Source organism: Nostoc favosum CHAB5714 (assembly GCF_020829495.1).
GTDB lineage: Bacteria > Cyanobacteriota > Cyanobacteriia > Cyanobacteriales > Nostocaceae > Nostoc > Nostoc favosum.
This window is the reverse complement of sequence record NZ_JAIVFQ010000022.1, coordinates 1-93,448: the sequence shown is the minus strand read 5'-3', so window position 1 is coordinate 93,448 and position 93,448 is coordinate 1. Positions and strand designations below refer to the sequence as shown.

General features: G+C 42.0%; 85 protein-coding genes and 6 pseudogenes. 54 read left to right on the top strand and 37 right to left on the bottom strand.

The window, feature by feature from the left end:
* Positions 1 to 379 precede the first annotated feature (379 nt).
* The 5 genes from LC586_RS16795 to LC586_RS16785 all read left to right on the top strand — a co-directional run bounded on the left by LC586_RS16795 (position 380) and on the right by LC586_RS16785 (position 2,772).
* Positions 380 to 1,861, top strand: coding sequence for a site-2 protease family protein (locus LC586_RS16795; protein WP_229485899.1), 1,482 nt, complete (start codon positions 380 to 382; stop codon positions 1,859 to 1,861).
* A 5-nt stretch (positions 1,862 to 1,866) separates the two neighbouring features.
* Entirely contained in the window at positions 1,867 to 1,995 is a 129-nt protein-coding gene (locus tag LC586_RS40675) for a hypothetical protein (RefSeq protein ID WP_267921689.1), read from the top strand.
* Complete coding sequence (locus tag LC586_RS42665) at positions 1,964 to 2,092, top strand: DUF6888 family protein (RefSeq protein WP_372478318.1); 129 nt, start codon at positions 1,964 to 1,966, stop codon at positions 2,090 to 2,092. The genes LC586_RS40675 and LC586_RS42665 overlap by 32 nt, the downstream gene beginning before the upstream one ends.
* Positions 2,073 to 2,255, top strand: coding sequence for a DUF6887 family protein (locus LC586_RS16790; protein ID WP_229455114.1), 183 nt, complete (start codon positions 2,073 to 2,075; stop codon positions 2,253 to 2,255). Before LC586_RS42665 ends, LC586_RS16790 begins: the two co-directional genes overlap by 20 nt.
* Before the next feature lie 328 nt (positions 2,256 to 2,583).
* Positions 2,584 to 2,772 (top strand): hypothetical protein, encoded by a 189-nt coding sequence (locus LC586_RS16785; RefSeq protein WP_229485898.1) that lies wholly within the window; start codon positions 2,584 to 2,586, stop codon positions 2,770 to 2,772.
* Between the two features lie 59 nt (positions 2,773 to 2,831).
* Here LC586_RS16785 and LC586_RS16780 read toward each other — a convergent pair whose 3' ends face one another.
* Both LC586_RS16780 and LC586_RS16775 read right to left on the bottom strand, forming a co-directional pair.
* Positions 2,832 to 4,091 carry a glycoside hydrolase family 10-like protein gene (locus LC586_RS16780; RefSeq protein ID WP_229485904.1) on the bottom strand — a complete coding sequence of 420 codons (1,260 nt, stop codon included), beginning with the start codon at positions 4,089 to 4,091 and terminating at the stop codon, positions 2,832 to 2,834.
* A 185-nt stretch (positions 4,092 to 4,276) separates the two neighbouring features.
* On the bottom strand, positions 4,277 to 5,158 hold the full coding sequence (locus LC586_RS16775; protein WP_229485903.1) for a DUF8738 domain-containing protein: 882 nt from the start codon (positions 5,156 to 5,158) through the stop codon (positions 4,277 to 4,279).
* A gap of 659 nt (positions 5,159 to 5,817) precedes the next feature.
* Here LC586_RS16775 and LC586_RS16770 point away from each other — a divergent pair.
* Positions 5,818 to 5,973: a hypothetical protein gene (locus tag LC586_RS16770; protein ID WP_229485897.1), complete on the top strand. Its 156-nt coding sequence runs from the start codon at positions 5,818 to 5,820 to the stop codon at positions 5,971 to 5,973.
* A 175-nt stretch (positions 5,974 to 6,148) separates the two neighbouring features.
* Here LC586_RS16770 and LC586_RS16765 read toward each other — a convergent pair whose 3' ends face one another.
* Entirely contained in the window at positions 6,149 to 6,652 is a 504-nt protein-coding gene (locus LC586_RS16765; RefSeq protein ID WP_229485896.1) for a hypothetical protein, read from the bottom strand.
* 808 nt (positions 6,653 to 7,460) lie between these two features.
* On the opposite strand from LC586_RS16765, the gene LC586_RS16760 reads away from it, so the two are divergent.
* Complete coding sequence (locus LC586_RS16760) at positions 7,461 to 8,126, top strand: phosphoribosyltransferase (RefSeq protein ID WP_229485895.1); 666 nt, start codon at positions 7,461 to 7,463, stop codon at positions 8,124 to 8,126.
* Positions 8,127 to 8,395: 269 nt separating this feature from the next.
* Here LC586_RS16760 and LC586_RS42660 read toward each other — a convergent pair.
* Positions 8,396 to 8,509: pseudogene (locus tag LC586_RS42660) on the bottom strand (IS630 family transposase); the annotation flags it as partial.
* 23 nt (positions 8,510 to 8,532) lie between these two features.
* Entirely contained in the window at positions 8,533 to 8,742 is a 210-nt protein-coding gene (locus tag LC586_RS16755; RefSeq protein ID WP_229485894.1) for a hypothetical protein, read from the bottom strand.
* A 706-nt stretch (positions 8,743 to 9,448) separates the two neighbouring features.
* Between LC586_RS16755 and LC586_RS16750 the strand changes: the two genes are divergently transcribed.
* The 3 genes from LC586_RS16750 (at position 9,449) to gatA (ending at position 14,243) form a co-directional block, all read left to right on the top strand.
* Positions 9,449 to 11,083, top strand: coding sequence for a mechanosensitive ion channel family protein (locus LC586_RS16750; protein WP_229485893.1), 1,635 nt, complete (start codon positions 9,449 to 9,451; stop codon positions 11,081 to 11,083).
* Between the two features lie 261 nt (positions 11,084 to 11,344).
* The gene (locus LC586_RS16745; protein WP_229485892.1) at positions 11,345 to 12,547 is read left to right on the top strand and encodes an acyl-CoA dehydrogenase family protein; all 1,203 of its coding nucleotides are present in this window, start codon (positions 11,345 to 11,347) and stop codon (positions 12,545 to 12,547) included.
* A gap of 235 nt (positions 12,548 to 12,782) precedes the next feature.
* Positions 12,783 to 14,243, top strand: a complete 1,461-nt coding sequence (gatA, locus tag LC586_RS16740) for an Asp-tRNA(Asn)/Glu-tRNA(Gln) amidotransferase subunit GatA (RefSeq protein ID WP_229485891.1) — start codon at positions 12,783 to 12,785, stop codon at positions 14,241 to 14,243.
* A gap of 171 nt (positions 14,244 to 14,414) precedes the next feature.
* On the opposite strand, the gene LC586_RS16735 is transcribed toward gatA, so the two are convergent.
* The gene (locus LC586_RS16735; RefSeq protein ID WP_229485890.1) at positions 14,415 to 14,873 is read right to left on the bottom strand and encodes a helix-turn-helix domain-containing protein; all 459 of its coding nucleotides are present in this window, start codon (positions 14,871 to 14,873) and stop codon (positions 14,415 to 14,417) included.
* A gap of 144 nt (positions 14,874 to 15,017) precedes the next feature.
* Between LC586_RS16735 and LC586_RS41905 the strand changes: the two genes are divergently transcribed.
* The 3 genes and pseudogenes from LC586_RS41905 to LC586_RS16725 all read left to right on the top strand — a co-directional run bounded on the left by LC586_RS41905 (position 15,018) and on the right by LC586_RS16725 (position 16,768).
* On the top strand, positions 15,018 to 15,179 hold the full coding sequence (locus tag LC586_RS41905; protein ID WP_369010526.1) for a transposase family protein: 162 nt from the start codon (positions 15,018 to 15,020) through the stop codon (positions 15,177 to 15,179).
* A 553-nt stretch (positions 15,180 to 15,732) separates the two neighbouring features.
* Positions 15,733 to 15,846 (top strand): annotated as a pseudogene (locus tag LC586_RS16730) (AraC family transcriptional regulator CmrA); the annotation flags it as partial.
* A gap of 295 nt (positions 15,847 to 16,141) precedes the next feature.
* On the top strand, positions 16,142 to 16,768 hold the full coding sequence (locus LC586_RS16725) for a PadR family transcriptional regulator (RefSeq protein ID WP_229485889.1): 627 nt from the start codon (positions 16,142 to 16,144) through the stop codon (positions 16,766 to 16,768).
* Between the two features lie 56 nt (positions 16,769 to 16,824).
* Here LC586_RS16725 and LC586_RS16720 read toward each other — a convergent pair whose 3' ends face one another.
* Positions 16,825 to 17,511 (bottom strand): HAD family hydrolase, encoded by a 687-nt coding sequence (locus LC586_RS16720; protein ID WP_229485888.1) that lies wholly within the window; start codon positions 17,509 to 17,511, stop codon positions 16,825 to 16,827.
* Between the two features lie 514 nt (positions 17,512 to 18,025).
* Here LC586_RS16720 and LC586_RS16715 point away from each other — a divergent pair.
* Both LC586_RS16715 and LC586_RS16710 read left to right on the top strand, forming a co-directional pair.
* Complete coding sequence (locus LC586_RS16715; RefSeq protein WP_229485887.1) at positions 18,026 to 18,799, top strand: glucosamine-6-phosphate deaminase; 774 nt, start codon at positions 18,026 to 18,028, stop codon at positions 18,797 to 18,799.
* Positions 18,800 to 18,895: 96 nt separating this feature from the next.
* On the top strand, positions 18,896 to 19,171 hold the full coding sequence (locus LC586_RS16710; protein WP_229485886.1) for a hypothetical protein: 276 nt from the start codon (positions 18,896 to 18,898) through the stop codon (positions 19,169 to 19,171).
* Positions 19,172 to 19,313: 142 nt separating this feature from the next.
* Here the strand turns inward: LC586_RS16710 and LC586_RS42655 are convergent, their stop codons facing one another.
* Positions 19,314 to 20,138: a WGxxGxxG-CTERM domain-containing protein gene (locus tag LC586_RS42655; RefSeq protein ID WP_438822909.1), complete on the bottom strand. Its 825-nt coding sequence runs from the start codon at positions 20,136 to 20,138 to the stop codon at positions 19,314 to 19,316.
* A 1,907-nt stretch (positions 20,139 to 22,045) separates the two neighbouring features.
* Between LC586_RS42655 and LC586_RS42650 the strand changes: the two genes are divergently transcribed.
* Together LC586_RS42650 and LC586_RS16690 are read left to right on the top strand one after the other, a co-directional pair.
* Positions 22,046 to 24,022, top strand: a complete 1,977-nt coding sequence (locus LC586_RS42650) for a PAS domain S-box protein (protein WP_229485884.1) — start codon at positions 22,046 to 22,048, stop codon at positions 24,020 to 24,022.
* A gap of 12 nt (positions 24,023 to 24,034) precedes the next feature.
* Positions 24,035 to 25,549: a hybrid sensor histidine kinase/response regulator gene (locus LC586_RS16690; RefSeq protein ID WP_229485883.1), complete on the top strand. Its 1,515-nt coding sequence runs from the start codon at positions 24,035 to 24,037 to the stop codon at positions 25,547 to 25,549.
* A 265-nt stretch (positions 25,550 to 25,814) separates the two neighbouring features.
* Here the strand turns inward: LC586_RS16690 and LC586_RS16685 are convergent, their stop codons facing one another.
* From LC586_RS16685 to LC586_RS16675, 3 genes are read right to left on the bottom strand one after another with little or no spacing between them, the layout of a single operon-like run.
* Entirely contained in the window at positions 25,815 to 26,915 is a 1,101-nt protein-coding gene (locus tag LC586_RS16685) for an ABC transporter ATP-binding protein (protein ID WP_229485882.1), read from the bottom strand.
* 8 nt (positions 26,916 to 26,923) lie between these two features.
* On the bottom strand, positions 26,924 to 27,808 hold the full coding sequence (locus LC586_RS16680) for a carbohydrate ABC transporter permease (protein ID WP_229485881.1): 885 nt from the start codon (positions 27,806 to 27,808) through the stop codon (positions 26,924 to 26,926).
* A gap of 3 nt (positions 27,809 to 27,811) precedes the next feature.
* Entirely contained in the window at positions 27,812 to 28,723 is a 912-nt protein-coding gene (locus tag LC586_RS16675) for a carbohydrate ABC transporter permease (protein ID WP_229485880.1), read from the bottom strand.
* A gap of 69 nt (positions 28,724 to 28,792) precedes the next feature.
* On the opposite strand from LC586_RS16675, the gene LC586_RS16670 reads away from it, so the two are divergent.
* Positions 28,793 to 29,077 carry a hypothetical protein gene (locus LC586_RS16670; RefSeq protein WP_229485879.1) on the top strand — a complete coding sequence of 95 codons (285 nt, stop codon included), beginning with the start codon at positions 28,793 to 28,795 and terminating at the stop codon, positions 29,075 to 29,077.
* Here LC586_RS16670 and LC586_RS16665 read toward each other — a convergent pair.
* Positions 29,067 to 30,434, bottom strand: a complete 1,368-nt coding sequence (locus LC586_RS16665; RefSeq protein WP_229485878.1) for an ABC transporter substrate-binding protein — start codon at positions 30,432 to 30,434, stop codon at positions 29,067 to 29,069. The two genes, LC586_RS16670 and LC586_RS16665, sit on opposite strands and share 11 nt — an antisense overlap.
* A 393-nt stretch (positions 30,435 to 30,827) precedes the next feature.
* Between LC586_RS16665 and LC586_RS16660 the strand changes: the two are divergent.
* Positions 30,828 to 31,014 (top strand): annotated as a pseudogene (locus tag LC586_RS16660) (ISAs1 family transposase); the annotation flags it as partial.
* A gap of 353 nt (positions 31,015 to 31,367) precedes the next feature.
* The gene (locus tag LC586_RS16655; protein WP_229485877.1) at positions 31,368 to 32,570 is read left to right on the top strand and encodes an AAA family ATPase; all 1,203 of its coding nucleotides are present in this window, start codon (positions 31,368 to 31,370) and stop codon (positions 32,568 to 32,570) included.
* Here LC586_RS16655 and LC586_RS16650 read toward each other — a convergent pair.
* From LC586_RS16650 to LC586_RS16640, 3 genes are all read right to left on the bottom strand, one after another.
* The gene (locus tag LC586_RS16650; protein WP_229485876.1) at positions 32,551 to 32,688 is read right to left on the bottom strand and encodes a hypothetical protein; all 138 of its coding nucleotides are present in this window, start codon (positions 32,686 to 32,688) and stop codon (positions 32,551 to 32,553) included. The two genes, LC586_RS16655 and LC586_RS16650, sit on opposite strands and share 20 nt — an antisense overlap.
* Before the next feature lie 35 nt (positions 32,689 to 32,723).
* Positions 32,724 to 33,665: a response regulator transcription factor gene (locus tag LC586_RS16645; RefSeq protein WP_438822910.1), complete on the bottom strand. Its 942-nt coding sequence runs from the start codon at positions 33,663 to 33,665 to the stop codon at positions 32,724 to 32,726.
* Positions 33,666 to 33,805: 140 nt separating this feature from the next.
* A complete protein-coding gene (locus LC586_RS16640; RefSeq protein ID WP_229485874.1) occupies positions 33,806 to 35,785 on the bottom strand; it encodes a scytonemin biosynthesis sensor histidine kinase in 1,980 nt (659 codons plus the stop codon).
* 1,732 nt (positions 35,786 to 37,517) lie between these two features.
* On the opposite strand from LC586_RS16640, the gene scyA reads away from it, so the two are divergent.
* The 6 genes from scyA (at position 37,518) to scyF (ending at position 46,163) form a co-directional block, all read left to right on the top strand.
* On the top strand, positions 37,518 to 39,404 hold the full coding sequence (gene scyA, locus LC586_RS16635; protein ID WP_229485873.1) for a scytonemin biosynthesis protein ScyA: 1,887 nt from the start codon (positions 37,518 to 37,520) through the stop codon (positions 39,402 to 39,404).
* A 271-nt stretch (positions 39,405 to 39,675) separates the two neighbouring features.
* A complete protein-coding gene (gene scyB / locus LC586_RS16630) occupies positions 39,676 to 40,737 on the top strand; it encodes a tryptophan dehydrogenase ScyB (protein WP_229485872.1) in 1,062 nt (353 codons plus the stop codon).
* 25 nt (positions 40,738 to 40,762) lie between these two features.
* Positions 40,763 to 41,734 carry a scytonemin biosynthesis cyclase/decarboxylase ScyC gene (gene scyC, locus LC586_RS16625; protein WP_229485871.1) on the top strand — a complete coding sequence of 324 codons (972 nt, stop codon included), beginning with the start codon at positions 40,763 to 40,765 and terminating at the stop codon, positions 41,732 to 41,734.
* Positions 41,735 to 41,797: 63 nt separating this feature from the next.
* A complete protein-coding gene (locus LC586_RS16620) occupies positions 41,798 to 43,078 on the top strand; it encodes a ScyD/ScyE family protein (protein ID WP_229485902.1) in 1,281 nt (426 codons plus the stop codon).
* Between the two features lie 339 nt (positions 43,079 to 43,417).
* A complete protein-coding gene (locus LC586_RS16615; protein WP_229485870.1) occupies positions 43,418 to 44,803 on the top strand; it encodes a ScyD/ScyE family protein in 1,386 nt (461 codons plus the stop codon).
* A 172-nt stretch (positions 44,804 to 44,975) separates the two neighbouring features.
* Complete coding sequence (scyF, locus tag LC586_RS16610) at positions 44,976 to 46,163, top strand: scytonemin biosynthesis PEP-CTERM protein ScyF (RefSeq protein WP_229485869.1); 1,188 nt, start codon at positions 44,976 to 44,978, stop codon at positions 46,161 to 46,163.
* A gap of 204 nt (positions 46,164 to 46,367) precedes the next feature.
* Here the strand turns inward: scyF and LC586_RS16605 are convergent, their stop codons facing one another.
* On the bottom strand, positions 46,368 to 46,721 hold the full coding sequence (locus LC586_RS16605; protein WP_229485868.1) for a hypothetical protein: 354 nt from the start codon (positions 46,719 to 46,721) through the stop codon (positions 46,368 to 46,370).
* A 208-nt stretch (positions 46,722 to 46,929) separates the two neighbouring features.
* On the opposite strand from LC586_RS16605, the gene LC586_RS16600 reads away from it, so the two are divergent.
* The 6 genes from LC586_RS16600 (at position 46,930) to trpC (ending at position 54,408) form a co-directional block, all read left to right on the top strand.
* Positions 46,930 to 48,282: a glycosyltransferase family 4 protein gene (locus LC586_RS16600; RefSeq protein WP_229485867.1), complete on the top strand. Its 1,353-nt coding sequence runs from the start codon at positions 46,930 to 46,932 to the stop codon at positions 48,280 to 48,282.
* Positions 48,283 to 48,295: 13 nt separating this feature from the next.
* Complete coding sequence (gene tyrA / locus LC586_RS16595) at positions 48,296 to 49,375, top strand: bifunctional chorismate mutase/prephenate dehydrogenase (RefSeq protein ID WP_229485866.1); 1,080 nt, start codon at positions 48,296 to 48,298, stop codon at positions 49,373 to 49,375.
* A 12-nt stretch (positions 49,376 to 49,387) separates the two neighbouring features.
* Positions 49,388 to 49,567, top strand: a complete 180-nt coding sequence (locus LC586_RS16590; RefSeq protein WP_229485865.1) for a DsbA family protein — start codon at positions 49,388 to 49,390, stop codon at positions 49,565 to 49,567.
* Between the two features lie 84 nt (positions 49,568 to 49,651).
* On the top strand, positions 49,652 to 50,848 hold the full coding sequence (locus LC586_RS16585; RefSeq protein ID WP_229485864.1) for a 3-dehydroquinate synthase: 1,197 nt from the start codon (positions 49,652 to 49,654) through the stop codon (positions 50,846 to 50,848).
* Positions 50,849 to 51,219: 371 nt separating this feature from the next.
* Complete coding sequence (locus LC586_RS16580; protein ID WP_229485863.1) at positions 51,220 to 53,421, top strand: anthranilate synthase; 2,202 nt, start codon at positions 51,220 to 51,222, stop codon at positions 53,419 to 53,421.
* A 153-nt stretch (positions 53,422 to 53,574) separates the two neighbouring features.
* Complete coding sequence (gene trpC / locus LC586_RS16575; protein WP_229485862.1) at positions 53,575 to 54,408, top strand: indole-3-glycerol phosphate synthase TrpC; 834 nt, start codon at positions 53,575 to 53,577, stop codon at positions 54,406 to 54,408.
* A 144-nt stretch (positions 54,409 to 54,552) separates the two neighbouring features.
* On the opposite strand, the gene LC586_RS16570 is transcribed toward trpC, so the two are convergent.
* Positions 54,553 to 54,753, bottom strand: coding sequence for a hypothetical protein (locus LC586_RS16570; RefSeq protein ID WP_229485861.1), 201 nt, complete (start codon positions 54,751 to 54,753; stop codon positions 54,553 to 54,555).
* A gap of 102 nt (positions 54,754 to 54,855) precedes the next feature.
* Here LC586_RS16570 and trpA point away from each other — a divergent pair, with 102 nt between their 5' ends.
* The 5 genes from trpA to aroF all read left to right on the top strand — a co-directional run bounded on the left by trpA (position 54,856) and on the right by aroF (position 60,802).
* Complete coding sequence (trpA, locus tag LC586_RS16565) at positions 54,856 to 55,698, top strand: tryptophan synthase subunit alpha (RefSeq protein ID WP_229485860.1); 843 nt, start codon at positions 54,856 to 54,858, stop codon at positions 55,696 to 55,698.
* A gap of 195 nt (positions 55,699 to 55,893) precedes the next feature.
* Positions 55,894 to 57,138 carry a tyrosinase family protein gene (locus LC586_RS16560; protein WP_229485859.1) on the top strand — a complete coding sequence of 415 codons (1,245 nt, stop codon included), beginning with the start codon at positions 55,894 to 55,896 and terminating at the stop codon, positions 57,136 to 57,138.
* A gap of 58 nt (positions 57,139 to 57,196) precedes the next feature.
* Entirely contained in the window at positions 57,197 to 58,429 is a 1,233-nt protein-coding gene (gene trpB / locus LC586_RS16555) for a tryptophan synthase subunit beta (RefSeq protein WP_229485901.1), read from the top strand.
* 71 nt (positions 58,430 to 58,500) lie between these two features.
* Complete coding sequence (gene trpD, locus LC586_RS16550) at positions 58,501 to 59,619, top strand: anthranilate phosphoribosyltransferase (protein ID WP_229485900.1); 1,119 nt, start codon at positions 58,501 to 58,503, stop codon at positions 59,617 to 59,619.
* A gap of 82 nt (positions 59,620 to 59,701) precedes the next feature.
* Entirely contained in the window at positions 59,702 to 60,802 is a 1,101-nt protein-coding gene (gene aroF / locus LC586_RS16545) for a 3-deoxy-7-phosphoheptulonate synthase (RefSeq protein WP_229485858.1), read from the top strand.
* A gap of 299 nt (positions 60,803 to 61,101) precedes the next feature.
* On the opposite strand, the gene LC586_RS16540 is transcribed toward aroF, so the two are convergent.
* Together LC586_RS16540 and LC586_RS16535 are read right to left on the bottom strand one after the other, a co-directional pair.
* Positions 61,102 to 61,302 carry a heavy-metal-associated domain-containing protein gene (locus LC586_RS16540; RefSeq protein ID WP_229485857.1) on the bottom strand — a complete coding sequence of 67 codons (201 nt, stop codon included), beginning with the start codon at positions 61,300 to 61,302 and terminating at the stop codon, positions 61,102 to 61,104.
* A 928-nt stretch (positions 61,303 to 62,230) separates the two neighbouring features.
* Complete coding sequence (locus LC586_RS16535) at positions 62,231 to 63,043, bottom strand: SDR family NAD(P)-dependent oxidoreductase (protein WP_229485856.1); 813 nt, start codon at positions 63,041 to 63,043, stop codon at positions 62,231 to 62,233.
* Between the two features lie 208 nt (positions 63,044 to 63,251).
* Between LC586_RS16535 and LC586_RS16530 the strand changes: the two genes are divergently transcribed.
* From LC586_RS16530 to LC586_RS16520, 3 genes are all read left to right on the top strand, one after another.
* Positions 63,252 to 64,229, top strand: coding sequence for a threo-3-hydroxy-L-aspartate ammonia-lyase (locus tag LC586_RS16530; protein ID WP_229485855.1), 978 nt, complete (start codon positions 63,252 to 63,254; stop codon positions 64,227 to 64,229).
* Between the two features lie 149 nt (positions 64,230 to 64,378).
* Positions 64,379 to 64,603 carry a hypothetical protein gene (locus LC586_RS16525; protein WP_094348959.1) on the top strand — a complete coding sequence of 75 codons (225 nt, stop codon included), beginning with the start codon at positions 64,379 to 64,381 and terminating at the stop codon, positions 64,601 to 64,603.
* Positions 64,590 to 64,856 (top strand): type II toxin-antitoxin system RelE family toxin, encoded by a 267-nt coding sequence (locus LC586_RS16520; RefSeq protein ID WP_229485854.1) that lies wholly within the window; start codon positions 64,590 to 64,592, stop codon positions 64,854 to 64,856. Before LC586_RS16525 ends, LC586_RS16520 begins: the two co-directional genes overlap by 14 nt.
* Before the next feature lie 121 nt (positions 64,857 to 64,977).
* Here the strand turns inward: LC586_RS16520 and LC586_RS16515 are convergent, their stop codons facing one another.
* The 3 genes and pseudogenes from LC586_RS16515 to LC586_RS16510 all read right to left on the bottom strand — a co-directional run bounded on the left by LC586_RS16515 (position 64,978) and on the right by LC586_RS16510 (position 66,055).
* Positions 64,978 to 65,196, bottom strand: coding sequence for a toxin-antitoxin system HicB family antitoxin (locus LC586_RS16515; protein ID WP_229485853.1), 219 nt, complete (start codon positions 65,194 to 65,196; stop codon positions 64,978 to 64,980).
* 6 nt (positions 65,197 to 65,202) lie between these two features.
* Positions 65,203 to 65,364: pseudogene (locus LC586_RS41900) on the bottom strand (PIN domain-containing protein); the annotation flags it as partial.
* A gap of 277 nt (positions 65,365 to 65,641) precedes the next feature.
* Positions 65,642 to 66,055, bottom strand: a complete 414-nt coding sequence (locus LC586_RS16510) for a hypothetical protein (RefSeq protein WP_229485852.1) — start codon at positions 66,053 to 66,055, stop codon at positions 65,642 to 65,644.
* Between the two features lie 440 nt (positions 66,056 to 66,495).
* On the opposite strand from LC586_RS16510, the gene LC586_RS16505 reads away from it, so the two are divergent.
* Positions 66,496 to 66,636 carry a hypothetical protein gene (locus LC586_RS16505; protein WP_229485851.1) on the top strand — a complete coding sequence of 47 codons (141 nt, stop codon included), beginning with the start codon at positions 66,496 to 66,498 and terminating at the stop codon, positions 66,634 to 66,636.
* On the opposite strand, the gene LC586_RS16500 is transcribed toward LC586_RS16505, so the two are convergent.
* Together LC586_RS16500 and LC586_RS16495 are read right to left on the bottom strand one after the other, a co-directional pair.
* Entirely contained in the window at positions 66,624 to 66,929 is a 306-nt protein-coding gene (locus LC586_RS16500) for a helix-turn-helix domain-containing protein (RefSeq protein ID WP_229485850.1), read from the bottom strand. The genes LC586_RS16505 and LC586_RS16500 overlap by 13 nt on opposite strands.
* Positions 66,926 to 67,225 (bottom strand): annotated as a pseudogene (locus tag LC586_RS16495) (type II toxin-antitoxin system RelE/ParE family toxin); the annotation flags it as partial. The pseudogene LC586_RS16495 and the gene LC586_RS16500, both read right to left, overlap by 4 nt.
* Before the next feature lie 281 nt (positions 67,226 to 67,506).
* Here LC586_RS16495 and LC586_RS16490 point away from each other — a divergent pair.
* Together LC586_RS16490 and LC586_RS16485 are read left to right on the top strand one after the other, a co-directional pair.
* Positions 67,507 to 67,740 (top strand): type II toxin-antitoxin system HicB family antitoxin, encoded by a 234-nt coding sequence (locus LC586_RS16490; protein ID WP_229485849.1) that lies wholly within the window; start codon positions 67,507 to 67,509, stop codon positions 67,738 to 67,740.
* Entirely contained in the window at positions 67,733 to 67,972 is a 240-nt protein-coding gene (locus LC586_RS16485; protein ID WP_229485848.1) for a type II toxin-antitoxin system HicA family toxin, read from the top strand. Before LC586_RS16490 ends, LC586_RS16485 begins: the two co-directional genes overlap by 8 nt.
* A 291-nt stretch (positions 67,973 to 68,263) precedes the next feature.
* Here LC586_RS16485 and LC586_RS16480 read toward each other — a convergent pair whose 3' ends face one another.
* Together LC586_RS16480 and LC586_RS16475 are read right to left on the bottom strand one after the other, a co-directional pair.
* Positions 68,264 to 68,671 (bottom strand): HNH endonuclease, encoded by a 408-nt coding sequence (locus tag LC586_RS16480; RefSeq protein WP_229485847.1) that lies wholly within the window; start codon positions 68,669 to 68,671, stop codon positions 68,264 to 68,266.
* Positions 68,668 to 69,027, bottom strand: coding sequence for a hypothetical protein (locus tag LC586_RS16475; protein WP_229465696.1), 360 nt, complete (start codon positions 69,025 to 69,027; stop codon positions 68,668 to 68,670). Before LC586_RS16475 ends, LC586_RS16480 begins: the two co-directional genes overlap by 4 nt.
* Before the next feature lie 440 nt (positions 69,028 to 69,467).
* Here LC586_RS16475 and LC586_RS16470 point away from each other — a divergent pair, with 440 nt between their 5' ends.
* The 4 genes from LC586_RS16470 to LC586_RS16455 all read left to right on the top strand — a co-directional run bounded on the left by LC586_RS16470 (position 69,468) and on the right by LC586_RS16455 (position 72,804).
* Positions 69,468 to 69,698: a DUF433 domain-containing protein gene (locus LC586_RS16470; protein ID WP_229485846.1), complete on the top strand. Its 231-nt coding sequence runs from the start codon at positions 69,468 to 69,470 to the stop codon at positions 69,696 to 69,698.
* 2 nt (positions 69,699 to 69,700) lie between these two features.
* Positions 69,701 to 70,051 carry a DUF5615 family PIN-like protein gene (locus tag LC586_RS16465; RefSeq protein WP_229485845.1) on the top strand — a complete coding sequence of 117 codons (351 nt, stop codon included), beginning with the start codon at positions 69,701 to 69,703 and terminating at the stop codon, positions 70,049 to 70,051.
* Positions 70,052 to 70,224: 173 nt separating this feature from the next.
* Positions 70,225 to 70,404, top strand: a complete 180-nt coding sequence (locus tag LC586_RS16460) for a hypothetical protein (protein WP_229485844.1) — start codon at positions 70,225 to 70,227, stop codon at positions 70,402 to 70,404.
* A gap of 213 nt (positions 70,405 to 70,617) precedes the next feature.
* Positions 70,618 to 72,804 carry an NACHT domain-containing protein gene (locus LC586_RS16455; protein ID WP_229485843.1) on the top strand — a complete coding sequence of 729 codons (2,187 nt, stop codon included), beginning with the start codon at positions 70,618 to 70,620 and terminating at the stop codon, positions 72,802 to 72,804.
* A 133-nt stretch (positions 72,805 to 72,937) separates the two neighbouring features.
* Here the strand turns inward: LC586_RS16455 and LC586_RS16450 are convergent, their stop codons facing one another.
* Positions 72,938 to 74,365: an NB-ARC domain-containing protein gene (locus LC586_RS16450; protein ID WP_229485842.1), complete on the bottom strand. Its 1,428-nt coding sequence runs from the start codon at positions 74,363 to 74,365 to the stop codon at positions 72,938 to 72,940.
* Positions 74,366 to 75,160: 795 nt separating this feature from the next.
* Here LC586_RS16450 and LC586_RS16445 point away from each other — a divergent pair.
* The 4 genes from LC586_RS16445 (at position 75,161) to LC586_RS16430 (ending at position 80,328) form a co-directional block, all read left to right on the top strand.
* Positions 75,161 to 76,477, top strand: coding sequence for an amino acid permease (locus tag LC586_RS16445; RefSeq protein WP_229485841.1), 1,317 nt, complete (start codon positions 75,161 to 75,163; stop codon positions 76,475 to 76,477).
* Positions 76,478 to 76,550: 73 nt separating this feature from the next.
* Positions 76,551 to 77,096, top strand: a complete 546-nt coding sequence (locus LC586_RS16440; protein ID WP_229485840.1) for an RNA 2'-phosphotransferase — start codon at positions 76,551 to 76,553, stop codon at positions 77,094 to 77,096.
* A gap of 415 nt (positions 77,097 to 77,511) precedes the next feature.
* A complete protein-coding gene (locus tag LC586_RS16435; protein ID WP_229485839.1) occupies positions 77,512 to 77,664 on the top strand; it encodes a hypothetical protein in 153 nt (50 codons plus the stop codon).
* 186 nt (positions 77,665 to 77,850) lie between these two features.
* A complete protein-coding gene (locus LC586_RS16430; protein ID WP_229485838.1) occupies positions 77,851 to 80,328 on the top strand; it encodes an ExeM/NucH family extracellular endonuclease in 2,478 nt (825 codons plus the stop codon).
* Here LC586_RS16430 and LC586_RS16425 read toward each other — a convergent pair.
* The 7 genes and pseudogenes from LC586_RS16425 to LC586_RS16395 all read right to left on the bottom strand — a co-directional run.
* A complete protein-coding gene (locus LC586_RS16425; RefSeq protein WP_229485837.1) occupies positions 80,294 to 81,124 on the bottom strand; it encodes an IS630 family transposase in 831 nt (276 codons plus the stop codon). The two genes, LC586_RS16430 and LC586_RS16425, sit on opposite strands and share 35 nt — an antisense overlap.
* A 10-nt stretch (positions 81,125 to 81,134) precedes the next feature.
* Positions 81,135 to 81,446, bottom strand: coding sequence for a helix-turn-helix domain-containing protein (locus LC586_RS16420; protein ID WP_229485836.1), 312 nt, complete (start codon positions 81,444 to 81,446; stop codon positions 81,135 to 81,137).
* 122 nt (positions 81,447 to 81,568) lie between these two features.
* Positions 81,569 to 82,390, bottom strand: a complete 822-nt coding sequence (locus LC586_RS16415) for an NADPH-dependent oxidoreductase (protein ID WP_229485835.1) — start codon at positions 82,388 to 82,390, stop codon at positions 81,569 to 81,571.
* 609 nt (positions 82,391 to 82,999) lie between these two features.
* Positions 83,000 to 83,758 (bottom strand): class II aldolase/adducin family protein, encoded by a 759-nt coding sequence (locus LC586_RS16410; RefSeq protein ID WP_229485834.1) that lies wholly within the window; start codon positions 83,756 to 83,758, stop codon positions 83,000 to 83,002.
* Positions 83,745 to 84,416: a cysteine dioxygenase family protein gene (locus LC586_RS16405; protein WP_229485833.1), complete on the bottom strand. Its 672-nt coding sequence runs from the start codon at positions 84,414 to 84,416 to the stop codon at positions 83,745 to 83,747. Before LC586_RS16405 ends, LC586_RS16410 begins: the two co-directional genes overlap by 14 nt.
* Positions 84,417 to 84,479: 63 nt before the next feature.
* A complete protein-coding gene (locus LC586_RS16400; protein WP_229485832.1) occupies positions 84,480 to 84,839 on the bottom strand; it encodes an RRXRR domain-containing protein in 360 nt (119 codons plus the stop codon).
* Positions 84,840 to 85,318: 479 nt separating this feature from the next.
* Positions 85,319 to 85,673: pseudogene (locus LC586_RS16395) on the bottom strand (pseudouridine synthase); the annotation flags it as partial.
* Between the two features lie 629 nt (positions 85,674 to 86,302).
* On the opposite strand from LC586_RS16395, the gene LC586_RS16390 reads away from it, so the two are divergent.
* Positions 86,303 to 87,802 carry a multicopper oxidase family protein gene (locus LC586_RS16390; protein ID WP_229485831.1) on the top strand — a complete coding sequence of 500 codons (1,500 nt, stop codon included), beginning with the start codon at positions 86,303 to 86,305 and terminating at the stop codon, positions 87,800 to 87,802.
* A 185-nt stretch (positions 87,803 to 87,987) separates the two neighbouring features.
* Here LC586_RS16390 and LC586_RS16385 read toward each other — a convergent pair whose 3' ends face one another.
* Both LC586_RS16385 and LC586_RS16380 read right to left on the bottom strand, forming a co-directional pair.
* Entirely contained in the window at positions 87,988 to 89,751 is a 1,764-nt protein-coding gene (locus LC586_RS16385) for an RluA family pseudouridine synthase (RefSeq protein ID WP_229485830.1), read from the bottom strand.
* A gap of 491 nt (positions 89,752 to 90,242) precedes the next feature.
* Positions 90,243 to 91,574, bottom strand: a complete 1,332-nt coding sequence (locus LC586_RS16380; protein ID WP_229485829.1) for a hypothetical protein — start codon at positions 91,572 to 91,574, stop codon at positions 90,243 to 90,245.
* Positions 91,575 to 91,647: 73 nt separating this feature from the next.
* Here LC586_RS16380 and LC586_RS16375 point away from each other — a divergent pair, with 73 nt between their 5' ends.
* Both LC586_RS16375 and LC586_RS41375 read left to right on the top strand, forming a co-directional pair.
* Complete coding sequence (locus LC586_RS16375) at positions 91,648 to 91,998, top strand: hypothetical protein (protein ID WP_229485828.1); 351 nt, start codon at positions 91,648 to 91,650, stop codon at positions 91,996 to 91,998.
* A 170-nt stretch (positions 91,999 to 92,168) separates the two neighbouring features.
* Positions 92,169 to 92,309, top strand: coding sequence for an ATP/GTP-binding protein (locus tag LC586_RS41375; protein ID WP_229485827.1), 141 nt, complete (start codon positions 92,169 to 92,171; stop codon positions 92,307 to 92,309).
* A 142-nt stretch (positions 92,310 to 92,451) separates the two neighbouring features.
* Here LC586_RS41375 and fdhD read toward each other — a convergent pair whose 3' ends face one another.
* Complete coding sequence (gene fdhD / locus LC586_RS16365; RefSeq protein ID WP_229485826.1) at positions 92,452 to 93,291, bottom strand: formate dehydrogenase accessory sulfurtransferase FdhD; 840 nt, start codon at positions 93,289 to 93,291, stop codon at positions 92,452 to 92,454.
* Between the last annotated feature and the right edge of the window lie 157 nt (positions 93,292 to 93,448).

Below are 93,448 nucleotides of genomic sequence, written 5' to 3'. Positions count from 1 at the left end.
CAAATCCAATTTCGACATACTGATATTATCTCATGGCTTACTATTTTTTTGGCAGCGAATAAATTCGCCTGCGCCTTGCCCCCATAAATAGAATTTAGGGGCTTCCACGGCGCGAGGAATTTGGTGAGGTTCTTTTATTATTACCACTACTCAAAGCCGGTTAACAATTCAAAATTCACGCATTCAAAATTCAAACATTTTAGACATTTCAGACGGGGATTTAAACCCCGACTGAAATAGATGCTACATGTAATGGTTGGGGTCTTAAACCCTTTAATTTATGATAATTTGGGCAGATTACAGGCGGCGTTATACATTAATAAGTGTATCTGCAATACCGGACTTGTTCTGGCTTAGTCTCAATAGCAAAGGTTTGGAGATGTTTACTTTATCAGAAACTTCTATCCTGGGGACAATCCTACTGGTAGCTTTAAGCATTTTGGGCTGGGGCTTTTATCGCGCCAGACCTTTTGGTAAACTGGGAATCTTAGCCTGGTTACAGTCGGTGGTGTTGATGACTCCCTGGCTCCTGTTTTTTGGATTGTTTGCCGCAGGGATTTACATCAATATAGCGGGTATATTGTTCTTAGTGGTAACTTCCGCCGGATTGTACGTCTACTTGGGCAGACAGTTACGCGCAGCTGGGCAAGATGCCATCCTCAAGCAACGCGCCACAGAAAGACTCGCTGCTGCTTCCTCACTTGAAGCAAATTCCCCACAACCAAAAGTAGCAGAACTGAAACCGGAGATCCCACCGATACCAGAAGAAGACTTGAATGCAGTTAAAGGTATTTTCGGTATCGATACGTTTTTTGCTACAGAAACCATCGCTTACCAAGATGGAGCCATTTTCAAAGGCAATTTGCGGGGAGAACCAGAAGAGACTCACAACCGTCTAACTGCAAGTTTACGGCAACGCCTTGGCGATCAATATCGCCTGTTTTTAGTGGAAAATACAGACGGCAAACCAGTGGTAATCGTTTTACCCAGCCGCAATGATCCCCGGCCGATGTTGTTATCGCAAAAAGCTTTTGCAGGTATTCTGTTGATAGCGACCATTGCCACAAGTTTAGAAGCTGCGGGTTTACTGCTGAATTTTGATTTCTTTGGCAATCCAGAGCGGTTTCAAGAAGCTTTGCCCATAGGCGCTGGGATATTTACAATTTTAGTAGCTCACGAAATCGGTCATTGGTTACTTGCTCGCCGTCACCAAATCCGCCTCAGCTGGCCTTTCTTTCTGCCGGCTGTGCAAATTGGTTCCTTTGGTGCAATTACCCGCTTTGAATCTCTATTGCCCAACCGCAAGGTATTATTTGATATCGCCTTGGCAGGGCCAGCCGCAGGTGGTATTGTTTCTTTGTTAATGCTGGTGATGGGCTTGGTGCTTTCCCGCCCAGGTAGTTTATTTCAATTACCAAATCAGTTTTTCCAAGGGTCGATTTTGGTGGGAAGTTTGGCGCGAGTTGTCCTTGGTTCGGCTTTGCAGTCATCCCTGGTAAGTGTTCATCCCTTAGTGATAATTGGTTGGTTGGGGTTAGTTATCACCGCTTTGAACTTAATGCCAGCCGGACAACTCGATGGTGGGCGCATTGTTCAGGCGATTTATGGACGCAAAACCGCAGGACGGGCAACAGTAGCAACTTTAATTTTACTGGCGTTAGTGTCTCTCGGTAATACTCTTGCCATGTACTGGGCGATCGTGATTTTCTTTTTGCAACGGGATCAAGAACGCCCCAGTTTGAATGAAGTCACTGAACCTGATGATGCTAGAGCCGCTTTGGGGCTTTTGGCTCTATTCTTGATGATTACTACGCTTCTACCCCTAACTCCGGGCTTGGCTGGGCGTTTGGGAATAGGATAGTGCCTATGGAGCCAACACCCGAACAAGCACATAAAGGAGGATATGGAACCAACACCACAGCAGCTAAGAACGGTGTATATAGCCTGCTACTGGCTAACAAAAATGTATTTACCCGTCTATCTTGTAACGCTTGATTCTAGAAACGCGAGAATAGTAATCATTGCGGGTGAAGAGTCAGTAATTGTCATTAATAAGCAAGGAGAATTGAGCTATGACCAGCCCGAATTATGAAGCAATGACCACAAAGGAGTTGCGGACTTATGTTTTAGCGCACCGAGATGACCAAAACGCCATCAACGCTCTAGCAAACCGAGTTGAAACAAATGGAGTAAAGTTAGATTCTCCAGAACAACTGCCAGATGTAATACGTAGACAGCAAGAACAGCAAGAGTAAAACTAAATTCAAATCTTTGATAAAGTGTTGTGCTGCAAACACAACGCTTTTATTTTGCCCTAACATCGGTATCTACTGAGACTTCACACAATTCTTATATCATGTCCGCATAAATAGTTATGCTAACCACGATCATTACACCCCACCCCCAACCCCTAAGAGCCTGCGGGGAGGGGAGACAAAGCACAGCTTTGGCGGGGTGGGGTTCTTCGGGTTAATAAGTAATCAAGCGGACATGATATTACTCAGTAATAAATACTTGAACAATGTAGTTATTTAAACTTCGGGGGTGTGAATAATGAGCTAGATAACAAAGCAAGATTTATTTATGTTTAAAACTATCTCTGTGGCTTTGACATTGTTGGTGACTCAAGTCTCAGTATTAGCTGCTACGCCGTATCCTATTTACCCAACGGAAGCTCAATATATTAAGTACGAAATTGAGCTAGAGCAATTTTTCTCACTGCGGGCTATTGCTCCTGATGCTGGCAAATATTTCAGAACTATTTTTAAGTGATTGTCGGTGAAGGTTCACTTAAATTAAGCGATGTGTTCACCGACAGTTTATGAGGAAAATTAACTGAACGGTTTCCAGCCTGCTAGCAGATTAGGGTAAGCCGTTGGTGTGGGGAAAATTTTCTGGAAGGCAGTTTGACGCTCTTGAGGCTTTTCTTTGCTCATGTTCCAGAGGGTTTCATAGAAAAAGAAAGAGACTCCGGCAAAGTTGCGATCGCGTACTTTTTGCACTTGTGTCTGAATCTGCTGCATTGGCACAGAGCGGTTTTTCAACCCAGCCAAAATGCCCACACTCACTGGAATATGCCTCTTTGCCGCTTTCACTTCTGGATACTCTAATTCGCTGATAAAAACATTCAAGTCATCACGATATATCTGCAAAACTAAGTCTTCAATAATTCCCATCCTTTCCCATTTCTGCCAGTCTGCTAAAAAGAAATCGTAGGAAAAACGTTGAGGATTAGGAGCAACAGAAACCAGGCAATTTTTTTTAGTAGCTTTAATGGCTGTAAATACCCGTTTCATAAACTCGGTGATTTTGTTAGCTCTCCAGCGTACCCATTCTGGATCTTTGAAGTTTTTGGAGGGAGCTTTACCACGGTGTTCTTTCTTGTAAAGTGCCACTGTATAAGCATCGTATCCTAATTCTGATGGTAAGCCAAAATGGTCATCAAATTGAATACCATCAATATTGTAGTTTCTAACAATTTCAACGATTAAATCTTGGATAAACTGTTGTACTTCTGGGCGAAAGGGATTTAGCCAAACGCGATTATGTTTCCCTTCTTTGACAATCCGAGTTCCATCACTGCGACTGGTGAGCCATTGGGGACGATTTTTAGCTAATAGAGAATCTGCTGGTGCCATGAAGCCAAATTCAAACCAGGGAATCACTGTTAAGCCTTTTTGATGTCCCACATCCACAATTTCTTTGAGGATATCTCGTCCTTTGAGTCCGGGTGTGGGATCGAGCGATCGCCCGATAACTTTTTGGGCAACTTTGCTAGGATACAATGTATATCCCCAATTCCAAACCGCCGGATATATGGTGTTAAAATTGAGTTCGTCAAGGCGTTGCAAAGATCCTTTGAGGCGATCGCGCTCAAATAACACATCACTGTCAATATTTGTTAACCACACTCCCCTTAACTCAGATGCTGGCGTTGGCGGCAGATTGATTTGAGCATTTAAGGGGAACGATAGCATCACCGTAGCAACTAGACTCAAGCTAGCTATAACGGCAAAAAAAAGAGACTTTCTGCTTTGGCGAATATTCAACCAAGAAGGAAACTCAACACACCACTTTACAAACCTTTTCATCATTTGGTTACAGACATGATCAAATTAAGTAGGTCGGCGTAAATAATTATCGTTAGGCATTGGGCATTGGGCATTGGGCATTGGGCATTGGGCATTGGGCATTGGGCATTCGCCTTGTCTTCCTCATCTCCCTCATCCTCCTGCCCTAAAAGCGATGGGATATTTTTTGATTTAAAAGTCCCTTATTACTGGGCGCTGGCTATGAGATCATTCCAGGCTTTGACTGCTGCTTGTAAATTCTTTGGCAGGTTATTTCGAGAAATATCGTTGTACTGAACCGTACCTTCTTGACTGGTAAGAGTGTAGGTGATAAAATCAGCAGCACCACTGGGGGCTGGGTAACTCAGATTTTTGAATTTACTAAATTTAGAACGTTCTAGCGATCGCACAAATTGTTGTACCTGTTGCACAGAAACGCGGCGAACACTACGCTCAGAATCATTCGCATCACCAATCCGCACCCGAATCAATTGTCCATCTTTGAGTAAAACAGTCTCGTAAGTTATGCCAGCAAAACCCCCACTGGAAATTTGCCGAAATACTACATATCCAGCTAATGGTGGTGGTAACTCGCTGACTGGAATTTGCACAGGGGCCAGTGGAGTTGAGCTAGCTTTTTCATTCAGCCTGAGTGCGGAACCTGTTTGATTGGTATGATAAACCAAGGTTTGTTCACCAATGCCTACAACCACCCGCCAACCTGGTACTAAAGCTTGGGTACAGAATTCATCAGCATTAGCTAATTCTAAACAGCCATCTCTCCAAGTTTGCTGTTGAAACTCAATGATTCTTAGCTGAGAAATTGGCTGTTGCAAACGTTTGGAGGCGGCTTGCAAAACAGCGTTTTTTACAGATGCGGGTAATTTATTTTGCAGATTCTTTGAGGGAGTGTTTGCCGAAGCTTTGAGAACTTCATTGCTTGTTTCTAGCGATAACTTTGCAGTAGCGCTCGTAGCACCTTTGATAAATGTTAAACCGCTAGCAACAGACAAAATTCCAGTCAAAATCAAAACAGTGAAAATTCGCCCTTGATTCGGGTTCAAGTAGTCTTTCAACATGATTTTCATCATAATATAGGGATGTTAGTCAAGAGTTATAAAACTCATAAATAGTATCCAGCCAATAATAATAAAGTATATAATTCCAGAACTTCACTGCTTTAAATTAATTTAGGATCTCTGTTCTGAAACAGATATAAAGACAGACGCTGATGTACTGATTGTTTGTTCCTTATAGCAATTCTCATTTGAATGGGTAGCGGCTAGGGACACGCCATTGCTCATTGGTGTCAACTTAAGGTGAAAGCCGTTTATTGGATAAGAGAATCCACATCGCTGTCTGGGGAAATAGCTTGCGAGAAAAGCTTGCAATACTTTTAGGAGTTACGCACTGTACAAATGCATCGTGATGTGCATTACCTATCTTGAGGAAGTTTTCAGGCTTTTCTTAATTATTCTGCGATCGGAAATAGACCATGCTGTAGGGGCACAGCAATGCTTAGCCCTTACGAAAGATATAGTTTTTAACGTTGATCCATATTTAATATTTCTTGTCAATGCGTAAGTCCTAACTTTTTGCCTCACCTTCGTAAGCGAGAGTTCAATAAAAGTAATTTTAGAAAAGAATCCTACAGAACCGTAGCAGAGGTTTTGCTCGGCTTAACCTAGTAGAGTACGGCGGTAAATAAACCACCCATAGGACTTACGCACTGTACAAATGTATCGTGATGTCCATTACCTATCTTGAGGAAGTTTTCAGGCTTTTCTTAATTATTCTGCGATCGGAAATAGACCATGCTGTAGGGGCACAGCGTTGCTTAGCCCTTACAAAAGATATGGTTTTTAACCTTAATCCATATTTGGTATTCATTGTCAATGCGTAAGTCCTACACCCATTCCAAATCGCCAAAAAGTCTGCCTTATAAGCTTTTTGACTTTTGACTTTTGACACTTCGACTCCTTTCGACTGCGCTCAAGGCAAGTCGCTCAGTGTTAACTTTTGACTTCCGCCATGTGGTACTAGCGTATACAAGATTTTGCAAGTAATTTCAGCCAAGATTAAGCGCTGATGGCTTGTTGTTCAGCTTCAACGAACTGATTCTGAGGTACATCAAATCTAATAGTACTGGCTGCCCAGTCTTTGAAATCGGGTGCTAACCAGACTAGCTTGCACAGAATTTCATCATTAACCCATAATACCAACGGGAACCGGAACTTTTTCCGAAACTCATTTCGCATGATGTTGGTACTAATTATTAATTGGTTAATTTCCACTACAGATTCTAAACCCCGTACCATCAAAGCTTCGGGTTGAGTAGTACCAATCGCACTTGTAATAGCTGTATACAATGTGTCTGTTGCAGGTGAGAGCAGGATTTCGTCGATGTCTGCTGATGAAAATTCTGTTAACACATTCAGTACTTGCTGCTGCCTTTCAACAGAGTTACAACAAGCTAATATCAGTGAGAATTCCCCACCAGAAACCATCATCGCCCTTGCCAGCCTCTTAGTGGCTGCTGTGCTGTTAGCTGTGCCGTTTTCCGAATTACTTAAGCTGATCATTAAAAAATCCTGCTTTGAATTTTAAAAATATCTGAGCAATATTCAGTTATTCTACCCTATGAATTTTTATTCAAAAGTGTTATGCGGGTAATTTGGATGAGGTTTTTTCTCTAATACCAAGCATAATACTACCCATTGTCTAACGAAAGAGGATACTGTGTATTATTCCACACTTACAATTAAAGGATAATGTAAAGATTGTATCAAAATCATGTAAGTAAAAGATAATGCAAGCATAAGGTAGCAGTTGACGAATTAGCAATTGAATTATTACTGTATTTTCATAGATTTTGGCATTTACCAATCGTTAAGTAATTGTTTTACAGTATTATGTAAAAAAAATACTCAGTGCAATTTTAACAATAAACATTGGGAATTGGGAGAAAAGTTAACTGGCAATTGGTTTACTGTCGCTTACCCTAAGCTTTTTCCCTTGTCAAAACATTTTGGGGCGAGTGTAGAGTGTGGAGTGGTGAAATGGGATCAGCCCAAGATGCGAAAATCTCCCTCCATAAAAATTAACTCATCCGTTTGATAGAACTGTAGATCGGAGATGTCGCCTCATTAGTCAGAGGACACGGAATTTTTAGCTTTCTAAGATCAGTTCAGAATATCTAAAAATATAACAAGTCACGCATTAAGACAAATCTGGAGGGAAAATGCAACACGATGAGTTTATTGGACAGGTGCAAAATCGCGCCCTTGCCAATACCGTTCGGTTAAGGAATTTCTTGGTTGAGGCAGGCAGCCAAGGGCGAATGCGTGTAAATACTTAATTTTTTTGTAAACTAATCAGGAGTGTCACACCATGCGATTCAAAGACCGGAGGTTTGCGGGTCAAGTTTTGGCTAAAGAGTTAGCTGCTTATACTAACCGCCCAGATGTTCTGGTATTAGGGCTACCAAGGGGTGGCGTACCCGTTGCCTTTGAGGTTGCCAAAGCATTAAATGCTCCCTTAGATATTTTGGTGGTACGTAAATTGGGTGTGCCTGATCAAGAAGAACTAGCTATGGGAGCGATCGCTTCTGGTGGTGTGCGGATAGTTAATGAATATATTATCAGTCTGGTGAAGATATCCGATGAAGTAATTGCTAAAGTGGCCGTGCAAGAAGAACGGGAGTTAGAGCGACGAGAACGGCTTTATCGCCCAAATAGCGCTTTTCCAGATTTACAAGGACGCACGGTCATCTTGGTAGATGATGGTTTAGCTACGGGTGCAACTATGTGGGCTGCTGTTGTGGCTGTGCGAAAACACCAACCCGCTCAAATTGTGATTGCTGTGCCTGTCGCCGCACCTGAAACTTGTCATGAGTTGGAAGCTGAGGTAGACAAAATTGTTTGTGTCTCGACACCTAGCCCTTTCCAAAGTGTTGGTCTTTGGTACGAAAACTTTCCCCAAACTACGGATGAAGAAGTCTGCGACTTACTCGCAAAAACGGCAAAGAACGGTGAAGCAATATCTCTCGGCATGTAGATAAGCTTTGATGTTTAGGAATGGGGAATGAAGAGTAGGGCGCTCTTTTAAGTTCACAGTTTGTGTTAAATGAAGGCTTTGAGGTAGAGCGTAGACGCGCAATAACTTGTCATTAGCAACATCTTTATAAATCTTCCGCTTCGTTGCCATCCCGCCTGGGAATAAATTCCCAGGCTAATAGCTAAAGTCCTCTTCAGAGGACTAAATAGAAGATTTTTTGAAGCGATGTAGATAGCTATACTCTTAGGACTATAGCAATCCTAAATCATTTATGAGAAAACACCATACTCATTGAGCTTAGGAAAGTCAAAAATTTGACAATGAATTGATAGCTCAAATAACGCCTTGACTACAGTAAAAGAATGACAGAAAAAATAAAACTCTTCTTACAAATCCTTATTCACTTCTATAAATGAGAATTGAGTCGCTCTAGACGTTGACGCTGTTTCGACCACTGCTGACAAACTTCTGTAGCCAAATGTTTTTCCTCTGGTGTTAGGAGTTCATCAGGTTTGCCAGAAGCCAATATTTTAGCTGCTTTTGCAGCCAAGTTATAGTTCACACCGTGTTTGACTAATTGTGTGTGAAAAAATTCTTCCAATTCTTGGACTGACATAAAAAATTCTCCTTTAATCAAGTTGTTATATTCAGCTATTACAGCGCCACGTAAATCAAGCTACCATTTTAAAACTTGCAAAAACCTTGATATACATAACTTTTGAATGCGTGAATGCGTAATTTTTGACTTCCGCCTTGCAGTACTAGGGCATTAAAATTTCATGAATAAAATTATGTAACCGCAATTACTGGGAATTATTACAAATATTTCAACTGACTGGCTTCCCTCGGAAGATGCATGAGTAATTATACCTTTTATATTTTCTCTCAAATCCCAGGAGAGGGAAAGTCACAAATCCTGCTGCCGGGGAAGGGCGTAGGCACAGACATCGCCAAGGAACCGGAATCTGGATGACTTGCCTCTGGAGCGTATCGCAACAATTACAAATGCATCAAGAGCGATGCCTGCGGCGGGCTATGCCTACGCTTGTCTGTGGCACTGCAACAATGCATAAATTTACTTGGCTTGTTGCTACTTAACAGTTCCGTAACTCTAAATTAAATTCTTTTTATTGGTTTTATTTTATGGTAAAAAATTGGTTGTGACAAAATCTAGTTAATATTAATTAGTTTGACTATAGCGGTTCTCATTCAGATGCAGTACAACATTATATCGCAAGGTGTAAGGGCACGGCGCTGCCGTGCCCCTTCGGATGTTCACGTAAATGATATAACGGCTATAAAATTATCTTGTTAGAATCCTAATGCATTATTCTCACCGTTTGCGACTGCCATCAAAATATTTCAATATTCTCATTGCAGTACTAACTTTTGTTGTGTGTCTTTGGTTAACTCCTGTCGTTGCTCAAGCATTAACTAAAGCTCCGGTTATTTTGGATGGGCAAGAGCTTTTTAAGATCAGCGATTCTGGTCAGTATAGCGCTCAAGAACGGACAAATTTAATCAACTCACAACTAAAAAATGCGATTCAAACTTCTGAATCTATTCAAGTTAAAATTGAAAAACGCAATCAACTACCTACTATTTTGCTAAATGATGGCTATCTGTTAACAGTTACAGAACAAGATACTGTTCCAGGTAGCACAGTTGATGAGCAGGCAAAGATTTGGGGGCAGCAAATTGAAGAAGCGTTACAGCAAGCTCGCTTAGAGCGAACTAGAACCTATCTGCAACAAACAACTTTTGTAGCAGTAGCAATTTTACTCATAACTGCTGGATTGACTTGGCTATTAGGATGGATTAAGCATCACTTTTTCCGAATAGCTTCACAACGCTTAACTACTACTAACAATGAGATACCTAATTCGGAATTACTAAAAGTATTGGAATTATTTTTCAAATTAGTGTTGGCGAGTATGCGTATTGCACTTTGGATAAGTGCGATTCTGTATATCACTAATCTCTTTCCTTTCACTCGTCAATGGAGCTACCAAATTTCAAATATCCTGATTACCAGTTTCACCTCACCTATTCTGACATTAGGCAAGAATCCTTACTCTCTTACTGAATTAATAATTTTGATTGGTTTGTTGTTCGGCTTAGTTATCTTTGCTGGAACTTTAACCAATTTTTTACGTTCTCGCATTCTATCTTTTACTGGAATCAATCGTGGCGCTCAAGAAGCGATTGTAATACTTTTCAAATATGGTCTGATTTTTATTGGCACACTGGTACTGCTACAAATCTGGGGGCTTGACATTAGCTCTTTGACAATCTTAGCAAGTGCTTTAAGCGTTGGAATTGGCTTTGGCTTACAGGATATTGCTAAGAATTTTGGCAGTGGTTTAGTACTAGTATTTGAGCGCCCGATTCAGATTGGAGATTTTGTAGAAGTTGGGGAATATACAGGTACTGTCGAGCGAATAGGTGCCAGAAGTACCGAGATTCGTACTCTTGACCACATTTCAATCATTGTACCAAACTCTCGCTTCTTGGAAAAAGAAGTAATCAACTGGAGCCACCGCAACCCGATTTCTCGCCTTCATCTCCCCCTTGGCGTTGCTTATAGTTCAGATCCCAAAGTTGTCCAAGCTGCTCTGTTAGAGGCAGCCTCTAAGCATCCCAATGTATTACAGGCTCCTTCTCCTCTAGTATTATTTAAAGAGTTTGGCGACAACAGCTTAAATTTTGAGTTATTAGTATGGACTGCGGAACCTAATAAACAATTCTTGCTCAAAAGTGATTTATACTACAATATCTACGAATCACTACAGCAAAGACAAATTGAGATCCCCTTCCCTCAGTTAGATTTACATCTGCGTTCTGGCACGTTGGAATTTACGCCAGAAATGCAGTTAGCCTTAATACAAATGTTTGAACGATTGTCAAACAATCAACAACGCATAGATCCAATCAAGCCAAGTCAAAATCAAACGTAAATTCGGATGGTTGGCTTGCTCTAAGAAAGTTGTTTGTGTCATAATTACTAATTACTTAAATTCGAGCGAGTTTAAGTAGTATTTCAAAAAACACCAAAAGACCTGAGTTTGAGGTCAGATGCTGAGGAAGAAAAGAAAGTAGGATTTAGGCTACAAGTAGTTGCGATCGCTTAACTCCGATGGAAGCATCTCAAGTTTGCAGGAACATCAATTTTTCGCAGGATGGGATTCAGTAGTAAAGTGAGTTTTAAAGAAGTATTTATGTCACAGTTGGAGCAAGCAGTGCCAGACACCTTTGTAGCCAAAGGCTTAGAAACTCTCCCCAATAATATATTCGACCAGGTTGAGGCTCTGGCCAAGGACTTTGCCACCCGTGCAGGGGCACATGACAAAGACGGTTCCTTTCCCTTCGAGAATTTTACAGCTTTGCATGAGGCAGGATTACTCAGCCTCACCATTCCACGAGAATTAGGTGGACAGGGTTTGGGGCTAGCAACTATCTGCCGAGTGATTGAAGGGATAGCGCGTGGCGATGCTTCGACGGCGCTAGTACTGACAATGCACTATCTCCAACATGCCCATGCAGCCCGTAGCCGTCGCTGGCATCCAGAAGTATATAAACGGCTGTGTCGTGAATCGATTGAAGGTATTGCCCTGCTCAATGCTGCCCGTGTCGAACCTGAGTTAGGAACGCCAGCTAGAGGCGGATTACCTGCCACAATTGCCGAACGGACAACAGAGGGTTGGCGTTTAACAGGCCATAAGCAATATACCACGGGTAGTCCCATCCTCAGTTACTTTATTGTTTGGGCACGGACAACTGAGGATGAACCACAAGTTGGGAGTTTTCTGGTTCCGCGCGATCTGCCCGGTTTGCAAATTGTCGAAACCTGGGATCACTTGGGGATGAGAGCTACAGGCAGCCACGATCTCATTTTGGAGAATGTATTAATCCCAAAAGAGTATGCTTTGAATATTAGCCCCATATCTGCTGCGCCATCCTTTGATCCTCTGATTTCCACTTGGGGCAGTTTGACAGTGAGTGCTTTATATCTAGGTGTTGCTACTAGTGCGCGAGACTGGCTTGTAAAATATCTTTGGGAGCGATCGCCTTCTAATCTCAAAGAGCCACTGGCAACTTTGCCACGCTTCCAAACTGCTGTGGGTGAGATAGAAGCACTGCTGTTTGCTAACAATAGATTGATTTATAGCTTGGCTCAAGATATTGATCGGGGCGAGTATGAGCCTAACGTAGGATTACAGGCACAAGCTGTTAAATATCTCACCACAACTAACTCGATTCGTGCTGTAGAGATTGCCTTGGAACTGACTGGTAATCCTGGTCTGTTAAAAAGGAATCCTTTAGAGCGACACTACCGGGACGTTCTGTGCAGCCGTATCCATACACCGCAAAATGATGTTATTTGCCAGTCTTTAGGGAAGTCTGTATTGAAAGTAAAGTGAGTGGGGAGTGGGGAGTGGGGATGAGGGAGCAGGGGGAGCAGGGGGAGCAGGGGAGGCAGGGGGAGAAGAACTATTTATTGATTATTGACTAATGACTAATGACTAATGACTAATGACTAATGACTAATGACTAATGACTAATGACTAATGACTAATGACTAATACCCAATACCCAATACCCAATATCGGCCAATATGTACTAAAATCAATGACTTGAGTCACAAAGAGAGCAATCATGGCATCCATCCGCGAGTTGCACCAACAGCTGGTTAAGAAAGAACGTTCTGCCGTTGAAATTACCCAAGAAGCTTTAGAGCGCATTCAAGCGTTAGAGCCGAAATTGCACAGCTTTTTATGTATTACCGCAGAACGGGCATTAGAGCAGGCAGGTGCTGTGGATGCGAAAATTGCTGCGGGAGAAGAAATTGGGCTGCTAGCAGGCATTCCTGTTGGGATCAAGGACAATTTATGTACTAAGGGAATTCCTACCACCTGCGCCTCCCGAATTTTGGAAAATTTCGTGCCGCCTTATGAATCAACAGCTACGCAAAAACTGGCAGATGCCGGGGCGGTAATGGTAGGCAAAACCAACTTGGATGAGTTTGCGATGGGTAGTTCCACAGAAAACTCTGCCTACCAAGTCACGGCTAATCCTTGGGATTTGTCACGAGTTCCTGGTGGTTCTTCGGGGGGTTCTGCTGCGGCGGTGGCGGCTCAAGAATGTGTGGTTGCTCTCGGTTCTGATACTGGCGGTTCGATTCGGCAACCTGCATCTTTTTGCGGTGTGGTAGGAATGAAACCCACTTATGGTTTGGTTTCCCGTTATGGTCTGGTGGCTTACGCTTCCTCTTTGGATCAAATTGGGCCATTTGGAAACACAGTGGAAGATGCGGCAATATTATTAAGTGCGATCGCAGGTCATGATCCCAAAGACTCTACCAGCCTCAAAGTTGCCATTCCCAACTACGGCGACAGCTTAAAACCAGACTTCAAACCCAGAGGTCAGCTAAGAATTGGGATCATCAAAGAAACTTTTGGTGAAGGTTTAGACTCTGTAGTGGAAGAAGCTGTTACCAAAGCAGTAGATCAACTACAAAGTTTGGGAGCGGAAATTCATATAATTTCCTGTCCCACCTTTCGCTATGGCTTACCCACCTACTACATCATCGCCCCATCAGAAGCGTCAGCAAACCTAGCTCGTTACGATGGCGTTAAATATGGTTACCGCGCCCCTGATGCGGATAATCTGCTATCAATGTACACTCGTACCCGTGCCACTGGTTTTGGTACAGAAGTCAAACGCCGGATTATGATCGGCACTTACGCACTTTCGGCTGGCTATTACGATGCTTACTACCTGAAAGCGCAAAAAGTCCGCACCCTGATTAAGCAAGACTTTGAAAAGGCTTTTGGCTTAGTTGATGTGTTAGTTTGTCCTACATCTCCCACTACAGCATTCAAAGCAGGGGAAAAAACTACTGACCCCTTGAGCATGTATTTAACTGACTTGATGACTATTCCTGTGAATCTTGCTGGTTTACCTAGTTTAAGTTTGCCATGTGGTTTTGATGATCAGGGGCTACCGATAGGATTACAGCTAATTGGCAATGTCCTGCGAGAAGACCTACTGTTTCAAGTCGCTTATGCTTATGAGCAATCTACTAGTTGGCATCTGCGTAAACCGCAAATATCTTGAAAATGGGAATTGGGAATTGGGCATTGGGCATTGGGCATTGGGCATTGGGCATTGGGCATTGGGCATTGGGCATTGGGCATTGGGCATGGTTCAGTAATCAGTACTTCTTATTCTGCCTCCCCTGCTCCCCCTGCTCCCTCATCCCCCCACTCCCCACTCCCCACTCCCTACTCACTGATTACTAACCATTGACTGTTGACTATTGACTTCTGGAGTCGGGGATTCAGATGTAATTTGTGGTGGATTAAGTGTATATAAAAGACCAGCAGATGCAACGACTAATAAGAGAATGTAGGTAACAACAAGAGGTATATACGTATTTGATTTGTTGTCTGAATTCTTATGATCATTCTTGGAGTCTTGGCAGACTACATTACTTATAAGAGTATGTGATAAAGCATTTCCATCCAGTCCTAAAGCATCTCCATAGCGACGGATGAATCCTTGAACAAAAATAGGTTCAGGCAATTGTTCAAATCGTTCTTCTTCTAAAGCTTGCAAAACACCTGCTCTAATGAGTGTTCTTGCAGCTATTTCTTCTATGCATATAGATTTTTGTTGTCTTACTTGTCGCAAGTGTGTAGTTATTTCCTTTAGCTGCTCTACTTGAGCTTGGTTTAAGAGTGTCACTGTCTTCTCCTGTATGGGCTAATTCTACTATTCATATAGTTAGAAGAGTTAAATACGCATACGTATTTTTACTGGATAATTGATTTTTAGGAGAAATTTTTTAAGAATGTTACAGAAAGTCCGATTTAACGCCCTAAAAAAAACATTCATCTGTTCTACAGTGGTAAAAAGAAACAGCATACGCTGAAGTCACAAGTAGTGGTAGACCAAGCGAATGGTCAAATCATCTGCACCGCTCATGGGAAAGGTAGAGAGCATGATTTTCGTATATTGAAAAATAGTAAAGTTAGTTTAAAAAAGATATAAAGTGCTTAGGAGATAAAGGTTATCAAGGTATTCAAAAACTGCATAGCAATAGTCAGATTCCTAAAAAGAAACCCTCATAGTGGTAAGTTGAGTGATGAGGATAAAAAAATGAATCAAGAGTTAGCCAAAGTTCGAGTTATAGGTAAACTCAAGGTATTTAAAATACTGTCACTTACTTATATAAATCGTCGAAAAAGATTTAGTTTGAGGTTTAATCTGATCGCCGCTCTGTACAATTACGAGCTTCGCCTCCCTCAAACGGAATCTTCCTAAACGACTTTTGCAAGAGGTCTAATAAACTACAATTAATAATATAAGTATTTTTTTATGGCTACTCTGGGGCGGGATAATTGCAGCGATCGCTGTTACCAAAAGAGAGAGTGGGGAAGAAGCAGGGAGCAGAGGGAACAGGGGGAGATGAGGGGGATAAGGAAGACAAGGGGACAAAAAGAATAACCATGCCCAATGCCCACTTCCTATTCAATGTGCCATCTGTCTATTTATTATGGATATTCTCTAGCGTTAGAATGGGCTTGCCGAAAACTCCGATGCGGCCACTGCTGCCTATCAGGTGGGTTATGAGAGCCAATCACAGTTCAGCCGCGAATATTCCCGCATGTTTGGTGCGCCGCCGATCAGGGATATTGAACGTTTACGCACAGCCTAAGGGACTTCCAACTAAAAAAATATCCTATCGCGGTGTAGGCAGGGGGCAGGGAGTAGGGGGCAGGGGGAGAAAGAAAAATATTATCTGAGTAAATTGGATGATTTCTTTTCTGGAAGTCCCTAAGCGTAGACTATCTGAGCCTTGATCGTTTGCTTTGGCGCAGCCCGCCGCAGGCATCGCTTGTAATGTTAGCAAAATTGCTTACTTCAAAAATCTTCATCAAAATTCTATTCCGATATATCGTGATATATTCCGATATATCGTATAGTAGAGAAAGTTGATTTGAGATTCATTTATGTTTAGACACTTTCGGTCACGTTTTGGCGCACCTGCATGGGCAGGAGTTAACGAAGATGATTCATTGCTTGTCAGGTCTTGGTTTGGGCATGGCAAGCATCATGGTAGAGATCATGACAAACACTTTGGCAATGAAATGTTTGGTCGTGGTTGGGGAGATGAATATCGGACTCGTCGGGGTGACATCAAGTTCATCCTGCTGGAATTGTTATCCGAGCATCCTAGTCATGGTTACGACCTAATTAAAGATGCGGAAACTCGCTATGGTGGTTTCCGTCGCCTCAGTCCTGGCTCAGTATATCCAACACTCCAATTGCTGGAGGAAGGTGGTTATCTCAAGAGCGCACAGGAAGGTGGCAAGCGGATTTACACGATCACCGATGAAGGTAGACAATTATTGGCAGAGCGTGCCCAACAAGAAACTTTAGACTCTCCTTGGGATACCTTCAAAAGTTTCGTGAAAGGTAAGCCTCAAGAGTTTATTGAGTTGCGGAATGCTGCAACAGAATTAGCTGCTGTTGTGGTGCAGGTTGCTCGTAGTGGCAATATGGAGCGTATAAATCGGGTGCGTGAGCTTCTAGAGCAAGTTAAACGGGAAATTTACGCGATTCTTGCGGAAAAATAAGTAGAGACGAGTTAGCAAATTCGCGTCTCTACTCTTGATGTTCTAAGATTTTGCGCTTATAAGTTAGAAGCGATCGCACTTAAATCTGGCTCGATGAGTGAGTTGAGCAATGTCCACAACTGTAAATCAGTAAAATCTGGAATTGCTATAAATGCGCCGACTTCCTGTAATACTTGCGGATCATGGGTGGAGGCGATGCCAATAGTGCGGATATCTGCGCTCACCGCCGAATGAATACCAGAGGGAGAGTCTTCTAAAGCGATCGCTTCCTCTGCTGTAATCCCCAACTTATTCAGGGCGACTTGGTAGGGTGCAGGGTCAGGTTTACCTGCAATACAATCATCCGCTAAAACAACTGTATGGAAAGCTTCTTTTATTCCTAAAACCTCTAGCATAAATTCTGCATTTAATCTAGGGGCATTAGTTACTAATGCCCGCTTTAACTGATGTGTCTCTGTCCATGCAAGTAGTTCAGAAAATCCACTCAACGGTTTTAGATGCGGGGCGAGTTTGCGGAAAAGCGCCTCTTTTTCATCTGCAAATTTTAGCCCTTCTGCTGTTGATAATTGTGGCAGAATATCCTTAACGATTTCTGGATTTAGCCGCCCACTAATTCGGGATTTATAAAATGTTTCGTCAATTTCTATGCTGTAATTTAACAGCATTTCCCGCCAAGCTCGGTAGTGTATAGGGTCAGTGTTGACAATAGTGCCGTCTAGGTCAAAGAGAATTGCAGCCAGCATGATTTTTGGGTAAAATGTAAATAATTGTTAACTTAATTTAAATAGTTTACATCGTTTTTTTGCCCTTATAGGAATTACGCGGTGAAAACTTGAAACCTTGATCCCCCCTAACCCACGCCAGTCGCTCCACTTGGGGAGACCCCAAGACCGTGCTGGCTCCCCTTAAAAAGGGGGAAACTAAAAGCCCCTTTTTAAGCTGACTTTTCACGGTATCTGAAAAACCTCACTTCTATTTCTCTCTTCCTTTAAGGAGAGAGACTTTGAATTTTCCCCCTTCCCGTTTCGGGAAGGGGGTTAGGGGGTTAGGTTTTCGTGGACTTTTTCACATAACGTGAAAAATCAGCTTTTTAAGGGGGTTGGGGGATCTCTTGTCCTTAGTGATTGTTCCTTCGTCAATACAGGGCAAAAAGTCGCGCTAAATTCTAAAATCTATACTAGATAGGACATATAAGGGCAGACAGGTAGAGCTTCTTAAGAAACTACCGTATAATTGATAACCTTCTGTGTAAGCAAAATGCTAGCCGCTACAAACTTTTTTCGCGTTGATGATTTACTAGTGCAGATTTACAACTCTGAAGTCGAAATGGCCCAGGATGTTGCCGAAATCGCGCAAAAGCATTTACAGTCAGTTCTCAAGCAACAGGAGACAGTATCTGTATTGTTAGCAACAGGTAACTCCCAACTCAAATTTCTCGATGCTTTGATTGCATTGGGTGGTGTAGATTGGTCAAGAATTATTCTGTTCCATCTAGATGAATATTTGGGAATTACTGCTGACCATTCTGCGAGTTTCCGGCGCTATATGCGAGAACGTGTAGAGAAGCGGGTTGTTCCTAAAGTATTTCACTATATAGAAGGTGATACATTGCAACCAGTGGCAGAGTGCGATCGCTACACTAAACTACTCCTTGCACAACCAATTGACTTATGCTGTCTTGGTGTTGGCGAAAATGGACATTTGGCTTTTAACGATCCAGCAGTAGCAAATTTTCAAGATCCTTACAGTGTGAAACTTGCGAAACTGGATACAGTGAACCGTCAGCAACAAGTAAGCACAGGTCACTTTCCAAATCTAGAAACTGTCCCACAATATGCTTTTACTGTCACCATCCCAACGATTTGTTCAGCTAAAAAAATTCTTTGTCTGGCTCCAGAAACACGTAAAGCGAATGTGGTAAAAGAGATGTTGGAAGTAGCTATAAGTACAGACTGTCCTGCTTCTATTCTCCGTCAACAATCCCAAGCGACATTATTTTTAGACGTAAATTCTGCTAGTTTACTGTCGTGAAGAAGGACTGGGATTGGGGACTCTAATTCAAGGAATTACGCAAATGATGAGTTACAGGAGCTTGTAAGCTTAATTGTTTTAGCCACAAGCAGTAGTTTGCAGCGAATTGAATGGGGTGAAATGCTGCCTCGCCTTTGGCAGGTGCGGATTGAAAAAGCTCTAACTACAAATGCTATTATATATGGCGCCCAAGAAATAGTCTTGATTACGGGATGTAGTTCCGCTACTGCTAGGCAATGGATCAATAGTTTGCCTAGAGTGTTGCCGATACCACTTTATAAACATCAAGCTCAACGCCTTGTGCGTGAGTTAACAAAAATACAAGTTTTAGCAAATGTAATCTTCATTGGGCAAGGCAGTAGCTCGACTTGAGCGAACTGGTGTGCGATTGCAAGGGCGCAATATCAATATTCAATATATTGTGCCCCTACACATGTCCTCAAACCACTGTAATAGCCAATAGCCTGAAGTTGAAACAAATAACAGTTGTACGGCTCTTACAGTGTGGTGAATACTATCTAGAACGAGTACCTGTTACTTCATTAGGATCGCTATAAGCCCGGACTTTTTCCCGATTACGAGCCAGACCTGCTAAACCAGCTAGACCAAGTAAACCTAGCCAACCCCAATCGAAACCGCGATCGCTAGTTCTTTCGGAAGCTGCGACGCCTATATTCCTATTAGTACCTGTAGTGTCAGTACCTGTAGTGTCAGTACCTGTAGTTCCAGTGCCTGTAGTGCCACTACCTGTTGTATCACTACCTGTAGTGCCAGTGCCTGTAGTGCCAGTACCTGTAGTTCCAGTACCTGTAGTTCCAGTGCCTATACCACCACCTGTTGTATCACTACCTGTAGTGCCAGTGCCTGTAGTTCCAGTGCCTGTAGTGCCACTACCTATACCACCGCCTGTTGTATCACTACCTGTAGTGCCAGTACCTGTAGTGCCAGTACCTGTAGTTCCAGTGCCTGTAGTTCCAGTACCTGTAGTGCCACTACCTATACCACCGCCTGTTGTATCACTACCTGTAGTGCCAGTACCTGTAGTTCCAGTGCCTGTTGTACCACTACCTGTAGTTCCAGTGCCTGTAGTGCCAGTACCTGTAGTTCCAGTGCCTGTTGTACCACTGCCTGTAGTTCCAGTGCCTGTTGTACCACTGCCTGTTGTACCACCGCTGCCTGTAGTGCCAGTACCTGTACCACTTGAGCTACTACCAGCACTGGAGCCTCCACTGCCGGAGCTTCCGCTTTGGGCAGAAACAGAAGGAGATAAGGATAAAGAAGCGAAACTGATGGCAAAGACAGTAGCCAAAACAGTTTTAGATAAATCAAAAGGCTTCATAGTTATGGTTCCTATTATGTTCTAGATTTCTGTCGTTGATTTTCAAAACCGATATTGTCTACTCAATCCACTGCTAAATTAGGGAAATTTTCACAAGACAGATTGAGGAGTCTTTAACCTAATTTATTTTGGAAATTTGAAAGCATTTTAAGCTCTCACATACAACAACTTAACTATTCGTCAGATTCAAACTAATTCATAATCAGTAATTACTAATTCCTGATATAGTTGTGAACCCAGCAACAAAGTCGTTTGTTCACAACGACAAGGAATAACAATATTTTTTTTTAATAAAATTACATTCACTTGCATCATAATTTTTAATTACTTATTGTGAGTTATTTTGTTATTCTTATTCAGGATAGCTGCTAGTTTTTTGCCTGACTTCTACCATAAGAGTAAAATCAATTCTATCGCAGGAATTAATTTGGCATTAAAGTTAGTTTATGAATGTGAAGATAATGAAACTTTTTGGAGCTTGCAATCAGACAAGCAGGCTTCAAGATAAGCACAATCCTCACACTGGGAATTTTGCCCAGGATTGGCACATCCGCAGGGAGGGTTCACAAAGCATTCAGAAGGATCTTTATGTGGCCCGTATTTTTTGGATATAAAGTATAAAGCTGCTTCTTGTAGACAAAAAACAAAATCTTTAACCATAAAATTTCGTACCAATCATAATGAATTCAATGATTTGTTAGCTACTTTACAATCCTATTTCACCTGAGAATTTATAAGTTCATACTTCAGGTGTGTCTTACATTAGACTTAAGGAATATTTTTATTGTCAGTTAGTTTGTTATCTCATCTCACTTAATGACTGATACAAATTCTTTCCCTTCTGCTTCTCTACTGGCTGTACGAACATTAAACTAAAATGGTATTCCCAAAGATATATTCAGAATATACTAGCGTTTAGTTCTCATACATTTGGTATATCACGAAACTTCTTTGACCAGAGAAGCATCTAGCATCTTCCAAATGGCTCAGGCGAACTGCAATATCTAAAATTTTGTTGTCGTGAGCGATCGTTATTGGACTTTGGACAAATAAAAAGTGTTAGCGTAAATTTATGCTAACACTAGAAATACTCTTAGACGAGCGCCCATATCTTCAGTAACCTGGTGTATTTATTTATGTTTAGATAGTTAGTTTTCCGCGCCGATTTACTTAGATTAATATTTGAACACAATACGCTTGGGTTAAGGCTAAAAAATAAAACTAGTGTAAGTTGGGTTGAGGAACGAAACCCAATATGATCAAGCCTTTGTTGGGTAACACGAATGTTCAACCCAACGTAGCATTCTTCTTAACCCAAGCGTATTGTATTTGAACATCCTTGGCAAAATTCCTGAGTTCATTTGGTCATTGTCTGTAGTGACCCCCAAGAGAAGGAGATTCGTCAGCGTGCCACTAAGTCAAAAGTAGCTATCACCGTATGGTGTGAATCATGGGGAACCGAACTTTTATAATTTTTACGTAGTATACAGAAATTTGAAAGCTATTAAACCGAAAATATACTTAAAAATTCAGTACTAGTTATTTTATATGAGCGAAATATTACTGTGTTTTTTTAAAGGCATTTATATATATAAAGAATTCATTTCAGAGAATCTACGGTAACAAAAATCAAAGCGATCGCGGTACTTTTATTTCAATAAACCTTACATTATCAGCTTAAAAAGCTCAGAAAGGATGACAGATAAAGGATGTAGAAGCCGCAACTGCTATTCTGTACTAGCCTAATGCCAGTACGGGAAAGCTCTGACAAACGCCGAACGTGTTTTTTTTTAGAGTATCAGAAGCCACTCTCTAGGCATCTGCACGTCTACAGAGGTCTTAGGCTCAAAACCTCTTCCTTCAGACTTCGGGCTTTGGTGAAGACTTGTGCTGTGTATTAAGTTTTTATGATGGAATTTTTAAATAATTTTTTCTCTACTAGCCAGTTTATTCCTCACGGACATTGCTACCTCTGGAAGCCAGGATTGGTATGGTTGCATCTGGTTTCAGATGTGTTAACTGGACTTGCTTATTATTCAATTCCAGTAATGTTGATTTATTTTGTCCGTAAACGGCGAGATGTGCCTTTCGGCTGGATGTTCCTGATGTTTGGCATATTTATCGTTGCTTGTGGCACAACCCATTTAATGGATGTGTGGACGCTTTGGTACCCTACCTATTGGCTATCAGGATTAATTAAAGCTATCACCGCTTTTATCTCAGTATTGACAGCCATAGAACTTGTGCCATTAATACCCCAGGCACTGGGTCTACTGAGTCATACCCAACTAGAGGCTGCAAACTCCCAACTAGCAAAGGAGATTGCTGAACGCATACGGACTGAGGAGGTGTTGAGGGAAAGTGAACAACGTTGGCAATTAGCTTTGCGCGGCAATAATGATGGAATTTGGGACTGGAATGTTAAAACCAATGAAGTGTTCTTCTCGGTTCGCTGGAAGGAAATGCTCGGTTACGAAGAGCAGGAAATTTCTAACTATTTAGATGAATGCCTGACACGAGTGCATCCTGATGATCTTGACTGGGTGACACAAGCAGTTCAAGAGCATTTTGCTCAGAAAACACCGTTTTACACTATCGAGTATCGATTTTTATGTAAAGATGGCACTTACAAATGGATTTTGGATCGAGGTCAAGCACTGTGGGATGAAGATGGTAACGTAGTGCGGATGGTAGGCTCACATACTGACATCACTGAGCGCAAGCAAGCAGAGGAGGTACTAAATAGCCTACTTAACCAACTAGAAAGCAAGGTTGAGCTACGCACAGCAGAGCTAACAAGAATTAATCAATCACTACAGGCAGAAATTACTGAGCGCCAGCGAATAGAAGAAGCATTGCGAGAAAGCGAACAGCGATTCCGTGCTGCATTCCATCAAGCTGCTGTTGGCATCGCCCATGTAGCTATAGATGGAAGGTGGTTGTTAGTTAACCAGAGGCTTTGCGATATTGTCGGTTATACACCCGAAGAACTACAGTTGCTAACTTTCCAAGATATTACTCACCCAGATGATCTTAACGCCGACCTGAAATATGTTGAGCAGATTTTAGCAAATAATATTCAAACTTATTCGATAGAAAAGCGCTATTTCTGCAAAGATAGCTCCATAGTTTGGGTTAATCTCACCGTATCTTTAATGCGCGAATCTACTGGGGAGCCAAAGTATTTTATTTCTGTGGTCGAAGACATTAGCGAACGAATTGCCGCGCAGCGCGATCGCAAGCAGTGGGAGGAGCAAATCCAAGCATCACTTTTAGAAAAAGAGGTGTTATTAAAAGAAATTTATCATCGGGTCAAAAATAATTTACAGGTTATTTCTAGTCTGTTAAGCTTGCAATCTGCTTATATCAAAGATAAGGACGATTTGGTAATATTCAAACAAAGCCAGCAGCGAATTGCATCAATGGCTTTAGTTCACGAAAAATTGTATCAGTCTCAAGACTTAGCAAGGATTAATTTTGGTGAATATATTCGAGATTTGGTAGCAAGTTTATTTAGTGCTTATGAAGTTAACGGAGATGCGATCGCTCTGAGAATAAATATAGATGAGCAAGTATTTCTCGGTTTGGATACAGCAATTCCTTGTAGCTTAATTATCCATGAGCTTGTATCTAATTCTTTAAAATATGCATTTCCAGTAGGTAGAAATGGTACGATTTATATCGAAATGAGCAAAAATACTGACCATCAGGTTACACTTATAGTTAGTGATGATGGAATTGGTTTACCATCAAATTTCAGTTTTAAAAATATGGCCTCATTAGGCTGGCAGTTAGTAGATGCTTTAACCAATCAAATTGCAGGGGATATCGATATCCAAGGTTCTATTGGAGTAGAGTGCCAGGTGAAATTTACATTAATATGAAATAACTAAAATATGACAAAGGCAAAAATTTTAGTTGTAGAAGATGAAGCTATTGTTGCCAAAGATTTGCAGCATCGACTTATAAAATTCGGTTACACGGTTCCTGCTATCGCTTCTTCAGGAGAAGAAGCGATTAATAAAGCAGTAGAAATATCCCCCGATTTAGTGCTAATGGATATTAAACTAAAAGGCTCAATAGACGGGATAGAAGCTGCCCAAGAAATCTATAAGCGTTTGGATATTCCAGTAATTTATTTGACTGCTTATGCGGATGAAAACACATTGGAACGAGCTAAGATAACCGAGCCTTTTGCTTACCTAATCAAACCTTTTAAAGAAAGAGAACTACAAACAAATATTGAAATAAGTCTGACTAAACATGGTTTAGAAAGGCAATTAAAGGTAAATAAAAAATGGCTGGATGCACTTTTAAGAAGTATCAGCGATGGTGTGATTGCTAGCGATATGCAAGAATTGATAACTTTTATGAATCCGGTTGCTGAAAATCTAACCGGATGGAAACAGGATGAAGCTCGTGGCAGAAATTCATCAGAAATATTTAATATTGCTAATGCAGAAACTCATAACTCTATTGAAAGCCCGATCATAAAAGTCCTTCAAGATGGTATTATTGTCAGTCTCCCAGCAGAAACTATTCTGATTACTAAAGACGGTGGAGAAATACCAATTGATGACAGTGTTGCACCAATTAAAGATGATCAAGATAATATTACAGGTGCTGTGTTAGTTTTTCGAGATATTACTGAGCGCAAACGAGCGATTGAGGCGCGTCAAAAGCAAATTGAGCAAGAGCAACTTCTGGTGCAATGGGAGGAAATAAATCAACTCAAAAATGACTTTTTGAATTTAGTTTCCCATGAACTGCGATCGCCTCTGAGTAATATAAAGTTAATGATTCAAATGATACAATTATCTCCTGGTACTGAGGAAGCTCAACACTATCTACAGTTGATGGAAGGCGAGTGCGATCGCGAGCTAGGATTAATTAACGATCTACTAGACTTACAACGGCTGGAAAGCTCATCCTATCCAGTTATGACACCTGATTCCTTGCTCTTACAACAGTGGTTACCTTGGGTTATTGAGCCGTTTCAAATCCGTGTTCAAGAACATCAGCAAACTCTACAGATAAATCTCGCTTCAAATCTCCCGTCGCTGTTCTCAGATGGTATTAGCTTGGAACGAATCTTAGTAGAATTGCTCAATAATGCCTGTAAATACACACCAGCAGGTGGTGAAATTGTCTTAAGTGTACGTCACAATTACTTGGAAGCGCCTGCAAAAACAATTATTACTATCAGTAATTCAGCAGAAATTTTGCTAACAGAGTTACCACGAATCTTTGAAAAATTTTATCGCGTTCCCAATGCAGATATCTGGAATCAAGGTGGTTCGGGATTAGGTTTACCTATAGTACAGAAATTAGTCGAACAACTGCAAGGAAACATTCAAGTAGAAAGCAGTAACGGATGGACAACATTTACTGTCACATTAACTGATTTATAGGTTTTTAGCTTCTATTAAAATTTTATAAAATTTCTGCTACAGATACGTTTCTAGAGGCACATATAGGAATCGTATTTGATTTTTGAAATTATCTACGTGGTGCAATACAGTTCAGTTAAGCTTTTTTTCTCCCCCTGCTTCCTCTGCCTCCCCTGCTCCCCCTGCCTGCCTTAACAGATAAATTTGCTTAACTGAACCGTATTGCGCTCAGGACAGGCTCAAGGCAAGTCGCTCAGTGTTAACTTTTGACTTCCGTCTCGCGGTACTAGCTCCTGACACCTAACATTTGTCTCCTAACAAGAGCATGGCCAGATTGAACATCAAACCAGTGAATATCCTCAGGGGGCAATGCTAATGTAATATCCTCGCCACTCCAATTTTGGTCTGTTGGCAACAAAGCACGTACCGTAATTGCTCCGGTTTGTGAACCCTCAATCCTGACACTGACTAAATAGTGCATACCCAAGTTTTCCACTAAAAATACTCGCCCTTGGATAGTTTGGGTATCACCTGGTTGAGCAATGCGGACATCTTCTGGGCGGATTCCCAGAACAATCTGCGGTGGTACTGTTGGTATATCTGGAAGAAGCACTTGGAAGTTACCCACGATCGCATATTGTCCCTTACAAGGTAAAGTTAGCAAATTCATTTGCGGACTACCAACAAATCCAGCCACAAATAGATTAGCTGGATGGTTATAGATGCACTCAGGTGGGTCAAGTTGCTGGACATATCCATCGTTGAGCAATGCAACTTTCGTGGAGAGCGTCATCGCTTCGGTTTGGTCGTGGGTGACGTAGACAACTGGCACTTTTTGTGCTGCAAAAATTTGCTTGATATCGGCTCGGACTCTTTCCCGCAGTAGTGCATCCAGGTTACTTAAAGGTTCATCCAGCAGGTATACATCAGCATTACGCACCAAAGCACGACCGACAGCAACCCGTTGCCGTTGACCTCCAGACATTTGACCAGGCTTGCGGTTCATTAACTCTGCTAATCCTAAAATTTCTGCCACTTCTGCCACTCGCTGTTTAATTTCTGTAGGTGGTACTTTTTTCAGCTTGAGTCCAGAAGCGAGGTTTTCGTACACTGTCATGTGAGGATAGAGTGCATAGCTTTGAAATACCATTGCAATGTTGCGATCGCTTGCTCGTTTATAGGTGACATCCACCTCCCCAATCTTGATCTGACCGCGAGTAGGTTCTTCAAGACCCGCAATCATTCTTAGGACGGTAGATTTGCCACAGCCGGAAGGGCCAAGTAAAGTGAGAAACTCATGGTTATCTACAGTTAAACTAACGTCTTTGACAGGGATGACTTTAGGATTATAGGTTTTATTCAAGTTTTTGAGTTCGAGTTTAGCCATTTTGATTTCTATCCTTTTACAGCACCAGCGGTAAGACCTTGGACAATCCGGCGCTGGAAAAACAAAACTAGTAAAATTAAGGGTAATGTCCCAACGACAGTAGCAGCAGCGATCGGCCCGTAGGGAATTTCATATATTGTCGCACCACCCAACTGAGCAGCAGCAACGGGAATTGTCTTCAACTCTTCACGGGTCATAAACGTTAGAGCGAAAATAAACTCGTTCCAAGCAAAAATAAATGTGAGGATTCCAGTAGTCACTAAGGCGGGAAGGGTCATGGGCAGCACGATTTGCCATAGTAGTTGAAAGGTGTTATAGCCATCGACCCTAGCGGAATCTTCCAAGTCTTTTGGCAATTGTTGAAAAAAGCTTCTAAGTACTAAAATTGTTAGCGGCAAATTGATGGCAGTATAGGGTATAATCAGCGCCAGATAATTGTTGCCGAGTTTAAGCGCTTGGATAATTTCTAACAATCCTAAGAACAAAAGAATTCCAGGAAATAAGGTAACAATTAGAACGCCGCCGAGGATAACTCGTTCACCCCAAGGGCGTAACCGTGCGAGGGCATAAGCCGCAGGTGCGCCGATCGCTAAAGATACAGCTGTGGAAGTAATCGATACAAAGGCACTGTTGAAGATGTAGCGCCAAAATGGGCGACGGGTGAATAACTCAATGTAGTGATTGAAAGTGAATCGCGTGGGAAAATAGACAGTAGGAACGGCGGCAATATCCTCATTGACTTTAAACGAGGTCAGCAATTGCCATAAGGCTGGCGCTAGGCTGAATATCACCACTAATACAACTATTATGGGCAGCAAGATTTTTTTCAGAGAAAACTTGGTTTCTCCTTTTCGTTTTGGAGTCGTTGGAACTGCTTGTGGAGTTACACTCATGAGTTAAATGGCTCCTGATGTTTTGGCACGGTATTTGTTAAGCAAGAAACTAGCGATCGCCACCGCCGCAATCAATATTAAAAATGTCACCACTACAAGGGCTGCTCCATAACCAAAATCTAAGTAGCGCATCACCGTGGAGTAAATGTATAATGACACCACTTCCGTAGCGCCACCAGGGCCACCCCCGGTCATCACAGCAATCAAGTCGAAAATCCCAAAAGCTTGAGCAAACCGAAATAGCACTGCAATTAAGATTTGCGGCAGCAGCAGTGGCAAAGTAATATTGCGGAAGCTTTGCCAAGCAGTTGCCCCATCGACTGAGTAAGCTTCATAGAGGTCTTGTGATATCGACTGCAAACCAGCTAGCAACAGAATACTGATAAACGGCGTAGTTTTCCAAACATCAGCAAAAACCACTGCTATCATCGCCAGCGTTGGATCTCCTAACCAGTTAATCCCAGTTTCAATCAGCCCCAACCGCTGCAGAATATCGTTGACAACCCCAAACTGGTCGTTAAAAATCCAAGCCCACGCCAGACCAATCAGAGAAGTAGGCAAAGCCCAAGGTATAATCGCCGTTGTACGCACTATGCCCCGCCCAAAAAACGCCTGGTTGAGAACTAGGGCAACCCCCAGTCCTAGCAGTAGTTCTGAGATTACGGATGCTGTTGTGAACACCGTTGTCGTCCACAAACTCTGCCAAAAACGACCATCCCCCGCCATCCGCACATAATTTTCCAAACCAGAGAATACAGGTTGTAGCTCTGTTCCCAGATTTCTAGTAAATACGCTTAACCAAAATGCTCGTAAAATTGGGTAGGCAAATACAAACAACAGTAGCAGCAATGCGGGTGTTAATAAGATCCAGGCTGTCTGTTGTTCTCGACTTCTGAGTGGATGTAAATTTGTCATTAGTCATTAGTCATTAGTCATTTGTCATTGGTCATTGGTCATTGGTCATAAGGCATTGAGAATTGGGCATTGGGGATTTTGAACTCTGTTAATGAGTCTTTGAACTCCGTTAATGAGTCTTTGAGGTGGATGAATGAGCCTTTGAACTCCATTAATGAGTCTTTGAGGTGGATTAATGAGCCTTTGAACTCCATTAATGAGTCTTTGAGGTGGATGAATGAGTCTTTGAACTCCGTTAATGAGTCTTTGAGGTGGATGAATGAGTCTTTGAACTCCGTTAATGAGTCTTTGAGGTGGATGAATGAGTATCCGAGGTGGATGAACAAGTCTTTAAGCCAATGCTTTAACTTCTAACTCCCCCTGCCCCCTGCCCCCTGGTCACTGAGCGCAGCCGAAGTGTGCCCCCTGCCCCCAGCAGTCGCCGCGTTTCAGCAGCAGCAGCTTGCATTGCTCGTTCAGGATTCATCCGACCGGATAATGCGGCGCTGAGATAACGCTGCAAAATATCTGATGTCTGAGCATATTGCGCGATCGGCGGACGTAAAACTGCATTGTCCACGACCTCAAATAACTGCGGATAGTGGGGGTATTTAGCAACAATCTCTGGGTCTGTAAACAAATCCCGGCGACTTGGCACATAGCCTGCACTGAAAATAAATCGGCGCTGTGCTTCTCGACTGGTAAAATACTGAATTGCTTTCCAAGCTTCTTCAGGATGTTGAGAAGATTTAGCAATCCCTAAACCCCAGCCCCCTAAACAAGCCGCTCCCGTCTTACCAGGAGCATGAACCATCGGTTTAATCGCAATTTTGCCCCGGATTGGCGAATTTTCTGCCTGGGCTAAAGGCCACGCATAGGGCCAACTGCGTAAAAATGCTACTTGACCACTTTGAAACAAGCGCCGGGTATCTTCTTCTTGGTAGGTTGTGACTCCAGGAGGAGAAACGCCCTCCCTAACGGTACTACGCAGAAACTCAATAGCTCGTAATGTTTCTGGTCGATCTAGTCCAACTTCGAGGGTGTCGGGATTAACCCAGAAGCCACCAAAGCCATCGAGAACTTCTGCAAACATCGCCACAAGTCCTTCATATTGGCGACCCTGCCAAACATAGCCCCAATTCACCTGCTTTTTCTTTTGCAAGACTTGGGAAATTCGGATCAAATCATCAAAGGTTTCTGGCGGTTTCAATCCTGCTTGTTTGATTAAATCTTCTCGGTAGTAGAGCATTCCCACGTCGGAACGCACTGGAATGCGGTACAGTTTGTCTTGGTAACGTCCCCCTTCTACATCCTGGGATGAAAATGCTCCTAACTCCTCTTTAGAAATGCGATCGCCTAAAGGTAGCAACCATCCAGCAGCAGCAAACTTGGATGTCCAAATGACATCCATATTAATCAGGTCATAAGGGGATTCACCCAAGATAAAAGATGAGGTGTACAGGTCTTCGAGCAAATTTGTGGCATTCGGCCCTTCAACTAGGTTAATGCGAATACCTGGGTTCTCGACCTCGAAGTCTCTAATTAAACCCTGCCTCCAAGGTTCGGCATCAGGGGCAGTCATTAACAGATTGAGGATAACTGGTTGCTGCGAGAGTGCTACCCAACTGAACAATATGATGCTCAACAGAGTTGCCAGGAAAACCCCTATATGTAAATAACTCTGTTTTTGGATGAATTTTTGCAACTTGTTTATTGGCTTTCGGTACAACATTATTAATGTAGCGATCGCTAGTGGTAATTATTAAAAAATCAAAACAGAAAATCTCTGAAAAAATTTAATTATTTTATATTATTTTTTTATCAGAATCCTATGATTAATAAACAAGCAAGTCAATAAACTTAACACCAAGTTGGCTTCAAAATAAACAATTTGATTGTAAATAAGCGTAACTTTTGCTAACAACCCGTAAATATACAGTAGCCCATTTAAGGAAAAAAACTGTTTAATTAGACAGTTAAAGACTACCACTATAGATGTAAATTAGTTTCTTTTTAATTGATTAAGCAACCTTCTAAAGGTAGAGTTAGTTAGAAGAGGAAGAGAGAGCAATGCCAGGGCAGACGCATCTAAATATTGAAAAAGAGACAAGGTAGCTCTTAGCAAAAAATAACTGAGGGTGAAGTTATTGCTATAGATGGAAAAACCTTATCTTATGTGGTTATTATGATACAACTAGCAACCAAAGTGAAATCCAAATGGTAAGTGCCTGGGCAACTAGAAATAGATTGGTGCTGGGACAGGTGAAAGCGAATGAAAATCGAATGAAATAACAGCGATTCCAGAAATTTTATAGGTATTAAAGTTCTCTGTAATTATGGTAATAATTAATACTGTATTTTATTAATTTACGTAAATAATATTAGTCTTCATCTAGAGATGGATAAATGGCGCAGTTACATCAAGAACTAAAAGTAAGTTCCCACTTAGCAATTGCTTTGCCAAAAAAGTTGACGTAAGTAGTTGTTTTGTAATATACTATATTACATATAGAATGAGTTAGATTAAAAAGGTTTCCTAGCCAGTACAGCACGGTGAAAATAAAATTACCATTTGTACGCAATTAGTTAATATTATGAGAACAATTTTTCAAAATCTCATAGTTAACACAAAATAACTCGATTAACGCTGTATAACTAAACAAATATGGATTTTGACTATTTTAGAAGTAATGAAGGTACTCCTACAAATAATACCCGCCAGAGCTTGCTTGCTAGCGGTTGGCGACCGTTTAACCGAGAATTAGACTGGGGGTTTTTGTGGCAACTGTTGTATAGTGACTCCCGCGAATTAACTCAAAAAAGTTTGAATTTAGCGAGTAATGTTGCTGATGTTTTGGGACGAAATAATTATGCTTGGTGGGCTAATTTACTAAATGTTGTATCTGATAATACCCGCTACGAAGTTGAAAAGTTTTGGAATTACATCACGCCAGATCCTCAATCACCAGATCATCGCTACAAAGATGTTTTGAGTACGGAAACGCCCATCGTCCAATTTGTCAGTCGTAGTAGCATTCCCATTGATTATGTTCTTAATCGACTGCAAGAAATTACTGTATTGCGAGTTTTAGGAGTGTTGGGTAATCCCGACATTATTACCCAGTATTACTCAGAAAGAGATTTTTATTTTCCTATAGATAAATTTGTTAGCTGGGAACGTTTAGACGTGATCAATACTGTTTATGCTTACTGGGCGAAGCATGACGTTTGGTTACAAATTGATCCCTACGATCGCGGGCGACGACAATATACTTTAATGGCGAAAAATATCGCGCCACTAATTAACAAAGCTACTTACGACTTAGCAGTTATGCTGAGTGGATATCAAAGTCGTGTAGGCAAAGTTCACAGTCAATTTAACATTCGCACATTTCCAGCAGATATCCAAAACTTTACTGATTCTGTACAACAAGCGATTCTGAATCAAAACCAGTTAGCGGTTGTTGTACATGGGCAACCAGGTACAGGTAAAACAGTTTGGACACAGGCAGTAGCAAAAGAAATTCTTGTACCTTTAGGGTATGTAATTTTTATTTTAGATCATGATGCGATCGCTAACTTTGTCCCACCAACTTACATAGAACGTATCTGTATCGTTATTAACGAAGCTGATAATCTAGCGCAAAATCGTGCTTCCGAGGTAGCGCAATACAATAACAAAACCGAACACATTCTGAGTTTGCTGGATGGCACTTTGTATCAGAGTGTAATTGATGAGTCTGGTATTCAGATGCAGCAACGCTTAGTTGTCTTGATGACTTGCAACACTACTGAAAGATTAGACCCAGCCATGTTACGTAAGGGCAGGGTGGATTTAATATATGAGTTTACGCAACTATTTGTTTGAAGACGGTAGCATGAATACTGCCCACTGTCCCCTGCCTTTCTTGTTGAACTACACTACTCGCCACTCCCGTTCGGCTACGCTCACGGCAAGCCCACTCCCTACTCCCCGTCTTAGTCATAATCTAAATACCTAAAAATTGCTGTATTTATGCTTTCAGCAATTTTGCCAAAGTTTTACTTGTTTTTGTGACACAAGTTGATGCTCTTTGCGCCAAGCCTGGGGAGGTAAACCGTGATGTTGGCGAAACTGGCGGGAGAAATGAGACACATCTTGATAGCCCAATGCTTTCGCTATCTTCTCGACTGTCTGATCATTATTTTGGAGTAGAAAACGAGCTCCCGCCATCCGGCGTTTGACAATCCAGCAGTTTACAGTCTCGCCTGTCTGCTTTGCTACTCGGTTAGTTAAGTAAGCAGGTGAGTAACCAACAGCAACAGCCACATCACACAAAGTAATTCCTTGATGATAATGGGCTTCGATAAAGTCGAAAACTTCTTTTAATTGGGGAATGTAGGGAAAAATTGACTTATGAGGCATCATGATTTCTGTATCAGGGGCTTCTCTACCAGAGGCTGACGCTCCTAACGTCGCTACCGCTTTGCTATCACCAACGCCAACGCCAACGCTAACACCTTCAGCGATCGCTGTAGTATTATCTGCAAATACTGATTGTGGAGCTTTCTCCAATTTCATAGCCCACCAGTATTGAAGAGTAGCTTGCTTTTGCAAGCGAATAGCGATCGCTCTGAGTAATTCATCTAGTGTAGAGGGTTTGGTAAGATAGTCGTCTGCTCCTAATTCCATAGCTTTGCGAACATCTGCTTTGGTACTACTGCCAGTCAGAAAAATGAAAGGAATAATTGCTGTAACAGGATCTTGGCGTAGCGTAGTTAAAACGCTATAACCATCCATATCAGGCATTGTGATATCGCAAATTACTAAATCGGGTATATGCTCTTGTGCTTGTTGGATACCAGCAAGACCGTTGTCAGCACCTATCGTATCAAAACCTTTAGCCTCAAGACCCTTTAAGTAAAGATTGCGGGTAACGTTATCATCTTCAATAACGAGAATTTTCTTTGGTGATTCATGCATAATTTTTATGACCATAACTTTTTACAGAAGCTGCTTACTATACTCTTTGGTGAGTATATAAATAGGCATGAGATTAATTGCTTTCTTCCGAGAGTTATGATTGTTAAGCTGTTAATTAAGAATTCTCCTAATTTCAACATTCATAACTCGGAACGACTAAACTCTGATTTGATTAATGGCAACATCACAGTAAATGTAGTGCCCACATCAACTTGACTTTCTACAGAGACTTGACCGTGATGTAAATCTACAAGAGTTTTAAGAATTGATAGCCCTAATCCAGTACCAGGTATACTATCAATATTAGTACCACGGTAAAATGGCTCAAATATTCGTTGTTGATCTGTTACTGGAATACCGATTCCTCTATCTTTGACCTGAAAAATTACTTTCTCATTTTTGCAAGAAAGTTTCAAATCAATTGCAATGTGCGAGGGAGAATACTTTATTGCATTGTCGAGTAAATTTTTCAAAATCGGCTCTAACAGTTTTTTATCTATGCAGGCTGTTAAAGAGTTATGTTGACTTACAAAATTAATCGGAATTTGGCTAACGCTCATCTGCATTTGGGCAACTAAATCATTACAGAACCCAACTAACTCCAGTGGTTTTGGTTCACAGTTTATTTTTGCTGCTTCTGCCTTAGAAAAGAACAAAATATCATCCAACATCTGACTGAGTTGTTCGGTAGCTTTTTCAATGTGATCTAGTAGTGGTTGTATTTTCTTCTGTGTACGTTTGTCTACTTCTTCCTTTAGTAAGCTGTTAGAAAATGAAACAATATTCAGTGGTGTACGGAATTGATGGCAAACCATAGAAAGAAAACGCGCTCTCAGTTCGCTAAGTTGTTTTGCTTGTTCTAAAGCTTGGTTAAGACCTAATTCTGCATATTTGTAATCGGTAATATCGATGCCTGCAATCATTTCTACTGGTTTTCCACCAAAATCCAGCCCTCCATCCAGCATTGCAACCGCGCAAGCTAGCCAGCGCTCCGTACCGTTTTTTGTCAGAATATTCATTTCCTGATATTCAAAGTTAGCTGCTTCACCCTGCTTACGTATCTGCCTGCCTTTTTTGCTTTTAATCAGTCTGCGAATATCAAAGCCTGTTAGCAGTTCTTCTTTTGTGTAGCCAGTGAGTTCCTCTACTGCTGGATTTATATAGCAAAGCCGCGCACCTTGAATCAGAAAAGTGCTAGTATCTGTTGTTTCTGCTAAAGTCCGAAATCTAGCTGCATTCAGCCGTAATGCTTCTTCAGTTCGTTTCGATTCAGTAATGTCCCAAATACTCCACACTCTACCAATAATTTTGCTATCGAGCCACTGAGGTTTAGAGTAGTGTGCAAAAACTCTTCCATCGTTCAATTCCAGAATGTCGTAGCTCTCGAAATCAGATTGGCTAGATACTTCCCAAATCAGCCGACTAAAGGCTTGGGGATCTTTAAGTTGATTCTCAAAAAAGTCTTTGCATCGAGGACATTTCTTAGATAGTATTAGGGACTCTGGGATCTGCCACATGTCCACAAATTTCTGATTCAAGCTCAGAATATCTCCCTCAAAGTTAACTGCAACAATACCAATGGCAGTAGATTCGAGAGTAGAACGAAGTAAAGAAAGAGATGTTTCTAGTTCTACTTCTTTTGCCTTGAGTTGAGAAAATTCCTGTTGCAAATTGTCTTTGGCATCCCTTAATTCATCAGTCCACTTTTGCACGCTCAGTTCTACTATTTCATCACTTATCTCACGAGCAAAAGCACAGCCAAATTCCATATTTTGTTGTTTTACATGGCTAATGGATATTTCTACCAGAAATATCCGACCTCTTTTTGTCCGGTAGCGAGATTTAAAGGTAAGGGAATTCTGGGAGCTAATATCTGACCAATTGTGCAGAGAAAAATCTACATCTATATCATGCAACCTCATGGAAAGTAATTCCTCACGGGAATACTCAGTCATTCGGCAAGTGGCATCGTTGACGTAGAGAAACTGTGCGTTTTCTCCTAAACAGAACGCAGCATCTACAGCGTGATTTATTAGGAAGTGAGCAAACTTCATCTCTACTTCTGGTTGTAGCACCCATTGATTGTTTGATCTAGCTAATGTATAATCGCCAGAATTCATATTCCTACTTCCTCCTGGTAATCAATCAGTACCATAGCCATTAATGAGTTAATAGTCATAACTTACTAAAATCTTTGGCGCACCGCTAGGCTGTTCAAAAATAAGATTAGTTAGTAAATTAAAAAATATTACTAATCCTGTTAATAAAACTTATCATACCAATAAAAAATGAATTATTAAACCAAATCTCACTAAAAAAAACTAAATATTTTAAAGTTTATTCTTGCTGTCCCAAGCAGCTTTTTATAGTTACACAAAATATAGACGAATCAAGTCCAGATTAGTCAATAAAGCTTATTAGATAAGAGTTGAAAACTCCTAATCAATCTATAAGTAGAAAAAATAAATATTTGACATTTAAACTAGCCCTGCACCACAGCCAACTTAGATTTATGGTTCACCAACCAAGCGCTTTGACGAACTATTGGTGTAGAGTCGTTTGATTCTCAACATAAATGAATTTGCAGTGTTGGGCTTGGCTTCAATGAAAAAATTTTACTCCTCAACTTATTTTTCTTAAATTATCTTAACTTACTCTTTCAGGGATTTAACTACAAAAGAATATACTTAGTCATCCGTCCTCAGAAATACATTTGTATTAGAGAGATCACAGTTACTTTACGTGTATTTCGGCTTTATTTGTTATATATAAAACATTTTTATTCATAGTGTACGGTATTTATGCTAAAGTATACGTCAGAAATAATCAGTTTTATCAAAAAATCACCTACTTAATATTTAGCCATCTCTCTAAGGAAAGACAAAAGTTAAATAATTATGTATTTTTCGTTACAAAGAATTGCATCAATAAGTTCTTAGTGGCAATATAAAGACCGCCAAACTCTTGTAATTATGCTCGTGCTTTAATTCGGATAATTTGTAACGGCGAGTTCAATAGTGAATAATCGAGCTTTATTCTCGACTGTTGACTGCTTCCGGGTGAGACTGGAAAACTAGGATTTACGCACAAGATATCCCCCAAACCCTTTCAAAACAGGACTTTTAAGGTTCTCCCGGTTGTAGAAAGTGGCGTAGGTTACGGGAAATCTAGAAGCAAAAGAATTGACAACCAGATCAAAAGATTTTCTATTGTAAATTTGGAAATGTGTTTTTACAGCGATGCCTACGGCGGGCTACGCCTACGCAATGTATCAATCTTTCTGAATGACTAACTTGGAAATGTCGCAATTACGATAAAAGCGAAAGAATTGACAGCCTCATCAAAAGATTTTTCATTGCAAATAGGTTTTGATCATAGTATCCATCACCCAGTAAGCACATCCCCAAGAGGCTGATTAATTAGAGCAGCGTTATTAAACTTAACTATATTGAGTTTTGTAAAGTTTATGATAAGCGCTTGAATTAAGGTTATTTGCTGGTTTATAGCCCTTTATATGGTTTAGTTTTTCCCCGCCAACCTAGTTAAGCACTGTAATCATGATAGTAAAAACGAAAGATTTGACACCCTCATCAAAGAATATTTGATTGCACAACAGTCTTTATGTCCCTTATTCTGGTCACAAGAAGCACAGTATTGATTGCTGTATGCTTTTGGTAAAAATTTTTGGTAGTGCGATCACTTGCATCAATCAGCAGCGATTAACCGTTTCTATGAACGACCAAGCTAGGTCATAGCTGTGAAAGCAACAAAGTCGTTTGTATTAAATATTGCCATCACTGTGATTGTAAACTAGAAAGCCTTTGTGTAATTTTATGTAATTGCGTGAAACTAATGAGTCAAAACTATACTGGTTCAAACTCTCCTCTCATCACTACTGAGCCATACAAGGAATTTCCAGCAAACAGATATGTAGAATCTGTGTCTGACATTTCTCGTCAGGTTGATGAATCGGAGAATAACGGTGGAATTGAGCCTTTTTTAAACGACGAAACACCCCCAACGCTCTCAGTTGCCGATGCGATCGCTCAGATGTTGGTAAATTTGGGAGTAAGCTACGCTTTTGGTGTCGCAGGTGGTGCGATGGCAAGCCTTTGGGGTGCGCTGTCAAATAGCAGCATCGACGTGTTGAACTTCCGCCATGAAGCAGGAGCAGCATTTGCAGCGACCGAAGCATACTTTGCCAATAACCGCCCTACTGTAGTTTTTACCACAGCAGGGCCGGGGATCACAAATGCCCTCACCGGGTTATTTGCGGCTCGTGGTGAAGGTGCAAAGGTGATTTTGCTGTCGGCTTGCACCTCAGCACCGCAGCGTGGACGTTGGGCAATTCAAGAAACCAGCACTTACACATTGCCCAGTGGGGGAATTTTTACCCCAGGAGCCTTATTCAACTATGCAATCACTATTGAATCTGCGGCTCAACTACCGCAGATTTTCCGCAAACTTGCTTTGGCTATGGCGCAACCAGGCGGATTTGTCGCTCATTTGAGCATTCCCACCGCAGTGCAGACAAGTTTAGTTGAGAATATATCCTTGCCTCAACTAGATGTTACTCCGTTTCCGATGACTGCTTCAAAACAAGCGATCGCTAAATCTGTAGAGTTATTATCATCTGGCCCTTTTGCCATCTGGGTTGGTTTCGGTGCGCGTGATGCAGCAGAGGAAATCATTGAACTCGCTGAAAGAACGGGAGCAGCCGTCATGTGCTCACCCCGTGCTAAAGGTATCTTCCCTGAAGATCATCCCCAGTTTGTGGGTGTCACAGGTTTAGGTGGTCATGCTTCCGTCTTAACTTATATGGAACAGCAACCTCCACTACGCACACTCGTATTAGGAACCCGCCTTGGTGAACCGACTTCCTTCTGGAGTTCGGCGCTAGTTCCAAAAGGAGGTTTTGTCCATGTAGATATTGATCCCGAAGTACCGGGTGTAGCCTATCCACACGTTGAAACTTTCGGAGTTCGGTCTGACATCAAAGCTTTTGTGGAAGAGTTGTTGCAGCAATTACCAGATGCTCCTGATTCCACAACTTTGTCCCTACCTCGTCCAGAACACAAAGCAATTGAACCTGCACCAGAGGTAGATTATCCAGTGCGGCCAGAAGTATTGATGGCAGCAATTCAAAAGATAATTGTTGAAGATACCGATGCCGTAGTAATGGCGGAATGTGGTAACTCGTTTACTTGGTCAACTCATCTACTCCAATTTTCCGAAGCCAATCGTTACCGAGTCAGCACCGGAGTTGGCGCAATGGGTCACGCCGTCACAGGAGTATTGGGTGCAGCGCTGGCGAACAATAGCAAGGCTGTAGGGATTGTTGGCGATGGAGCAATGCTGATGAATAACGAAATCAGCACAGCCGTGAAATACAAAATTCCCGCAATCTGGATTGTACTCAACGATGCGCGTTACAACATGTGCCATCAAGGGATGAAAATCTTGGGATTAAAGGGCGCAGATGCAACACTTCCACCAACAAACTTCGCCATGATTGCTCGTGGTATGGGAGCAGAAGCGGTTGTAGTCCTCAGAGAATCAGATATCGAATCAGCATTAAAACAAGCGATCGCATCAAATGTTCCCTTTCTAATCGATGTAGTGATTGACGCTGATCGACCAGCACCCTCTGGTGGACGTAATAAAAGTTTAGCAGCACAAGGAGTTAAATCAAGTTCGGCTAAAAATCCAGCCAAACAAGTTTCATTTCCAATGGTTTAACTTTAAAACCTGACAATTTCTTTCAATTGTTATAGACACTAAAACATCTCAACTATTCAGCAAAAGACAAAGGATGAATTTAAAAGTGGTAAAAACTTTATTCCAGCCAAAAAACTATACCCAATCAACTGGAATTTTTGCTTTTTAGAACATTACGCTTCTTTACTTCATCCTATCTTAATATTCCAGAGCGTTTTTGTGTCTATATCTTTACATTTTGTAATGCAAATTACTTTCTCTAACCAATTCCAAACAATATCGAGAGGTGAAAATGCTGCTATTTGAAACTGTTAGAGAAATGGGTCACGAACAAGTTCTCTTCTGTCATGGTAAAAATCCCGAAATTAAGGCGATTATTGCTATCCATGACACGACCTTGGGCCCAGCGATGGGAGCTACAAGACTCTTGCCTTATGTCAACGAAGAAGCTGCTTTAAAAGATGCACTTCGTCTGAGTCGTGGGATGACATATAAAGCTGCATGTGCCAACATCCCGGCTGGTGGCGGGAAAGCAGTCATTATCGCTAATCCTGAAAATAAAACAGATGATCTGTTAAGAGCTTACGGACGTTTTGTTGATAGTTTGAATGGGCGTTTTATTACCGGACAAGATGTCAATATTACCCCCGGCGATGTGCGGACAATCAGCCAAGAAACAAAACATGTTGTTGGGGTATCAGAAAAATCTGGTGGCCCTGCTCCCATAACATCACTAGGAGTTTTTCTAGGAATTAAAGCTGCTGTAGAGTCTCGTTGGCAAAGCAAAAGACTTGATGGCATGAAAGTTGCAGTTCAAGGTTTAGGAAATGTAGGTAAAAACCTCTGCCGCCACTTACATGAGCATGATGTCAAACTTTTTGTTAGCGATGTAGATCCAGTAAAAGCGGAAGAAGCAAAACGGCTTTTTGGCGCAACTATTGTCGAACCCGCCGAAATTTACTCTCTTGATGTAGACATATTTGCTCCCTGCGCTTTAGGAGGAATTCTTAATAGTCATACAATTCCTTTCTTAAAAGCTTCCATTATTGCTGGTGCAGCTAATAATCAATTGGAGAATGAGCAACTACATAGTCAAATGCTTGCCAAAAAAGGGATTCTTTACAGCCCTGATTATGTAATTAATGCTGGAGGGTTAATCAACGTTTACAACGAAATGATTGGCTATGACGAAGAAAAAGCTTTTAAGCAAGTGCATAACATTTATGACACACTACTAGCAATTTTTGATATTTCTAAACAGCAGGGAGTTACTACCAACGATGCTGCTAAACGATTGGCAGAAGACCGGATTCAGAGCGGTAAACGAAACAGGACTAAAGCGATCGCAGCTTAATTGTTATTATCTTAAGGAGTAAAAAGTGGAAAAGAATACCTTTGCAACATCAGCTTACATTGCTACTTCACCAGAGAGCGCCTTTGAGTATCTTTGTAGTTTAAAAAACTTAGACGAATGGACGCTTTATAGCCGGATGAAAGAGCAAATTGACGAAGATACCTGGCTCGGAACTGCGTCTGGTTATCACAAAAACCTCTATTATCATGTTAAAAAATTAGAAAATCCGCTTTTCTACGGCATTGAGTGGCACTGCGGATTAGAGTATCAGAAATATTTTCAGGTTTACCCTGTTTTGTTATTTCCCACCGACTACATCGAGCCGGGAACAGATGAAAAAGGCGTATACTTTCATTGGTTGAGCTTTGTCGATCCAAAACGGCAAACTCAGATGATTATGCAGGGAATTCACACGGTACATACTTCGGAGTGTCGTTCTCTCAAAGGTAATTTGGAACGCAAGGCTGGTCTGACCTCAGCAGCCAAAGGTAGCCACTTTATCGATACTGACACAATCTATGTTGATGCCCCAATTGAAATCGGCATTGAATACTTAAAAGACTTAAAAAACGTAGATGAGTGGGCACATCTACTGCGACCAAATGGTGATATTACCTCTGATTCCGGTGAATTCAAAGATGAATATGACCAGAAAGTAAAAGTTTCCGTCCGGGTTCATAGTCTGAGCAAATACTACTTGCTTGAACAAGAACATTTTTATCCAGACTACGAATATTATCAGCGTTCTGTAGCGTTACTCATCCCAACCGCTTATGCATTCGCTGACCCCGAAGCTTCAGGTTTCATCCTGCATCGAATCACATTCTGGAAAACAGATGGAACCGTCACCCACGGCAAACTTCAAATTGAAGACTTTGGCGCTGAGAGCATGAACATCAAACGTTTACTCGAAGCCAAAGCTGGAAACCTCAAATCATTTGACCGGGGAATGAGCTATCTACCAAAAACTCCAGAATCACTAGCCATTGGTCATTAGTCATTGGTCATTGGTCATTGGTCAACTAACAAATGACAAATGACAAATGACAATGGACAAAATATGAAACTGAAACAACTTACCATTACTATCCTCACTTTTTGTGTTGCCGCTTTTTCTGGAATCAAAGCTGCCTCAGCTGCATCCTTTTCAGTAATCGCCGACGGTCTATATAACGCCGGAGGTCTGAGCTTTAGCCCTGATGGTAATCTCTATGTTACAGAGGCGGGAATAGGGGGAAGTGGAGGTTGTGTTCCACCAGCAAGCGGTCAAGGTGATTCCTTATGCTATGGCACAAGTGGGGCAGTTACCAAAATTGAGAATGGTAAAACCGAACGCATACTTACAGGACTTTCTTCCTTAGCATTACCAGATGGTACTGGAGCCGCCGGGCCTCGTGATATCAAATTTGATGCTCAAGGTAAACCTTATATTCTAATTGGGTATGGCGCTAATCCAGCCTTTCGCGATCGCAATTTAGGTAACACTGACCTCGGTAAAATCATCGCTCCCGACTTTAATACCAATTCCTGGGCGAGTATTGCCGATTTAGCTAACTATGAACTCGCCAATAATCCCGATAGTGGTGATGTCGGTAGCAATCCCTTGGGTTTTGTCATAGATGGCAACAATTTAGTTGCAGTTGATGCCGGTGCAAACGACTTACTCAGTGTTAATACTGGTGGCAGTAATTTGCAGGCGATAGTTGCGTTTCCCCAAGACATATTAGCTAATCCCGTCTTTCCACCCTCCGGTACACCATCTAATGAACCAGCACAGGTTCCATCTCAAGGTGAAGTGGTGCGATCGCAGTTTGCAACTCAACCAGTACCTTCCAGTGTGACCAAAGGCCCTGATGGCGCTTATTATGTCAGCCAATTTACTGGTTTTCCTTTCCCTGAAGGTGGGGCAAAAATCTATCGAGTCGGCGCTGATGGAAAACCAACAGTCTATGCAGATGGTTTTACCCAACTCACAGACTTGGAATTTGATACTGAGGGCAATTTATATGCTTTGCAGTACGCCAATCAGTCAGCCTGGAAGGGTGATTTTGATGGTTCTGTCATCAAAATAGCTACCGATGGGACACGCACAACTCTTATCAGTGGGAATGGATTAGAGTCGCCTAGCGCCTTGACTATTGGTGCTGATGGTGCAGTATACGTCACAAACCGAGGCGATCGCCCTGGACTTGGACAAGTTCTCAGAATTGAAAATATCAAATCTGTCCCTGAACCGAGTTCTGCTTTAGGCATATTAGCGATCGGTGCATTGGGCGTTGCTTGGTTGCACAAGAAGAGAGCTACCCAACCACTCATAGATAAAGTTGTGGCGCTCAAGTAAAGAGTTTCAAACCAATATCAGTAAACCAAAAAGTTTTTAGAAGGCAAGACAAGCGGACATTTCAGTTAAATGCAGGGATACCACAAAACAACCGATTAGTGAGCATTTCAGCTGATGCCACTAGCAACATACAGGTGATAGCTGTTAAACCAATGCTTTTTACCTGCTTCTTTATAAGGGCTGGAATTTTTATTTTTACGTTCGTTTTTAAAGTTTGTGGTTTACTGAATATCAGTGCCTCTCAAAAAGGGGATTTCCCCTGCATTTCTTAAAGACTGAGATTCGTTGTCTTTAAAGCCATAAAAATTTCCACTTATTTAATTCTCAATCTCCAAAGGTATGAAACTCAAGTCATTTGCTCTTACATCTGTTACATTTTGTTTTGCTGCTATTTGTGGAATACCATCTGTACAAGCTGCAACGCTAACGACAATTGTCGATGGAGTCAGTAATGCACGGGCTGTTAGCTTTGGCCCTGACGGCAGTCTCTACGTAGCAGAGCCAGGTATCGGAGGAAATGGAAATTGCCAACCATCTCCGAGTACCCTGTTTCAGCCTATCTGTGCTGGTAATAGTGGTTCGCTGGTCAAAGTTGCATCAGATGGCACCAAACAGCGTCTATTCAATAACTTTGAATCTATAGCAGAGCAACCTACTGGCAACCAAGGGGCTGGTATTCAAGACATACAATTCGACTCTCAGGGGAATGCTTATCTTCTAACTGGGTTTGCTGGTTATCCAGGAAATCGTGATCTAGAATCACTTAACCTTGGTGCTAATTTCCCGATCCCAGACCAGCAACTTATTACTTTCCCGCCATCTACACCCGATAAAGTACTGAATACCCCGCTTTTAGCACAGCTTTTCAAAGCTGACTTGAATACCGGAAAGCTGGAAAGTATTTTCGACTTCGGCAAATATGAAATCACTAATAACCCAGACGGTGGGGATGTAGTTACCAACCCCTTTGATTTGACCGTTAGTGGCGATACTGCTTATGTCGTTGACGGTGGTGGAAACGCCGCCTACAAAATCAAACTTGACGGAAGTGAGTTTGAGGCAATTGGAATTCCCAAGAAAGTCCTTAGTGCTTCAAAATTGCCACCTTTACCACCAGGGCAAGAATTGCCTCCAGGGTTAATAGATATACTTCCAGGAGGAAACATAGCAATTCAAGCAGTACCTACAGGTGGCACAATTGGCCCCGATGGAGCCTTGTACGTTGCCGAATATTCAGGTTTTCCATATCCAGAAAATGAATCGCGGATCTTCCGCATCGGCGAGGATGGGAACCCAGAAGTTTTTCTGGATGGGTTTACGCAAATCACTGACTTAACCTTTGATGATCAAGGCAATTTGCTGGTGTTACAGTTCGGCGACGACTCCCAGTTGAAGGGTGACTTGCGGTTCCTTCCTGGTTCTCTAATCAAAGTTGCTCCTGATCTAACTCGTACAATCCTGGTTGCTGCGGGTGAAGGGCTGGAATCGTCTGCTGGAATCGATATTGGCCCTGACGGGCAAATATACATCACCAAACGCGGTGTTGGGCCAGAACTAGGGTCGGTTGTTCGGGTGGATGGTATCGTTACAGAAAGAGTCCCCGAACCTACTTCAATACTTGGCTTATTAGCACTTGCTAGTGTAGGCGCAACTGGTGCGATCGCCAAGCGCAAACGCCAAGACAAGTTGGGTGAAGAGTTACTACCTAAAGCAGAGATAGTTTAATTCCTCATTACCTGGTGTCAGGTAATAGTTAGAGAATAGGCTGCTGCCTCACACAGAAAGTTGCATTTCAAACAGGAGGCAGCAGCCCGAATATTAGGGTTCCCGAACTGGGACTGGGAACAAAATTAGTCTAGGAAAGAGTATACACTCATATAACCAGGACTTCAAACTCATGGGATTATTCAAAAATTTGTCAATCGGCATTCTCGGTACTGGATTCATGGTGCTGGCAACAGCAGCCCAAGCCAAGGCTGTAACATTAACTTACGACAGAAGTATCGGCGAACCTGGCTTCGGCCCTGGGCAGCTTTTTGTCCCCCAAGGTATAGCGGTGGATAGCCAAGGGAATACCCTCATAGCTAACGGACGCGGTATTAACCCGGCGGATGGTACTCCTAACTACAACCTCGGTAACAAAATTGAAATATTTAATCCTAGCGGTCAGTATATTGGAGCAATTGGCTCCGGCGGCACAGGACCCGGACAGTTTGACGAGCCAACAACTGTAGACTTTAATCCCGTAACAGGGGATCTGTATTCAGGTGATGTTTACAACAACCGTATCAATCAATTCGATCCTCAGGGTAACTTTATTAGATCCTTTGCAAACGGAGATTTTACCCCTCGCGTAAATGATAGGATTTTCTTTGGCCCATCTGGTCTAACATTTGACAAAACTGGCAACGTTTACGTAGGTGATTTTAACGGCGAAAGGATCCTTAAATTCACACCAGACGGACAGCCAATTGGTGTCATTGGTGGTACTATTGGCACTGCACCTGGGGAATTCCAAGGTGTAGCAGGTGTAAGAATTTCCCCAGTTAGTGGAAATATCTTTGTCGCTGACCAGTATAACAACCGCGTTCAAGTACTCGATCCAAATGGTAACCCTCTGTTGGCATTTGGTTCAGCAGGTAGCGAACCTGGACAGTTTCTTCAGCCAATTGGCATCGAAGTGGACGAAGAAGAGAATATTTATGTAGCGGATTCTATCAACAGCCGCGTACAGGTGTTTGATAAAAACGGTAACTTCTTGACTTCCTTCGGTCAACCAGCCCTAGATGCATCAGGTAACCCTGTACCGCCTCCAGCATTAACTGGCCCTCCTTTTGGCAACCCCCTCGACCTCACTCCCGGCAGATTTAACTGGACGGGTGGCACAACCCTCAAAGATGGCAAGCTTTATGTGGGCGATTTCTTCCAAGGTCGCGTTCAAGTGTTAAATGTAGAGGGTAGAAAGCAAGTGCCAGAACCTAGTTCAGCATTGGGTTTAGCATTGCTCGGATTTGGGGCTGCTACTTTCACATTGCGGAAACGTGGACAACAAAAGCCAGTCTTCAGTTTAGAGAAAACGTTGTAAAAACAGTGCTGAGTCAAGACGGTTAGGTTAAGATCCCCCCGCCTACGGCGACCCCCTTAAAAAGGGGGTAAATAGGAGGAAAAGCCCCCCTTTTTAAGGGGGGTTGGGGGGATCTTCGAGAGCCAAATATACTAACCGAACCGTATTGAGTGCTGAGTTCTCATGCTTGAGTAGCAGTAAAGTGACCGAATCCGAGTTCAGAGGTCAAAGTTCCGAGTTCAGAGGTCGAAGTTCCGAGTTCAGAGGCTGAAGTTCCGAGTTCAGAGGTCGAAGTTCCGAGTTCAGAGGTCGAAGTTCCGAGTTCAGAGGTCGAAGTTCCGAGTTCAAAGGTCGAAGTTCCGAGTTCAGAGGTCGAAGTTCCGAGTTCAGAGGTCGAAGTTCCGAGTTCAAAGGCTGAAGTTCCGAGTTCAGAGGTCGAAGTTCCGAGTTCAGAGGCTGAAGTTCCGAGTTCAGAGGTCGAAGTTCCGAGTTCAGAGGTCGAAGTTCCGAGTTCAGAGGCTGAAGTTCCGAGTTCAAAGGCTGAAGTTCCGAGTTCAAAGGCTGAAGTGGATTAAACAAAATCTAAAACTTCTGTTTCGTGGGTGCGTTATGCCCTTGGCTAACGCACCATCTCAATAAATTCGGTGCTATACTCTCGGCGGTAACACATCCTACAAACTTTTCTACGAAAATTTCAGGTTATTAAATCCGGAACAAGGGAGATAAAAACTGGATAACACTAAATAAAGCCAACATTATCAAGGTGCTTTCAGGACATTAAGAGTTCATGCAAATTCTGATTTATTCATACAATTATTATCCAGAGCCAATTGGTATTGCACCTTTGATGACTGAACTAGCAGAAGGGCTGGTGAAGCGAGGGCATCAAGTGCGAGTAATCACAGGTATGCCTAACTATCCTCAGCGTCAGATTTACGATGGGTATCGAGGGAAGTTATACGTTACTGAACATAAAAATGGTGTCAAAATTCAGCGTAGTTACCTGCGAATTAAGTCTAAACCTAACCTTGTAGACAGGCTACTGCTAGAGTTGAGCTTTGTTTTTACGAGTTTGCCACAAGCGCTTAAGGGCGAACGACCTGATGTAATTCTTTTAACAGTGCCGCCGCTACTAGTTTGCTTACCTGCAACCTTAATAGCTTGGCTATACAACTGCCCAGTAGTGCTGAACGTGCAAGATATCCTGCCGGAAGCTGCTGTGCGTGTTGGGTTAATTAAGAATAAGTTGATGATTAATGCTCTGGAAGTTTTAGAAAAATTTGCCTACCGAACTGCACATACCATTAGCGTAATTGCCGACGGCTTTGTAGATAATCTAATAAATAAAGGTGTATCGGCTAAAAAAATTGCCTGCATTCCAAATTGGGTAAATCTAAATTTTATCCGCCCTTTACCGAAGGAGAATAACTCCTGGAGAGCTACCCATCAACTCGATGGTAAATTTGTAGTGCTTTATTCAGGTAATATTGCTCTGACGCAAGGTTTGGAGACAGTAATAGAAGCAGCATCTCGCTTGCGTCATATTAATGATATTGTCTTTGCGATCGCAGGTGAATCTCAAGCTCTCGAAAGGTTGCAAAAACATTGTCTTGCTTGTGGTGCAGATAACGTTTTGCTGCTACCCTTGCAACCGCGAGAAAAACTACCGCAAATGTTAGCAGCCGCAGATGTCGGGTTGATTGTACAAAAGCGCAATGTGATTTCCTTCAATATGCCTTCTAAAATACCACTGCTGTTAGCCAGTGGCCGCCCAATTGTCGGTTCAGTCCCAGCTGCGGGGACTGCTGCCAAAGCTATCAAAGAAAGTGGTGGCGGCATTATCGTTGAGCCAGAATCAGCAGATGCTTTAGCTGGGGCGGTGCTGGATTTATATAATCAGCCGGAATTAGCAGCACAATTAGGGCGCAAAGGGAGAAAGTTTGCCGTAGAAAACTATTCCTTTGAGCAAGCGCTAGATCGGTATGAAGACTTATTTTCGGATGCGATCGCCAAAAAAGCAACAAATTTGGATCTCTTGCCCGAATTGAGTTCTAAGGAATCACTTGTTGATCAAGATTTTTTAGTACATACCTCGCCCCATCTGCGCGTGGTATCTCAAAGACTAATGACTAATGACTAATAACTAATGACTAATGACAAATTTAGATCAGCTTAAAAAAACTGACCAAAGCTTGATCGCCCTACTTAGCGATCGCATATCATTATTAGCAGCATCAGAGCAACCTTCTTTAGATGAACAACTGGCTGATGTGGCTCCCCTACTCGCTCAAGCTGGTATTCCTGAGTCTGTTTGGGCAAGTCTAGTAAATAGTTGCTATGCTACTCTGATTCCTAAATCTGCAACAAATCATGTCAGTTCCCGACAAATTACCATCATCGGTGGACGCGGCAGGATGGGAAGATTATTTAAAGAGCAGCTTTCGCTTGTAGGTCACAATGTTAGCATTCTCGAACATGAAGATTGGGAATACGCAGATAAACTGTTAAGTCAGGCAGAATTAGTATTAGTAAGCGTTCCTATTGAACATACAGTTGATGTTATCAAGCGTGCAGCGAAATACCTTGGCTCAAATACAGCTTTGTGTGACATCACGAGCGTAAAAACTCAGCCAACTCAGGCGATGCTCGAACACCATTCCGGCCCAGTCATGGGTTTACATCCAATGTTTGGGCCAAATATCAAATCGTTTTTGGGACAAAAGGTGGTAGTGTGCCCAGGTCGAAATGATGATTCATTTCAGTGGTTATTAGACTTTCTCAAAAGTCAAGGTGGAGAATTAATTGTTTGCACGCCTGAAGAACACGATCAAATGATGGTGATTATTCAAGCAACGCAGCATTTTTGTAGATTTAGTCTTGGTGTTTTCTTAGCACAAGTAAAAGTGGATATAGAGCATAGCTTAACAATGTCAACACCTAACTATCGTCAAGAAATTGACATTGTTAAACGTTTGTTTTCCCAAAATCCTAATTTATGTGTTGATATTATGCTAGCTACAGAAGAACGGTGTAATGCAATTAGCTTTTTAGCTAAGACTTACAGCCGTTTAGCAAGACTGGTAGCAAGGAAAGATAGAGACGCACTAATTCAGGAATTTGAAATTACTCAAAGCTTTTTTGAAGAAAAAATCAACGTTTTTCTACAGCCTTTAAATACAACCGATCTCCAACGAGATTTTAAACCACAAATGCAAACAAATATTAGCATTTGAATAACAAAAACTATGCTGATAGACATCTTTCACGATCCCGTTTGTCCCTGGTGCAGAATTGGTAAAAAGCATCTGTTTGATGCATTGGCAAAATGGCAAGAAGAAGAAGTAGATATCCGGTGGCATCCCTTTATTCTCGACAATACCATTCCTGATGAAGGGTACGAATTTCGTAGCTTTATGCAAAAATAAAGTAAAAATAAATGGTTCTCACTCAGTAGAAATGTTCCTTCAAGCTTTCAATCGTGCCACACTTGTAAATATATCAGCAAAAACATGGTAATTGACATTAAGCAAAAAAGTAAATTCAATCTGCAACCAATTCATCAACGTGTTTCGGTTACTTTCAACTATGAGGTTTACTTCACCAAAAATTTATTTGAGTTGAAAAACCCTACCTTAGCCCAAGTAATTACAGGAGATGGGGAGACAAAGCCGAAGAAAGTTGTAGCGATAGTAGACGCAGGAATATTGCAACATCAACCGGAATTGGTTAAGCAATTAGTAGCGTATACCAAGTTTTATGCAGAGATAGTAGCGATCGCAGCCGAACCGATGATAATTTCGGGAGGAGAAGCTGCTAAAAACGATCGCAATTTAGTAGATAAAATCCACCAACAGATTGAAGCAGCCGGATTATGTCGCCATTGTTACGTGTTAGCGATCGGGGGCGGGGCTGTATTGGATTTGGTAGGATATGCAGCCGCAACTGCTCACCGGGGTATTCGTCTAATTCGGATTCCGACGACGGTGTTAGCACAAAATGATTCCGGGGTTGGGGTAAAAAACGGCATCAACGCTTTTGGTAAAAAGAACTTTCTCGGCACATTTGCGCCACCTTATGCAGTTATAAATGATTCTGCCTTTTTGACAACCTTAGACGATCGCGATTGGCGTTCTGGAATCGCAGAAGCAGTCAAAGTGGCGCTGATTAAGGATGCTAGCTTTTTTGATTATATCCACTCTCACAGCGCAGCCCTTGCACGGCGAGACATGGATACTATGCAACAAGTTATCTATCGTTGCGCCCAGTTACACCTAGAACATATTGCCAATAGCGGCGATCCTTTTGAAATGGGTTCGTCTCGTCCCCTGGATTTTGGACATTGGGCGGCTCATAAACTGGAGCATTTGACAAATTATCGCTTGCGTCATGGCGAAGCAGTTGCGATCGGTATTGCTTTGGATAGCACCTATTCCTATTTGGTAGGATTGCTGGATTGTTCAGAGTGGCAAAAGATATTAAGTACTTTATCGGCGTTGGGTTTCACGTTGTATGTGCCAGAACTGGTTGAGAAGTTATCACAATTGGAACATCCTCATTGTCTGTTTCGGGGTTTAACTGAGTTCCGCGAACATTTGGGGGGAGAGTTGACTTTGATGCTGTTACAACGAATTGGAAAAGGAATTGAGGTTCATGAGGTGGATTTGTTTTTGTATAGGCAGGCAATATCGCTGTTGAGGGAGTTTTAGGGTTAAGTTTTAAACGCTCCAGGTAGCTGAGGGAAGCGCAGAGTAACGCTGAGGTTGTAAGCTGATATACTACTTTTGAGGGAGGCGGTTATGTTTAAATATGGCTATTAAAAAATGTACTAGAAAAGCAGTATTAAAAGCGAATAAATTGACACCTAATCGAAAAATTATTCAATGTCTTACCTGCTTGATATCTAGTATTCTTAAATAAGAAGCAAAAAGTTTTTCATTACATCTTTTAAAAGAATACGCAGGTTTGGATAGTTTGAATTAAATTGACATCGGATTATCTGGATTTGTTTTTAATTTGAAGATAGTTATCAATAATGATTAATGGCTTTTGACTAATAACTCTTCCAGAGAGATTCTCTATGATTTTTGATTCCCGTTCCTACAAAACCCTTGGCGGTGTACTTGTTTCTCGCTCCATCACAGAAGTTAAGATGGACACTGCTCTCGAAGACATTCTATTCCACTTAAATTCTCAGCGTGGAGGTTTGTTAAGGAGCAGTTACGAATATCCAGGCAGATACAAAAGATGGGCGATCGGATTTGTCAATCCACCATTGGAATTGACTACACAGGACAATGCTTTTACTTTGATAGCGTTAAATGAACGCGGTCGGGTGCTTTTGCCATTACTCTTAGAGCGCTTATCCAGCTCAATACAACTTGAGAAAGTTACCCTAGATAATAACAATCTTGTAGGCTTTGTTAAACCTACCAAAAAACTATTTGCTGAAGAAGAACGCAGTAAACAACCTTCAGCATTTACAGTTGTCCGCGAAATTCTATATACTTTTTCTAGCCAAGAAGACGAGCATTTAGGATTGTATGGTGCATTTGGTTATGACTTAGTTTTTCAGTTTGAACCAATTAAACAACGTTTGGAACGTCCTACAGATCAACGGGATTTAGTGCTTTATCTGCCTGATGACTTGATAGTTGTTGACTACTATCAGCAACGCGCATTTCGTTTACAATATGAATTTGAAACAGCGCATGGCAGCACTAATGATCTTCCTCGAACAGGTGAGTCTGTAGATTATCGCGGAAAACATCTTCTCCCAAATCAAACTGCTGACCATAAAGTAGGCGAGTATGCCAAAAAAGTTGAGGGTGCGCTCGATTATTTCCGGCGAGGCGATTTATTTGAAGTAGTTCCTAGTCAAAACTTTTTCGAGGGCTATGAAGATGAACCCAGTAAACTATTTGAAACTTTAAAAGATATAAATCCTAGTCCTTATGGGTTTATTTTCAATCTAGGTGGAGAATATCTGATTGGCGCATCTCCAGAAATGTTTGTGCGGGTTGAAGGTAGACGGGTAGAAACCTGTCCCATTAGTGGCACTATTAGCCGGGGACAAGATGCTCTTGACGATGCCGTGCAAATTCGTCAGTTACTCAACTCCCACAAAGATGAAGCGGAGTTGACCATGTGTACTGATGTCGATCGCAATGACAAATCCCGAATCTGCGAACCAGGTTCAGTACAAGTGATTGGTCGTCGCCAAATTGAATTATACAGCCACCTGATTCATACAGTAGATCACGTTGAAGGGACACTGCGATCGCAATTTGATGCCTTAGATGCCTTTCTCTCGCATACATGGGCAGTTACAGTCACCGGCGCACCCAAAAGAGCCGCAATAGATTTTATTGAACAGCATGAACGTAGCGCCCGACGTTGGTATGGTGGAGCAGTTGGCTATTTAAATTTCAATGGGAATTTAAATACTGGATTAATTCTGCGGACAATCCGGTTAAAAGACTGCATCGCCGAAGTGCGAGTTGGTGCTACTGTCCTTTATGACTCCATACCTCAAGCAGAAGAAGAAGAAACAATTACCAAAGCTGCTGCTTTATTTGAGACGATTCGCCGTGTAAAGCAAACGAGTCAGAAAATTGATGAATCCAGTTCCATAAAATCAACTAAAATCCTACCTTGTGCGGAAGTTGGCAAACGCATCTTACTAATAGACTATGAAGACTCATTTGTTCATACCCTAGCCAATTACATTCGCCAAACTGGTGCAAGTGTTACTACACTCCGTCATGGTTTCTCAGAATCTCTATTCGATACAGAACGCCCTGACTTAGTTGTTTTATCTCCTGGCCCTGGTAGACCAAGTGATTTTGGGGTTCCCCAGACAGTCGGTGCCCTTCTTCATCGCAAAATTCCTATTTTCGGAGTTTGTCTGGGATTGCAAGGCATTGTTGAAGCATTTGATGGAGAATTGGGAGTCCTCAACTATCCCCAACATGGTAAATCCTCACGGATTTTTGTCACCGATTCTAATTCCGTGACCTTCAAAAATTTACCACAATCTTTTCCAGTCGGTAGATACCACTCATTGTTTGCCCTACCGCAACGTTTGCCAAAAGAACTCAAGGTAACAGCGATTTCTGATGACGACGTAATTATGGGCATTGAACATCAGACACTTCCCATCGCCGCCGTTCAGTTTCATCCAGAATCAATCATGACTCTAGCGGGAGAAGTCGGTCTGGAAATCATTAAAAATGTAGTGCGTGCATATACGCAAACGAAAGAGCCATTGGTTAAAAGTTAGGAGTTAGGAGTTAGGAGTTAGGAGTTGAGAATATGGAATTTGGAGAACTGAAATTCTTAACTCAAAAACTCATAATTAATAACTCATAACTCCAAACTATTAACTCCTAACTCCTAACTATTAACTCCTAACTCTTAACTCCCCTAGCATTTTATGACTAACCAAGTTGCTCCTCCCCGCCATATTCTTGAAGAAATTGTGTTGCATAAAAGGCAAGAAGTTGCACAAATGCAGCAAGAACTGCCTTTAACCTCCTTGCGACAACAGTTAAATGCAGCCCCGACTGTGCGAAATTTCTTGAATGCTTTGCAAGAAAATCCTAACCAACCTAGCTTAATTGCCGAGGTAAAAAAGGCATCACCTAGCCGTGGGATTATCCGTGCAGATTTTGACCCCGTAGCTGTTGCTCAAGCTTATGAACGAGGTGGTGCAGCTTGTTTATCAGTCCTGACTGATCATAAGTTTTTTCAAGGCAGTTTTGATAATCTGCGGTCTGTACGATTACAAGTAGCATTACCCCTACTGTGCAAAGAGTTCATCATTGACCGCTATCAAATTTATTTAGCACGGACAGCAGGTGCAGATGCAGTCTTGCTGATTGCCGCCATTTTATCAGATCAAGAACTTCAGGCTTTTTTGCAACTAATTCATGATTTAGGCATGAATGCATTGGTAGAAGTCCATACCTTGGCTGAACTGGATCGAGTGCTAAAGCTTGACAACCTAAGTTTAGTAGGAATTAACAATCGTAATTTAGAAGATTTTACCCTTGATTTAAAAACAACACAGCAACTTTTAGCACAGCGTCAACAACAATTACAAAGTTTGGATATCACCGTCGTCAGCGAGTCTGGACTGTATACACCTGCTGATTTATCTCTTGTCGCTGAAGCTGGTGCGCGTGCGGTTTTGATCGGAGAGTCTTTAGTTAAACAAAGCGATGTCGAACAAGCTGTGCGTAGTTTGCTAAGACTTGATCCTCCCTAACCCTCCTTTTTAAGGAGGGAATTAGAGCAAGCCTTTTTAAGGCGGTTGGGTGGATCTTTGGGAAAATAGGTTTCTTGCGGAATCTGGGTAAAGGGGACATTTAAAGGGCAAAATTCCCTTTTCCCTTCCCCCTTAACCCTTTCTTTATTCCCTAAGGGAGCTAAAAGCCTCATTCACGAGTATCAAAGACTCGTTAATGGAGATAAAAGACTCATTCACGAGTATCAAAGACTCGTTAATGGAGATAAAAGACTCATTCACGAGTATCAAAGACTCGTTAATGGAGATAAAAGACTCATTCACGAGTATCAAAGACTCGTTAACGGAGATAAAAGCCTCGTTCACGAGTATCAAAGACTCGTTAACAAAAAATTTAGCGTGGGCATCGCTAATTGCTAAGTGTTGATTATTCTAGAACTATTAACCAATCATTAACTAATTTTCAGCATGACTTCTATCTCAGCTTCCTTTCAAACATTACGCGATCGCCAACAGTGTGCTTTAATCCCCTTTATCACAGCAGGCGATCCTAACTTAGAAACCACTGCCGAGGCAATACGTATCTTAGATCGCAATGGTGCTGACTTCATCGAGTTGGGCGTTCCCTACTCCGATCCTCTAGCAGATGGGCCTGTGATTCAAGCAGCAGCAACCCGCGCTTTGCAAAAAGGCACAAAATTAGAGCAAGTGCTAGAGATGTTGCACATAGTCATTCCTAGCCTAAAAGCGCCAATAATTCTATTTACTTATTACAATCCCATTTTGCACCGGGGTATTAAGTCGTTTTTGGCGCAAATTGCCACTGCTGGAGTGCAAGGGTTGGTAGTACCAGACTTACCCTTAGAAGAAGCAGAAGAATTAATCCAAACTGCTGCATCTTTCGGAATTGAAGTGATTTTACTCGTAGCTCCTACCAGTTCTAGAGATAGAATTGAAGCGATCGCTCATCAATCTCAGGGTTTTATCTACCTGGTGAGCGTTACAGGCGTTACAGGTATCCGCGCTCAAATTCAAGACCGCGTAAAATATTTATTAACAGATTTGCGAAGCGTCACCGATAAACCCATCGGCGTTGGTTTTGGCATCTCCGGGCCAGAACAAGCACATCAAGTAAAAGAATGGGGTGCAGATGCAGTGATTGTTGGTAGTGCCTTTGTTAAAAAATTAGCTGAAGGTAGCCCAACTGAAGGATTGCAAGCTGTAGAACAACTCTGCCGAGAACTTAAAACAGCCATTACAGAAAGTCGGCGCGAAACTCCATCTCTTCAAGGAGTGGGGAATAGGGGATAGGGAATAGGGAATAGGGAACCAGTATCAATTATCTCTCTCCTTCTCTTCCTTTGCGTCCTTTGCGTCCTTTGCGGTTCGTTAAAAAAATTGACTTTGACAAACAGTTAACCCTTAACCCAAGCATATTGCCCTCCGAAGTTCCGATGCCTTCTCTACGAGACGCTACGCAAACGCCCTCCTGCTTCCATTAAGACAATGAAACTCCTGCTGAAATCTGTCAAAATATTAATTTATAGCATACTTCTAGTTAGCGCCTGTGCTATTACAGTCTTCGCCCACGATCGCATTGACCACAAACAATACAAATACCATTGGAATCACAATGTTGGACAATACGCTCGCCTAGCTGTAAGAAAGAACGTAACTGACCTGACATCAGCAGAGAAAACAGCCTTCGTCAAGGCTATCAAAACCTTAAAAACTACAATTCCCGCAGGTAGCAAGCTCAGTATTTACGACCAATTCGTTGCCATACATATAGGGGCAACACGCTTGATTCATAACCATAAAGGACATTCCAATGGTTCCGTTCAAGAACTTGCTCATGAAAATGCCGCATTTTTCCCTTGGCATCGAGAATATATTCGCAGATTTGAACAAGCACTGCAAGCAGTAGACCCAAATGTTACTCTCCCATACTGGGATTGGACAGACGCCAAAGCACTTGATGTGATTTTTAACGATGACTTTCTTGGTTCTAACGGTCAAGGAGTAACCATCAAAATTCCAAATCAAGGAAATTTTACAGGCGGGCCTGTGCCTGGGGCTTTTTCTGCTGCAAATGGCTGGGTTATGAATCCAGCATTAAACATTGACCCAGATACCCAAACATCATTAGGTACATCACTTGTCCGCTTTCTAAGACTACCTCCTGCCACCGATTACCCTGTACCCAAAAAAGATATTGAGCGTGCCCTGGCTCTTAATAACTATTCTCTATTTCGCCCTGCCTTGGAAGGATTTATCTCTGTAGATGAGCAGGGTAAAGTTACCCCAGGAGGATTCATCCATAACTACATTCATGGTTTAGTTGGTGGGGTACAGATAGACGCAAGCACAAGACCCGTAAAGTTTAAGGGCTTGGGTACTATGAGCAATATACCAAGTTCGCCTTATGACCCAGTGTTTTGGTTGCATCATGCGAACGCAGACCGCCTCTGGGCTGAATGGCAAGAGAACGGTCATAAAGGTAGCGATTTTTATCCTGTTGGTGGTCAGCCTTACGGACACAACCTTAAAGACCTAATGTGGCCTTGGGACGGCGGTATGTCTACCCCCAAAGCTACGGCGTTAGGAGATTTACTATCTCTATTACCAAATTTTGACTCCGACGATTTGGTGCGCCCTATAGACGTTTTGAATCACAGGGAATTGGGCTATATCTACGAAACCCGTGCAAAGGAAACGCGAAAAGAATTTTATCTGTGGGATAAGTTCTAAAAAGTTAGAACGAAAGTAAAAAATACTTGAACATAAAGGATTTTCAACTGTGGTAAGCATCCAAGACATCAACGCTATAATTTCAACTACGCCTGTGCTACCTGACCTTTTAGGCAGGTTTGGAAAATTCGGCGGTAAGTACGTCCCCGAAACCTTAATGCCTGCATTAACTGAGTTAGAAGCGGCATTTAATCAATATTGCAATGAGCCGAGTTTCCAAGCAGAACTGCAAAACTTACTGCGCGATTATGTGGGACGACCCAGCCCATTATATTTTGCTGAACGCCTGACAACAAACTACGCTAGACCAGATGGCACGGGGCCGCAAATCTATTTAAAGCGCGAAGATTTAAATCATACAGGCGCTCACAAAATTAATAATGCTTTGGCTCAAGTGTTACTCGCTAAACGGATGGGTAAGCAACGGGTGATTGCAGAGACAGGTGCAGGACAACACGGCGTAGCGACTGCAACTGTATGTGCTAGGTTTGGTTTGAAATGTGTAATTTACATGGGCGTCCACGATATGGAACGCCAAGCCCTGAACGTGTTCCGCATGAAGTTAATGGGGGCAGAAGTTCGTCCAGTGGAGGCAGGTACAGGAACTCTCAAGGATGCAACTTCTGAAGCAATTCGAGATTGGGTGACGAATGTAGAAACAACCCATTACATCCTGGGTTCTGTTGCAGGCCCTCATCCCTACCCAATGATTGTCCGTGACTTCCACGCGATAATTGGTATAGAAACTCGCGCTCAATCCCAGGAGAAATGGGGAGGATTACCAGATATTCTACTGGCTTGCGTGGGTGGAGGTTCCAATGCGATCGGCTTGTTTCATGAGTTTATGCATGAACCTTCAGTGCGCCTAATCGGAGTGGAAGCGGCGGGTGAAGGTGTAGATACAGAAAAACACGCTGCTACCTTGACAAAAGGAAAAATAGGTGTATTGCACGGTGCAATGAGCTATTTATTGCAAGATGATGATGGTCAAGTCATCGAAGCCCATTCAATTAGTGCCGGATTAGATTATCCCGGCGTTGGGCCTGAGCATAGTTATTTAAAGGATCTTGGTCGCGCCGAATATTACAGTGTTACCGATAAACAAGCGTTAGATGCATTCCAAAGGCTTTCGCAACTAGAAGGTATTATCCCAGCCTTAGAAACTGCTCATGCGATCGCATATCTCGAAACCCTTTGTCCTCAGTTAGAAGGCAACCCCCGCATCGTCATCAACTGTTCCGGCAGAGGTGACAAGGATGTGCAAACCGTCGCCAAAGTCCTTATTCCTTAATTTTCTTTTCAAGGCATGAGGCAGACAACCATGCCCCATGCCCAATGCCCAATGCCCCATGCCCAATAAATATGATCGCTGTAACTCAAACTCCACTTGACAACATCCCCGTCACTTCTGAGTTATACAACTGGCCAGGATTATTGCAACAGTTGTTTGCTCGGCAATCGTTGACGGTTTCCCAAGCTGCGGATTTGATGCAAGGTTGGCTCACAGATGCCATTCCTGATGTCCTATCAGGAGCGATTTTAGCCGCAATCCAAGCTAAAGGCGTATCCGCCGAAGAATTAGTCGGGATGGCTAGCGTCTTACAATCCCAATCTTCTCCCCCTACTCCCGACTTTGTACAGACGCGATTAATCGCGTCTCTACCCACTCCCCTAATTGACACCTGTGGAACTGGTGGAGATGGCGCTTCAACCTTTAATATTTCCACTGCTGTCGCCTTTGTTGCCGCCGCCGCCGGGGTAAAAGTTGCCAAACATGGCAATCGTTCCGCATCTAGCAAGACTGGTTCGGCTGATGTGTTGGAAGCTTTGGGTATAAATCTCAACGCCACTCCTGAGAAAGTGCAAGCCGCAGTGGGTGAAGTCGGAATCACCTTTTTGTTCGCTCCAGGCTGGCATCCTGCACTGAAGGCGATCGCTACTTTGCGAAAAACTTTGAAGGTGCGGACTGTTTTTAACTTGCTCGGCCCGCTAGTAAATCCCATGCGGCCGACAGGGCAGATTATTGGTGTCAACGATCCGCTTTTATTAGAGGAGATTGTTCAAGCTTTATCCCAACTGGGATGTCAGCAAGCGATCGCACTCCACGGACGGGAACGTTTAGATGAAGCTGGTTTGGCAGATGTCACTGACTTAGCTGTACTCCAAGATAAAAAAGTGCGTTCTCTAACGCTCAATCCTCAAGAACTTGGTTTGAGTTTTGCACCGACTGCGGCGTTATGCGGTGGAGATGTTCAAGAAAATGCCGAAATCTTGAAGGCAGTTCTCCAAGGTAAAGGCACTCAAGCGCAGCAGGATGTAGTCGCTTTAAATACAGCCCTCGCACTGCAAGTTGGTGAAGCCATTCATGGGGAAACTGATGTTTTAGCAGGTTGTGTTAAAGGTATTACCCTTGCTAAGGAAATTCTGCAAAGCGGCGCTGCTTGGACAAAACTAGAACAACTTGCTGAATTTTTGCGCTAATCACCAAGGTAAGGGCACAGCAATGCTGTGCCCCTACGAACGAACTGTATTACACCCAAAAACTATACGGAAGGAAAAATAGATGATTATCATACTTAAGAACGGTACGCCTGTTGAGGAAATTACTCGCATCAGCCAAGAACTGAGCGACGTTTGGGGAGTCACGGTAGAAAAAAGCGTTGGCACTCATAAAGTTGTCTTAGGGCTAATTGGTGATACCACTAGCATCGATAAATTACAGGTTCAGGAATTCAGCCCTTGGATTGAGCAAGTATTACGAGTGCAACAACCTTTCAAGCGCGTAAGTCGAGAATTCCGACATGGAGAAGCCAGCGAGGTTGTTGTACCTACACCTAACGGTGATGTCTATTTCGGCGAACGTCATCCCATCGTAGTGGTAGCCGGGCCTTGTTCCGTTGAAAATGAAGCGATGATTGTCGAAACGGCAAAGCGCGTGAAGGCAGCAGGAGCGCAGTTTCTGCGTGGCGGAGCTTATAAACCTCGTACTTCACCTTATGCGTTTCAAGGTTATGGTGAAAGCGCTTTAGATTTATTAGCAGCAGCGCGGGAAGCTACTGGTTTAGGTATCGTCACAGAACTCATGGATGCTGCCGATTTATCAGCAGTGGCGAGAGTAGCTGACATAATCCAAATCGGAGCTAGGAATATGCACAACTTTTCGCTGCTCAAAAAGGTAGGCGCTCAAGATAAACCCGTGCTGCTGAAGCGGGGGATGTCTGCCACAATTGACGAGTGGCTGATGGCAGCAGAATATATTTTGGCATCTGGAAATCCAAATGTGATTCTTTGTGAACGGGGAATCAGAACTTTTGATGGCAAATATGCCCGGAATACTTTAGATTTATCAGTGCTTCCGGTGTTGCGATCGCTCACCCACTTACCGATTATGATTGATCCCAGTCATGGTACTGGTAGGTCTGAATATGTTCCATCAATGGCAATGGCTGCGATCGCAGCTGGTACAGATGCCTTAATGATTGAAGTTCACCCCAATCCCGCCAAAGCTTTATCCGATGGGCCCCAATCTCTCACCCCTGATAAATTTGACCGCTTAGTTCAAGAAATGTCAATTCTGGGTAAAGTAGTCGATCGCTGGTCTACACCTGCATTTGGTAGGGTTGGTGAAAGCCGCATTCTCTTCACACCAGAACTATCAAAGTAAATAGATCGTAATTTGAGACGATTTTTTGCAAACGGCTAAACCCGATCAACAACTTTTTTAGACGAAAGAATCTGTTGGTTGGGTTTTCATAAACTACCCGCGCTTTAAATTCTTTATTAAGGAACGCGATGTGCAACTTTTTCTTAAAACCCCGTTTCCATTCCTCTCCCTGAAAAGTTGAGAGGCTTTGAAATCCCCATTCCCTACTAGGGAATGGGGGCTAGATTTCTGAGGATTTGATGTTAATAAAAATACTTTTCAAACATCGTCTAAATCTCTTCAGAAATTTAGAAATGTAATTAATAGCCCTCGATAGTATAACCAGCAGATTGGACTATCTGTTTAATTGTCTCTTCAGAAGCGGCAGTTTCTACAGCTACGGTTTTTGCATTAACGTCTACATCTACTTTGGCATCAGATTCCATAGTCTGAATAGATTTAGTTATTTTCTTGGCGCACTCATCACCTTTGATATCTGGAACTTTCAATTTAATTGCCATTACTTACCTCTTTAGGTCAACTGGAATTTCTATTTAATAAATATAATAAAGGTTGAGATAGTGAACGCACATCTTACTAAGGTGAGGAGATTAGGAATCCTAAAGATAGTAATAAATAATAGCTATCCTTAAATAGTTTTTGAGAGAATTTGTACATAAAAAAACTCAATTGAATACCAAATATATAAAGTGATTTATGAAAATTCACTTAGTATAACTCACTTCTAAAAACCCGCTTTTTTGTTTGTTCTGAAGACTCCACGAGAGATTGCAGATTATCTTATGGGCGTTCTTATTCGACATAGTTGTTCAGGCAGCACTGCCTAAACATACAAACGTTTCTACGTAAGTCACAAAACCTTTTTATCTATAGTTTTTAATTATTTTTATACTCCGGGTACTTCTGCCCAACTTTAACTGCATATATATATCCAAAAAGCAGCTATCTTGTGGCATATATTTATTATGAGCTTCATAACAAAAACCTTCAGTAACGCAGTTGTGGCAGGAGTGTGGCTGATCCCTATGGTTTTTGATGGATGCTATTGTCCACCTCCTGATACCAATTCTGTATGAAGATGCGCCAAACTATATGAGGAACGTAGACGCAAACGCGAGTGCGTCTCCAAAAGTTGGGGCTTGCCGCAGGCTACAGCATACTCCTAGGTCGAAGCAAGCTACGCGCAACGTCTCGTAAGAGTTGGGCGCATAGACACGTTCGCCCTGGTCTCCAAGAGTAGGGGCTTCCCGCAGGGTAGGACATAAAGAAGAAAGAAAATTTGGCGCAACCTCACAAAGAAATGGTATGACTCCACTTTGTTGCGTTGAGAAAAGGACTCCGCAATTTAGTTGAAAATAGAGCGGTTGCAGAGAAAGCAGGATCATTTAGCAACTTCTAAAATTACCCCCTGCTCCCCTTGCCGCAAGACTACCTATTTTTTTTGAGTTCGTGCATACTTCTTACAACCTTTGTTACTAAATTTCTGGGTGTAAATCTGACGCTTTCAGTCAATAGCTTATTTCTCATACCAGGAACGACAACGGTTTTATTTGTCATTAAGCCCCGATAACCAATTCTAGCAACGGTTTCTGTCTCCATCATTCTCTTAAGGCGAGCAATCTTTGAATCTTTCATTGCAGCTGTTTGTTGAAATTTCGATGCTGGTGGCCCTGGACAAAGAACAGTCACGCTGACACCTGTGCCCTCTAATTCATTAGCGATCGCTTCGGAAAATGATAATACATAGGCTTCAGTAGCAAAATAAACTGCCATTAGAGGCCCTGGTTGAAAAGCAGCAGCTGAGGCCACATTTAATATTTTTCCATAGTTTTGCTCGACCATATCCTTAAGGAATAACTTAGTTAAATGAGTCAGACTCACTATATTTACCTGGAGCATTTTCAGTTCAATGGTGAGGTCTGTTTCGTTAAATGCTCCATAAGTACCAAAGCCAGCATTGTTAATCAGCACATCAATTTTTATAGATGCTTGCTGTAGTTCTGTGAAAATTTCTTCTGGAGATGTTGGGATGGATAAATCCTGAGCAAAAATTTTCACAAAAATGCCAAACTTTTGCGGAAATTCATCTAGAATTTCAATAAGTTTTTGTTCATTATTATCCACTAACACAAGATTATAACTATGACGAGCAAAAATCTGGGTTAATTGATAGCCTATTCCACTAGCTGCTCCTGTAATTAGAGCAGTTTTTTTTTGCCGACTTTCAGATATTTTATTCATGCTAAAAACATGGCAAACGTGAGTTAATTAATTTAGGTTTTATAAAAATAACTACAGTAATATATAATATTTACTGGAGCTATTTTTAGGCAGAAAATAAATGATGCTATCCACCTGAAATGAGTATGCTTCAATCAAGCATATTTGACACAAATATAAAAATCTGTATCTATATAAACAAGAGCCAAAATATTTAATATCGACATCAATGCCACAACATAATTCCGTTACTATAACTGACGTGCAAGCAGCACAACACCGAATTATGGGGATTGCCCATCGTACACCTGTGCTGACTTCTAGAATTGTTAACGATCGCACCAATAGCCAAGTATTCTTTAAGTGCGAAAATTTTCAACGCACGGGGGCATTTAAATTTAGAGGTGCGTACAATGCCCTAGCCCAACTATCGGCAGCACAAAAACAAACAGGCGTTATCACCTATTCATCGGGAAATCATGCCCAAGCGATCGCTTTAGCTGGACAACTACTAAACATTCCCGCCACTATTGTCATGCCTGATGATGCACCCGTTGTGAAACAAACTGCTACTCGTGGCTATGGTGCAGAGATAATTTTATACAATCGCCAAGAAACAAATCGGGAAGAATTAGCTCAAGATTTAGCAGATAATCGTTCTCTCACTCTGATTCCCCCTTACGATCATCCCCATGTAGTCGCCGGACAGGGTACAACTGCTTTAGAACTGATTCAAGAAGTTGGTGAATTGGACTTATTATTAGTTTGTTGTGGCGGTGGCGGATTACTTTCAGGGTGTGCGATCGCAGCCAAAGCACTTTTACCAAATTGTAAAGTAATCGGGGTAGAACCAGCGCTTGCCGACGATGCTACCCGCTCCTTTCACACCAAAACCCTGCAAACAGTCAAAAATCCTGATACCATCGCCGATGGTGCGCGGACTCCCAGCCTGGGTAAAATTACTTTTCCCTTAGTGCTGCATTACGTAGATGATATGGTGACGGTATCGGAAGAAGCGATTCTTCGCACCATGTTTTTCTTATGGGAACGTCTGAAAATTGTCGTTGAACCCACTGGAGTACTTGCAGCAGCAGCCTTACTCGAAGGTGTGGTGACAGCACCAGAGGCGAGGGTTGGTGTCATCATTAGCGGTGGAAATGTAGATTTAGCGCAAGTTGGTAAATTGTTTTCTGTAGGATTGGATTGAAAACTTAAATTCCCAGCAAAGTTTCTATGCAAATTGGGCATTTATTCAGTTAAACGGCTATTGGATCGGCTGATACAGTAAAATTATAGTGATAGGCTATAGTAACTTTATTGAAGCTAAACTCACTATATGTTGGAATTGAGGTAAAAATGGAAACTACAACGAGAAAACAAGCTTTAATCAAAGCTATTTATGAGCGATTAGAACAAGCTTATGAAGATACTTTAGAGGATGTCATAGAACTTTTAGACATTCGTAAAGCAGAAGACCAAGAGGATATTAAAGCTTTACATGAAGGACGGGAAGATATTAAGAAAAATGGCACTATTCCTTGGGAGCAAGTTAAACGAGAATTAGCCAGTGAATCAATATAAAATTGAATTTTCTAATGCTGCATTTAAAGAACTTAAAAAATTACCTATAAAAGTACGGACAAGGATACAAACAAAAATTGACGATCTAGCTGATAATCCCCGCCCTAACGGGGTTGTTAAGCTAGAAGATTCGGACAATGGTTATCGAATCCGAGTCGGCAGTTACCGAGTTATATACGATATTTTTGATGATGTATTACTAGTTAGTGTTGTGAAAGTAGGGCATCGTAAAGAGGTTTACCGCGACGAGTAAGACAGCAACACTAATAGCAGGATAAAAGCTTTATATTCATACTCTCATATCGCACTTTTGCTAATGGGGCTGATGTGAGCGATCGCCTCCGGTTAGTGTTTGCATAATCGCCCTACAAGCTCTATTCTGTCAGACCATCAAGTTTAGCCAGTATTCTTAAGCCTTCTTCTGGGTTGCCAGTTGCAGCCATTGCTTTAAATCTTGTATGGGCATCAAATTCTGCTAGAGCTATGGTAGAAAGTTCTTCAATCAATTTATTAACACTGATGCCTTTGGCTTGAGCCAGTTCTTTCAATCTATTATGCTTATCGTCTGGTAAACGAATAGTTAAAGTTGCCATTTTTGTTTAACTCCTAATAATTTCTTCAGGTTTTAATATTGATAAGTTAGGAAATAACAATTCAGCATTTTGGAAATCTTTGACATTGTGAGTAGCAATGATTTGAGCATTTCCGGCAACTGCTAATTCAATTAAGTGATTATCAGCTTCGTCCTTTAAATTAGGTCGTCATAAATAATAGAAGTGGCGTTGTGTTAGGTGCATATTTCAGGAGAATTTATCAATAAAAACATAATCTAATATCATGTCCGCTTGATTGCTTATTAAACCCGAAGAACCCCACCCCGCCAAAGCTGTGCTTTGTCTCCCCTCCCCGCAGGCGGGGAGGGGTTGGGGGTGGGGTTCTTTTATTATGGATAATTTGGCGGACATGATATAAGCGCCTAATGCACCATCTTATGAGCCGATGCATTAGGCTAAAGCCGTAACACACGCTATGCTTTTACTACGCTTTTACTTTGCCATTGCTATTCACACCAACAATCATTGACGGTAGCTCATTACTAACAATTGGCGATTCACCTCGCAATCCCTTGCGGCGTTGGTTTTTAGGAACTCCTCCCGCCATACCATACTCTACACTGCTTTTGCCATATTTAGCCCCAATGCCCATGAGTATGTGTTCTGTCATGTCTGCCAACTGCTGCTCTGTTTCTAACATTTCACGGTATATCTTATCTAGGTTAGAAAGCGCAGTGTTGTAAGTATTTTCTTTATTTCGCATTGTCTCAATTAGGCTTGAGTACGCAAATAAAGTGAGTCCATTACTCACATCTAAGTTTGGATCAATTGAACTGATACTGGCTGCACGACGTGCTGCTTTTTCTAGCACTTGGGAAGTTCTTTTTAGTCTAGCCATAAAATGTACCTTTTAATGCGGTTATTTATTTGATTATCAGTTCTCGAATTCACTGATTTAAGCTTCTTTACTTTAAAAAACTTCCGTATTGATCAGCCTGAGGAAATTCCTGCAAATCTCTATTAACTTTTATTACACTGTAAATTGCTAATAAATCAGTAAATTACGCAAAAAAGAACCCAAACCCCAGTTTGAGAACTCAATATTAGCTTTTGTGTACTAAATATACTTAAATGAGAACTCAAACCCCAGTTTGAGAACTCAATATTAGCTTTTGTGTACTAAATATACTCAAATGAGAACTCAAACCCCAGTTTGAGAACGCAATATTAGCTTTCGCGTACTAAATATACTCAAATGAGAACTCAAACCCCAGTTTGAGAACGCAAATCGCGTTATGAGAAGTTTTCAATTTATTACCCCTCGCGGGGATGGAAAAATTGAGCGCAGTTGGCAGTGCGATCGCACTTGTGATGATGCGGTGGATGTGGGCGATGTCTACAACGGGCTATTCGGCGATCGCACTTTTGATGATGGAGTTGATGTGGCGACGATCACCAGTCGAATATCAATCAAACTGAGAAATAACAACCTCTTGATCGGGAAAACGCGCTATGATTGTCAAGCTTCCGCCAAGAGATTTAATGTATCGAGAGAGCGTAGATATTTGAATATCTTCTTGATGCTCAATTTTTGAAAGCGCCGATTGTACCACTCCCATATTTTTCGCAACATCGCTTTGAGTATGTCCAAGGGACTCTCGAAGTTCAGAAAGTGTCAATTTGAGCAATGCAAGGTTTGCTTGCATCTCACTTTCTACTTTTTGTTCAGGAGTCATTTTTTTGCGAAGTTCATTAAATGGCTTGGTCTTCATAGGAACCCTTCTGTTTTTAATTCCTCTAAATGTTCGTCATACAACGTATCTGCTTTTGTCACATTCTCCTCGTACCAGCGATCGTCTCCTCCCTTGTTTCCTCCAATAAGAAGAATGGCCACTCTCCTTGGATCAAAGGCATAGAGTATTCGGTACGGTTCTCCTCTGTGCTGCACCCTCAATTCTCTCATGTGGGAATGACGTGAGCCGTTTATTTTTGAACTGTAGGGAAAAGGAAGTTCTGGCCCCCGCGCCTCAAGTAGTCGCACTAATGCATCGATTGCAACCTGGGTGCTGTCATCTAACTCAACCCACTACATTTCAAACTCGTTTGTAAATTCTACCTCCCATGTCATTATTACTTACACATATTTTCACGAGAATATCACCTCTAACTCATATTATGACTATATCTGTGTAGAAGCAAGTAAAGAAAGAATATTCTTAAACTTAGCGATGTCTACGACGGGCTACACCTACGCTCTGATTTATTGCGGATACGAATTATTCATAGTTAATGGTGTAGCATGAAAGCATAACCTAACTTAATAGACTTCTTGAATTTTTAAGATGACTTATGGAGTTAAAGCAGAATATTAGAGCAGTCATTCATCCAGGTGAACAGCACGGATACATAGCAGAATGTCTAGAAGTTTCTGTAGTAACTCAGGGAGAGACTCTGGATGAAGTTGTTCATAACCTTCGTGAAGCAGTTGCTTTGCATTTAGAAGACGAAGATCCAACTCAATTTGGCTTAGTAGATAAACCTTCTCTAATGGTAACTTTTGAACTCCAACTAGAATATGCCTAGACTCAAAAGATTATCAGGTGCTGAGATTGTTGATATTTTGGGTGAGTTTGGCTTTGAAGTACACAGCCAAAAGGGCAGTCATATTAAGTTGCGTCGTTCTGGTGTAGAACAAAAAGAGACTTTAACAATACCTAATCATCGGCAGTTAGATACAGGAACTTGCAAAGCTATTTTTAGACAGGCAAGTAAATACATTCCTGAAGAACAACTTTTTCCATTCTTTTACGAATAAAGTAAGTAGCCAACTCTCGCAAATAAGCGATAACCGAAGTTTAATGCCTTCTCCTTTGGAGACGCTAGCGCGAACGGTATATCGCCAACAATAAAACCTATCCTACCTATCACTGCCAATTTATGCGATCGCACTCTTAGCAATTGTGTCAAATCAGCGATGTCTACGACGGGCTATTCGGCGATCGCACTCTTAGCAACTGTGTCAAATTAGTTATGTCTGGCGACAAGAAACGTAGCTCTCTACGCAAGTCAAATAAATAGCTTAGTGGCATGAGGATGAACAGTAAACCTAAGAATACTGACCTGCCCAAATCAATCTGTCCCGTTCTTCTAACCGCTCTGATTGATTAAATTGGAGAATTGCAACAGTTACACGCCCAACTGCTGTTAATGGTGCAATCTCTGCTCCATTCAGCTGAAAGTGATCGCTCCATTTTTGAGTCCTTGGATTGAAAAAGGGTGTTAGTTTCCCCGTTTCAGGATCGAGTGACCCCAAATCAGTACCCTTTGCACGATTACAATATGGACAGGCGAGAGCTAGATTTTCTGCTTCAGTAGTGCCACGATGTTTTTCGGCAATAATATGTTCCATCTCAAAGCTAAATAGTGCTGCACTTTGAGGAAATAAGCAGTACTCACACCTTTGGTTCGCTCTTTCAATTACGAGTTTCCGTAATTGGGCTGATACATAAGTCATGGGTTTTGGCGTAATTGCTCGAAGGTATGAGCTTTTGCCATACGGACAAGATGTTCTATAGTCAGATAGCGTTCTAGTTCCGCTTCACCTTTGGCTGAAAGTGTTCCTGCTTTACTTTGTGCTAGCAAATCACTGACACGAGCCTGGAATTCTGGTGAGGGTCGGATTGCTAGAATTTGTTCTGGTGTAGGCTGACTGGCCAACAACCCAATAATCTGTTTCTCATCGAGAAAATTGCCAGACTGTTCGCTCAATAACTCTTTTAGACCGCGTTCTACTATCTCTTGTAAACGGTCTTGGAACTGCTGTAATTGCTGTCCTAGCTCCTCAGATACCTCAACAGTGATTTGCATCATCTAGCTTTGTTATTTTTTAAATCTATCTATTAGCTATAAGTCTAGCTATAAATCAATCTATTAGTTTAATTTTATCAGTATCTGGTATAACTAGTTACTGCAATCGCACTTGTGGTTATGGGGTTAATGTAGGCGATGTCTACGACGGGCTACGCCTACGCACTCTGAGCAACTGTGTAAAATGAGCGATGTCTACGACGGGCGTAGCTGCGGCACTTTTGGTGATGAGGTTAATGTGGGCGATGTCTACGACGGGCTACGCCTACGCACTCTGAGCAATTGTGTCAAATGAGCGATGTCTACGACGGGCGTAGCTGCGGCACTTCTGATGATGGGGTGATGTGGGCGATCGCTCTAATCCAAATTGTAGTTATTTGAGCAAGTAGAGGTTTGTTGAGGCAAATAGAATAAAATAAAAACAACACACTAAACTTAATTTTATGGATTTGCAATCCCGAATTGTTATAGATCCTAATGTCCTTGTCGGCAAACCAATTATTAAAGGTACTCGTCTTTCTGTTGAGTTTATCATTGACCTTCTTGCTCAAGGCTGGACAAATGACGAAATTCTCCGCAACTACCCTGGTATTACCCTCGAAGATATTCAAGCTTGTTTAGGCTATGCTAGTGCCAGCCTTAAAGCTGAAAAAGTCTACGCTTTTCCTGGGTAATTATGCGCTTTCTAGCCAACGAAAATTTCCCAGGAGATGCCATAGAAGCACTTCGCTGCGGAGGTCACGATGTTACATGGATTCGCACTGATGCTCCTGGGATTGCTGATGCCGAAGTTTTAAACCGCGCTCAACGTGACGAGCGCATTCTCCTCACCTTTGATAAAGACTTTGGTGAACTCGCCTTTCGTTCACATTTGCCTGCAACTTGTGGGATTATCTTATTTCGGATTAAAGCACCTTCCGGTATAGTTGTTGCTCAAAAAGTGGCGACTGCCATAGCATCTCGCCCTGACTGGGCAGGACATTTCAGTGTGGTTGAAGACGAGCGTATCCGAATGCGAGTCCTCTGAAAAGATTGTTAATAATATTCTTAAATATAATAAAAAACACAAGGGGTAGTAGGCGATCGCCATCAGCTATCACTATGCCAAAGAAATAGGTTTAAAACTGAGTACAATCTGCAAACGCTATATCTTCAATAATACAATCTACACAATACCTTCCACAGCCACCAAAGCCAAGAGTGCCGATCGCTGCGCTGCTGTTAACCCAGTTACACCTGCAATATTCATACTTTTATAAAGGCGAACGCATTCTTACCAAGAGTCTTAAAGAAGCGATCGCACTTTTGGTGATGGGGTTGATTTGGGCGATGTCTACGACGGGCTACGCCTACGCACTTCTGGTGATGGGGTTGATTTAGGCGATCGCACTCTGAGCAACTGTGTCAAATCAGCGATGTCTGGCGACAAGAAGCAGAGCTTCTACGCGCCTTTGATGATGGGGTGGATGTGAGCGATCGCTCTTGTTTATTTACAAAAGCCTTAAGTTGAAATTAACTTGCTAAAGTTGCTTGGTGTAAGTAAGGGAAAACACGCAAAGTGTAGAAGAAATCTTTAAATCCACTAAAGAGCTAATGAGACCAAGAATTACTGAGCCCCCTATTATTGCTTCTATAATTGCAGCTATTACAGCTATCTTGGTAGCTATAATTAATAAATTGCCCTTGAGTCAGGCTGTCATACTTGTAGTGGTTTTTGCCCTTATTGGATTTTCTATAATATTTTTTATAATACAGATATACAAGAATAGTTCGTCCTCTACTAATGATATTTCCAATCTGGAAGCATTGGTGGATAAAGTTAAGTCTTTATGGATAAATAATGAGTCACTACCAACAGATAACAATTTTATCAATCTTAAGTTTGAAGATCGTTCACAAGGTAATCAGCGTCGAATACTAGAAGGTGAAAGTATCACTGATATATTCAACCAGGTGGTAATAAGAGAGTTTGGAAAAGAAAAATCCGCAAGAACTCTATTGATTTTAGGTGAAATGGGATCTGGTAAGACTCTGACACTACGGCAGATACTGAAAGACTTGCTTCTTGCTAATCAAGAACTAGAAAACAATATACCAGTTCCAGTAGTTTTTAACTTATCATCTTGGAAAAATATAGGACAAGGCGAAAGTTCTATTGTGAAGTGGCTAGTTGAAGAGCTAGCCAAGAGCAGTTTATATGGTATTTCAGAAGCTGTGGGTAAAAAGTGGGTCGAAAACGAAAAATTAGTATTATTGATAGATGGATTAAATGAACTTAAAACTGAGCTTAGACAAGATTGTGTTAAATCTCTGAACAAATTTATTGAAAAGTATAGCAAGACGGATATTGTTGTATGTAGTCGCATTGAAGAATACAATGAACTTAATGAACTTTCTGTTACCTTGAAATTTAAGAAAAAAATTTATATTCAACCCCTTGATAATCAGCAAATCACAAATTATCTAATAAAGACAAATAGCCAACTAGCAGCAGAAGTAAATAATTTACTTGAAAGGTTATATAGTGAAAATTTTAAACTTGCAAAGACACCTTTGTTGCTTAGTCTTATACGTTCCACTATTGAAAATAAATTGCCTATAAACAAAAAATTAATAGAGATAATAGTTCCGTCGTTAAGTAGAAAAAACATAAATTTGCAAGAAATTTCTAAAGACTTATTCAACAATTATATACAACAAATGTTTAATATTCATCAATTAAATATAAAATATCAAGAATCTGATGTAAGGCGTTGGTTAATTTGGTTAGCCAAAAAATTGAGAAATAACTCTCAACCATATTTTTATATAGAGGATATGCAGCCTGGATGGTTGGCTGAAGAAAAAGCTGAAGAAAAAGCTAAAAAACAAGCTGAAGAACAAAAAAAAATTTATCAAAAGCTAAGTATATTTGGTGTAGGCATACTTTCGGGTGTCCCATTGGGGGGAATTATTGGAGCTATTATTGATTGTTGGATTTCAGCTTTTTCACTAAATACAAAAGGTAATATCGTATGGTTAGTTGGTTTAGGACTAATCGTTGGACTGATTATTGGGCCATTTGTTTCATATTCTCAAAAAAAGCATGAAAAAGATATAAAAGCACATAAGCAAGTCAAATTTTCTTTTAAAGAAGCTCAGAAAAATTTAAAATACAGCTTAATAATTGGGATAAAATTAGGGTTAGCTATACTATTTTTTTGTTTAATCTTTATGTCATTAATTTACAAAAGCTGGCAAATAGGCTTTATTGCTGGATTGACTGCTGGAGGTTTTTTTGGGTTAGTTGTTACGATAAGCTCAGCAATAGGTGATAGCCTAACAGATGAACCTGTAGAAAAAACTGTAAAGCCCAATCAAGGTATTTGGAATTCATGTTACCAAGCTGTGATTATTTTTATAATTAGCAGTTTTACTTTTATAATAATTTATGCATTATTTATATTTACTGTTAATAAAACAAATATTTTTATGTTGAGTATTGGATTATGTTTTGCGATAATAACAGGGATAGTTACTGTAATGGCCCATAGTAGCGGTACATCCATTAGTCAGCATTTTATCTTGCGAATTGTTCTTGAAAAATACAATTTTATTCCCAAGGATTATGCAGGTTTCCTTAATGAAGCCACTAATCTTGGGTTTTTACAAAAAGTTGGTGGCGGTTATTCTTTTAGGCATGAGTTACTACGAGATGAATTTGCACAGTTAAAGCTAGATGAGAGTCAACAAGGTGACAAAACTATATGGAAAGTTTTAGTTAGTTATTTAAAAGGCTGAAACTAAGTAGTTATGCAAAGGAAAGCACGAATTCATAACTCTCGTAGAGGCAATCTCTGGGGACAAGAAGCAGAGCTTCTACGCGCTTATGGTGACAGATTTAAAAAAAGCGTTCGCTCTCTTACCAACCGGATCAAAAAAGCGATCGCAAACAGTAAAACTGACACCTGTCAGCAAGTAGAAAGTGGGGAGTGGGAGTTTGGGTATTTCGGATTCCTGTGTCATTAATTTCTTGACAAACCTGTTCAAACCATCGCTGTCTAGTATATTCCATGACCACTGGTAGCAGGAAAAAATGTTCACCGCTTTTTTCAATTAATGACCTTTGCAATAAGGATTTAATTGCTAAAGGTACCAGACGCTTGAAAGAATATGTCACTATATCAGCAGCTAACTTGGTAAGGGATACTGGTTCTCGATTAATTGCCAGCCGATACATCACCTCTTGTTCTAGCGACGACAAACGCTGGAACTGCCGTTCTAATAAGTCACAGATGTCATCAAAAATTAGTATCCCCTGTTGCATATACTCCAAAACAGGAGCAATTTTACCGTCGAAAAGCTCTTGGGTTCCGGCTGCTACCATTTTGAGCGCTAAGGGATTACCCCCATAATGCTCGATGAGTACTTGCCATTCTCGTTCTGAACCCGTGAATTGTCCTTTTTGCTGGAATAACTGTTGTCCCTCGGTAGAATTTAATCCCTTTAATGGGAGCGATCGCACTTCTGTTTTGTCTCCTTCTAACGGTACAATTTCTCTGGGTTTTTCTCTAGAAGTGAACAGAACGCAACTAATATGAGGTACTTCGCCAAGGCGCTTCAGTAATTGACCATATCCCTCGTAACCAGGACGACATTGCCCTGCTTGGCCACCAGAGAGAATTGTCTCAACATTGTCTAAAATTAGCAGACATCGGTTTAATTGCAAACATTCCATCAGCTTTGCTAGTTTGCCATCAAAGCTTTCGGGTACTACCATCTCCTTTCGCAACGCCCACAGCAAAAATTGCAGTATGTTGGTTAATTGCTCCTCTACTGGTGGTGCATTTAGTAGGCTTCGCCACACCATTACCTCAAATTCGCTTTGAATTTGCAGCCCCAACTTCACCGCTAAAGTGCTTTTGCCAATACCACCAATTCCCAGCAGTCCAACTAAACGACATCGTTCTTCTAATATCCACTGTCGTAGCTGCAATAATTCTTCACTGCGACCATAAAACACAGATACATCCGGGGCTTCTCCCCAGTCATACTGTGGATTTGTGCGTCGGATTTCTAAATCCCCAGATGGGGGGCTAGGTCGGGTATAATCTTCTTTACACAACTCCAAATTAAAGGCCGCGAAGGCAAACTGCAAGGAACTTTTATCTACAGGTTCCAAACGTGCCAAAATTCTAGATATAGTGTGTAGAGCTAGACGGGTGCGATCGCTCAGTTCTTCTAAAGAAAAGCTATCTCCACCATTTTCATCAAATTCGACTTGAGTTTTGGCATCTCGAAATTTATCCCAGCCTTTTAGGGTAAGGATTACACCCCGTCTGCGTTTGCTTGGTTGTTTCATCAACATCACCTAAAATCGAGTAGATGCATCTCCATAGAAGAAATTATCAAAGGTAAATAGAAGATAGTTGTGGAACAATAATTCCAGATTGACAAATTAAATAAAATATGAAATGAATCATACTTTATTCGAGCTAACTTTTTTATTTAACGCGATCGGCATCTCCAAAAAATGCCAATACCTCTCAATAACTGGCTTTCAAAAGGCAATATTGCTTTATGGAAAAATTAGCCAGTTTCACCGCTAAATCAGGTATTGATACAGTTATTGTTGATAATAAGGCAAAACTAAGTATCTGTAAACGTAAATTTTATCCCTGGTCAAACCGAGCTATCTTATATTTAGTAAAACTGTGGCATGGCTTTTTACATCTATCCAAACCTCTTCTCGTGTAGGGTAGAAGCTTTGAAACCCAGTTTTAGTTTTTCTCTGCTTGTATGAAATAACCCTGCCATTTCCTTGCAGGGAAAGTTTGCTCGGTGGGTTAGATTTCTGAGGTTTTAATGTTAGTAATAATACTTTTCAAACATCTTCTTAGACATCTTCAGAAATTACAGCATTTTTCATTTATTTAAACCACATCTGTTGTCGTAGGGAACAATGTTCCCTACTGCGTAGTCTATTTAATTAATAAAGTGCTATAAGTGACATTTATGTTATTAAGGTTGTGTTGATAATGAAGTAGCGATCGCTTATTTATCTGGAATATTTAGCTGAAAAATCAGGAATATCAGGGTTTTGATCAATAATATTTACATATGTTAACATTGTTTGGTTTAAGTACGGATATTCAGTATGGTTCCCATAAAGACTTTTCCCCAAGATTCAGAGCAAGCCACTCGGTTGTTTTCTCATCTGGAATTTGATGGAAAAAAGCTCAATCATCAACCGGGTAGTGTATTGGGGAGTACTGCATTAATTGCGGGAACCACCGTTGGGGCTGGGATTCTCGCTCTACCAGCCGTTACTCTGCCGTCTGGTATAGTGCCATCCACATCTGGGCTGATTGCTGTTTGGCTCTACGCTTTAGTTTCAGGGTTACTGGTTGCAGAGGTAACCTTAAACACAATGCGAACAGAAGGGCATCCGAGTATAGGTTTTTTGGCAGTTGTTGAGAAGATCCTTGGTAAGGTGGGAGGGCGACTTGCAGGTGGGGCATATTTATTCATGCACTATGCTCTCTTGGTGGCATACATCGCCCAAGGTGGCGAGATTTTAGGAGCTGCGACGGCAAAAATCTGGAGTGTGCAGATATTGCCTACGTGGGTGGGCACAACGACTTTCACGCTCTTATTTGGTGGCATTATGTATCTTGGGCGAGAAAAGTTTATTGAGAAATTAAACAGCGCCTTTGTCGGAATTGTCATCGTTTCCTTCTTGGGACTATTGTTGTTGGCAGGAGGACACATTCAGAGTACTCAACTGTTATTTCAAAACTGGAGTGCCCTTGGTAGTGCGATTTCAGTGATGTCTGTGGCGCTATTTTTCCAAAACGTTGTGCCGTTGGTTGTGACGCAACTCGAAGGAGATGCCCGCAAAATTCGTCAGTCCATCTTTATTGGTTCTGTAATTCCTCTAATTATGTTCTTAGCGTGGAATGCCGTAATTTTAGGAAGCATCAGTCCCGATATGCTACATGGCACATCTAACGGTAAAAGTGTTTTTGACCCACTGCAAATTCTCCGAGCAGGTGGTGCGGGGGAATGGTTAGCAGTGCTAGTATCCATTTTTTCAGAGTTTGCGATCGCTACATCATTCATTGGATTTGTGTACGGATTGCTGGATTTGTTCAAAGATATTTTCCTAATTGCACAGGGCAAACTTTTTAGTCGCCTACCCCTCTATTCGCTAGTTCTTTTCCCTCCGATGACTCTTGGAACGCTCAATCCCAGCATCTTTTTTACTGCCCTAGATTACACTGGAACATTTAGTATTTCAGTTCTAGGTGGAATTATTCCGGCATTAATGAGTTGGAAGCAACGTCAAGAACAAGAAAACTCAGATAGTATAAATCAACCACTCGTTCCTGGTGGAAAGGTGACACTCATTGTCATGGTTGGAGTGGCATTAGCCATGATAGGAAGACAAATTCGGTCAATTTACATACAGTAAAATCATCAATTAAAGTTTTGATGTAACATTATAAATATATAACTGTAGTATAAACTGTGCCAACCACAATCAAATGAGTGATTCTCGCCTCGTCAAAATCAGCAAATATCTCAGCAAATATTTGCGGCACACACCGGATGCAATTGGAATTCAACTTGCTCCTAGTGGCTGGGTAGCTGTTGATGAACTACTTACTGCTTGTGCTAAAAACAAGTTTCTGATTACCCGTCAGGAATTAGAGGCGGTAGTTGAATCCAACGATAAACAACGCTTTTCTTTTGATTCTACAGGTACTCTGATTCGTGCTAATCAAGGACATAGTGTAAAAGTCGATTTACAATTAGAAGCTGTTGTTCCCCCAGATCAGCTTTATCATGGCACGGGGCACAAATCTGTAGAGTCAATTCTGCAAACCGGACTTTGCAAAATGTCACGCCATCATGTCCATTTATCGAAGGATATTGCAACAGCAAAAACTGTTGGTGCAAGATATGGAAAAGCAGTAGTTTTTTCTGTACATGCTGCCACAATGCATCAGGCGGGTTACATCTTCTATTGTTCTGCTAATGGTGTTTGGTTAGTGGATCATGTGCCACCTGAATATCTACAAAAAATTTGAATTTTAATAGGTTGTTAAGATTTATTTCTAAATCCTAAAAAAAGAACCGTTGCATTGTTTTGAGTATTTGATAGCATTGGGTCTACGCGCAGGTTCTGCCAGCATTTATTTGTGCTTGGCACGATCAGTCTCAGCTAATATCCCAAAAGGCAGCTTAATCTACTGATAAGCTGATATGCGTCTAAATTATATAAACATTCTTTATAATCGTTGACGGTTGACGGTTATCGGTCATCAGTCAACGGTCAACCGTCATCAGGTAAATGTACTAGTTTTATGCGTAACAGCTTATATCCCAATCTTAAAATTCTTTAGCAAAAGTATTGTTTAAACCAGGGATATCAATTTCTTAATAATGCCGTGATACTTGTATGAATTGAATCTGTTAGCCACACCTAATTAAGCTTTTGGATTAATGAACATTCACCTGCTAGCCCAGCGATCGCTTAAAACCGCTAGAGTTTCTACCACAGAAGCTTTATTCTACATCTTGCTACTTAATTTAGTTGCTCTGGTTGCCTTGCTGCTTGGAGCTAAACCACTTATCATCTCCAGTGCTGTCCAATAAAAGCTCAAGCTTCAAGTTTGTGAGAAAATGCAACTTTAATTCCTTAAACAAAATTAGTTCGCAAAACAAGTGTACAGAAGGAATAGTTTTCTGTATAAAATCGTGAGTGATTTCCGTGTTTAAGGGTGATCGCCTCAGTCCACCCGATCAATTGACCTAAAATTCGCAGCTTTTACGGAGATTTATATGGCATTATTTTTCTCAGAATACATTGAGGGCAGCAGCAACAATAAAGCCCTAGAAATTTTCAACGGCACGGGTGCAGCGATCGATTTAACTGCTGGAAATTATGTGGTTCAGTTTTACTTCAATGGCAACACCAGCCCTACAACTTTCAGCCTGACGGGTACGGTGGCAGCTGGGGATGTGTTTGTCTTCGCCCCAAGTAACGCCAATTCAACCATTCTTGCCCAGGCTGATCAAACAAGCGGTGCTGCTTTCTTTAACGGAGATGATGCGATCGTATTGCGACAGGGCGGCGCTAGTGGGACGATCCTTGATTCAATTGGTCAGATTGGCGTTGACCCAGGTACTGAATGGGGAACTGGTCTGACCAGCACAGCAGACAATACCTTGCGTCGCAAAAGTATTATCACCAGTGGCGATACCAATCCCAACGATGCCTTTGATCCGAGTGTGCAGTGGGACGGCTTTGCTACTGATACCTTTGACGGGTTGGGAAGCTATACTGCTAATCCGGGAACTGGAGCGGGAGTAATAATCACCCAATCTGGTAACAGTACCGATGTAAATGAGGAGGGTGAAACAACTGATACCTACACGATCGCCCTCAACACCACACCAACGGGTGCTGTAAATGTAGCGATCGCCGCAGATGCCGAAACTCAACTGAGTACTGATGGAACAAAGTTTTTTAACTCCGTCACCCTAAGCTTGACGGATACTAATCCTAAAACGATTACTGTCAAAGCAGTAAACGACTTGGATGTAGAAGGATCTCCTCACACAGGAGTAATTACGCATTCGATCACCAGCAGTGCTGACCCGGCGTACTCTAACACGCTCACGGCGATTCCTAACCTCAACGTCAATATAATTGACAATGATGTTGCTCTCAAAGAGGTTTACGAAATTCAGGGGAGTGGTGCAGCCAGTCCCCTCGTCGGGCAGACAGTAACAATTGAAGCAGTTGTGGTTGGCGACTTTCAAGACAGCAGTCGCCTAAATGGATTTTTCGTGCAGGAGGCAGTTGGAGATGGCAATGCTGCAACCTCAGACGGTATTTTTATCTTTGCGCCTAACAGCACAGACGTGAGTGTAGGTCAAACGGTGCGGTTGACTGGAACAGTTGGAGAAAACTTTAATCAAACTCAACTCAGCAATATTAGTGGACTGAGTGTGGTGGGTTCAGGAGCGATCGCCCCCATAGCTGTTGATCTGCCCGTGACCGCAACGACCGACCTGGAGCGCTATGAGGGAATGTTAGTCACATTCCCCGAAACCTTGACGGTCACTGAAAACTTTAACCTCGGTCGGTTTGGTGAGGTGTTGCTGTCTTCAGAGGGACGCTTGTTTAACCCCACAAACTTCATTGACCCGACTGATATTCCGACTACTGAAACCGAAAACGACGAAAACAACGTCGCCGCAGTCACAGCAGAGCAGAACGCAAACAACCTGCGCCAAATTTTACTTGACGATGGCAGCAACATCCAAAATCCCGCTACAGTTCCCTTTTTGAATGAAGACGGCACACTGCGTGTAGGTAGCACGGTTGCATCTCTTACAGGTGTTCTGGGCTTTGGGTTTGATAGCTACCGACTGCAACCCACCGCGACACCTAATTTTGTTGATTCTAATCCCCGGACAGCTGCACCCGAAGAGGTGGGCGGCAACGTTAAGGTTGCTAGCTTTAACGTACTGAACTACTTCAATGGCGACGGTGTGGGTGGCGGCTTCCCGACGTCGCGGGGAGCAGATAATGTCGTAGAGTTTGAGCGGCAAAGTGCCAAAATTGTCAGCGCGATCGCAGCCCTCGATGCCGATGTGGTGGGTCTGATTGAACTTGAGAATGATGGCGATGGTTCTGAGTCGGCGATCGCAGAACTGGTAGATCGGCTAAATACATTTGTAGGCACAGAAATTTATGACTACATTCGTGATCCTGCCACGGGGGTAGGAACTGATGAAATTAAAGTTGCCTTCATCTACAAGCCAGAAACAGTCACCCCAGTTGGTGCTTCCCTCAGTGATCCTGACGCTGTTTACAATCGTCAACCCGTCGCTCAAACCTTTGTACTAAACTCCAACGGCGAAACTTTTACCCCTGTGATTAACCATTTCAAGTCAAAGAGTGGTACAGGCACAGGTGCAGACGCAGACCAGGGTGATGGACAAGGAGCTTTTAACTTTACGCGGGTTCAGCAGGCAGAAGCCTTGCTTGGCTTTGTTAATGAGTTGAAGACCACCACAGGCGATAGCGATGTATTAGTCCTTGGGGATTTAAATGCCTATGGCGAAGAAGATCCTATTGATGTGTTGCGAAATGGTGGATTGGTAGATGAACTCGGCAGATATATCGAAGACCCCTATTCCTTTGTCTTTGATGGGCAATCTGGACGATTGGATCATGCCCTAAGTACACGTCATCATAAAAAAGGTGCGGAAATTAAGCTGCGATCGCAAGGTCTATTTGGGTCGTAAAATTCTCATCTGGAATTTGGCACTTTGTGATAACTTTCAAGATTGACTTTTCACTCCAAGCAAAAGGATGTGCTTTCGTATTCCACTCAGAAATAAAAGTTTGTAAACGTTCACTTAAAACTTTTTTATCAGCAAAATCAGAGATTTTCAGACGTTTACGTTGCAAAATACTAAACCATTGTTCAACCTGGTTCATCCATGAACAATGGACGGGAGGATGATGAAAGACAAAACGATGGTGTTTGGCTAACCAAGCTTGGACTTTTTTACCTTTGTGTACGCTCAAATTATCTAATACTACGTGGATTGTTGTAATTGACAGGGGAATCTCTTTGTCTAAATATTCAAGGAATGCAATAAATTCTTCTTGACGTTTACGCTCATAAGTCTGTCCCCATACTCTACCACTGCGAGTATCAAATGCAGCGAACAAATTAAGTGCCCCCTTACGTTCATATTCATGTTCAACTCTTACAGGTAGTTCTGGTTTAGCTGGGAGAGTTTTGGATTTACGTGGTCGGGGTTGTAAGTTGGTTTTCTCGTCAACGCACAACACCATTTCATCCGGATTTAATGGTCGAGTGTATAAAGAACTAATTTCTTTTATGCTTTTAACAAACGCTTCATCTCTTGGGGCTTTTGGTGATAACCACAAATGATGTCGCCAGGGTTTTAATTTATGACTATTTAAAATTCGTCGAACAGTAGACGCAGAAATGCTGCCTGTTATTTTTGCTGCTATGACTTGATGCGCTAATTCTGTACAATCCCACTGCGACAAGGAACGCTCCATCATATCGGGTCGCTCACAAGCAATTTTTACTAGATACAATGCGACTTGAGGGGGAAAAAACCGGGGGTCTTCCCGGTCGTTTAGTATCATATAATCCTTCGATTCCTTGGTCTATAAACCGTCTTGCCCACTTTCTCAAGTGACGTTCTCCTATATCAACATACTGACTGGTTTTACTGAAACTTTCTCCTGATGCCAACATTAATATTGCACGGGCACGTTTTGCCAAACCCAATGGGGTTGTTGACTTACGCAACCAACTGTTTAGTACATCTTGCTGCTCACCAGTCATTTCCACCCGGATACTTGAGATACGTCCTTGCATGTCTGATTTTTATGCCGCCCTACAAAAAATATCCTCCTCTATTTCCGGCCCTTTTTTATGGTGATGTGTACTAAGGCGACTTTGCCACGGAGTTGCAAATCCATAATCTTGATTCTTCTTGTTTACAGCAATTTGAAGCCAAGGTGATTGAGAACTTCACGCAAGCGATCGCGTCCTCTCAGTGATTCTACGGTTGCGATCCTTTGGGCTGAGTGTTCTGACCAATCGCCCGGGACATTCATCTTTTGTTCAGTATAGAATTCTTTGATGATCTCGTTGTAATGAGCGATCGCTTCTTCTTGATCTGCCAATTTATAAGTTTCGCGGTGCAGCACAGCTGATTGTGGTAACCGTGGCTTAATCGCGGCTTCTATTTCAGGATTCGGATAGCCTACACACAGCCCAAATACAGCATACACAGAGGAGGGCAAATTCAATATCTCTGCTACCTGTTGCGGGTGGTTGCGGATTCCACCGATATATACTGTTCCTAAACCGAGTGACTCGGCTGCTACTGTTGCGTTTTGTGCCGCCAAAGTTGCATCAATTGTTGCCATCACAAACATTTCCAAGTATTCCAGTGCATCATGAGATATGCCGCGACTGTCAGCAACGTAACTTAGACGCGCCAAATCTGCTAACCAAACCAAGAATAAAGGAACCTGCTTAATATGTGCTTGGTTTCCCGCTAGTTTAGATAACTCCTCTTTGCGTTCTTGATCTTCGACTGCTACCACACTCCAGGTTTGCAAATTAGAGGAAGTAGATGCAGATTGGGCGGCTGCAATTAGTAACTCCAGAGTTCCCGGCGGTAGAGGATCAGATAGATAAGACCGGATTGAACGGTGAGATAGTAGTGCTGTCAGGGAATCATTCCATTCAATTTCGGGATTGAAGGGAATTTCACCGTAGCGCGATCGCAATAGTTCTGTAGGATTAGTCATAATCAATTCCAAGATTCCAAAATTGCCAGTTGTTTTGCCACTAATACCAATTCCATTTGTAAGGGCATACATTTGTCATAGGTGTCAACTTAACGTAAAAGTGGTGTCCCGCAAGGAACTGAAGTTCAAGGCGGGTGAGGAAGCCAACAGTTAAGCTATTTTTAGCTTAAGTTGACACCAATGTACATCTGTACACCCCTACAGCCGATTCATTGAACTAGTTTAAATTTTTGGTGAAAATGCAGCGTATTGTTCTTTTGTCAACACTGCATCCTTCACACTTACCTTTTTGGGCGGCAAATAGCAAGCTCAAACACAGCCCTGTAACAAAAGCCCCCACTATTGGCAAAACAGAAGAAGAGAAGAATAATTTCTGTTGGTTGTTAAATGGGATATTCCTGAATTTTATCAACGATATCCACTTGGTAATTAGGCCGCGAAAGATTTGGTTAATCATCAAAATGATTTCTCCGAACTATATAAATACTATAAACTTATAGGCTTACCGGAGTATATAAATTAATTCAGGTTAAATTGACATAAAAATAGCGGGAAGTGGGGTAAATTGATACTTCCCCGCCTATTATTCTAGTGCCCAAAAACACAGCACTAATTTAGCAAATCAGGTTCTTCGCGCACAATCCTGTCGTAAAGTGGTTGGAAGCTGAACCACCCACTTGTATGTGATCCCACTTGAGTTTGTGTTAAACGGGCTGTTTCGTGTTTGATAGTAGTAGGTCTACCCGCAGCTTCTGCCAGTAGTTGGGCTTGGCACGATCGCTCTAAGTTAATGTACCAAAAGGCAGCTTCATCTACCGTATGTCCCACAGTTAAAATGCTGTGGTTACGCAGGATTATGGCTTTGTTTGACCCCAAGGCTTGCGCCAGTCGCTGACCTTCAGAAGTTTCTAAAACCACACCTGTGAAGTCATCAAATAGCGCATGGTCTTCGTAAAAAGCACAAGAATCTTGAGTCAAGGGGTCAAGAAGACGCCCCAAACTAGACCAGGCTTTACCATAAAGTGAATGGGCGTGAGCCGCCGCAATTACATCAGGTCGAGCTTCATGAATCTGAGAATGGATAGCGAAAGCAGCTCGATTCACTTCAGCATCGCCTTTAACCACCTCACCTTCTCTGTTAACTAACAGCAGGTCAGAAACTCGGATGTGACCGAAGTATGTTCCTAATGGATTGACCCAAAAATGGTCTGTAAATTCTGGGTCACGAGCCGTAATATGGCCTGCGATTCCCTCGCTGAAACCAAATTTACCAAACAGGCGAAAGGCAGCCGCTAGGCGTTGTTTGCGGTGCAGGCGTTCGTCTTCGACTCGCTCGAATACGGGGGGTTGTGGTCTAGCGTAGGGCATGTTCTTTTTCTTCTTCCTCTTTACAAGGAGCGTTGGAATATCCAGAGCGAAAGGATTTGACGCTGTGAGATTCTGGGATGAACTGGTGACGCAAGATGCAACCAGTATCATTACCCAGAATATGGATGGATACAGATGCGCTTTGGGATGTAGTTTTGACGGCGTGGATATCACCATCTGGGGGTAACAGACGGTAGATATCTCCTGTTTGAAGCCTACGCACTTCAGTTATTTGTAATTGTGCGTGTCCTTCAGCATCACCGTTATCTACACGGCGATAGACTGTTTCTTCTTGATTGCCTTTGTATAAACCAATCAATCCCCACGCCAAATGGTCATGGACGGGAGTCGTTGAACCTGGGGGAATCACCAAACTGAAGATTGACAGAGAACGGTCTTTGGCGCGATAAAGTAGCCACTGACCAATACCGCCGCCCATCCTGCTTTCGGGATTGACTTGGGCAAACTTTTGGGGTAGCCATTCTTGTTGGGCAAGCAGCTCTTGAAAATAGGGTTCTAGTCTACCGAGAGTTTGTGTGCGATCGTCAACAGTGTTAGCGCTAATTTCACGCACTGTTGCGACAAAGGATCGTAGTTCCTGGCTCTCAATAAACCATTCGTCTTCTGGCAATGGTTCTAAGATGCTGTGGTTTGTCATCTATATTCCTCCGTTTGGGAGGCGACTAAGATTAACTAATTACTCGTAGTTACGAATTACGAATTACGAATTACGAATTATTTTAATACCAGGGTGAATTTTGAAGCCAAGTTGCTCAAGTTTTACATGAGAAAGGGACTCCTTCAGAATTATAGTAAAGGGATATCGCTGAAATACAGTAGCTTTACCTTGTGACAATAGCAGCCTAGCACGGCTGATACGTACTGGATATAACGGTTGTTGGTTGGCATTAAGAATGAATACTTTGGTCATATAATTTTGAATTGTGGGACAAATAGTAACAGCAACATCTATCTTGTTCGGTAGAATCTTTTGCTCCAGCATCCAGTCAGCAGTCTTTTGGATTTTGGCAACATCATCAGCACTAGTGCAGCGGGCGCGGAAATAAACATACCATTTCAAAATTTCAAATAGCGCAAGAAGCTCGGAATACAATTATGCGTGAATGCGTGACTTCCGCCTTGCAGTACTAGTGGTCTGTCAAGTCAACAATGCTTAGTAAACCAAGTTTTAGAATCTTTCTCTCTTTCTCTCTGTGTTGCGCCAGTTGCTACAAGTCTCTTAACCGCAAGGGCGCACTGGCTTCTCTGTGCCTCTGCGGTTCGTTTTTTAATAAAAAAAGATAAGAATGAGAGTCTAGAGGTAAACTCCAGCACTCTTACCCCTACAGATCATTAGGGATTTCCTTGGATATTTTTTATTGGGAAGTCTCTTAGCTGTGATATCAATTTTTTTAAGTACGGTAAGTTGGTCGGATAACCGCTTAATAAACTACAAGCAGAAATTATCACATACAAATTTAAAAAGCAATAGGCTAACTGTTAGGGGAGGAGATTCAAGGAAGCCAGTGCGTTTCCTCATACCCAGGTGAGAGTTGAGCGTCAAAAGCGGGTAATTGATTCAATGCAGGGTTTTTCTGACTGCGGATGCTCGAAGCGAAGTTCCCTAGCGTGCAGATGTAAGCGACTGGTAACTGCACAGCATCCATAAAAGCGATCGCCTAAAATAGTTACCGCAAGTCCTCGCGCATCAGCAGCATGAACCCTCAACTGATGAGTGCGCCCTGCGAGCGGCGTAAATTCTACGCGGGTGTATAATCTTGTTCCCTCGCCATTACCTGGAAGTGTGTCAAACTGGGTTTACCGTGCTGCCAATCTACTTTTTGATCTTGTGAACCTGGCGTTGCTGAAACTGCTGGCTGAGTTACCGATGGGTTTGGCGATCGCGTGCCAACAGCTACGCCTACGGACTTCAGTTATTTGTAATTGTGCGTGTCCTTCAGCATAGCCATTATCTACACGGCGATAGACTGTTTCTTCTTGATTTCTGCCCTACACCAATCGTGACTTAACATCAAGGAAAAGCATTAAATTATAATGCTTATAGTCAGCAATTAACTGTACTAAAGAAAGACATTGAATAGCTCAATGTTGTAGATAAGTTTGCTCTCCATAACTCACTTAAGAATTTAAAAACAGCGTACAAAGACTTTTTCAATGACTTAAAAAACTCAGTGAAAAAGGTGTTGGTTTTCCTAAATTTAAAAAGACGTAGGGATGCAAACAGTGAAGCAGGAATCATGTCACTTGTAGTGGTGTGAGGTTTAATTTAATTACTAACTGGTTGACTTTTTGTGAATATATTTGTAAATTTAACAAACCAACACAAAATTACAAAGAAATAAAAAATACTATGCAACTGATAAAAGATGGTTTGTAAAAAGCAGAAACGATCTATTTACGTTAATACATAAGATGATGTATTTGTACAGTACGTAAATCTTAGTATTTAAAACTTTTTCAAATCAACTGATTGGTAGAGAGCCATTCAGGCCAATTTCGCAATACACCAATAAAGAAATTAAAGTGATAAAAATAACTAGACGAGAAGCCCTGAAGCTAGGAACGATTACAGGTGGTTCTTTGCTACTTCCTATAACCTTGCTGTCTCGTGGACAAGCAGCTACTGCTGGTAGTCCTCAGCCTACTCGTTTTAGTGTCAAACTTCCCATACCGCCAGTACTTAAACCAGTGCGGAGTGATGTGACCACAGATTACTACGAGATTACGATGAAAAAAGCTCAGGTTAATATTTTGCCTGGGCTAACAACGCAGATATGGGGTTATAACGGTATTGCTCCTGGCCCCACAATTAAGCAACGTCAAGGGCGACAATCAATTATTCGCTTTATCAATAACAGTGTTGATACACCAACATCAGTTCACTTGCATGGGATGGCATCGTTACCGCAGTACGATGGCTATGCTGAAGATTTGACACCACCTGGTTTCTACAAAGATTACGTCTATCCGAACAAACGTGCGGCTACGTTATGGTATCACGACCACGGCATCCATAATACTGCACGTAATGTTTATATGGGTTTGGCTGGCATGTACCTTGTTCAAGATGACTTTGAGCTTGGACTACCTTTACCCAAGGGTAAATACGACGTACCACTGTTTATCCAAGATAAGCAGTTTACTAATACTGGTAAGTTAGTCTTCGATACCCAAGGTAAAATAAGCCAATATGGTGATGTCATTTTGGTCAATGGTGCGCCTTGGCCACGCATGGAGGTAGGTACTTGTAAGTACCGTTTCCGAGTTTTGAATGGTTCGATTTCGCGCTCTTATAATCTTGCCCTGAGCAACGGCGATGATTTTATTATGATTGGCACTGATGCCGGATTAATGAGCGCACCAGTTAAAGTCAAAAATTTCCGGTTGGGGATGGCAGAACGTTACGAATTTATTATTGACTTTTCTAAATACCCAGTCGGCTCTCAGGTAGTGCTGCGGAATCTCGGACTTCCTAACAACAAGAACTACGACGGTACGAATCAAATTATGCGCTTTGATGTTGTGCGGCGTGAACCAGATAATAGCTCTATTCCTTCCAGGTTACGTACAATCCAGCCTATCCCAGAATCTTCAGCAGTGCGAACCAGAGAATTTAGGTATCAGCGCTCTAATGGTCTGTGGGTGATCAATGGCAAAGTCTGGGATAATATGCGAATTGATGCTAATCCTCGATTAGGCGATGTTGAAATCTGGAAATTGTCTAACCCATCAGGTGCTGCGTTTCATCCTATCCACATGCACCTAATTGATTGCCTAATGCTTGACCGTAATGGTAAAGCACCTTTCCCTTACGAGCGTGGGTTGAAAGATGTCTTCTATGTTGGGGAAAACGAGACTATACGAGTAATTGGCAAGTTTGGCGCTAATACAGGTAAATATATGTCACACTGCCACAATGCGGTTCACGAAGACCACGATATGATGAATCAGTTTGAAGTAGGACGGGGCGGACGCTCACCTTTGGCAGTTGCAGCAAAGCCACTTCCAGCTCCACCTTTATAGACATTAACGCTAAGAGGATGTTTAGAGAGAAGGCAGGGGGCAGGGGGCAGGGGGCAGGGGGAGCAGGGGAGGCAGGGGAGACAAGGGGACAAGGGGACAAGAGGTGAGAACTTGAAACAAGTCTTTCCCCTTGTCCCCAATTCTCCTTGTCCCCAAGTTCTCTTACCTCTGCTCTTCGTTGAGCGTCAAAAAGGCGTAGTTGCTTGTAAATGCAGGGTTTTTTCTAACTGCGGATGCTCGAAGCGAAGTTCTCTGGCGTGCAGATGTAACCGACTGGTAACTGCACAGCATCCATAGAAGCGATCGCCTAAAATAGTTACCCCAAGTCCTCGCGCATCAGCCGCATGAACCCTTAATTGATGAGTGCGCCCTGTTAGCGGCGTAAATTCTACGCGGGTGTAATCTTGTTCTCTCGCCATTACCTGGAAGTGTGTCAAGCTGGGTTTGCCGTGCTGCCAATCAACTTTTTGATAAGGACGATTTTCAGGATCTCCCCACAGTGGCAGTTCAATTTTACCTTGCTCAACTGTCACAGCACCGGAAAGTATCGCTTCATAAACCTTGTGAACCTGGCGTTGCTGAAACTGCTGGCTAATTTGCCGATGGGTTTGACGATCGCGTGCCAACAACAAAATCCCAGAAGTTTCCTGATCTAGGCGATGCACAGATGCAAGCGCCATGCCATCCGGTAACAGATGACGTAAGCGACTCAAGACACTATCTTGGCGATCGCGATAACGACCAGGCACCGAAAGTAATCCAGCAGGTTTGTTCACAGCAATCAGCCATTCGTCTTCATAAATAATCGGGATCTCTTCCTTGATTGGGGAGAAACCTGGGAATTCATTGGACTCAAACACATCGGATTTACGCAAATGTGTTAATGTATTTAGTAAGAGTGGAGTTGTTATATAAAAATCCCTATTAGGGATTGAAATAGGTTTCAACCCTGAGAGCAAAAACCCCATCAATGGCTGACATCGCTCGGCACATGCTCCATAAAATTTTCCCTGGATTTTATCTTGATTTACGGAAGAGGTACCCCACCAAAATTCTGCCATTGCCAGGGGTTTGAGATTATGTGTTGCCGCATAATGGAGCAACTTTGGGGCACAACAGTCTCCTGTGCCAGTGGGCGAACCTCCGGGCATCAATTGCTGTAATGATAGCGATCGCCCGGAAAAATTAGTCAGGCTGTAGGTAGCCTGCATCTGAGCTTGTAATTGACGGGACAGTGTTTTACGCTGTTGTTTCAGTTCGTTAATTCGCGCATCCGTCGCTGCAATTAACTGTTGAAGAGGCTGTAATACCGCATTTTGCTGGCGTTTAAGTTGTCGCCGCTCAATTCCCTGCTGACGACTCTCTTCGTCGAGTTGTTCAAGGGCAATAGTGAGTGCTTCTTTTGTAAGTGTATTGCAGATTTGCTGACGTTTTTCCTGTCGTTGATGTTTGCAATGGCGATGGCTCATTGCTTGCAATTGCTGCTCAAATTCATCAGACAGGGTTTCATACTGCTGGCGTTCGGTTAGTTGCTTTAAGGTAAAGAGTTCTTGCTTAATCGCGTCCAACTGTGCCAAAGTGCGGGTTGACTCCAAAGCAACTTCGTCTCGTCCTGGAATTGGTGGAACCCAGCCCTCAAGCACACTGCAACCATTCAAAAGACCGGAGAAGGCTTTGAGTACCCTTTGTTCACCATTAGGCAGTTCAACTAATAGTATTCCATACATCTTGCCTTCACGAGAATAACAGTCATTTTTGGCAAGTTGTTGCATGAGTCCGTGAGCGATCGCTTCAGATATTGAGGTGCGGGGTAACTTCAGGCGATGTCTACGACGGGCTACGCCTACGCCACTTTGGAGACAAGTCCCTTCGTACCAATAACTCGGAGATAAGCTACTTATGGCAAAATCGCAGTCGATGAAATCTGAAAGTGCGTGCAGAACTACCATACAAAGTATGATTGCAAATCTAGTTGATCCTAATATTTTAGGACTTATGCCCTGTACAAATGCATCGTGATCTGAATTAACGATGCTCCCGGTTGTTTCAGTCTTTTCTTAAATAGACCATGCTGTAGGGGCACAGCAATGCTGTGCCCTTACGACAGATGTGGTTTTTAAACCCTACATATACTTAGGTTTTTTCAAGCAATCAAATCGGATTGCTATATATTAAATAATTCGTAATTTGTAATTCGTAATACTTCGGCTTACCTCGGCAACTCTTAGAGACGCTACGCGAACGCTCGACACAAGTCGCTCAGTACAAGTTCGTAATGGGCAACTCTTAGAGACGCTAAACGCGAACGCCCCGCAACGCTTTCGTAAATTTTGTTTTGTAATGGGGATTTAACCCCAACACAAAACAAAATTTTTATTGAACCGGGGGACTTAAACCCACGGAATTGAGTTAATTATGAATTATTTTGACTCTCTAGAATTTAGCCACCAGGAATCGATGAATCGTTCTTTGGTGGATTATCTTGTTCTGGTGGAAGCGGTTGTTCAGATGAATTATCTTCTGTGGATGTATATTCTGGCTCTTTTATCATACCATGCTGTTCTTGCCCTCTAAGCCCAAGATATGTTGCGGCACTGATTCCTTGTAGTGCAAGAAGTGTTTCATCAAATTCCGGCATTGCCAGATTTTTCAGGACTTCCCAAACAAAGAATAGTCCGAGCGCAACTGTCCAAATAAATGTTTGGAACCGATGAAAGTTGACTCCATTAATGTCCGATAATATATCATAGAAAAAACTTTCAGAAACGCGTTGACTACCTTTTCTCTTCTTCTCATTCCCCTGTCCATCAATCAAGGAAGTACCAAAGGTAGTTATAGAATTAATTCCCAATAATATTAGTGATTGTTGAGTCAAAATATTGGTATAATCTCCTGTTATACCGTAGATAATCAGGTAAGAACCAAAAATTAGAAATGTCCAAAAAGCAAGTTGAGATATCGATAGACTGAACGGGTTTCTATTTAATTTTTTCCTGCCAAGAAAAATTTGAGCAATTCGGCTTTTACGATATTCGTTTTTAAGGGCAGCCTTTTCTGTGATCAACAGTTCCTGTCCACCAATCACTTCTTTTTGAGAGTAAATCCCTTCTATTCCAGAGCTACGAAGAGTGTTTCTACAATACCTAATGAACATTAATATAATAGCCACAAGTAGCAACAGACATAGCCAAAATCGCCAGGAAAACAGAACTATGTTTAATTGAGGAGGTGAGAAACGATCGCTTACCGGAATTGCAAGCTTCTTGGGACAGCCTACTCCCGCTATCACGTTAATACTGTATCTGCTTCCTCTGCCAAGAAGGGCATTCCATGCAGCTTGAGACGAGTCGGTGCGTTCAAGTCGAAAGGCTAACCAATCATCATCAACAAATTTCCTTTGATCTTTACCCGGAACCATAACGGTGACTGGTTCTCCGTGGACATCCTCTAGTTCATAGCCATCCAGGTACAACACTAATTGTCGAGGATCAAATGAATTGGTGGCATTAGCCGTTGCACTTCTGGTCGCTGCTGATAATCCTTTAACTCTTATCCTGATGCGATCGCCCATTTTAACTTGGTTAAGACCATTGTCGGCAATGACTTGTTGAGTTGTCAGTCCAGGAGGCACTGAACATAGCTGAGACGATGGCAAATTTATAGAAGGGCCATCTGAACTATCTTGAGCAATTACTGCAAAGTTGATAGAAACAATCAACAGAAAAACCAACAGAAAAATAGCAGTCAATCTTTTAGCATTTCTATACATCACTCGGTATTCCACCAACATTAATTACTATGTCGGTAGTGTAACCATACTTGAGCCATTACGTATATTAAAAAACTTGTCTGAAAAACAATACCTCCGCCAAAAAGAGAGGATGAAGACAAAGGGTCTGTCGTCAGCAGAGATAGATGAAGTGCTTGTAATTATTTATGAGTGTCCAGAGGTGACTGCTATTCCTTTAACAGTTCGAGCTAATTGGCTGCGGAAAATTTATCCACAAATCCAGGTGATTGAAGCGTGGGATGGCCCACTTGAGGTTGGTTATAGCGGTTCCCATTCAGATGCGGTACAACATTATATCGCCAGGTGTAGGGGCACGGCACTGCCGTGCCCTTACCGATGTACCTCACATAAACGAGAACTCCTGAGATTAAAAAAAAGCACGAAGATTACATCCTTAAACAATTAGAATTAAAAAAAATTACTCACTTTTATTGTAGTGAATTTTACGGTAAACACGTAAGCCAGGCGCTGGGAGCAGTTAATCGGCTCGTAGATTGCGATCGCAAAACTTTTCCTATTTCAGGGACGCAAACAAGAAGAGACACTTACGCATTTCGGGAGTATTTACATCCTAATGTGTACCGCGATCTCATTACTAACGTTGTTTTTCTGGGCGCTCCTTCAACTGGTAAAACAACCATTGCATCACAATTAGCTAAAGAATACAACACTGTATGGATGCCGGAGTATGGGCGCGAGTATTGGGAAAAACCTTAAATTGTGTAGCGACTGTTTTAAAAGTCAAGCGACGCCGAATAGCCCGTCGTAGACATCGCTTTGTTTGTGGAGATTTATGAAAGCGATGCCGAAGGCGGGCTACGCGTTACTCTGCTTAGAAACACTTTCGTAGGGTGTGTTTCTAAGCAGCGTTTATTCTCTGTAAACCAGTGTAAATATTGAATCGTTCTCCGCGCAGGAATCCTATTAAGGTAATTCCGAATTCCTTGGCGACAGAAACCGCCAAACTACTGGGAGCAGAAACAGAACAGACAATAGGAATTCCAGCAGTTGTAGACTTTTGCAAAATCTCAAAACTAGAACGTCCGCTCACTAAAATAATACAATTATTTAAAGGCAACTCCTCACTGAACAAAGCTGTACCAATCAATTTATCCAAAGCATTGTGTCGTCCAACATCCTCATGCAGGTTTAACAGTTGTCCTTGAGCATTGAAGGTAGCCGCAGCGTGCAAACCCCCTGTAGCAGTGAAGATACCTTGAGCAGCCCGGAGCTTATCAGGTAGGCTGTAGATGATCTCAGGTGTTACAGTTGGGCCAGAAGGAATCACTGGACATCCCCGCAGACGCAAAGCCTCAAGGCTAGCTTTACCACACACCCCACAGGCGCTACTAGTGTAGAAATGACGCTCCAAAGGCTGTAAGTCTGGAATCAAACCATCCCGCAGTTCTACATTTACGATGTTATGGCGTTGCTCACCATCTACTAATTCATCCACACAGTAACTGATACGTCGGATATCTTCTCTGCGGCTAACGACTCCTTCACTGTAGAGGAAACCAGCAGCTAGTTCAAAATCTGCCCCTGGTGTCCGCATTGTTACAGCTACCGTCTTCTGGAAAGGGGCAAGGCGAATTTCTAAAGGTTCTTCGGTGGTGAGTTGGTCTAAACGCGATCGCATTTTACCATTTTCCACAACCCAAACTTGTGCTTTGGTTTTACTGCCAGTTTGTGTATTCATCACCTATAAATTTTAGGCATGATCAATTTTTGTGACATCACTCCGGGCTAAAGCCTCGGAGCTTCTAAGAATCACTTCTTAGCCTTCCTAGTTACTCCCTTGCGGGTTTTCGACTTTGACCTAGATTGAGTTTCCCCAACCCCCGGCAAACCGTCTG

Bases quoted from the DNA above. Each gene is read 5' to 3' on its own strand.
- LC586_RS16435 (WP_229485839.1), top strand. From the start codon at position 77,512: ATGAACATTCACCTGCTAGCCCAGCGATCGCTTAAAACCGCTAGAGTT.
- trpD (WP_229485900.1), top strand. From the start codon at position 58,501: ATGATCGCTGTAACTCAAACTCCACTTGACAACATCCCCGTCACTTCT.
- LC586_RS42665 (WP_372478318.1), top strand. From the start codon at position 1,964: ATGTATTTACCCGTCTATCTTGTAACGCTTGATTCTAGAAACGCGAGA.
- LC586_RS16645 (WP_438822910.1), bottom strand. From the start codon at position 33,665: ATGCATGAATCACCAAAGAAAATTCTCGTTATTGAAGATGATAACGTT.
- LC586_RS16540 (WP_229485857.1), bottom strand. From the start codon at position 61,302: ATGGCAATTAAATTGAAAGTTCCAGATATCAAAGGTGATGAGTGCGCC.
- LC586_RS16665 (WP_229485878.1), bottom strand. From the start codon at position 30,434: ATGTTGTACCGAAAGCCAATAAACAAGTTGCAAAAATTCATCCAAAAA.
- LC586_RS16525 (WP_094348959.1), top strand. From the start codon at position 64,379: ATGGAAACTACAACGAGAAAACAAGCTTTAATCAAAGCTATTTATGAG.
- LC586_RS16650 (WP_229485876.1), bottom strand. From the start codon at position 32,688: ATGACTAAGACGGGGAGTAGGGAGTGGGCTTGCCGTGAGCGTAGCCGA.
- LC586_RS16425 (WP_229485837.1), bottom strand. From the start codon at position 81,124: ATGATGGAGCGTTCCTTGTCGCAGTGGGATTGTACAGAATTAGCGCAT.
- LC586_RS16560 (WP_229485859.1), top strand. From the start codon at position 55,894: ATGAAACTCCTGCTGAAATCTGTCAAAATATTAATTTATAGCATACTT.
- LC586_RS16615 (WP_229485870.1), top strand. From the start codon at position 43,418: ATGAAACTCAAGTCATTTGCTCTTACATCTGTTACATTTTGTTTTGCT.
- LC586_RS16455 (WP_229485843.1), top strand. From the start codon at position 70,618: ATGAGACCAAGAATTACTGAGCCCCCTATTATTGCTTCTATAATTGCA.
- LC586_RS16590 (WP_229485865.1), top strand. From the start codon at position 49,388: ATGCTGATAGACATCTTTCACGATCCCGTTTGTCCCTGGTGCAGAATT.
- LC586_RS16715 (WP_229485887.1), top strand. From the start codon at position 18,026: ATGCTAGCCGCTACAAACTTTTTTCGCGTTGATGATTTACTAGTGCAG.
- LC586_RS16685 (WP_229485882.1), bottom strand. From the start codon at position 26,915: ATGGCTAAACTCGAACTCAAAAACTTGAATAAAACCTATAATCCTAAA.
- scyF (WP_229485869.1), top strand. From the start codon at position 44,976: ATGGGATTATTCAAAAATTTGTCAATCGGCATTCTCGGTACTGGATTC.
- LC586_RS16450 (WP_229485842.1), bottom strand. From the start codon at position 74,365: ATGAAACAACCAAGCAAACGCAGACGGGGTGTAATCCTTACCCTAAAA.
- LC586_RS16500 (WP_229485850.1), bottom strand. From the start codon at position 66,929: ATGAAGACCAAGCCATTTAATGAACTTCGCAAAAAAATGACTCCTGAA.
- fdhD (WP_229485826.1), bottom strand. From the start codon at position 93,291: ATGAATACACAAACTGGCAGTAAAACCAAAGCACAAGTTTGGGTTGTG.
- LC586_RS16440 (WP_229485840.1), top strand. From the start codon at position 76,551: ATGAGTGATTCTCGCCTCGTCAAAATCAGCAAATATCTCAGCAAATAT.
- LC586_RS16580 (WP_229485863.1), top strand. From the start codon at position 51,220: ATGATTTTTGATTCCCGTTCCTACAAAACCCTTGGCGGTGTACTTGTT.
- LC586_RS16470 (WP_229485846.1), top strand. From the start codon at position 69,468: ATGGATTTGCAATCCCGAATTGTTATAGATCCTAATGTCCTTGTCGGC.
- LC586_RS16795 (WP_229485899.1), top strand. From the start codon at position 380: ATGTTTACTTTATCAGAAACTTCTATCCTGGGGACAATCCTACTGGTA.
- LC586_RS16430 (WP_229485838.1), top strand. From the start codon at position 77,851: ATGGCATTATTTTTCTCAGAATACATTGAGGGCAGCAGCAACAATAAA.
- LC586_RS16475 (WP_229465696.1), bottom strand. From the start codon at position 69,027: ATGATGCAAATCACTGTTGAGGTATCTGAGGAGCTAGGACAGCAATTA.
- LC586_RS16585 (WP_229485864.1), top strand. From the start codon at position 49,652: ATGGTAATTGACATTAAGCAAAAAAGTAAATTCAATCTGCAACCAATT.
- LC586_RS16675 (WP_229485880.1), bottom strand. From the start codon at position 28,723: ATGACAAATTTACATCCACTCAGAAGTCGAGAACAACAGACAGCCTGG.
- LC586_RS16465 (WP_229485845.1), top strand. From the start codon at position 69,701: ATGCGCTTTCTAGCCAACGAAAATTTCCCAGGAGATGCCATAGAAGCA.
- LC586_RS16510 (WP_229485852.1), bottom strand. From the start codon at position 66,055: ATGGCTAGACTAAAAAGAACTTCCCAAGTGCTAGAAAAAGCAGCACGT.
- LC586_RS16775 (WP_229485903.1), bottom strand. From the start codon at position 5,158: ATGAAAATCATGTTGAAAGACTACTTGAACCCGAATCAAGGGCGAATT.
- LC586_RS16410 (WP_229485834.1), bottom strand. From the start codon at position 83,758: ATGCCCTACGCTAGACCACAACCCCCCGTATTCGAGCGAGTCGAAGAC.
- gatA (WP_229485891.1), top strand. From the start codon at position 12,783: ATGGCATCCATCCGCGAGTTGCACCAACAGCTGGTTAAGAAAGAACGT.
- LC586_RS16490 (WP_229485849.1), top strand. From the start codon at position 67,507: ATGGAGTTAAAGCAGAATATTAGAGCAGTCATTCATCCAGGTGAACAG.
- LC586_RS16745 (WP_229485892.1), top strand. From the start codon at position 11,345: ATGTCACAGTTGGAGCAAGCAGTGCCAGACACCTTTGTAGCCAAAGGC.
- LC586_RS42650 (WP_229485884.1), top strand. From the start codon at position 22,046: ATGATGGAATTTTTAAATAATTTTTTCTCTACTAGCCAGTTTATTCCT.
- LC586_RS16445 (WP_229485841.1), top strand. From the start codon at position 75,161: ATGGTTCCCATAAAGACTTTTCCCCAAGATTCAGAGCAAGCCACTCGG.
- LC586_RS16760 (WP_229485895.1), top strand. From the start codon at position 7,461: ATGCGATTCAAAGACCGGAGGTTTGCGGGTCAAGTTTTGGCTAAAGAG.
- LC586_RS42655 (WP_438822909.1), bottom strand. From the start codon at position 20,138: ATGAAGCCTTTTGATTTATCTAAAACTGTTTTGGCTACTGTCTTTGCC.
- LC586_RS16600 (WP_229485867.1), top strand. From the start codon at position 46,930: ATGCAAATTCTGATTTATTCATACAATTATTATCCAGAGCCAATTGGT.
- scyA (WP_229485873.1), top strand. From the start codon at position 37,518: ATGAGTCAAAACTATACTGGTTCAAACTCTCCTCTCATCACTACTGAG.
- LC586_RS16415 (WP_229485835.1), bottom strand. From the start codon at position 82,390: ATGACTAATCCTACAGAACTATTGCGATCGCGCTACGGTGAAATTCCC.
- LC586_RS16690 (WP_229485883.1), top strand. From the start codon at position 24,035: ATGACAAAGGCAAAAATTTTAGTTGTAGAAGATGAAGCTATTGTTGCC.
- LC586_RS16680 (WP_229485881.1), bottom strand. From the start codon at position 27,808: ATGAGTGTAACTCCACAAGCAGTTCCAACGACTCCAAAACGAAAAGGA.
- LC586_RS16720 (WP_229485888.1), bottom strand. From the start codon at position 17,511: ATGCTGGCTGCAATTCTCTTTGACCTAGACGGCACTATTGTCAACACT.
- trpC (WP_229485862.1), top strand. From the start codon at position 53,575: ATGACTAACCAAGTTGCTCCTCCCCGCCATATTCTTGAAGAAATTGTG.
- LC586_RS16725 (WP_229485889.1), top strand. From the start codon at position 16,142: ATGTTTAGACACTTTCGGTCACGTTTTGGCGCACCTGCATGGGCAGGA.
- LC586_RS16480 (WP_229485847.1), bottom strand. From the start codon at position 68,671: ATGACTTATGTATCAGCCCAATTACGGAAACTCGTAATTGAAAGAGCG.
- LC586_RS16780 (WP_229485904.1), bottom strand. From the start codon at position 4,091: ATGAAAAGGTTTGTAAAGTGGTGTGTTGAGTTTCCTTCTTGGTTGAAT.
- trpA (WP_229485860.1), top strand. From the start codon at position 54,856: ATGACTTCTATCTCAGCTTCCTTTCAAACATTACGCGATCGCCAACAG.
- LC586_RS16785 (WP_229485898.1), top strand. From the start codon at position 2,584: ATGTTTAAAACTATCTCTGTGGCTTTGACATTGTTGGTGACTCAAGTC.
- LC586_RS40675 (WP_267921689.1), top strand. From the start codon at position 1,867: ATGGAGCCAACACCCGAACAAGCACATAAAGGAGGATATGGAACCAAC.
- LC586_RS16640 (WP_229485874.1), bottom strand. From the start codon at position 35,785: ATGAATTCTGGCGATTATACATTAGCTAGATCAAACAATCAATGGGTG.
- LC586_RS16655 (WP_229485877.1), top strand. From the start codon at position 31,368: ATGGATTTTGACTATTTTAGAAGTAATGAAGGTACTCCTACAAATAAT.
- LC586_RS16515 (WP_229485853.1), bottom strand. From the start codon at position 65,196: ATGGCAACTTTAACTATTCGTTTACCAGACGATAAGCATAATAGATTG.
- LC586_RS16620 (WP_229485902.1), top strand. From the start codon at position 41,798: ATGAAACTGAAACAACTTACCATTACTATCCTCACTTTTTGTGTTGCC.
- LC586_RS16750 (WP_229485893.1), top strand. From the start codon at position 9,449: ATGCATTATTCTCACCGTTTGCGACTGCCATCAAAATATTTCAATATT.
- LC586_RS16385 (WP_229485830.1), bottom strand. From the start codon at position 89,751: ATGGTAGTTCTGCACGCACTTTCAGATTTCATCGACTGCGATTTTGCC.
- LC586_RS16530 (WP_229485855.1), top strand. From the start codon at position 63,252: ATGCCACAACATAATTCCGTTACTATAACTGACGTGCAAGCAGCACAA.
- LC586_RS16755 (WP_229485894.1), bottom strand. From the start codon at position 8,742: ATGTCAGTCCAAGAATTGGAAGAATTTTTTCACACACAATTAGTCAAA.
- aroF (WP_229485858.1), top strand. From the start codon at position 59,702: ATGATTATCATACTTAAGAACGGTACGCCTGTTGAGGAAATTACTCGC.
- LC586_RS16765 (WP_229485896.1), bottom strand. From the start codon at position 6,652: ATGATCAGCTTAAGTAATTCGGAAAACGGCACAGCTAACAGCACAGCA.
- LC586_RS16770 (WP_229485897.1), top strand. From the start codon at position 5,818: ATGTCCATTACCTATCTTGAGGAAGTTTTCAGGCTTTTCTTAATTATT.
- LC586_RS16420 (WP_229485836.1), bottom strand. From the start codon at position 81,446: ATGCAAGGACGTATCTCAAGTATCCGGGTGGAAATGACTGGTGAGCAG.
- tyrA (WP_229485866.1), top strand. From the start codon at position 48,296: ATGACAAATTTAGATCAGCTTAAAAAAACTGACCAAAGCTTGATCGCC.
- LC586_RS16535 (WP_229485856.1), bottom strand. From the start codon at position 63,043: ATGAATAAAATATCTGAAAGTCGGCAAAAAAAAACTGCTCTAATTACA.
- LC586_RS16405 (WP_229485833.1), bottom strand. From the start codon at position 84,416: ATGACAAACCACAGCATCTTAGAACCATTGCCAGAAGACGAATGGTTT.
- scyB (WP_229485872.1), top strand. From the start codon at position 39,676: ATGCTGCTATTTGAAACTGTTAGAGAAATGGGTCACGAACAAGTTCTC.
- LC586_RS16485 (WP_229485848.1), top strand. From the start codon at position 67,733: ATGCCTAGACTCAAAAGATTATCAGGTGCTGAGATTGTTGATATTTTG.
- LC586_RS16790 (WP_229455114.1), top strand. From the start codon at position 2,073: ATGACCAGCCCGAATTATGAAGCAATGACCACAAAGGAGTTGCGGACT.